Source organism: Limnobacter alexandrii (assembly GCF_005871185.1).
In the GTDB taxonomy this organism is placed as follows: domain Bacteria; phylum Pseudomonadota; class Gammaproteobacteria; order Burkholderiales; family Burkholderiaceae_B; genus Limnobacter; species Limnobacter alexandrii.
Genome location: NZ_SWKN01000009.1, coordinates 1 through 113,633, shown reverse-complemented (window position 1 = coordinate 113,633; position 113,633 = coordinate 1). Strand labels below are relative to the sequence as shown.

General features: G+C 53.0%; 113 protein-coding genes, 1 tRNA gene and 1 riboswitch (1 of these 115 running past the window's edge). Of the genes, 44 read left to right on the top strand and 70 right to left on the bottom strand.

Translation table 11 applies throughout. From position 1 onward, the window contains the following. The 6 genes in view from FCS97_RS12315 to tyrS are tightly spaced (at most 53 nt apart) and all read right to left on the bottom strand, a layout consistent with a single transcriptional unit that may run on beyond the window. Positions 1 to 49, bottom strand: the 5' end (the start) of a protein-coding gene (locus tag FCS97_RS12315; protein ID WP_138518730.1) for a riboflavin synthase. It extends 581 nt beyond the left edge of the window; the window shows 49 of its 630 coding nt (coding positions 1-49); its start codon is at positions 47 to 49; the stop codon falls past the left edge of the window. A gap of 8 nt (positions 50 to 57) precedes the next feature. Beyond that, entirely contained in the window at positions 58 to 1,191 is a 1,134-nt protein-coding gene (gene ribD, locus FCS97_RS12310) for a bifunctional diaminohydroxyphosphoribosylaminopyrimidine deaminase/5-amino-6-(5-phosphoribosylamino)uracil reductase RibD (RefSeq protein ID WP_138518729.1), read from the bottom strand. 25 nt (positions 1,192 to 1,216) lie between these two features. Further along, positions 1,217 to 1,729 (bottom strand): transcriptional regulator NrdR, encoded by a 513-nt coding sequence (gene nrdR, locus FCS97_RS12305; RefSeq protein ID WP_138518728.1) that lies wholly within the window; start codon positions 1,727 to 1,729, stop codon positions 1,217 to 1,219. Between the two features lie 18 nt (positions 1,730 to 1,747). Next, positions 1,748 to 2,992 (bottom strand): serine hydroxymethyltransferase, encoded by a 1,245-nt coding sequence (gene glyA / locus FCS97_RS12300; RefSeq protein ID WP_138518727.1) that lies wholly within the window; start codon positions 2,990 to 2,992, stop codon positions 1,748 to 1,750. 53 nt (positions 2,993 to 3,045) lie between these two features. After that, positions 3,046 to 3,774, bottom strand: a complete 729-nt coding sequence (locus FCS97_RS12295) for a histidine phosphatase family protein (RefSeq protein WP_138518726.1) — start codon at positions 3,772 to 3,774, stop codon at positions 3,046 to 3,048. Beyond that, positions 3,771 to 5,042 (bottom strand): tyrosine--tRNA ligase, encoded by a 1,272-nt coding sequence (gene tyrS, locus FCS97_RS12290; protein ID WP_171035300.1) that lies wholly within the window; start codon positions 5,040 to 5,042, stop codon positions 3,771 to 3,773. The genes FCS97_RS12295 and tyrS overlap by 4 nt, the downstream gene beginning before the upstream one ends. 281 nt (positions 5,043 to 5,323) lie before the next feature. Here tyrS and FCS97_RS12285 point away from each other — a divergent pair, with 281 nt between their 5' ends. Further along, the gene (locus FCS97_RS12285; protein WP_171035299.1) at positions 5,324 to 6,559 is read left to right on the top strand and encodes a peptidoglycan DD-metalloendopeptidase family protein; all 1,236 of its coding nucleotides are present in this window, start codon (positions 5,324 to 5,326) and stop codon (positions 6,557 to 6,559) included. 3 nt (positions 6,560 to 6,562) lie between these two features. Continuing rightward, complete coding sequence (locus FCS97_RS12280; protein ID WP_138518723.1) at positions 6,563 to 7,681, top strand: anhydro-N-acetylmuramic acid kinase; 1,119 nt, start codon at positions 6,563 to 6,565, stop codon at positions 7,679 to 7,681. 12 nt (positions 7,682 to 7,693) lie between these two features. On the opposite strand, the gene FCS97_RS12275 is transcribed toward FCS97_RS12280, so the two are convergent. Together FCS97_RS12275 and FCS97_RS12270 are read right to left on the bottom strand one after the other, a co-directional pair. Beyond that, positions 7,694 to 9,616, bottom strand: coding sequence for a sensor histidine kinase (locus FCS97_RS12275; RefSeq protein ID WP_138518722.1), 1,923 nt, complete (start codon positions 9,614 to 9,616; stop codon positions 7,694 to 7,696). Continuing rightward, entirely contained in the window at positions 9,597 to 10,214 is a 618-nt protein-coding gene (locus tag FCS97_RS12270; protein ID WP_138518721.1) for a response regulator transcription factor, read from the bottom strand. The genes FCS97_RS12275 and FCS97_RS12270 overlap by 20 nt, the downstream gene beginning before the upstream one ends. Positions 10,215 to 10,532: 318 nt before the next feature. On the opposite strand from FCS97_RS12270, the gene fabR reads away from it, so the two are divergent. From fabR to FCS97_RS12255, 3 genes are read left to right on the top strand one after another with little or no spacing between them, the layout of a single operon-like run. Further along, a complete protein-coding gene (fabR, locus tag FCS97_RS12265) occupies positions 10,533 to 11,234 on the top strand; it encodes an HTH-type transcriptional repressor FabR (RefSeq protein ID WP_138518720.1) in 702 nt (233 codons plus the stop codon). Further along, complete coding sequence (locus tag FCS97_RS12260) at positions 11,231 to 12,643, top strand: UbiA family prenyltransferase (RefSeq protein WP_138518719.1); 1,413 nt, start codon at positions 11,231 to 11,233, stop codon at positions 12,641 to 12,643. Before fabR ends, FCS97_RS12260 begins: the two co-directional genes overlap by 4 nt. A 14-nt stretch (positions 12,644 to 12,657) precedes the next feature. Beyond that, positions 12,658 to 14,226 (top strand): ArnT family glycosyltransferase, encoded by a 1,569-nt coding sequence (locus FCS97_RS12255; protein WP_138518718.1) that lies wholly within the window; start codon positions 12,658 to 12,660, stop codon positions 14,224 to 14,226. On the opposite strand, the gene FCS97_RS12250 is transcribed toward FCS97_RS12255, so the two are convergent. The 11 genes from FCS97_RS12250 to ybgC all read right to left on the bottom strand — a co-directional run bounded on the left by FCS97_RS12250 (position 14,223) and on the right by ybgC (position 24,338). After that, the gene (locus tag FCS97_RS12250) at positions 14,223 to 15,194 is read right to left on the bottom strand and encodes a hypothetical protein (protein WP_138518717.1); all 972 of its coding nucleotides are present in this window, start codon (positions 15,192 to 15,194) and stop codon (positions 14,223 to 14,225) included. The genes FCS97_RS12255 and FCS97_RS12250 overlap by 4 nt on opposite strands. Next, positions 15,181 to 17,469: a galactose oxidase-like domain-containing protein gene (locus FCS97_RS12245; protein WP_138518716.1), complete on the bottom strand. Its 2,289-nt coding sequence runs from the start codon at positions 17,467 to 17,469 to the stop codon at positions 15,181 to 15,183. Before FCS97_RS12245 ends, FCS97_RS12250 begins: the two co-directional genes overlap by 14 nt. A gap of 307 nt (positions 17,470 to 17,776) precedes the next feature. Then, positions 17,777 to 17,853: transfer RNA gene (locus tag FCS97_RS12240), tRNA-Met, on the bottom strand. Between the two features lie 67 nt (positions 17,854 to 17,920). Further along, a complete protein-coding gene (locus tag FCS97_RS12235; RefSeq protein WP_138518715.1) occupies positions 17,921 to 19,036 on the bottom strand; it encodes a YeeE/YedE family protein in 1,116 nt (371 codons plus the stop codon). Between the two features lie 85 nt (positions 19,037 to 19,121). Continuing rightward, positions 19,122 to 19,868: a tol-pal system protein YbgF gene (gene ybgF, locus FCS97_RS12230; protein ID WP_138518714.1), complete on the bottom strand. Its 747-nt coding sequence runs from the start codon at positions 19,866 to 19,868 to the stop codon at positions 19,122 to 19,124. Positions 19,869 to 19,886: 18 nt separating this feature from the next. After that, positions 19,887 to 20,411: a peptidoglycan-associated lipoprotein Pal gene (gene pal / locus FCS97_RS12225; protein ID WP_138518713.1), complete on the bottom strand. Its 525-nt coding sequence runs from the start codon at positions 20,409 to 20,411 to the stop codon at positions 19,887 to 19,889. A gap of 57 nt (positions 20,412 to 20,468) precedes the next feature. Further along, positions 20,469 to 21,806 carry a Tol-Pal system beta propeller repeat protein TolB gene (tolB, locus tag FCS97_RS12220; protein ID WP_138518712.1) on the bottom strand — a complete coding sequence of 446 codons (1,338 nt, stop codon included), beginning with the start codon at positions 21,804 to 21,806 and terminating at the stop codon, positions 20,469 to 20,471. 14 nt (positions 21,807 to 21,820) lie between these two features. Beyond that, entirely contained in the window at positions 21,821 to 22,738 is a 918-nt protein-coding gene (locus FCS97_RS12215; RefSeq protein ID WP_212746488.1) for an energy transducer TonB, read from the bottom strand. Next, positions 22,735 to 23,163 (bottom strand): protein TolR, encoded by a 429-nt coding sequence (gene tolR, locus FCS97_RS12210; protein WP_138518711.1) that lies wholly within the window; start codon positions 23,161 to 23,163, stop codon positions 22,735 to 22,737. Before tolR ends, FCS97_RS12215 begins: the two co-directional genes overlap by 4 nt. 49 nt (positions 23,164 to 23,212) lie before the next feature. Beyond that, the gene (gene tolQ / locus FCS97_RS12205) at positions 23,213 to 23,890 is read right to left on the bottom strand and encodes a protein TolQ (RefSeq protein WP_138518710.1); all 678 of its coding nucleotides are present in this window, start codon (positions 23,888 to 23,890) and stop codon (positions 23,213 to 23,215) included. A 43-nt stretch (positions 23,891 to 23,933) separates the two neighbouring features. Continuing rightward, entirely contained in the window at positions 23,934 to 24,338 is a 405-nt protein-coding gene (gene ybgC, locus FCS97_RS12200) for a tol-pal system-associated acyl-CoA thioesterase (RefSeq protein WP_138518709.1), read from the bottom strand. Between the two features lie 136 nt (positions 24,339 to 24,474). Between ybgC and FCS97_RS12195 the strand changes: the two genes are divergently transcribed. After that, complete coding sequence (locus FCS97_RS12195; RefSeq protein ID WP_138518708.1) at positions 24,475 to 26,028, top strand: WS/DGAT/MGAT family O-acyltransferase; 1,554 nt, start codon at positions 24,475 to 24,477, stop codon at positions 26,026 to 26,028. A 406-nt stretch (positions 26,029 to 26,434) separates the two neighbouring features. Here FCS97_RS12195 and ruvB read toward each other — a convergent pair whose 3' ends face one another. From ruvB to FCS97_RS12125, 14 genes are all read right to left on the bottom strand, one after another. Then, positions 26,435 to 27,490, bottom strand: a complete 1,056-nt coding sequence (ruvB, locus tag FCS97_RS12190; RefSeq protein ID WP_138518707.1) for a Holliday junction branch migration DNA helicase RuvB — start codon at positions 27,488 to 27,490, stop codon at positions 26,435 to 26,437. A 16-nt stretch (positions 27,491 to 27,506) separates the two neighbouring features. Further along, positions 27,507 to 28,097, bottom strand: a complete 591-nt coding sequence (ruvA, locus tag FCS97_RS12185) for a Holliday junction branch migration protein RuvA (protein ID WP_138518706.1) — start codon at positions 28,095 to 28,097, stop codon at positions 27,507 to 27,509. Positions 28,098 to 28,159: 62 nt separating this feature from the next. Next, positions 28,160 to 28,708 carry a crossover junction endodeoxyribonuclease RuvC gene (ruvC, locus tag FCS97_RS12180; RefSeq protein ID WP_138518705.1) on the bottom strand — a complete coding sequence of 183 codons (549 nt, stop codon included), beginning with the start codon at positions 28,706 to 28,708 and terminating at the stop codon, positions 28,160 to 28,162. Positions 28,709 to 28,735: 27 nt separating this feature from the next. Beyond that, complete coding sequence (gene purH / locus FCS97_RS12175; protein WP_138518704.1) at positions 28,736 to 30,328, bottom strand: bifunctional phosphoribosylaminoimidazolecarboxamide formyltransferase/IMP cyclohydrolase; 1,593 nt, start codon at positions 30,326 to 30,328, stop codon at positions 28,736 to 28,738. Positions 30,329 to 30,371: 43 nt separating this feature from the next. After that, on the bottom strand, positions 30,372 to 30,626 hold the full coding sequence (locus tag FCS97_RS12170; protein ID WP_008251565.1) for a Fis family transcriptional regulator: 255 nt from the start codon (positions 30,624 to 30,626) through the stop codon (positions 30,372 to 30,374). Beyond that, complete coding sequence (gene dusB / locus FCS97_RS12165) at positions 30,623 to 31,672, bottom strand: tRNA dihydrouridine synthase DusB (protein ID WP_281283838.1); 1,050 nt, start codon at positions 31,670 to 31,672, stop codon at positions 30,623 to 30,625. Before dusB ends, FCS97_RS12170 begins: the two co-directional genes overlap by 4 nt. 172 nt (positions 31,673 to 31,844) lie before the next feature. Beyond that, the gene (gloA, locus tag FCS97_RS12160; RefSeq protein ID WP_138518702.1) at positions 31,845 to 32,237 is read right to left on the bottom strand and encodes a lactoylglutathione lyase; all 393 of its coding nucleotides are present in this window, start codon (positions 32,235 to 32,237) and stop codon (positions 31,845 to 31,847) included. Then, positions 32,234 to 32,989: a M48 family metallopeptidase gene (locus FCS97_RS12155; RefSeq protein WP_138518701.1), complete on the bottom strand. Its 756-nt coding sequence runs from the start codon at positions 32,987 to 32,989 to the stop codon at positions 32,234 to 32,236. The genes gloA and FCS97_RS12155 overlap by 4 nt, the downstream gene beginning before the upstream one ends. Positions 32,990 to 32,995: 6 nt before the next feature. Next, positions 32,996 to 33,760 carry a lysophospholipid acyltransferase family protein gene (locus FCS97_RS12150; RefSeq protein WP_246066324.1) on the bottom strand — a complete coding sequence of 255 codons (765 nt, stop codon included), beginning with the start codon at positions 33,758 to 33,760 and terminating at the stop codon, positions 32,996 to 32,998. A 27-nt stretch (positions 33,761 to 33,787) separates the two neighbouring features. Continuing rightward, positions 33,788 to 34,351: a D-glycero-beta-D-manno-heptose 1,7-bisphosphate 7-phosphatase gene (gmhB, locus tag FCS97_RS12145; RefSeq protein ID WP_138518700.1), complete on the bottom strand. Its 564-nt coding sequence runs from the start codon at positions 34,349 to 34,351 to the stop codon at positions 33,788 to 33,790. Between the two features lie 15 nt (positions 34,352 to 34,366). After that, positions 34,367 to 36,451 (bottom strand): glycine--tRNA ligase subunit beta, encoded by a 2,085-nt coding sequence (glyS, locus tag FCS97_RS12140; RefSeq protein WP_138518699.1) that lies wholly within the window; start codon positions 36,449 to 36,451, stop codon positions 34,367 to 34,369. Between the two features lie 5 nt (positions 36,452 to 36,456). Then, a complete protein-coding gene (gene glyQ / locus FCS97_RS12135) occupies positions 36,457 to 37,383 on the bottom strand; it encodes a glycine--tRNA ligase subunit alpha (protein ID WP_138518698.1) in 927 nt (308 codons plus the stop codon). A 78-nt stretch (positions 37,384 to 37,461) separates the two neighbouring features. Continuing rightward, entirely contained in the window at positions 37,462 to 38,940 is a 1,479-nt protein-coding gene (locus FCS97_RS12130) for an NAD-dependent succinate-semialdehyde dehydrogenase (RefSeq protein WP_138518697.1), read from the bottom strand. 18 nt (positions 38,941 to 38,958) lie between these two features. Continuing rightward, complete coding sequence (locus FCS97_RS12125; RefSeq protein WP_138518696.1) at positions 38,959 to 39,735, bottom strand: 16S rRNA (uracil(1498)-N(3))-methyltransferase; 777 nt, start codon at positions 39,733 to 39,735, stop codon at positions 38,959 to 38,961. A gap of 137 nt (positions 39,736 to 39,872) precedes the next feature. Between FCS97_RS12125 and tkt the strand changes: the two genes are divergently transcribed. The 3 genes from tkt (at position 39,873) to FCS97_RS12110 (ending at position 45,164) form a co-directional block, all read left to right on the top strand. Beyond that, a complete protein-coding gene (gene tkt, locus FCS97_RS12120) occupies positions 39,873 to 41,873 on the top strand; it encodes a transketolase (protein ID WP_246066323.1) in 2,001 nt (666 codons plus the stop codon). 25 nt (positions 41,874 to 41,898) lie between these two features. After that, positions 41,899 to 42,909 (top strand): type I glyceraldehyde-3-phosphate dehydrogenase, encoded by a 1,011-nt coding sequence (gene gap / locus FCS97_RS12115; RefSeq protein ID WP_138518694.1) that lies wholly within the window; start codon positions 41,899 to 41,901, stop codon positions 42,907 to 42,909. 260 nt (positions 42,910 to 43,169) lie between these two features. Next, positions 43,170 to 45,164 (top strand): S8 family peptidase, encoded by a 1,995-nt coding sequence (locus tag FCS97_RS12110; protein ID WP_138518693.1) that lies wholly within the window; start codon positions 43,170 to 43,172, stop codon positions 45,162 to 45,164. Here FCS97_RS12110 and FCS97_RS12105 read toward each other — a convergent pair. After that, positions 45,118 to 45,654: a rhomboid family intramembrane serine protease gene (locus FCS97_RS12105; RefSeq protein ID WP_138518692.1), complete on the bottom strand. Its 537-nt coding sequence runs from the start codon at positions 45,652 to 45,654 to the stop codon at positions 45,118 to 45,120. The genes FCS97_RS12110 and FCS97_RS12105 overlap by 47 nt on opposite strands. 107 nt (positions 45,655 to 45,761) lie before the next feature. Here FCS97_RS12105 and FCS97_RS12100 point away from each other — a divergent pair, with 107 nt between their 5' ends. The 7 genes from FCS97_RS12100 (at position 45,762) to FCS97_RS12070 (ending at position 53,241) form a co-directional block, all read left to right on the top strand. Then, on the top strand, positions 45,762 to 46,943 hold the full coding sequence (locus FCS97_RS12100) for a phosphoglycerate kinase (RefSeq protein WP_138518691.1): 1,182 nt from the start codon (positions 45,762 to 45,764) through the stop codon (positions 46,941 to 46,943). After that, positions 46,943 to 48,421 carry a pyruvate kinase gene (pyk, locus tag FCS97_RS12095; protein ID WP_138518690.1) on the top strand — a complete coding sequence of 493 codons (1,479 nt, stop codon included), beginning with the start codon at positions 46,943 to 46,945 and terminating at the stop codon, positions 48,419 to 48,421. Before FCS97_RS12100 ends, pyk begins: the two co-directional genes overlap by 1 nt. Before the next feature lie 35 nt (positions 48,422 to 48,456). Next, on the top strand, positions 48,457 to 49,521 hold the full coding sequence (gene fba, locus FCS97_RS12090) for a class II fructose-bisphosphate aldolase (RefSeq protein WP_105027056.1): 1,065 nt from the start codon (positions 48,457 to 48,459) through the stop codon (positions 49,519 to 49,521). An 86-nt stretch (positions 49,522 to 49,607) separates the two neighbouring features. Next, the gene (locus FCS97_RS12085) at positions 49,608 to 50,504 is read left to right on the top strand and encodes a phosphoribosylaminoimidazolesuccinocarboxamide synthase (protein WP_138518689.1); all 897 of its coding nucleotides are present in this window, start codon (positions 49,608 to 49,610) and stop codon (positions 50,502 to 50,504) included. Positions 50,505 to 50,508: 4 nt separating this feature from the next. Beyond that, entirely contained in the window at positions 50,509 to 51,030 is a 522-nt protein-coding gene (gene purE, locus FCS97_RS12080; RefSeq protein ID WP_138518688.1) for a 5-(carboxyamino)imidazole ribonucleotide mutase, read from the top strand. Positions 51,031 to 51,047: 17 nt separating this feature from the next. Continuing rightward, positions 51,048 to 52,223, top strand: coding sequence for a 5-(carboxyamino)imidazole ribonucleotide synthase (locus FCS97_RS12075; protein ID WP_138518687.1), 1,176 nt, complete (start codon positions 51,048 to 51,050; stop codon positions 52,221 to 52,223). Then, the gene (locus tag FCS97_RS12070; protein WP_138518686.1) at positions 52,210 to 53,241 is read left to right on the top strand and encodes an L-threonylcarbamoyladenylate synthase; all 1,032 of its coding nucleotides are present in this window, start codon (positions 52,210 to 52,212) and stop codon (positions 53,239 to 53,241) included. The genes FCS97_RS12075 and FCS97_RS12070 overlap by 14 nt, the downstream gene beginning before the upstream one ends. A gap of 22 nt (positions 53,242 to 53,263) precedes the next feature. Here the strand turns inward: FCS97_RS12070 and panD are convergent, their stop codons facing one another. From panD to FCS97_RS12030, 8 genes are all read right to left on the bottom strand, one after another. After that, positions 53,264 to 53,644 carry an aspartate 1-decarboxylase gene (panD, locus tag FCS97_RS12065; protein WP_138518685.1) on the bottom strand — a complete coding sequence of 127 codons (381 nt, stop codon included), beginning with the start codon at positions 53,642 to 53,644 and terminating at the stop codon, positions 53,264 to 53,266. Further along, a complete protein-coding gene (panC, locus tag FCS97_RS12060; RefSeq protein WP_138518684.1) occupies positions 53,644 to 54,495 on the bottom strand; it encodes a pantoate--beta-alanine ligase in 852 nt (283 codons plus the stop codon). Before panC ends, panD begins: the two co-directional genes overlap by 1 nt. A gap of 7 nt (positions 54,496 to 54,502) precedes the next feature. Beyond that, the gene (panB, locus tag FCS97_RS12055) at positions 54,503 to 55,333 is read right to left on the bottom strand and encodes a 3-methyl-2-oxobutanoate hydroxymethyltransferase (protein WP_138518683.1); all 831 of its coding nucleotides are present in this window, start codon (positions 55,331 to 55,333) and stop codon (positions 54,503 to 54,505) included. A gap of 28 nt (positions 55,334 to 55,361) precedes the next feature. Then, positions 55,362 to 56,003, bottom strand: coding sequence for a deoxynucleoside kinase (locus FCS97_RS12050; RefSeq protein ID WP_138518682.1), 642 nt, complete (start codon positions 56,001 to 56,003; stop codon positions 55,362 to 55,364). A 75-nt stretch (positions 56,004 to 56,078) separates the two neighbouring features. Next, the gene (folK, locus tag FCS97_RS12045; protein WP_138518681.1) at positions 56,079 to 56,570 is read right to left on the bottom strand and encodes a 2-amino-4-hydroxy-6-hydroxymethyldihydropteridine diphosphokinase; all 492 of its coding nucleotides are present in this window, start codon (positions 56,568 to 56,570) and stop codon (positions 56,079 to 56,081) included. 8 nt (positions 56,571 to 56,578) lie between these two features. Further along, positions 56,579 to 58,036: a polynucleotide adenylyltransferase PcnB gene (gene pcnB / locus FCS97_RS12040; protein WP_138518680.1), complete on the bottom strand. Its 1,458-nt coding sequence runs from the start codon at positions 58,034 to 58,036 to the stop codon at positions 56,579 to 56,581. Further along, positions 58,033 to 58,698 (bottom strand): histidinol-phosphatase, encoded by a 666-nt coding sequence (locus tag FCS97_RS12035; RefSeq protein WP_138518679.1) that lies wholly within the window; start codon positions 58,696 to 58,698, stop codon positions 58,033 to 58,035. Before FCS97_RS12035 ends, pcnB begins: the two co-directional genes overlap by 4 nt. Continuing rightward, positions 58,679 to 59,374, bottom strand: coding sequence for an HdaA/DnaA family protein (locus FCS97_RS12030; RefSeq protein WP_171035298.1), 696 nt, complete (start codon positions 59,372 to 59,374; stop codon positions 58,679 to 58,681). Before FCS97_RS12030 ends, FCS97_RS12035 begins: the two co-directional genes overlap by 20 nt. 156 nt (positions 59,375 to 59,530) lie before the next feature. On the opposite strand from FCS97_RS12030, the gene purM reads away from it, so the two are divergent. Next, positions 59,531 to 60,565, top strand: a complete 1,035-nt coding sequence (gene purM, locus FCS97_RS12025; RefSeq protein WP_138518677.1) for a phosphoribosylformylglycinamidine cyclo-ligase — start codon at positions 59,531 to 59,533, stop codon at positions 60,563 to 60,565. On the opposite strand, the gene queG is transcribed toward purM, so the two are convergent. After that, positions 60,562 to 61,647: a tRNA epoxyqueuosine(34) reductase QueG gene (queG, locus tag FCS97_RS12020; RefSeq protein ID WP_138518676.1), complete on the bottom strand. Its 1,086-nt coding sequence runs from the start codon at positions 61,645 to 61,647 to the stop codon at positions 60,562 to 60,564. The two genes, purM and queG, sit on opposite strands and share 4 nt — an antisense overlap. On the opposite strand from queG, the gene tsaE reads away from it, so the two are divergent. From tsaE to miaA, 4 genes are read left to right on the top strand one after another with little or no spacing between them, the layout of a single operon-like run. Further along, positions 61,646 to 62,131: a tRNA (adenosine(37)-N6)-threonylcarbamoyltransferase complex ATPase subunit type 1 TsaE gene (gene tsaE, locus FCS97_RS12015; RefSeq protein ID WP_138518675.1), complete on the top strand. Its 486-nt coding sequence runs from the start codon at positions 61,646 to 61,648 to the stop codon at positions 62,129 to 62,131. The genes queG and tsaE overlap by 2 nt on opposite strands. A 45-nt stretch (positions 62,132 to 62,176) precedes the next feature. Beyond that, positions 62,177 to 63,481 (top strand): N-acetylmuramoyl-L-alanine amidase, encoded by a 1,305-nt coding sequence (locus FCS97_RS12010; RefSeq protein WP_425460749.1) that lies wholly within the window; start codon positions 62,177 to 62,179, stop codon positions 63,479 to 63,481. 30 nt (positions 63,482 to 63,511) lie between these two features. After that, positions 63,512 to 65,362, top strand: coding sequence for a DNA mismatch repair endonuclease MutL (gene mutL / locus FCS97_RS12005; RefSeq protein ID WP_138518673.1), 1,851 nt, complete (start codon positions 63,512 to 63,514; stop codon positions 65,360 to 65,362). A gap of 9 nt (positions 65,363 to 65,371) precedes the next feature. Then, positions 65,372 to 66,328, top strand: a complete 957-nt coding sequence (gene miaA / locus FCS97_RS12000; protein ID WP_138518672.1) for a tRNA (adenosine(37)-N6)-dimethylallyltransferase MiaA — start codon at positions 65,372 to 65,374, stop codon at positions 66,326 to 66,328. Positions 66,329 to 66,937: 609 nt separating this feature from the next. Here the strand turns inward: miaA and FCS97_RS11995 are convergent. The 7 genes from FCS97_RS11995 to rplM form a co-directional block, all read right to left on the bottom strand. Continuing rightward, positions 66,938 to 67,837, bottom strand: coding sequence for an AEC family transporter (locus FCS97_RS11995; protein ID WP_138518671.1), 900 nt, complete (start codon positions 67,835 to 67,837; stop codon positions 66,938 to 66,940). Positions 67,838 to 67,919: 82 nt separating this feature from the next. Then, a complete protein-coding gene (erpA, locus tag FCS97_RS11990; protein ID WP_008251471.1) occupies positions 67,920 to 68,270 on the bottom strand; it encodes an iron-sulfur cluster insertion protein ErpA in 351 nt (116 codons plus the stop codon). Positions 68,271 to 68,293: 23 nt separating this feature from the next. Continuing rightward, entirely contained in the window at positions 68,294 to 68,695 is a 402-nt protein-coding gene (locus tag FCS97_RS11985; RefSeq protein ID WP_138518670.1) for a bactofilin family protein, read from the bottom strand. 15 nt (positions 68,696 to 68,710) lie between these two features. Beyond that, positions 68,711 to 69,427: a DUF6776 family protein gene (locus FCS97_RS11980; RefSeq protein WP_138518669.1), complete on the bottom strand. Its 717-nt coding sequence runs from the start codon at positions 69,425 to 69,427 to the stop codon at positions 68,711 to 68,713. 18 nt (positions 69,428 to 69,445) lie between these two features. Continuing rightward, a complete protein-coding gene (gene argC / locus FCS97_RS11975) occupies positions 69,446 to 70,489 on the bottom strand; it encodes an N-acetyl-gamma-glutamyl-phosphate reductase (protein ID WP_138518668.1) in 1,044 nt (347 codons plus the stop codon). Between the two features lie 110 nt (positions 70,490 to 70,599). Continuing rightward, positions 70,600 to 70,992, bottom strand: coding sequence for a 30S ribosomal protein S9 (gene rpsI, locus FCS97_RS11970; RefSeq protein WP_105027036.1), 393 nt, complete (start codon positions 70,990 to 70,992; stop codon positions 70,600 to 70,602). 8 nt (positions 70,993 to 71,000) lie between these two features. Next, positions 71,001 to 71,429: a 50S ribosomal protein L13 gene (gene rplM / locus FCS97_RS11965; RefSeq protein ID WP_008251461.1), complete on the bottom strand. Its 429-nt coding sequence runs from the start codon at positions 71,427 to 71,429 to the stop codon at positions 71,001 to 71,003. A 535-nt stretch (positions 71,430 to 71,964) separates the two neighbouring features. On the opposite strand from rplM, the gene FCS97_RS11960 reads away from it, so the two are divergent. Then, entirely contained in the window at positions 71,965 to 72,387 is a 423-nt protein-coding gene (locus FCS97_RS11960) for an OsmC family protein (protein ID WP_138518667.1), read from the top strand. On the opposite strand, the gene coq7 is transcribed toward FCS97_RS11960, so the two are convergent. Next, positions 72,384 to 73,004: a 2-polyprenyl-3-methyl-6-methoxy-1,4-benzoquinone monooxygenase gene (gene coq7, locus FCS97_RS11955; protein ID WP_171035315.1), complete on the bottom strand. Its 621-nt coding sequence runs from the start codon at positions 73,002 to 73,004 to the stop codon at positions 72,384 to 72,386. The two genes, FCS97_RS11960 and coq7, sit on opposite strands and share 4 nt — an antisense overlap. 203 nt (positions 73,005 to 73,207) lie before the next feature. Here coq7 and miaB point away from each other — a divergent pair, with 203 nt between their 5' ends. The 14 genes from miaB (at position 73,208) to FCS97_RS11885 (ending at position 86,076) form a co-directional block, all read left to right on the top strand. Next, complete coding sequence (gene miaB, locus FCS97_RS11950) at positions 73,208 to 74,575, top strand: tRNA (N6-isopentenyl adenosine(37)-C2)-methylthiotransferase MiaB (RefSeq protein ID WP_138518665.1); 1,368 nt, start codon at positions 73,208 to 73,210, stop codon at positions 74,573 to 74,575. Positions 74,576 to 74,637: 62 nt separating this feature from the next. After that, positions 74,638 to 75,546, top strand: coding sequence for a CorC family transporter (locus FCS97_RS11945; RefSeq protein WP_138518664.1), 909 nt, complete (start codon positions 74,638 to 74,640; stop codon positions 75,544 to 75,546). Then, positions 75,546 to 77,084, top strand: coding sequence for an apolipoprotein N-acyltransferase (gene lnt / locus FCS97_RS11940; protein ID WP_138518663.1), 1,539 nt, complete (start codon positions 75,546 to 75,548; stop codon positions 77,082 to 77,084). Before FCS97_RS11945 ends, lnt begins: the two co-directional genes overlap by 1 nt. Before the next feature lie 25 nt (positions 77,085 to 77,109). Then, on the top strand, positions 77,110 to 78,234 hold the full coding sequence (ribBA, locus tag FCS97_RS11935) for a bifunctional 3,4-dihydroxy-2-butanone-4-phosphate synthase/GTP cyclohydrolase II (RefSeq protein WP_138518662.1): 1,125 nt from the start codon (positions 77,110 to 77,112) through the stop codon (positions 78,232 to 78,234). Beyond that, positions 78,231 to 78,737 carry a 6,7-dimethyl-8-ribityllumazine synthase gene (gene ribH, locus FCS97_RS11930; RefSeq protein WP_138518661.1) on the top strand — a complete coding sequence of 169 codons (507 nt, stop codon included), beginning with the start codon at positions 78,231 to 78,233 and terminating at the stop codon, positions 78,735 to 78,737. Before ribBA ends, ribH begins: the two co-directional genes overlap by 4 nt. After that, positions 78,730 to 79,218 carry a transcription antitermination factor NusB gene (gene nusB, locus FCS97_RS11925; RefSeq protein WP_138518660.1) on the top strand — a complete coding sequence of 163 codons (489 nt, stop codon included), beginning with the start codon at positions 78,730 to 78,732 and terminating at the stop codon, positions 79,216 to 79,218. Before ribH ends, nusB begins: the two co-directional genes overlap by 8 nt. 15 nt (positions 79,219 to 79,233) lie before the next feature. Continuing rightward, on the top strand, positions 79,234 to 80,310 hold the full coding sequence (gene thiL / locus FCS97_RS11920) for a thiamine-phosphate kinase (protein WP_138518659.1): 1,077 nt from the start codon (positions 79,234 to 79,236) through the stop codon (positions 80,308 to 80,310). After that, positions 80,307 to 80,813, top strand: a complete 507-nt coding sequence (locus tag FCS97_RS11915) for a phosphatidylglycerophosphatase A family protein (RefSeq protein WP_425460748.1) — start codon at positions 80,307 to 80,309, stop codon at positions 80,811 to 80,813. The genes thiL and FCS97_RS11915 overlap by 4 nt, the downstream gene beginning before the upstream one ends. Positions 80,814 to 80,844: 31 nt before the next feature. Continuing rightward, a complete protein-coding gene (locus FCS97_RS11910) occupies positions 80,845 to 81,342 on the top strand; it encodes a CinA family protein (RefSeq protein ID WP_246066321.1) in 498 nt (165 codons plus the stop codon). 62 nt (positions 81,343 to 81,404) lie between these two features. Beyond that, on the top strand, positions 81,405 to 82,484 hold the full coding sequence (gene recA, locus FCS97_RS11905) for a recombinase RecA (RefSeq protein WP_138518657.1): 1,080 nt from the start codon (positions 81,405 to 81,407) through the stop codon (positions 82,482 to 82,484). Further along, on the top strand, positions 82,462 to 83,022 hold the full coding sequence (locus FCS97_RS11900; RefSeq protein ID WP_138518656.1) for a regulatory protein RecX: 561 nt from the start codon (positions 82,462 to 82,464) through the stop codon (positions 83,020 to 83,022). Before recA ends, FCS97_RS11900 begins: the two co-directional genes overlap by 23 nt. 268 nt (positions 83,023 to 83,290) lie before the next feature. Then, entirely contained in the window at positions 83,291 to 84,457 is a 1,167-nt protein-coding gene (gene sucC, locus FCS97_RS11895) for an ADP-forming succinate--CoA ligase subunit beta (protein WP_138518655.1), read from the top strand. 53 nt (positions 84,458 to 84,510) lie between these two features. Then, positions 84,511 to 85,398, top strand: coding sequence for a succinate--CoA ligase subunit alpha (sucD, locus tag FCS97_RS11890; RefSeq protein WP_138518654.1), 888 nt, complete (start codon positions 84,511 to 84,513; stop codon positions 85,396 to 85,398). A 159-nt stretch (positions 85,399 to 85,557) separates the two neighbouring features. Beyond that, positions 85,558 to 86,076 carry a pilin gene (locus FCS97_RS11885; RefSeq protein ID WP_138518653.1) on the top strand — a complete coding sequence of 173 codons (519 nt, stop codon included), beginning with the start codon at positions 85,558 to 85,560 and terminating at the stop codon, positions 86,074 to 86,076. A 3-nt stretch (positions 86,077 to 86,079) separates the two neighbouring features. Here FCS97_RS11885 and moaC read toward each other — a convergent pair whose 3' ends face one another. Next, positions 86,080 to 86,550: a cyclic pyranopterin monophosphate synthase MoaC gene (gene moaC, locus FCS97_RS11880; RefSeq protein ID WP_138518652.1), complete on the bottom strand. Its 471-nt coding sequence runs from the start codon at positions 86,548 to 86,550 to the stop codon at positions 86,080 to 86,082. Between the two features lie 156 nt (positions 86,551 to 86,706). On the opposite strand from moaC, the gene FCS97_RS11875 reads away from it, so the two are divergent. Next, complete coding sequence (locus FCS97_RS11875; protein WP_138518651.1) at positions 86,707 to 88,302, top strand: M48 family metallopeptidase; 1,596 nt, start codon at positions 86,707 to 86,709, stop codon at positions 88,300 to 88,302. A gap of 31 nt (positions 88,303 to 88,333) precedes the next feature. Here FCS97_RS11875 and FCS97_RS11870 read toward each other — a convergent pair whose 3' ends face one another. The 4 genes from FCS97_RS11870 to FCS97_RS11855 are packed head-to-tail and all read right to left on the bottom strand — an operon-like array spanning position 88,334 to position 93,171. Continuing rightward, a complete protein-coding gene (locus FCS97_RS11870; protein WP_138518867.1) occupies positions 88,334 to 89,302 on the bottom strand; it encodes a class 1 fructose-bisphosphatase in 969 nt (322 codons plus the stop codon). A gap of 29 nt (positions 89,303 to 89,331) precedes the next feature. After that, positions 89,332 to 92,046, bottom strand: coding sequence for an aminopeptidase N (gene pepN, locus FCS97_RS11865; protein WP_138518650.1), 2,715 nt, complete (start codon positions 92,044 to 92,046; stop codon positions 89,332 to 89,334). A 22-nt stretch (positions 92,047 to 92,068) separates the two neighbouring features. Beyond that, positions 92,069 to 92,665 (bottom strand): urease accessory protein UreE, encoded by a 597-nt coding sequence (locus FCS97_RS11860; protein ID WP_138518649.1) that lies wholly within the window; start codon positions 92,663 to 92,665, stop codon positions 92,069 to 92,071. A gap of 20 nt (positions 92,666 to 92,685) precedes the next feature. After that, positions 92,686 to 93,171: a YajQ family cyclic di-GMP-binding protein gene (locus tag FCS97_RS11855; RefSeq protein WP_138518648.1), complete on the bottom strand. Its 486-nt coding sequence runs from the start codon at positions 93,169 to 93,171 to the stop codon at positions 92,686 to 92,688. Positions 93,172 to 93,222: 51 nt separating this feature from the next. Here FCS97_RS11855 and murB point away from each other — a divergent pair, with 51 nt between their 5' ends. Then, entirely contained in the window at positions 93,223 to 94,248 is a 1,026-nt protein-coding gene (gene murB / locus FCS97_RS11850; protein ID WP_138518647.1) for a UDP-N-acetylmuramate dehydrogenase, read from the top strand. 55 nt (positions 94,249 to 94,303) lie between these two features. On the opposite strand, the gene FCS97_RS11845 is transcribed toward murB, so the two are convergent. The 5 genes from FCS97_RS11845 to FCS97_RS11825 form a co-directional block, all read right to left on the bottom strand. Further along, on the bottom strand, positions 94,304 to 95,533 hold the full coding sequence (locus tag FCS97_RS11845) for an argininosuccinate synthase (protein WP_138518646.1): 1,230 nt from the start codon (positions 95,531 to 95,533) through the stop codon (positions 94,304 to 94,306). Between the two features lie 35 nt (positions 95,534 to 95,568). Next, positions 95,569 to 96,480 carry an ornithine carbamoyltransferase gene (gene argF, locus FCS97_RS11840; protein ID WP_008252656.1) on the bottom strand — a complete coding sequence of 304 codons (912 nt, stop codon included), beginning with the start codon at positions 96,478 to 96,480 and terminating at the stop codon, positions 95,569 to 95,571. Between the two features lie 37 nt (positions 96,481 to 96,517). Continuing rightward, positions 96,518 to 97,699, bottom strand: a complete 1,182-nt coding sequence (locus FCS97_RS11835) for an aspartate aminotransferase family protein (protein WP_425460747.1) — start codon at positions 97,697 to 97,699, stop codon at positions 96,518 to 96,520. 123 nt (positions 97,700 to 97,822) lie between these two features. Next, positions 97,823 to 98,797, bottom strand: a complete 975-nt coding sequence (locus tag FCS97_RS11830) for a complex I NDUFA9 subunit family protein (protein ID WP_138518645.1) — start codon at positions 98,795 to 98,797, stop codon at positions 97,823 to 97,825. 19 nt (positions 98,798 to 98,816) lie between these two features. Continuing rightward, positions 98,817 to 100,808, bottom strand: a complete 1,992-nt coding sequence (locus tag FCS97_RS11825; protein WP_138518644.1) for a lytic transglycosylase domain-containing protein — start codon at positions 100,806 to 100,808, stop codon at positions 98,817 to 98,819. Here FCS97_RS11825 and FCS97_RS11820 point away from each other — a divergent pair. Continuing rightward, positions 100,807 to 101,379 (top strand): 5-formyltetrahydrofolate cyclo-ligase, encoded by a 573-nt coding sequence (locus tag FCS97_RS11820; RefSeq protein ID WP_138518643.1) that lies wholly within the window; start codon positions 100,807 to 100,809, stop codon positions 101,377 to 101,379. The two genes, FCS97_RS11825 and FCS97_RS11820, sit on opposite strands and share 2 nt — an antisense overlap. On the opposite strand, the gene metF is transcribed toward FCS97_RS11820, so the two are convergent. The 4 genes from metF to metK all read right to left on the bottom strand — a co-directional run bounded on the left by metF (position 101,373) and on the right by metK (position 105,815). After that, entirely contained in the window at positions 101,373 to 102,194 is an 822-nt protein-coding gene (gene metF, locus FCS97_RS11815) for a methylenetetrahydrofolate reductase [NAD(P)H] (protein WP_138518642.1), read from the bottom strand. The two genes, FCS97_RS11820 and metF, sit on opposite strands and share 7 nt — an antisense overlap. A 19-nt stretch (positions 102,195 to 102,213) precedes the next feature. Further along, on the bottom strand, positions 102,214 to 103,014 hold the full coding sequence (locus tag FCS97_RS11810; protein ID WP_138518641.1) for a TlyA family RNA methyltransferase: 801 nt from the start codon (positions 103,012 to 103,014) through the stop codon (positions 102,214 to 102,216). An 18-nt stretch (positions 103,015 to 103,032) separates the two neighbouring features. After that, positions 103,033 to 104,460, bottom strand: coding sequence for an adenosylhomocysteinase (gene ahcY / locus FCS97_RS11805; protein WP_138518640.1), 1,428 nt, complete (start codon positions 104,458 to 104,460; stop codon positions 103,033 to 103,035). 31 nt (positions 104,461 to 104,491) lie between these two features. After that, a riboswitch (S-adenosyl-L-homocysteine riboswitch) is annotated at positions 104,492 to 104,573 on the bottom strand. 75 nt (positions 104,574 to 104,648) lie between these two features. Beyond that, positions 104,649 to 105,815 carry a methionine adenosyltransferase gene (gene metK / locus FCS97_RS11800; protein ID WP_138518639.1) on the bottom strand — a complete coding sequence of 389 codons (1,167 nt, stop codon included), beginning with the start codon at positions 105,813 to 105,815 and terminating at the stop codon, positions 104,649 to 104,651. A gap of 190 nt (positions 105,816 to 106,005) precedes the next feature. On the opposite strand from metK, the gene FCS97_RS11795 reads away from it, so the two are divergent. The 5 genes from FCS97_RS11795 to FCS97_RS11775 are packed head-to-tail and all read left to right on the top strand — an operon-like array spanning position 106,006 to position 110,152. Beyond that, a complete protein-coding gene (locus FCS97_RS11795; protein WP_425460746.1) occupies positions 106,006 to 106,860 on the top strand; it encodes a lysophospholipid acyltransferase family protein in 855 nt (284 codons plus the stop codon). Continuing rightward, on the top strand, positions 106,857 to 107,732 hold the full coding sequence (locus FCS97_RS11790; protein ID WP_171035297.1) for a lysophospholipid acyltransferase family protein: 876 nt from the start codon (positions 106,857 to 106,859) through the stop codon (positions 107,730 to 107,732). Before FCS97_RS11795 ends, FCS97_RS11790 begins: the two co-directional genes overlap by 4 nt. 40 nt (positions 107,733 to 107,772) lie before the next feature. Beyond that, on the top strand, positions 107,773 to 108,648 hold the full coding sequence (gene dapF / locus FCS97_RS11785; protein WP_138518636.1) for a diaminopimelate epimerase: 876 nt from the start codon (positions 107,773 to 107,775) through the stop codon (positions 108,646 to 108,648). Further along, the gene (locus FCS97_RS11780) at positions 108,645 to 109,295 is read left to right on the top strand and encodes a DUF484 family protein (protein ID WP_138518635.1); all 651 of its coding nucleotides are present in this window, start codon (positions 108,645 to 108,647) and stop codon (positions 109,293 to 109,295) included. The genes dapF and FCS97_RS11780 overlap by 4 nt, the downstream gene beginning before the upstream one ends. Beyond that, the gene (locus tag FCS97_RS11775; RefSeq protein ID WP_138518634.1) at positions 109,256 to 110,152 is read left to right on the top strand and encodes a tyrosine-type recombinase/integrase; all 897 of its coding nucleotides are present in this window, start codon (positions 109,256 to 109,258) and stop codon (positions 110,150 to 110,152) included. The genes FCS97_RS11780 and FCS97_RS11775 overlap by 40 nt, the downstream gene beginning before the upstream one ends. A 14-nt stretch (positions 110,153 to 110,166) precedes the next feature. On the opposite strand, the gene FCS97_RS11770 is transcribed toward FCS97_RS11775, so the two are convergent. The 5 genes from FCS97_RS11770 to FCS97_RS16615 all read right to left on the bottom strand — a co-directional run. Further along, entirely contained in the window at positions 110,167 to 110,826 is a 660-nt protein-coding gene (locus FCS97_RS11770) for a hypothetical protein (RefSeq protein ID WP_138518633.1), read from the bottom strand. Positions 110,827 to 110,898: 72 nt separating this feature from the next. Beyond that, on the bottom strand, positions 110,899 to 111,969 hold the full coding sequence (earP, locus tag FCS97_RS11765; protein WP_138518632.1) for an elongation factor P maturation arginine rhamnosyltransferase EarP: 1,071 nt from the start codon (positions 111,967 to 111,969) through the stop codon (positions 110,899 to 110,901). A gap of 69 nt (positions 111,970 to 112,038) precedes the next feature. Beyond that, positions 112,039 to 112,599, bottom strand: coding sequence for an elongation factor P (gene efp / locus FCS97_RS11760; protein WP_138518631.1), 561 nt, complete (start codon positions 112,597 to 112,599; stop codon positions 112,039 to 112,041). Between the two features lie 124 nt (positions 112,600 to 112,723). Beyond that, positions 112,724 to 113,455, bottom strand: coding sequence for a pseudouridine synthase (locus FCS97_RS11755; protein WP_212746487.1), 732 nt, complete (start codon positions 113,453 to 113,455; stop codon positions 112,724 to 112,726). After that, positions 113,445 to 113,633 (bottom strand): hypothetical protein (locus tag FCS97_RS16615; protein ID WP_212746486.1); only part of this gene is annotated, 189 nt, incomplete at its 5' end. The genes FCS97_RS11755 and FCS97_RS16615, both read right to left, overlap by 11 nt.

Below are 113,633 nucleotides of genomic sequence, written 5' to 3'. Positions count from 1 at the left end.
GTTCTACAGTTTTGATTTGACCAATTGATTCAATAATTCCAGTGAACATGTTTGCTACTACTCCTGCTTGGTTCGAACCCACGTAACTCGCAGGTCTTGTCCTTTTTGTTCAAATGAATGGATTGTCCATTCCACATAGGCTGGAAGGGCGTCAAGTTCGGGTAGGCGAAAGAGGCCTTGGCCCGGTCCCAAAAAACGCGGTGCGATGTACTGTACAATTTCATCGACCAACCCGGCTTGCAGGAATGAACCGTTGAGCCCATACCCTGCCTCAAGGTGCAATTCATTAATGCCCCGTTGTGCCAGTTCCTGCAACAGACGCAGTAAATCTGTTTTTACTTTGCCTGCATGCAAACCTGCCGCCACTGGCGCCACGTTCAAGGCCTCAATGTTCGCAGCATTGGGGTGTGTGATCAGCCAGTTTGGCGTTTGTGGCTCGGTGTGTGCAAGCAGTACGCGGCCGGTTTGTAACAGGCGTGCATCTGGCGAAATTTCCAGCTTGCTGTCCACCACCACTTTCAAGGGTTGGCGCTCAGTGTCAATACCGCGCACATTCAATTGTGGGTTGTCCGCTTTCACTGTGCCAATGCCGCTGAGCACGGCACAGGCCTGGGCGCGCAGGTGGTGCCCGTCCAGCCGGGCTTCCTCGCCGGTAATCCACTGGCTAACACCGTTGTTCAAGGCACTTACACCGTCTGCACTACTGGCCACCTTCAGGCGCACCCAGGGGCGCTTGCGCTCCATTCGGCTGAAGAAACCACGGTTGATCCAGCGTGCTTCTTCAATCAAAACGCCATCGTTGGTTTCAATACCAGCCGCTCGCAATATTGCCATGCCCTTGCCTGCCACCAGCGGGTTGGGGTCGAGAACCGCAACCACCACTCGATGAACGCCAGTGGTCACCAGTGCTTCTGCACAGGGGCCGGTGCGGCCATGGTGGGCACACGGTTCAAGGGTGACATAGGCGGTGCTGCCAGCAAGGGAAATACCTCGTGCCTTGGCGTCGGCAATCGCTTGTACTTCTGCGTGGCCTTCGCCGGCTTTGGCGTGAAAGCCCTCAGCAATTGCAACCCCGTCACGCACAAAAACGCAGCCGACCCGCGGATTGGGCGTGGTGCTGTACTGCCCCTTCCAGGCCAGGTTCAGCGCATGCTGCATCCAGTGTTCGTCGGCAGGGTGGGTGGTCGCCATGGCCTCAGTGACTTCTCAGTTGCTTTTAAACGCCTTTTTTGGCGGTGTTTCGAGTTTTGGGTTTGCTGGAATTTGCGTTGTTTTCCGCTGGGGCGGTCAAGTGTGCAATTTCTTCAGAGAAACTTTGCAGGTCTTCAAAGCTTTTGTAAACCGACGCAAACCGAATGTAGGCCACTGTGTCCAGTTGCTTGAGTTGTTGCATCACCAACTCACCCAAAAACTTGGTGTCCACTTCGCGTGCGGCGCTGACCAGCAATTTTTCTTCAATGCTTGAAATGGCCTCGTCGATGGCCTCTGCACGAACAGGGCGCTTGCGCAAAGCGAGCATTAAACTGCCACGAAGTTTGTCTCGGGAAAATTCGACGCGTGAACCGTCTTTTTTAACGATGGCGGGCAGAAACAGTTCGGCCCGCTCGTAAGTGGTGAAGCGTTTGCCGCAACCGCTGCACTGGCGGCGGCGACGAATCGCGTCGCCTTCTTCAGACGTACGCGAGTCGACTACCTGGGTGTCGGCGTTGCCACAAAAAGGGCATTTCATAACGCCGCTGCCCTTTGCTTACTTGTAAACAGGAAACTGGCTGGTCAATTCCTTGACCTTGGCACGAACGGTGGCCAATGTGGCTTCGTCTTCCGGGTTTTCAAGCACATCAGCGATCAAGTGGCCAACTGCACGGGCCTGCTCTTCCTTGAAACCACGTGTGGTCATGGCTGGGCTACCCAAGCGAATACCACTGGTGACAAATGGCTTTTCAGGGTCATTTGGAATGGCGTTCTTGTTCACTGTGATGTGTGCATTGCCCAAAGCGGCTTCCGCAGCTTTGCCGGTAATGCCCTTGGCACGCAGGTCAACCAGCATCACATGGCTTTCTGTGCGGCCAGACACAATGCGCAGGCCGCGCTCAACCAGCGTTTCGGCCAAGGCTTTGGCATTCAACACCACTTGCTGCTGGTATTCCTTGAATGCAGGTTGCAGTGCTTCGTGGAAGGCCACAGCCTTGCCCGCAATCACGTGCATCAAGGGGCCGCCCTGAATACCCGGGAAAATTGCACTGTTGATTTTTTTGGCCAGCTCTTCTTTCATCAGAATGATGCCGCCTCGTGGACCACGCAGTGATTTGTGCGTGGTTGATGTACACACGTCAGCGTGCGGCACTGGGTTGGGATATACGCCCGCAGCGATCAAACCAGCGTAGTGGGCCATGTCCACCATGAAGTAGGCGCCCACTTCCTTGGCGATTTTGGCAAAGCGCTCAAAGTCGATGCGCAGCGCGTAGGCTGATGCGCCAGCGATGATAATTTTTGGCTTGTGCTCACGGGCCAGGGCTTCGACCTGGTCGTAATCAATGGCTTCTTCCTTGTTCAGGCCATATGACACCACGTTGAACCACTTGCCAGACATGTTCAATGGCATGCCGTGGGTGAGGTGACCACCTTCAGCCAATGACAGGCCCATGATGGTGTCGCCTGGTTGCAGCAAGGCAAAAAACACGGCCTGATTGGCCTGTGATCCGGAATTGGGTTGCACGTTGGCGGCTTCAGCGCCAAACAGCTTCTTCAGGCGCTCAATGGCCAGGTCTTCAACCACGTCCACGTGCTCGCAGCCGCCGTAGTAGCGCTTGCCGGGGTAGCCTTCGGCGTATTTGTTGGTCAGCTGTGAACCCTGGGCTTCCATCACGGCTGGGCTGGCGTAGTTTTCAGACGCGATCAACTCAATGTGGTCTTCCTGGCGGGTGGTTTCCTGCTGCATGGCAGTCCACAATTCAGGGTCGGTTTGGGCGATGCCCTTTTGGCGATCAAACATAACAATTTCCGAAGACGAGAGGGTTCAAGACAAGCCCAACATTCTAAATGATTTCAAGCGATTCGACCATCGACTTCGTCCATGTTTTGGCCCGGTTCGTCGTTGTTCAAATGTTCCACCCAGGCCCACAAACGCACCTGTTTTTGGCCACCCGGGTCAATCTCCACCACATTGAGTGCGCAGTTGGGCAACTGCCACTCGCGCTGCTTCTCGATGGGCTCACCTGTACAGTGGCGGTAAATACAATCGAGTACACCGCCATGGGCCACCAGCAAAATGGTGTCGCCGGGGCTAGCGTGTTGCCTGATTTGCTCGAAGGCGGACACAACCCTGGTGTAAAACTGGTTCAGACTTTCCCCGCCTTGTAATGGGGCGTCGGGCTCGCGGTTTTTCAGACTGTCGAATTCTTGTGGGCTTTTTGCCTGCATTTCATCACCCGTCAGGCCAGACAAATGGCCGTAGTGACGCTCGCGTAGACCCGCATTCAACTCGATCGCAGGTGTTTTCGACCCATGAATGATAGTGGCTGTAGAGTAAGCCCGGCTCAGATCGCTGCTGACGCAGTGCGTGTAAAGTTCAATCCCCTGCGCCTTTAGCGAGCCAAAGTGCTTACCAAGCAATTGTGCCTGTAACAGGCCATGCGCATTCAGGGCAATGTCGGTATGACCCTGAAATCGCTTTTCCTTGTTCCAGTCGGTTTCGCCATGGCGCACCAGAATGAAGCGCGTACCTGTCGGTTTTTTGCGGACAATTGCACCAAAATCAATGGCTTGGCTGCTCAATTCAGGTGCACCTTGGCGAAGCGGCGTTTGCCCACTTGAATGACATAGCTGCCAGTAAGCAGTCGAGTGGCCTTGTCCGAGACCTTTTCGCCATCAATTTTGACGCCGCCTTGTTGAATGTTGCGGTTGGCATCGCTGCTGCTTTCACACAGGCTGGCTGCCTTCAGTACCCAAGCCAAACCCGCATCCGTCTCACCTTCTGGCATATTCAGGTTTACCTCGGGCATGTCCTCGGGCAGCACCCCTTGCTTGAAGCGTGCTTCAAATTCTGAAAGTGCATCCACTGCAGCCTGCTGGTTGTGAAAACGAGCCACCAATTCCTGAGCAAGAGCCACCTTGGCGTTGCGCGGGTTCTCACCATTGGCACAGGCCTGTTTCAAGGCCTCAATGTCGGCCAGGGATTTGAAACTGAGGAGGGTGTACCAGTTCCACATCAATTCGTCGGAAATTGACATCACCTTGCCAAACATATTGGACGGCGTCTCGGTCACACCGATGTAGTTGTTTTTGGACTTTGACATTTTGTCCACGCCATCGGTGCCTACCAACAGTGGCATGGTCAAAATACACTGGGCGCTTTGGCCGTTTTGTTTTTGTAGTTCGCGGCCCATGAGCAAGTTGAATTTCTGGTCGGTACCGCCCAGCTCCAAATCGCTTTCCAGTGCAACCGAGTCATAGCCCTGCAAAAGAGGATACAAAAATTCGTGCACGGCAATCGGCGTGCCCGATTGATAACGTTTGGTGAAATCGTCCCGCTCCAGCATGCGGGCCACGGTGTAGCTGCTGGCCAGGCGGATCATGCCGTCTGCGCCCAGGGGCATCAGCCACTTGCTGTTGAACTCAATTGCTGTGCGTTGGGGATCCAGAATTTTAACAGCCTGCTCGTGGTAGGTTTTGGCGTTGTCCAGAACCTGTTCCTTGGTCAACGGTGGGCGGGTGCTGTTGCGGCCAGACGGATCGCCAATCATGGATGTGAAGTCACCAATCAGAAAGATGATCTGATGGCCTAAATCTTGCAATTGACGAAGCTTGTTGAGTACCACTGTGTGGCCCAAATGAATGTCGGGTGCTGTGGGGTCCAGTCCCAGTTTGATGCGCAGGGGTTTGCCTGTTTTTTCGCTCTGAACCAGTTTTTGAATCCATTCGGATTCAATCAACAGTTCTTCACAGGCGCGCTTGGTCACTTCAAGGGCGTGCCGAACGGAAGCAGACAAATTCTCAGTAGTTTCCGTATTTTTTGGGGGGCTTCTATCAGGTGACTGGTTCATTTGGCAATCCTTTGTTACACTCTGGCAAACTTCAGTGTTGTATTTTTGAAAATAAAGCTGATTGTGGGCGATCGGCTCGTGAACTTTCACACCTCTAAAACTAAAACATGATGCTTCAGAATTTCTTAGAGCGAGCAATCGCCGCGTGGGGACAGGGCTTTTCTCTTACCAAGCGCTTTATTCAGTCGGGGTGGCAGTATGCCGACGCCGCGCTTCCCCAATCTCACAATCACAGAAAGTGGGTCATTGTAGGGTTTTTTTCATTCCCTGTTCTTGGTGCAGTGGTTGCAATCGCAGGCTCTGTTCAAAATTCTCCGGTTGATTCCGCCCTGTTGAACTCCGAAGTGGTTGTTGAGGCGGTCGAGTTGAATTTGGCCGATCAGGGCGTGTATACCTTCGATCCTTTGGTGGCCGAAGAGCGAATTCGCCGTGGCGATACCCTCGTTGGCTTGCTGGAACGCATGGGTGTCAGTACAACTGGTCTGGCTTCTTTCATGGCACAGGACAAAACAGCGCGTAATCTGGTTAATTTGCGCGCGGGTCGGGTGTTGACGGTTCAGCAAACTGCGGATGGTGATTTGCAATGGCTCCGCTACAAAAGCGGTATTGATGAAGACAGCCAGGAATCAATCCTGATCCGGAAGGTGAATGGTCAATTCTCGGCAAGTCTGGAATCCGTTAATTTCGAAAAACAAATCGTGTTTCGTTCCGGGCGTATTGAGTCGTCATTGTTTGCTGCGGCGGACAAGGCCGGAATGCCCGATTCAGTGGCAATTCAGCTCACTGAAATTTTTGGCTCCGACATCGATTTCCACCGTGAGCTGCGCAAGGGCGATGAGTTCAAAGTGGTATACGAAGACCTGACCCTTGAAGGTCGCTCTGCGCGCTCCGGGCGCGTGCTGGCCGTTGAGTTTGTGAACAACAACAAGCCGTTCAAGGCGTATTGGTTTGCGCCAAGTGGCAACCGCAACGCAGGTTATTACAACGAAGAAGGCCGCAGCCTGAAGAAGTCTTTTCTCCGCTCACCCTTGGCTTTCTCCCGAATTTCGTCTGGCTTTACGCCTCGCCGTTTTCACCCCATCCAAAAGCGCTGGAAAGCGCACAACGGCGTAGATTACGCAGCGCCCACTGGTACTCCGATCATGGCGACAGCCAGTGGCACGGTCAAATTCTCTGGCTGGCAAAACGGCTATGGCAATTTCGTTGAAATTCAACACCACAGTGGTTACAGCACTGCATACGCCCACCTTTCCCGTTTTGGCAAAGGTGTAAAAGTGGGGCAGAAGGTTGAGCAGGGTGACGTTATTGGTTACGTTGGCGCAACCGGATGGGCGACTGGACCGCACTTGCACTACGAGTTCCGTGTAAATCGCGTGCCGAAAAATCCCCTCAGCATTACTGTGGCCCAAGCTGAACCACTGGATCGCAGTTCATTTAGCGAATTCAAACGCGTTCAACTGGCGCTGGATCGCCGCATGGAGCTGGCTACAGCCCAACGTTTGGCCCGTGCCCAGTAATCCATGATTGCTTTGGGGGCCATGTCGGGTACCAGCACAGATGGTGTCGACGTGGCCGCGGTTCAAATTGATGCAAAAACTCAGGAAATGCGGTTTCTTGGTGTTCGAAGCACTGAGTTTCCGCCTGATCTGAAGCAAACTTTGCTGTCCCTGCAAGAAATTCCACCCCGTTTTCCCCTTGGTGCTGACCCGATCGCCATTTTGTTAGAGGCCCGAAAAGGGTTGACTGAAGTCTATGCCAGCACAGTCGGTGACCTGCTGTCTTTCTTGGGGCTTGAGTCGACTGATGTTCAGGTACTGGGCGCGCATGGTCAAACGCTCAGGCACAGGCCCGACCTGGGCTATACCTATCAAATGCTGGATGGCGCTTTGCTCGCCACCCGAACCGGTATTGATGTGGTCAATGATTTTCGCTCCAAAGATATCGCTTTGGGCGGGCAGGGCGCTCCCTTGGTTCCTGCTTTTCATCAGGCGTGGTTGAACGGCAAGGGCGTTTACGATCAAACCGCAGTATTGAACCTGGGCGGTTTTTCAAACCTGACGGTGCTTAATGGGCAGGGGCAGCCTTTGGCCGGGGGTGACTGCGGGCCAGCCAACTGCTTGATGGATTTGTGGGCCCAGCGTGCTTTCGGTTTGTCGATGGACAGTGATGGCGAAATCGCTGCCATGGGTAGCCCCGACGATACCCTGCTCGAACGTTTTTGGACGCATCCTTTCTTTCATCAACCATGGCCAAAGAGCACCGGCCGTGATGATTTTAATGTGCAGTGGTTTGATCAATGCCTCGCGGACTCAGACAATCTTTCTTCAGAAGACGTCATGGCAACCCTGCTTGCCTTGGCTGTCAGGGCTGTCAAATCGTGTTTGCCGGTGTTGGTTGAGCAGGTTTATGTATGCGGTGGTGGTGCAAAAAACAGCACATTGATCAATCAGCTACGCTGCGAATGCTCGCCTGCCGACATTCTGCCGATCGAAAATCTCGGGCTGCCTGCGCAGGCCGTGGAGGCCGCTGCATTTTCTTGGCTGGCTGCTCAATATCTGCTTGGTGTGGCGGGTAATAGTCCATCGGTGACTGGCGCGGGCAGGCCTGCAATATTGGGTGCATTACACCGGGCGTTGTGAAACAAGCGTTGCTTAGTTGGTCAACATTGACTTGCTGATATTTTCGTTTTTGTTTTGGGTGTTCAAATCGGCGTCGGTGGTTGGAATCAATGTTTTTTCCCTTGGTGGGAAAAGTTCAGAAATGACACTCAGGCTCGCCTCTGTCTGCCCTGAAATTAATGGAATTCGTATCATTTCACGAGCAAATTCGATGTGAGGATTGCTTTCTTGGCTCGCCTCGTAAATCAGAATGCAGCAAGGTTCGTAGTCCAGCAAAGAGCCAAGCAGTTTCAACTGTTCAATGGCAGGCGTTTTTTGTGAGGGATCTCCGGCATAAAGAATATAGACCGAGGCCATGCCTTTGCGCAGCGCGTTGAGGTAGGCCCGGTAGGCGCCACTGAGTGTGAACCCCACTTTGTCAAAACCCTGAACTGGCAACTTGCGCTGAATTTCGAGCAAGTGATCATTGTTCATGGCCATCACTTGTGCCTCAAATGTCATTTGACTGGTGAAAGCTGGTCGTTTGCTGCGATGGCTGATTTCCGTCTCTTCCGGCAATACAACCTCAAATACGGAGCCTGCCAGTTTGCCGTTGTAATATCGATTGCGACACTCAGTTTTTGCGAGGATCTGTTCGCTCAAGTCTCGCACGATGTTGGAGCCGTGCCCCCAACCCTTGTTGTGGCTGGCTACCTTGTCATTTTCAACACCAGAGCCGGTGTCTGCAATTTGAATGCACACGCGACCCTTTCGTTTGCGTAAACCAACGACTACACCACCTTTGTTGGTGTATTTGATGGCATTGTCCAGTCCATTGCGAAGTATCTTTGACAATGCTTCCCGGTTACTCATTACACTGATTTCACTGGGTAAATAACGGATTTGAAGCTTTTTTCCGTCCGCCAGCATTCGATATTCGTCAACAAGCGGGCCGAGAATATCATGCACTGCAACTGGAGCCAGGGGCATCGAGTGATCGTCTTGAGGGTACCTGATCGCATTGCCCAGTTGATCGAAAAAATCCTCGAGCATGTTTTTCAGGGCTTTCTGAGCAGTCTGAATGTGCTGGTAGCGTGCCGTTACTTCGGGATCTTTGGAGATGGCCTTGCCCACGCTGGCGAGTATTCCCAAGGTGCTGATCGGTTGGCGTAAATCGTGACGGAAATCTTTCAAGATTCTTCGGCCTCGAAACGCCAGTTTCATGATGTCTTGGTCAAGTTTGGTTTGTCCATCCAAACCTTTTCTGGTCCGGGTTCGTGAAAAATCCTGAAATACCATGTGAAAAACACAGGTTCCGAGCAGGATGTAGAACAAAGCTTTAACTGTGGATAGCTCGACTATCGGTGTCATGTCACCCGCGGTTGCGGCATGATAAAGGCCATTGACTGTGCAGTACAACAGCCCAAAATAAACGGCTTTGATCAAGGTTACTTTGGGCAGATTACTGTATGTTTTGGTAATGGCCATCAAGCACGCAGCTTGAACGCCTATAAATAGGGTGTATGCCAAGCCGGATTCGATGAACATGTCGGCGATTGCGCAGATACAAGCGATGGCAAAAGGCACCAGGGCCGATCGTTCTGCTGCGACAACGCCCCGTTTTCTCCCTAGAAAAGCACAACCGAAAAAGAGAAATGAAATAAATTGTAAGCCGGTGTGTGAGGCGGATCCGTGACTCAATTCCGGAAAAGTTTCGTGTCCGAGAACCAGGAAGCCCAACACCACCACGCCAATCACGGCAGCTGCATTTTGCCGTTGATTGGGAAGGTGATTTGCAAAAAACGGGTATAAGGCGATACCCAGCAATATTGCGAGCCCTGAGAGTGAACTGTCTGTCATTTTATAATTATGCTGCTCGCCAGCATTTCGCCAGCGCTTGGTTTTATGCGATGGCCGACGCGTTAAGTCGAGGAATCTTACGATAAAGACTAACGGCCTAGGTTCGGTTTTTAACATTCATGCGAGTGAAAATTTCGCGCAAATGTGTCTTGATGGTTTCAGGAGACAAGTCTAATTTGCGGGCAATTTCCTTGTTGGAAAGACCTGACGCCAAAAAGTGCATCACTTGTTGCTGCTTATGCGTCAGTTGAATGCCGTTGTTTTGACCGAGTCGCCCAGTGATGTGTTCCCCGTTGGTTTGACGGTTGGAAAGGGCGTTGGGGCGCCACTGAACTTGAACGCCCGCGCGGGTGAGTGCCTCTAGCAAGACCGCGGAGGTTTGCTCGAATCCCTCTGATTTGGACAGTTTCCAGGATGGGGAGTGTTGGTTCGGTATGACCGAGTAAAGCAGAGCATCGTCGCCACTCATGATCAGCATTGGCAAGTTTGCACTGATCAAGGCCAGTGTGTCAATTACCTCCTGTCCCTGGCAGTCGGGCAGGCGCAGGTCGGTGATGATAAGCGCAGGTGAGTTGTTGGTACACAGCTCTTTGGCATGCGCGATACTGGACGCGCAGAGAATGTCTGCATTGGTTGCCACGAACTCGACCAGGTCTTTGATGCCTGTTGCGAACAGTGGATGATCTTCGATGACCAGAATTTGGTTCGATGGCATTGAATGTCTCCTCCCGAGGAAAAGCTAGTTGAAAAGGTGTCACTAAATGTGAGCATGTAAACATCTTTAATGGATTAACACCTTTTTCCAACCCTCTTTAGGGGGAGTAAATCTTCTCGGGTTCATGCAGTCAATACGCAAAACCCGTAATTGCAGTAATAATTCCCGAAATGCTTCGGCTCTGTTGGTTCTTTTCACCGTCGGTAAGTCCTATTTCACTGGCTTGCGGCTTGTTTGGTCGTGAAAGGCCTGCTTTTCATTACAATATATGGGTAGGTCAGGAAGTTGACTAATCCAGACTAGGCTCGAGCAAAAACCATGAGAACAAGATCAAGCGCCGCGACCAAGCCGGTTGATGAAACACAGGCCCGGGTTCGACGCAAAGAACAAACGCGTCAAAATTTGATGCAGGCTGCGCTCACCCTTGTTGGCAACGGCAGCAGTTTTACGGCACTGGGCATTCGGGAAATTACCCGGGAGGCCGGTGTGGTGCCGACCGCCTTTTATCGTCACTTCAAAACCACCGATGAATTAGGACTGGCCTTGGTCGAAGAGGGCGGTATTACACTGAGGCGTTTGTTGCGAGAGGCTCGTCAGGCCAGTTTGCCCGGTGAGGACATGATCCGGCATTCGGTGAGTGTGTTTGTCACCTATTTGAAACAGCATCACCTTGAATGGCGTTTTATCAGTTCGGAAAGATCAGGTGGTTCGCAATCGCTGCGCAACGCCATTCGAAATGAAATCGCGCATTTCACCAATGAAATGGCCAGCGACCTTCGCTTGCTGAATATCTTTCCTGGACTGTCCACGCACACACTGACCCTGATTTGCAGTTTGGTGGTCACCTTGATGATGAACTCGGCCACGGATTTCCTGGACGCAAGGGCAGATCAGCCTCAAATTGAGAAAGAAATGCTCGACAATTTTGTGAAGCAAATTGTGATGGTGTTTCTGGGTGCTGCCCACTGGGAAGAGGAGCCCACTCAGTCTTTGTTGAGTGGTTTGTCCAAACCGAAATGAGCAAGCCCATTGTTTATGTCGATCTGGATGGCACATTAAGCCCGTCGGACGTACTGCTTGAGAGCTGTTTGTTGCTGCTCAAGCAGAACGTTTTTTATGTGTTTCCGATGTTGTTGTGGGCCATTCAGGGTGCATGGGTATTTAAAACCGAGGTCGCCAGGCGAATAGACCCCATGCTGGACCACCTGCCGATCGATGCCATGGTTCTTGAGCGTTTGAACCAATTGAAATCGGCTGGGCATGAACTGGTCTTGGCCAGCGCGTCTGTGAGGCGTGACGTTCAAAAGGTTGCTGTGCGGCTTGGCTTGTTTGACCGAGTGATTGCAAGTGACGATTCCAACTTGAAAGGTTTGCAAAAGCTGAAAGCCATTGAAACTGACAGCCAGGGCAAACCATTCATGTACTTTGGCGATTCCACTGTGGATATACCAGTCTGGAAACAGGCGGCGGTGGCCTTTGGGGTCAATACCTCTTTGCGTACGCGCAGTTTGGCAACTGCCGCTGGGGTTGAGCTTAACCGACTTGATACCCGGCAAACCGGGCTGAAAGTGTGGTTGAAAGCCATACGCTTGCAGCAGTGGGCAAAAAATGGTTTGCTGTTTTTGCCATTGATAGCCTCGCACGAGGCAGACCCGGTGTTGTGGGTAACCATGTTGTGGGGATTTCTGGCCTTCGGTTTGGTGGCATCGGCCACCTACATCTGGAACGACCTGATGGATCTGAATGCGGACCGGCAACACCCCCGCAAACGTCATCGCCCCATGGCCAGCGGAGCGCTTGGGATCAGCAAAGCTTTCCTCTTTATGAAACTGCTGGGCATTGGCGGTTTTGCGGTGTCCTGGTTCGCCGTGGGCTGGCAGTTCACGCTGGTGTTGGTCATTTACACCCTTGTTACCCTGCTATATACCTTTGTATTCAAAAGAACGGCGTTCGTTGATGTTCTGCTTTTGGCCATGCTCTACACGGTTCGGGTGATTGCAGGTGGCGTGGGAGCAGATCTTGATTTGTCTAGCTGGTTGTTGGCGATTTCCCTGTTCGTGTTCTTAAGCCTGGCTTTGGTGAAGCGTTGCGCTGAGCTTGAGTTCTTGCAGCTTGAAGGCACCCAGCCACAGGGACGCGGTTACCGCATGAGCGATCTGAGTTACCTCGTGTCCATGGGCATTTCCAGTGGGTTTGTCGCTGTGTTGGTGTTGGCCTTGTACGTCGACAGTCAAAACGGCACCATGCTTTACCGCACACCCGAGTTCTTGTGGGGTATTTGCCCTTTGTTTTTGTATTGGTTGATGCGAATCTGGATCATGACTTCCCGCAAGGAAATGATTGATGATCCCGTGCATTTCGCCATTCATGATCGCATCAGCTGGGGCTTTCTGTTCTCAGTCGGTGTGCTCGTGTATTTGGCTTCCTGAGTTACCCAACATACATGTCTAGTCATTTTTCATTGTCGAATCAGCGAGCACCTGAACTGACACTCAAGTCTGCAAAAAGCCTTTTTATCTGGGTTGTAGTGATCACGGCTTTTATCAAGATTTGGCTGGCCTGGTTTTTTCCAATGACCGGTGATGAGGCTTTTTTCCACTTGTGGTCGACCGACCTGAATTGGGGCTACTACGACCATCCGCCCATGGTGGGTTGGTGGCTGTGGGCGCTGAGCCATGTGGGCAACGAGCCCATCGTTATTCGCAGCTTGACGATGCTGTTGACTACGGTTGTTGCTTTCGGTGTGGTGCTTCTTGCGCGCGAATTATTGCCACGCGATCAGGAATCCAGAGCCTGGTTGGCCGGTGCGGTTTATTTGTCCATGCCAGTGTCCTGGTTTGCGGTGTTCGTAACAACTGATACGCCCTTGATATTTTTCATGGGGCTTGCCATTTATACCTATGTGAAAGCGATTCGTGCCGAGTCTGGTGCAGGCATGTTTCTCGCTGGTTGCTTTTTGGGTCTGGCTTTTTTGTCGAAATACTTTGCGGTGTTGTTGGGCTTTGCATTTGGATTTCATTTGCTGTTTCAGCGACAGCGTTTCAAGTACCTTTTTCTATTGCTTGCTGGTGTCCTGCCATTTGCCAGCGTGAACATTGCTTACAACCTGCACAACTGCTGGAACAACATCATGTTCAATCTGGTGAACCGGCACGACGACGCCCAGCTGGGTTGGGGCACTGTGCTCACCTACCTGGGTATGATGCTTTACCTGATTACGCCATGGGCTTTGTGGAGTTTGCTCAAGGGCAGCCGGGTGTGGTTGCGCCATGGTGCGCTGGCGTTTGCTTTGTTGGTTCCGCTGGGTTTGTTTCTGCTAATTTCCCTTGAGAAAACAGTGGGTCTGCACTGGGTGCTGGGTTTTTTGCCCATTGCATTTGTACTTTTGGCGCTGTGCACTCAAGGCGTCTGGATGAAGCGTTACGTCGGTTTTAACGCCGTGTTGTCGATTCCACACCTGGTGTTGTTTGGCCTGTTGATGCACGCCGATGTGTCGGTTTGGCCCAAAAAGGATTTCCAGGAGGATGTGCTTTTTCACCGGCATATGCCTGAAATTCTTGCCGAGCTTCGCCGCGACATGCCCGCTGATGGGGTGCTCACTACCATCGCCTACTCGCCCGCCGCTTTGATGACCTACCATTATGGCAAGGTGGTTCCCGTGTTTGGCCCAGGAAAATACCATGCACGCAACGACGATACATTTGTGGATTGGCGTGAAATGGAGGGTAAACCCATTCGCATCGTCGCCAAAGCCAAGCCGATTGACCCGGCGCTTTACACGGATTATCTCAGTGATGTTTCAGTGACAACCCAAACTATTGGGGGTGTGCCCTTCACGATTGTGGATGGCAGCAATTTCAATTACCAACGATTCAGGGATGTGGTGCTGCGTGAGGCTGTGGAAAAGTACTATCAAATTCCACGTGCTTTGCCAGTTCTGGATTGTCCGTTTGCGCGCAAATACGGATTTGAGGAAGAATGCCGCCTGGTGCCCCAGGCGGTTAACAATTAATTGGTGTTCTCAACAATGGTTTGCCATTTGAGCTCGCCTTTCAGCAGGTTTTGTTGCTCACTTTCTTTCAATTTGACCGGTATCTGCCAATTGCCAGTTTCCGATGTCTTTGCCGGTTTTTGATCCAGTCTTGGGTCAGCGTAGGTCACCGTTCCGGTTTCTGACACCTTCACCCATGGCGCCTGTTCGGTGCCGGGGTTGTGAAACAACTCCACCGAGTTTGCCCAGGCGTGCTGGCTGTTCAGCCAAACTCCGTCTTTGCGAAGTTCGATGAACGGTAAACCCTGGTCATCCAGCACCTGAAACTCACCTTGTGCAGTACCCATGCGGCTGAGCATGAAAGCATTGCCGCTCAGGCCTGGCACCATGGCGTTCAATCCTGCAAATTCAGGCTCATTTACCAGAAGAGGTCGCCAGTAGCCGGTCATGGGTTCGGGCTCGATACGTTCAATTCTGACGTTGAGTGGTTTGCCATTGCGCACCATGCCCAGATTGAAATGCGCGAGATCTTCTTTGATCAAACGGGGGTCGTACCAGCCATAACCCGGCTGTTTGTCCAAGAGTACCCAATTGGGTTCCAACTTCGGGTTGTCTTTGATTCGGTCGGGTATCGGGCCGCCGCCGGGTTGTCTGGAACGGTGCCAGCCGCTTGCGTTCAGGTCAGCATACAGTTTGTCTTGGTCGAAACGCAAAAACGCCCGTTTGTCTTCGCCCAGTATTTCAATTCGCTGTTGTCCGTCCGTGGCCAGCGCAAATTGATAGGCATTGGTTTTAACCACTTGCAATGAAATTCCTTTGGGCAACTTGGCTTTCGGGCTTACGGTGGGTACGCCACCTTCCGAGCCGTGTTCAGCATGTGCGAAAGCTGTGTTGCCAACAAAGGGGCTTGAAATTATGAGGGTAGAAAAAGAAAACGCCAGGCAGGCGCCCAGCGTTTTCTTCACCCAGTTCGATTTAACGACGGGCATTGGCAGTCATCACTCCTTGTCCATTGCCATGCTTCAACATGAAGCTGACAGCTTTGGATGGCAACAGTGAACCATCCGCTTGCTTGGCGCGTACGAAGGTCATGTAGGCACCCTGTGGAACCACAGCGGCTTGGTCCGGAATATTAAAACGAATGCTTTGACCTGTCATGGTTAGTTGATTTTTGGGAATGACAACGGTGCGTTGGTCAGCATCGGTCAAGTGGGTTGTCACTGTATGGCGTACCAGGGTGATAGAGTCAATCTTGCTCATGTCTGTACCTGGTGCCATTTCCAGAGTCACTTGTTGACCTTTGCGGAATTCGCGCATCATTGTTTTGCCATTGCCCGCGGGAGTTGCATTGCCGCCTGCAAAACCAATCAGGTTGGGGCGATTCGGGTTACCCACGTAAGGTGGTGAGTAGATCTCGAAAGATGGGTCACGACCGTCGTTGGGTGAAAAACCGAATGCTGCCAGATTGATGTTTTTCAGGTACAGCGTGGAAATTGGCGCGTGACCACCGATCAGCACGCGACCGTCTTGCATCAACAAGGCGGTGTTGTGATAAGTACGGGGGTTGTTGGCCACAGCCATTTGAGTCCACTTCTTGGTAACAGGGTCAAAACGCTCTGCTGTTTTGCGAGGGAATTCCACGCCGGGTGCTGCCACACCGTCGCGGTCACCGCCACTGAACACCATCACGGAGTCATCGGGCATCAACACGCCTGAACCGTACCAACGGGTTTCATTGAGGGAACCAGTCACTTCACTCTGGTAATCGACAATGTTGTCACCTTCGGTTTTCACTGTGTCAATGCGTGATGCAGCCACGGCCACGTATCCGCCTGGAGAGGTCAAGCCCACCAGTGGCAGAACACCACCAGCTGTCAGGAAGCTCGCTTCCTTGTACTGGCCCTGAGCGTTGGGGCGCAGAGGCATCATGACTGAAAATGTAGATCCGCGCATGCCAGAACCTACAACCTTCTGAACCATTTGCTCTGGGTTGCCTGTGCTCACTGTGCTCAGCAGTTTTTGAAGGGCCTGTGGGCTCTTCATGGGTGCGCTCATCAAGGTTTTGGTGAGTGCGCTCATGGCGGCGTTGGGAGCAGTCAACGGATTCAGGATTTGGGTCAGGGACTCAAGGCCAGCATCGCTGAATTTCAAAGGGAAACCTGCATAGGCCAGATCAGACCAGGTTTGGTTGGCTGGATTGTAAGTGGCCGCAATATTCCACAATGGCTGGTCATAAGCCTGACCAAACGGGTTGAAGGCTTGGCCGCCCGCATTGTAGTAAACGTGACCGTTGGGCAACAGATGCAAGCGTGGGTAAAGCGGCAGAGAGCGCTGTGCTGTTTCTGCATTCACTGTCCACTTGTTTGTTGCCGGGTCATAGGTCTCGGTTTGTGGAACGTTACGGCCGCTCTGCTCGGGAGCCTGTGGATAAATAGGCTTAAGCAGTTTGGTTACGCCACTTGCAACAAACATCTTGCTGTCGGGCAGGGTAATCAGCGCTGGGTACCAGCGACCAAAGTTCATGTCTGCCAGCTGGCTCCATGTATTGGTATTGGCGTTGTACGCGCGGCTGTTTTTCAGGCCTTCCAGTTCGGTTAGGCCATAGCCGATCAAGTTGCTGCCGGGCTCGCTGTAGTAAGCAGTTCCGCCCACCGCCATGATGCGGCCATCGGCCAGCATGGCCACGTCCGCACAGAAGAGGGCACCGTCGGCGCTGTTGGTCTCCTTGTTGGTCAAGCCCGGGATCAGTTCGGTGATCTCATAGCCGTCCGGATTGGCGCCAGAATCAACATCGGTTGGACGTGTCCACAGGTTTGCTGCGTTTGCATCTTTGGGGATCTGCATCACGCGGGTCTGGTCATTGATGGCTTTTTGACCAAAATCCACCAGAATGCTGAACTCAAAATCTTCCGTGCCTTCAAGCGCGTTGAAATACAGGAAGTCTCCATTGGGCAACATCGAGATTGTGCCTGCTGCTGGTTTGCAGCGCAGCTTGCCGTTCGCGCCAATGCCCTCACACTTGTTGTCGGTGCGAATTCCTTGCAAGTCGGGATTGTTGTCGTCGGCCACAGAGCGTTCATACACAAACGGCTCTGCGAAAGGTTGGCTGAACGTGCCTTTCTGGCCTTCAGGCGCAACTCCTTTGCTGGTGCTAACTGGGTTGAACTTGGCGCCGATCAGGTCGTCGAGCAGACCGGCTTGTACGGGTAATGCAGTTCCCAATCCAATGGCGATTACTGCAGATAGTTTATTCAGCTTGAACACGTGTCATCTCCTCCTAGCAAGCTGTTTTTGTAGAAGAAGGAGTCGGCGCAGCAATCAAGGTACTGCGATTATTCCTTCTTGCCTGTGTTAACAGTTGTTACTGTTGAAGTGCATTTTTAGATGCATCTTTCTAAAAATAATAACCGTGATTATGGTTTTGAACAATCGTCGCTATACCAATAAAAAATAGTAATGCAACCTATACAGACGCGATGCTTGTGTGCGAGATGAGAAAGATTTGTGAGCAAAGTAGACAGTTGAGCGGAAAAGAAAAAACCCCTCAGCTTTCACTGAGGGGTTTCTTGTTTGGTGGCGAATCAGGGATTCGAACCCCGGACCTGCGGATTATGATTCCGTCGCTCTAACCGGCTGAGCTAATTCGCCGAAGACCGAGAGTATAACCGAGCTTTCTTAAAAAAAGAAGAGCTTCATTACTTCTTTGTCATCAAAGTTAAACCATGCGCTCAACGCGCCACATTTGATATTTCAAGGCAGCCATGGCCCCAGCAACAATGCTGCCCAAGGCCACAAACGAGGAAAGCGAGAGGGTGCTTACGCCACTTAGACCTTGTCCAACCGTGCAGCCGAGTGCCAGCACGCCACCCACGCCCATCAACACCGCGCCTACGGTGTGATTGGCGGTGTCTTCAACCCCCTGGAATGTCTCCCAGCGGAATGATTTTTCCAGCAAGGCACTGGCGGTGGCACCCAGAATGACACCGAAGCAAGCGACTACGCCCACAGTGAGTACGCGAGTCACATCTGAGAAAAACATCAGCCATTCCAGTGTGTAAGCATAAGGCGCGACAAAGCTAAAGCCTTCGGCCCTGTTGGCATAGGTGCCCAAATACGCCGCTTCAAGGGTGTCTGGGTGTTCAGGAATGTAGGCCACTTGAAACACAACCCACCAGGCTGCCACGATGGTTAGGCCCACGCCTGCACCACCCACAATCACTTCTTTGTTCCAGGCCGATTTGCTGCCCAAAGCCACGATCAAGAGGATTAAGGGCAAGACAATGGCCAAAACTTGAGTCATCGCGGCTGGTTCCGCACCAAAGGCATTGGCCAAAAGTTCGGGCAAATAGGGGCTGTTGCTGAATTCAAAGCGTATTGGATCCAGGTAGTTGGCGCGAAATACACCAAACACCCCTTTGAGGGTCATGTAGGCAGTAATTCCCATGATCACAAACACCATCAGGGCTTTCAAATTACCGGCACCCAGGCGAATCAGTGTTTTGCTGCCACAGCCTGATGCCAGCACCATGCCAGCGCCAAACAGCAAGCCACCGACAATACCCGATAACCAAGACCATTGATTGTTCAGGAAAATGGTGTCGTTGAGGTTGGCTTGACCTGTAATGCTCAAGCCTTGAAGGCCAAGTGCCGCGACAGCGATTGCGAGCAACCACATGCGCATGCGGTTCCAGTCACCGAAATTGAAGGCGTCGGCAATGGCACCCATGGTGCAAAAGTGACTGCGATGAGATATGGCGCCAAAGGCCAGGCCCACTGCAAATGTGGCCCAAAGCACAGTGCTTTGGATGCTGCTGAGGTTGATCTCTTCCATGAACCGGCACCTTTGTATTGAAGTGCCGGTATTTTAACCGTGTCTGCCCGTTTGCGGGCGTTGGGGGGTGATTACTTTCGAGCGATTATTTCAACGCTTCCAACCGTGCCTTTGCGCTCTCGGCAGCTGGGCTGCCCGGGTATTTGGTGATCAGTTCACCAAGGGTTTTCTTGGCACCAGGAATACTTTTTAACTCCAATTGCGAACTGGCCATGCTCAACAAGGCATCTGGTGCGCGCGGGCTGTCCGGAAAGTCTTTGGCCAGGTCGCGTTGAGTGACCAGCGCTGTTTTGTATTCACCTTGCGCAAATTGGGTGCTGCCCAAAAAGTAGCGAACCTGCGGTTCAAGCTTGCTTTGTTTGTATTTGCCGAGGAAATCCTGAAATTGCAGGGCTGCGTCTTTGTAGTTACCAGCCTTGAAATGATCAAGACCAGCTTGGTAATCATTGAACTGTTCCGGGGGAACAGTGAGTTCTTCGCCATCGAGCTGAAGCGCTCTCGGCTCAAGTTTCTTGAGACGATCGTCCAGGTTTGTATACAGCAGGCGATTGTCTTCCTGAAGTTTGCGAATGTTGTTGTTGGCAACTTCGAGATCGCCGCGCAAGCGGGCGATCTCTCGGTCTTTGTCACTCAGGGACTGGGCCAGTGACAGCTGCCCCTGATTGGAGGCTTCCATTCGAGCCACGCGGTCTTCAAGCGCTTTCACCTGCTGGCGCAAGTCCAGAATTGCCTTGCGTGCCTCGGTATCATCAAAAATCGCAAACGCGGAGTTGGATGCAAAGGCGCAGAAGAGGGCAACTGCCCAGGCTTGTCGCTTGAAGTTGACGGTCATCTCGAAAGGGCTCCTTGATTACTGATAAACGATGTCGGAACGACGGTTTTCAGCCCAGGCTGCTTCGTTGCTGCCAGTTGCTTTTGGCTTTTCTTTGCCGAAGCTTACAGTTTCAACTTGACCTTCTTTCACGCCCAAAGCCAGCATCAGTGTTTTCACTGCGTCAGCACGACGTTGACCCAATGCCAGGTTGTATTCAGCGCCACCGCGTTCGTCGGTGTTGCCTTGAACAACAACTTTGCGGTTGGGGTTGGCAACCAGGTATTTGGCGTGGTTCTGAACCAGCTCACGGTACTCTGACTTGACACTGTAGCTGTCGTAGTCGAAGTACACGCTGCGCTTGGCCAGTACGCCTTGTGGGTCGTTCAGCGGGTCAGCATCGCCAGGGGTGACTGTGGGTACGGCGCGGCCGTCAGAACCAGGCGCTGTGCCGGTTTTGGATTCGACTGTGGGCTTGTCGTTCAAGGGAACGGCAGAGCTACAAGCGGCCAAAACGGCCACCATTGCTGAAATCGCCAAGTACTTGACCATTGAGTGTTTCATTTTTTTCTCCAGACCTAAAGAATGTTTAGTGTAAAACCAGTTAAAACAAATTCAAAATCAATCATTTATGAACGGGCCCCAGGTGGGTTCCGAAATGTCAGCGCCAGAACTGCTCAAGGTGTACCTGATTCGTCCGTCTTTTGACACCACGGCAAGGGTCCCTTTGCCGCCCAGCTTGGTCGCGTACAAAATGTAGCGGCCATTCGGTGCGAAACTCGGGCTTTCGTCTCGCCCCGTATTGGTCAGCAGCATCTCGGTGCCATTCGCCAAATCCAGCGCGGCAATTCGAAACTGCCCGTCTCGACGAGTGACATATGTCAATGTTTTGTCATCGGGACTAATTCGAGGCGAGATATTGTATCCACCTTCGAATGTCACGCGTGATGCATCACCACCATTTGTACCCATTCGATAAATTTGTGGGCCACCTCCACGATCAGACGTGAAATAAATGCTTCGGCCGTCGTGACTGTACGCAGGCTCGGTGTTGATTCCACCCGTGCTGGTCAGTCGGTTCAGGCCAGAACCATCTGCACTCATCGAGAAGATTTGCGATCCACCATCTTTGGTCAACACCACTGCCAGCTGCTGGCCATTGTGGGACCAGGCAGGGGCACTGTTGCTGCCTCTGAAATTCGCCAGTGCCTTGCGGCGACCTGTTGCAAGGGTGTGAACAAATACAACAGGTTTGCGAGTTTCGAAGGAAACATATGCAAGTTGCGTGCCGTCAGGGGACCAGGCGGGAGAGATGATGGGCTCCTTGGACGCCAGCGCAACCTGAGGGTTGGCACCATCGGCATCGGCAATAATCAGGCGATAACGGCCCGGTGCTTTCTCAACATAAGCCAAGCGCGTGGAAAATACCCCTTTCTCCCCCAGCATTTTTTCGTATACAAAATCAGCGATTTTGTGGGCGTGCAGGCGCAAGGCGGAGGGCGCGATCACGTAGCTGAACTTGCCCAGTGACTTTTGCTGGGCTGTGTCGTGCAGGTTAAAGCGCAAATCCAGCCTTCCATCAGGCAGTTTTTTGACCGATCCCACGATCAACGCATCAACGCCAATTGATTTCCAGGCCGTGGGATCAATCAGGGTGGATTCATTCAACTCCACATTGCTGGTGGTATTGATCGAGCGAAAGAAACCACTGCGGACCAGATCGTCCTCGATTACCTTTTTAATGTCCTCGGGCAAGCCTTGATTGCCCTGAAACGGTGCGGCCGAGAAGGCGATTTGATTCGCTCCCACACCGGTAATGTCGATTTTCAGTTGTGCTTGTGCAGCAGTGGCAGTGGCCAGCAAAGTGGCCGCGGCAAAGAGGGAGCATGCAGCGCGCCGAAAACGGGTCCACAGTGCAATTGACGGTTGTAAATACATGGCTTGGTTGGCGTAGTTCATTGTTTCACTATGAATTAAACGTCTTTTGGACGAAATGAGAGGACAAGCACCGGTTCAACTGAACCGTCTTCGGCCCTGGGTAGTGGACTAGAGCGTTGTAACGCCCGCTCTACAGCGCTGTCCCACGCTGGCAATCCACTGCTTTTCTTCTGTGTGATAGAGACAATTTCCCCGTTGGGAAGTTGCCTGACTTCGAATACAGCCTCGGGGTTTCCGTCCACAGAGTCGGCCCCCGGGAAAACCAGTTTGCTGCGCACGTACTGCCGAATTCGATCACTGTAAAGTGCCTTGTTTCGACTGGTGCCCGCTGAGGTGCTGCCTGTGTTTGGCGAACCACCCATGATTCGGGCCAGCTCTTCTTGCCGAAGTTTCTTGGCCAGCTCTGGATCGATTTTTGGCTCGGGCTTTGGCTCGGGCTTCTTGGGTTCTGGTTTGGGCTCAGGTTTTTTCGGCTCCGGTTTCTTGGGCTCTGGTTTAGGCTCGGGCTTCTTCGGCTCGGGCTTGGGTTCAGGCTTGGGTTCTGGCTTTTTCTTCGGCTCGGGCTTGGGCAACTCGATATCCGCTTTTGGCGGTTCCACGGGCTTGGGCGGTGGCGGAGTTTCAACCACTGGCTCGGGTTTGGGTGGTTCGGGCACAGGCTCCGGTTTGGGTTGTTGAACTGCAACTGGTTCATTGGCCGGCATTTCTGACCACAACACCGCCTCAAAAGCTGCGGGTTCTTCGGTATTCCAGTTCAGTCCCACTACAAAAAATGCAACCAGCGCCAAGTGCGCGAACACAGACACCGTCAGGCCCGCTTTTTCACCTGTGTGATCCACTGGTGGTTCAAGGCGTGCCTCTAGCCCGCTTTCCTTGCTCATCTTGGAAAGCAGTGCTTGGTGGGCTGGTGTAAATTCCCAGCCGTTGCGTGGACGGGTTAAATCGATGCTCATTTACTTTTTGGCTTCACCAACAGGCCCACTTTCTGGATTTGCGCGTTTTGCAGGGCGTCCATTGCATCGACCACAGCCTGGTATTGAATGGCTTTTTCGGCAGAAATCACCACGGGGCGATCTGGCTCGTCGGCCTGAAGTTTCTTCACTTCAGCGGCGAGTTGATCCAGGCTTACTTCCGTGCTTTTGTTGGTTTTCATGTCTTTCACCACCAAGTTGCCCACCTGGCGCACAGTGACTTCGATTGGGCGCATTTGTTTGGGCGGGTTGGTGTTGGCCATGGATGGCAGGTCAATCACCGACGGGGTAATCATTGGCGCCGTGACCATGAAAATAATGAGCAGTACCAGCATCACATCGATGTAGGGCACCACATTGATCTCGTTCATCGCGCGTCTGGATTTTCGTCCGAGTTCGGCTTTCATGGCTTGAATGTCCTGTTACTGTTTGCGATTGCGGGCCTCATTACCTTCGTTAGTGCTGACGTTGAAGAATGTTCAGGAATTCTTCGACAAAAGACTCAAACTGGGTGGACAAACGGTCGATGTCGTTGGCATAGCGGTTGTAGGCCACCACGGCCGGAATGGCCGCGAACAGACCAATGGCAGTCGCGATCAGCGCTTCGGCAATGCCGGGTGCCACTGAGGCAAGTGTGGCCTGCTGTACGTTGGCCAGGCCCACAAACGCGTGCATGATGCCCCACACCGTGCCGAACAGGCCGATGTAAGGGCTGACTGAACCAGCCGATGCCAGGAAGGGCAGGTTGCGTTCAAGGATTTCATTTTCGCGCTGAAAGGCTGCTTTCATCGCACGGCGGGCACCATCAATAATCAGGGAGTAGTCGGTCAGGCCTTTTTTGTCGCGGGCGCGAAGAAACTCGCTCATGCCGGCTTCGAAAATACGTTCGAGAGGGCCAGCTTCGTTTCGGCGCATGCCGGCTCGCTGAAACAGCGTGTTCAAGTCACCACCCGACCAGAATTCTTCCTCAAACTTGTCGGCCTGTTGTTTGGTGCGCTTCAGTACTGCCCATTTCTTGAAAATGGTGGCCCATGAAATGAGGGAAATCATGACCAGAATCAACATGACCAGCTGTACAACCAGACTGGCCTGTGCGATCAGGGAAATGAATGACATGTCGGTAGAGATATCCATTAACAATCCGCAGTAAGGAAAATGATTTGGTTGTTGTAACGCACTAGGGCATCAATTGGTTGAGTTGCGCGTAAACGGCGGGGGGAATTGCACTGGGCCGCAAAGATTCAGTGTTGACACAGCCCACTTTGGTTTTACCCTCGCAAAGTACCTCGCCGTTGCGCGTTACCGTTTGCTTGAAGACTGCAGAAACCCGCTTAAGTTCAGTAAGTTCCGTTGATATTTCAAGTATGTCCTCAAGTTTAGCAGACCGCAGGTAGTTCAGTTCGGTGCGACTGACAACGAAGACCAATTGATGGTCTTCCATGAGTGATTTCATGCCAATACTTTGTTGAAGAAACCATTCACTTCTGGCCCGTTCCATGAACTTCAGATAATTGCCGTAATAGACGATGCCGCCAGCATCGGTGTCTTCAAAATAAACGCGCAGTGAATACTTGAATGTCATGAAATGGCCCGTCTCTAGTATGCTAACGATATTGTAAGCAGGAGAAGGGCTGCCTCTCGGGGTTGTGGGATCCTGCCGGTATTAAATTAATTAAATATTCATATTCAAATAACAACGAGAAGTGGAGACCGCTGACATGGCACGAAATATCCCTTTGCTGGATGCATCCTGGTTATACGTTGAATCGAAAGAAGCACCCATGCATGTGGGCAGCATGGCTATTTTTGCCGTGCCCGAGGGAGAAACCACGCAGCAGGCAATCGGTCGCATTGTGCAATTGCTTAGAAATTCAGTGGAATTCGCACCGCCTTTCAACTACAGGTTGTCCAGCCCCCGACTGCTGACTTTGATGCCCAAGTGGATTGAGGCTGACAAAATTGATCTGGATTATCACTTCCGTCACAGCGCTTTGCCGGCACCCGGTGGCGAGCGCGAACTGGGTACGCTCATTTCCCGTTTGCATTCTCATCCGCTCGATTTTCGCAAACCACTCTGGGAAATGCATTTGATCGAGGGGTTGTATGGTAACCGATTTGCCTTGTACACCAAAATGCATCACTCCTTGATGGACGGGGTAGGTGGTATGCGCTTGATGGAACGTATTTTCGGCAAGTCTGCGAAAGAAAGCATGACGTTGCCCGCGCCATGGTCTGTGGGTACTATCAGTCGCAAAAAGAAGAGTAACGAGCAACAGCATTTCGCCGACCAGGCCCGTGAAGCTTGGGAGGCTGCCAAGCTGAGCGGGCAGTCCCTGCCTGCGGCTGGCCGTGCATTGATGGACTTGATGCGTGAAGCCGTGAAGCCCACTGACCCAGCCTTGGCGACGCCGTTCTCTGGCCCCAAGTCGATTGTGAACAAACGCGTGGGCGGAGCCCGCCGCTTGGCCACGCAAACTTACCCGCTGGAGCGTATTCGCGCCGTGGCCGAAGCTGCCAAGGTGAGTGTGAATGATATTTTTCTGGCGATTTGTTCAAGCTCGATTCGTCGTTATTTGCTGGAGCGCGACGCTTTGCCGTCCGAGTCTTTGACTGCGGGTCTGCCTGTTTCTGTTCGGCCGGCTGATGACCTGGATGGTGGCAATGCGATCAGCTTCATCATCGCCAACCTGTACACCACCGAAAGCGATCCGCTGACGCGCCTGAAGGAAATTCGCCGCTCTACGCAATTGGCCAAAGCCAATTTGCAAGCAATGCCGAAGGAGGCGATCAACAATTACACCATCATGCTGATGGCGCCGATGATGCTGCAATTGGTGTCGGGCTTGGGTGGTTTGACCCGCCCGATTTTCAACACAGTTATTTCCAATGTGCCAGGCCCTTCACGTGATTTGTATTTTTCAGGTTGCCGCCTGGAGCAGTTCTATCCGATTTCCCTGATTCCCCACGGGCAGGCACTGAACATCACAGTGGTCAGTTATTCGGGGCAATTCAATGTGGCGTTTACGGGCGACCACGATGCACTGCCTTCTATGCAGCGTTTGTCGGTTTATACCGGTGAAGCTTTGGAAGAACTGGAAGCTGCCTTGGGTGTGAAGTGGGAGAGCAAGAAGGCGGAGCCAGTGGCTACCAACAAGCCTGCTGTTAAAACAGCAACCGAAAAGCGGCCAGCAGCAGTCAAAAAGCCCGTCGCGCGAAAGCCTGCCACGGCCAAGGTTGGTGCGGGGAAGCCGGTGAAAGCGGCTGAGGATTGATTGGGTCGTTGAGCGTTTGTCGGGTACATGATTGCTTAGTCGTCGCGCGATAAGACGGTGACTGATTAACTGGACGGCGTTGAACCAAGAACACCCAACGCTCGTTGATTCTGCTGGTAGTGACAGGTGACCTGCAGCGGCCAGTTTCTTTCGCCAACTCGGCAGTGGGTTTGCCTGTTCCAAACTTCAAGAAAACCGCCCCGGTTTGGATTCATTCGATGCGTTTGGCGAGTTGCCAACACCGAGACTCAGCCATGTTTTTTGCCGAGCTCGGTGAGCAAGAATGAATTCAAAAAGGGATCAAGCGGTTTTCAGTGCGGAATCAGGCAACCCCGACGAGTTGGCGAAGAAAACCGACGGCACGGTCAAATAAACCGGCAACCCCGACGAGTTGGCAATCCCGTTTCTACAGCAAATCGCCTTGCTGCAAATTCGCCGCATGCGTACCCGCCAAACTGGCCGGTGCTGTCAGCCCGAAGTGTGCATAAGTATTCAGCGTGGCAATTCGCCCACGGGGTGTGCGTTGAATGTAGCCTTGCTGAATCAGGTAGGGTTCCAGCACATCTTCAATGGTGTCTTTTTCCTCACCAATGGCGGCAGCCACACTTTCAAGCCCAACGGGTCCACCACCAAATTTGTGAATGATGGTTTCCAGCAATCGCCGGTCCATGGGGTCCAGGCCCACTTTGTCGACATCCAGCATGGTGAGTGCTGCATCGGCCACCTCAGCGGTAATAACACCATCGGCTTTCACTTGGGCGTAGTCTCGTACGCGGCGCAACAGTCGGTTGGCGATTCGGGGTGTGCCGCGAGAACGGCGTGCAATTTCCAGGCAGCCCGAAGCTTCTGCTGGGGTGTCCAGCAAATTGGCTGAACGCGCGACAATGCGCGACAGTTCTTCCGGCGTATAAAACTCAAGCCGCGAGACAATGCCAAAGCGATCGCGCAAAGGGTTGGTCAACATGCCTGCACGAGTGGTGGCACCCACCAAGGTAAAGGGCTGTAAATCAAGTTTCACGCTGCGTGCGGCTGGGCCTTCGCCAATCATGATGTCGATTTGATAGTCTTCGAGCGCGGGGTACAAAATTTCTTCGACCACAGGCGAGAGCCTGTGAATTTCGTCGATGAACAGCACGTCGTTGGCTTCAAGGTTGGTCAACAAGGCAGCCAAATCGCCGGGCCGTTCAAGCACGGGGCCAGATGTTTGGCGCAAGTTCACACCCATTTCCCGGGCCAGAATGTGGGCCAGGGTTGTTTTGCCCAAGCCCGGCGGGCCAAACAACAGTACGTGATCCAGTGCCTCCTTGCGCGCACGCGCGGCCGCAATAAAAATATCCAGCTGATCCCGAATTTTCTGCTGACCCACATACTCATCCAAATGCTTTGGGCGCAAAGCACGCTCGAAAGCTTCCTCGGCGGGTGTGGTTTTGGCGGGGCTGATCAGGCGATCGGGTTCAATCATCGTGGGTTATCTCGGTTTAGCCTTTGGACAAATTGCGCAGGGCCAGCTTCAAGCCGTCGGTAACACTGGTGCCCTCGGGCAGGCCTTTGCAGGCGAGGGCTGCTTCTTTGTCAGAATAACCCAAGGCGCACAGGGCCTGAACAATTTCACTTTGATTTCCAACAGGCAAGGGCATGCCTTCCGCAATACTGGCGGTGCCACCTAGCGCCACAATTTGCCCCTTCAATTCAAGCAACAAACGTTCCGCTGTTTTTTTGCCAATGCCGGGGATTTTTACCAAACGCGCGGTTTCCTGGCTTTGCACAGCAAGCAAAAAGTCGTTGGTGGAAATGGACGATAAAATGGCCAGTGCGGTGCGCGGGCCAATACCAGATACCTTAATCAGCGTTTTGAACAGGTTTTTTTCGGCAATGTTTTGAAAGCCATACAGGGTGTGCGCATCCTCACGCACAACAAGGTGTGTGAGCAGTGTGCAACTGCCATTGATTTCAGGCAGATTGAACAGGGTGCTCATGGGCACCTGTAATTCATAGCCCACGCCTTGTACATCAAGCAGAATCCACGGCGCATTTTTTTCCAGCAAAGTGCCTTTCAGGCGACCAATCATTGCAGTTTCTCCACACTGTTCATAATCACAGTAAACTGAAATTGATTATACGCCAAGCGAATTCATTTCCAGCTGGTGCGGCCCTTTCGGGTGCGGGTTTTGAAAATACTGGTGGGCAAGTCTTTGTTGGCCAGCGCGCCCAGCAGTTTGCTGCTTTGTGCATGGGTTAGCGCAGCGGCCAAAGCATCGGCCGCGTCTGCGGATGGGTGGGCTGGCAATTTCAGCAAACGCTTCACCATTTCCTGCACCTGTTCCTTGTTGGCTTTGCCGTGCCCCACAATCGCTTGTTTAATTTGCAGCGCAGTGTATTCGGTCACGGCCAGGCCACTGTGGGTGAGTGCGGTAAGCACTGCGCCACGCGCTTGCCCTAGTAGCAAGGTGGATTGCGGGTTCACGTTGACGAACACTTTTTCAACCACGGCCACAGTCGGTTTGTAGAGTTCGGCCAGTTCGCAAAGCCCGGAAAACAGGGTGTGCAAACGGTCGGGCAGGGATGCATCGGAATTCGAACGGATCACACCACTGGCCACATAAACTTGCTGGCTTTCAATGATGTCGACCACACCGTAACCGGTGATGCGCAGACCAGGGTCAATTCCAAGAATGCGCATCACGGCTGGGCGTACAAGCTGTAGTGATTAATGGCGGAAATGGCGCACACCAGTCAGCACCATGACAATGTCGCGTTCGTTGGCCGCTGCGATCACTTCTTCGTCTCGCATGGAACCGCCTGGTTGAATCACACAGCTTGCACCGGCATCCACCACCACATCCAGACCATCACGGAAGGGGAAGAATGCATCGGATGCGACAGCACTGTCAGCCAGTGTCAGGCCGGCGTTTTGCGCTTTGATTGATGCGATGCGAGCAGAATCAACCCGGCTCATTTGGCCTGCGCCCACACCCATGGTCATGCCGTCTTTGCAAAACACGATGGCATTGCTTTTCACGAACTTGGCACAGCGCCAGGCGAACATCAAATCGGACCATTGTTGCTCGGTGGGCTGGCGCTTGCTGACCACTTTGATTTCACTTTGTTGCACATTGCGTTCATCAGGGCTTTGCACCAGCAAGCCGCCACCCACGCGTTTGTAATCAAACTTGTGCATGCCAGCTTCTACGGGAATTTCCAGCAGGCGAACGTTCTGCTTGGCGAAAAATACGGCGCGCGCGGCTTCGTCAAACGAGGGTGCAATAACCACTTCCACAAATTGCTTGGCCACGGCCTGAGCGGTCGCTTCATCGACTGGGCGGTTGAAAGCAATGATGCCACCAAAGGCTGAAGTAGGGTCTGTTTTGAACGCCTTGTGGTAAGCATTCAATGTGCCTTCGGCCACAGCCACGCCACAGGGGTTGGCATGCTTGATGATGACGCAAGCGGGTGCCTCAAAAGTTTTGACGCATTCCCAAGCAGCATCCGAATCGGCGATGTTATTGAAGCTGAGTTCTTTGCCTTGCAACTGGCGGTAGTTGGCCAACAAGCCAACCGGTGCTTTGGCTTCGCGGTAGAAGGCTGCACTTTGGTGTGGGTTTTCCCCGTAGCGCATGTCTTGTACTTTGTGGAATTGCATTGAAAGTACTTCGGGGTATTCAATGCGTGCGGGCGTGTCTTCCAGTGCACCTTCAGTGCCCTGCAGGCTTGTAAGAAACGCAGCAATTGCACCATCATAGCGGGCAGTGTGTGCGTAGGCCTTCGCGGCCAAACCACTGCGTGTTTTCAGCGTGGTTGCGCCATCGTTGCCCTTAATTTCGTCGATGACTTTGCCGTAATCGGCCGGGTCAACAATGATGGTGACGCCAGTGTAGTTTTTCGCTGAAGCACGAACCATGGCTGGGCCGCCGATGTCGATATTCTCAATCGCGTCTTCCAGTTTTACATTCTCGCCAGCAGTGGCTTTGTCGAATGGGTACAGGTTCACTGCCACCAAATCGATTGCACCAATGCCGTGCTCTTCCATGGCATCTTGGTGGCTTTGCAAATCCCGACGCGCGAGAATACCGCCGTGAATTTTTGGATGCAGTGTTTTCACACGGCCATCCATAATTTCCGGGAATCCTGTGTGGCTGCTTACTTCCTTCACAACCAGGCCTTTTTCAGTAAGCAACTTGGCAGTGCCGCCGGTGGATAAAATTTCCACGCCATGATCAGCCAAAGCTTTGGCCAATTCAAGAATGCCGGTTTTGTCGGACACGCTCAGCAGCGCGCGTTTGATGGTTGGATTTGATGTCATGGTTTCAGGGGCCGGTTATAAAGCGGCCAGTAAAAATTAAAAATCAGATGAGGCCGTGCTGTTGCAGTTTCTTGCGCAAGGTGTTGCGATTGATTCCCAACATTTGGCTGGCAATTGTTTGGTTCATGTTGGCTTTTTCCATGACCACTTCGAGCATGGGACGCTCGACGGCAGACAGCACCATGTCGTAAACCGACTTGGCACATTCACCTTCAAGGTCATCGAAGAACTTGTCGAGGTTGCTGCGGATGCACTCGGAAATCGTAATCGGGCTTAGATCACTGTCATTGGGTTTCATGCTGCCAATCTTCTTGTTGGTGTTGGTTGGAGTGAATCGTTTGCAGCGGCGAAGTACTGCTGGCCGCTTGATAACCAGTTCAGAAAAAATTCATCAACAATGCGCAATTGTTCGCGTGTGGTTTGCGCCAACATCAGTTGGTCGACCACGGTGTTGTTTTTTCCGGCTGGGCCGCAAAGATACCATTGCAAATGCTTTCGGGCGGTGAGCATGCCCGTTTTTTCTCCATAAAATTCATGGTGATCACGCAGGTGATGCAACATGACTTCATGGGCTTCTTCCAAAGTGGGTGGGTCTAGGTGTTCACCCGTTTTCAGGTAATGCAGTACTTCTCTAAAAATCCAGGGATTGCCTTGTGCCGCCCGGCCGATCATCAGGCCGTCTGCACCGGTGTAGTCCAACACGTGTTTCGCTTTTTCCGGGCTGGTGATGTCACCGTTCGCAATCACTGGAATGTTGACGGCCCGCTTTACGGCCTTGATTGTGTCGTACTCGGCATCTCCTGTGTAACCACAGGCGCGAGTGCGACCATGAAGGGTGAGTAGCGATACACCGATTGATTCTGCCATTTGCGCAATGTGTATTGCATTCTTGTGTTCGGGTGACCAGCCGGTGCGGTATTTCAGGGTAAGTGGTACGCCTCGCTGTTCACATTCGGCATGCACGGCTTTTAAAATTTGCTCAACCAAACTTTCGTTTTGCAACAGGGCTGAACCTGCTGCAACCGCACACACTTTTTTTGCGGGGCAGCCCATGTTGATGTCAATGATTTGTGCGCCGCGTTCAATGTTGTAGGCGGCGGCATGCGCCATCATTTCCGGGTCTGCTCCGGCAATTTGAACAGCGATGGGTTTGGTTTCGCCGTAGTGGTTTAAGCGGCGTGTGCTTTTGTCAGTTTTCCACAATGCAGGGTTACTCGCTGCCATTTCCGACACAGCATGCCCCGCGCCCAGTTTTTTGCACAACTGGCGGAAGGGGCGATCTGTCACGCCTGCCATTGGGGCAAGGAACAGATTGTTTGGAAGTGTTAAATGAGCGATGCGCACGTTGCACAAAATTTAAGCAAATTTCGAGCAGCCCATTGTAACGGGCAGGGCGAATTTATTCGACCCTAAATCTGGAAAAAAACGGAAATTTTTTACTTGACTTCTGTTTGTCAAAGTGGTCCGCAAGGCCTTGCGTGCCCTGCGGAATCACATGGCCTTATGCGCATTGAAATCAATGTGATTGCGATACTTGTATTAATTCAATTTTGTATCCATCCGGGTCTTCAACAAACGCAATTACTGTGCTGCCACCTTTGACGGGCCCGGCTGCGCGAGTTACTTTTCCGCCCGCTTCAGTGATGCGCTCGCATTGGGCATAAGCGTCCTCCACTGCGATTGCAATATGTCCATACGCAGTGCCCAACTCATACTTGCTCACGCCATGGTTGTAGGTCAACTCAAGCACGGCACCGTCCTGCTCACCGCCATATCCCACGAAGGCCAGGGAGTAACCTTGATCCGCGCGCTCTGTGGTGCGAATCAGTTTCATGCCCATGACTTGGGTGTAAAAATGGATGGAGCGTTGGAGATCGCCAACGCGCAGCATGGTGTGAAGAATTCTCATAATACGGGTACCTCTGCGGGATTCATTTTTGACAATAATTTGTGCGGTTCCTGATAGCCGGGCATCAGGCTTTCAAGCACGGCCCAAAAGCGCGCACTGTGATTCATTTCCACAAGGTGTGCCAGTTCGTGCGCAATCACGTATTCAATCAATTGCGGTGGGTAGTGCACCAGGCGCCAGTTCAGGCGGACCTCTCGCTTGCTGTTGCAACTGCCCCAGCGTGAACTTGGGCTGCTCAAGTGAATGGAAAAGTTCGGCAGCCTTTGCGCTGCTGGCTGACGTTCAAGAAGCTTGGCGGCCATGTGTGTGAACACTTCCTTGGCGTGGGCTCTCAACACTTTTTCAATGGCTTTGTCGCGCTGCACAGCACTTTCACATGCGGGTAGGGCAATGCTTTTTGTCCACGGGTTCAGCATGGGTTTGCAGCGTGGGGGCAGTGTGTCCAGGTGGTATGCCTCGCCACGCACCGGAACTGGCTTGCCTGCATCAAGCAGACTGGACAGGGAAACGGTTTGCTTGCTGCGCGTTTCCCATTGTTTCAGGCGCTGTTCAATCCACGACGCTTTCGTCGCGATGATGCTGTGTAGTTCTGTGAGGGAGAGGCGCAAAGGCGCTGAAATTTGCAAGCCCTGGTCGCCGATCAAAAAACCGACCGATCTGCGTTTGCTGCGTTTCAGAATATAGCTGCACACCCCCCAAGGCAGTTCAATGCTGCGAACTTCGGTGGGGTTGGGTGCTGCTGTTAACTGCATGGTCTGTTACTCGCCTTTGCCCACCAAGGGTGTCTCGGCGCTGGTGTAGCGGTGTGGGCTGATCTTGTGCATTTCGCCCTCGATCCATTCTTCAACCACTTTCATCAAGCTGTCGGCGTCGTGTCCTTCCGGGGAAATGGGGGGACCAAACCGCAAGGTGACTGTGCCGGCTTTTTTGAAAAAACCCTTGCGCTTCCAGTATTCTCCCGCATCGTGGGCGACGGGCACCACCGGTGTACCGGTTGCAACAGCCAGGCGGGTTCCACCGGTTTTGTAACGGCGTTTGTAGCCCACGGGCACGCGTGTGCCTTCTGGGAAAAACATCATCCACGCACCTTCTTTCATGCGCTTGCCCGCCATGGTTTTGACCTGCTCGAATGCTTCAACACCATTCTTGCGGTCAATTGGAACCATGCGCAGCACCCACAAGGCCCAGCCAAAAAATGGCACGTATTGAAGTTCTTTTTTGTACACCAGGCAAAGCTGGCGAGGCAACAGGTTGGCGGGAATGGCGAAGGTTTCCCAGGCAGATTGATGCTTCGCCAAAATGATGGCGCCTGTGTTGGGCAGGTGCTCCATGCCTTCAATGTTGTATTGAATGTTGCACAGCAGGCGAAGCATGCGAATGTTGATGGCGTTCCACCAACAGGCAAATACATAGCGGTTGCGAATCGAAATAAAGGGAGAAACCAAGAGCAAAAGCGTTGCGTGAATGGGTGTGTACACCACCACGTAAATGAAAAACAGGATAGAACCAATGAAGGATCTCACCACGGGCCTCCGAGTTTGTTTTAGTTGTTATCGATTGTTTGCGAAAGGATCATCGGGCACCAAATGTTCGGCGACCGCAGTCAGATTGTCGAACACCAAGGTGCCTTTGGGCAATTCGTCTTTGCTTTTTTCCAGTGTTTTTTTGCCTTTGCCGGTTTTAACCAAGAATGTGGTGCAACCCATGCTGGCCCCGGCCTGCAAGTCGCGAAGCGAATCGCCCACGCAGGGCACGCCCTCAAGGTTGAAGCCGGTTCGTGCTTGAATTTCCTGAAACAGGCCAGGTTTGGGCTTGCGGCAATTGCATTTGTCGTCAGGGCCATGTGGGCAGAAGAAAATACCTTCAATGTGCCCACCTGCTACACCCGCCAGTTCATGCATTTTTTTGTGCATGGCCGAAAGCGTTTCAAGATCGAACATGCCGCGGGAAATGCCGCTTTGGTTGGTGGCCACCACCACGCGAAAACCCCCTCGGTTCAGGCGCGCAATCGCCTCCATGCTGCCGGGAATCGGAATCCATTCATCCACGGACTTGATGTACTCGTCCGAGTCTTCGTTAATGACGCCATCCCTGTCCAGCACGATGAGTTTCATGGCTTGTCCTTTGGCTTATGCCGCCAACTGTGAAATGTCGGCTACACGGTTCATCAAACCATGCATGTGTTTCAACAAGGCAAGGCGGTTGTTTTTCAAAGCTTCGTTGTTGTCCATCACCATCACGTTCTCAAAAAACGCATCCACATTGGCTTTCAGCGGGGCCAGTACCAATAAGGCTTGCTGGTAATCGCCTTGGTCGAATGCACGGGTGGCATGTGGTTCCACTTCTTTGACTTGTGCGGCCAGGGCTTTCTCAGCATCGACTTGCAACAGGCTTGCGTCTACTTCGGCGGAACCCACTTCGGTTTTCTTCAAAATATTGGTAATGCGCTTGTTGGCCGCTGCCAGCGCTTGGGATTCTGGCAATTGCGAGAATGCGCGCACCGCCTCAAGACGTTTGGGCAGGTCTGCAAACTGGCTCGGGTTTTGGCTCAGCACCGATTCAACTTCGGCGGTGGAGTAACCTTGGTCTTTCAGGTAACCGCGAAGGCGGTCTTGAATGAAGCCAGCAATGCCTTCCACGCTGTGTTTGAAGTCGGGGAATGCTGTGAACAAGGTACTTGCTTTGTTCAGGGCGTCGATCAAATCCAGCTTCAGGTTTTTCTCAATCACCATGCGGATCACGCCCAGTGCATGGCGGCGCAATGCGAAGGGATCTTTGTCGCCGGTGGGGATCAGGCCGATGCTGTAAATGCCCACCAGGGTTTCAAGTTTGTCGGCCAACGCTGCAGCCACACCCACTGGGTTGCGGGGCAAGTGGTCGCCTGCAAAACGGGGGCTGTAGTGGTCTGCAATGGCTTGGGCTACGTCGGCATGTTCGCCGTCGTGGCGAGCGTAGTGTTCGCCCATATTGCCTTGTAGTTCGGGGAATTCGCCCACCATGTCAGTGAGCAGGTCGGCCTTGCACAGCAGCGCTGCGCGCTTGGCTTGCTCAATGTCGGCACCACACACCGGGGCCAATGCGGCCGCCAGTTCAACCAAGCGACCATTGCGGTCTTTCTGTGTGCCCAGTTTGTTGTGGTACACCACATTGGCCAGACCGGGCAAGCGGCTTTCCAGAGTTTTCTTGCGGTCTTGATCAAAGAAGAATTTTGCATCGGCCAAGCGTGCGCGCAGCACACGTTCATTGCCGGTGGTGATCAATTCAGGAGTGGGGGTCAACAGGTTCGAAACCAGCAAGAAGCGGTTTTTCATCTTGCCGTTCTGGTCTGTGATCGCAAAGTATTTCTGGTTGGCCTGCATGGTCAAAATCAGGCATTCCTGAGGCACTTCCAGAAACTCTTTTTCGAAGCCTGCCTCGTACACCACGGGCCATTCAACCAGCGCACACACCTCGTCGATCAAGTCGTCGGGTTGTACCACCTTGTCGCCAGCGGCTTGTTCAGCCAAGGCTTTCACAATGGCGGCCTTGCGTTTCTCGAAACTGGCGATCACTTTGCCTTCGGTTTCAAGCTGTGTTTCGTAGCTGTCGGCGCTGGCAATATTGACAACGCCAGTGCTCAAGAAGCGGTGGCCCAAGGTGATGCGGTTGCTTTCCAGCCCCAGCACTTGTGCGGGAATAACCTTGTCGCCATGCAGGCAGGTTAGGCGATGGGCGGGGCGCACAAAATGCACGGTGCTGCCATCGGGGCGCTGGTAGCTCATCACTTTTGGAATGGGCAATTTGGTGGTGGCCACGTCAAGCGCTTTGCTCAGCGATTCTTCGAGTGCCTTGCCAGCTTGGGTACGTGAAATGTGCAGCACATCCTGTTTGCCATCGTTGATGGTTTCAAGTTGATCCACGCCAATTGCACCCAGGCCCAGCGAGTCCAGCTTTTTCTGCAAGGGTGGTGTGGGTTGGCCGTTGGCGTCCAGGCCGATTTTTACGGGTAGCAAGCGTTCCTGAATTTTTTTCTCAGGGCTGATTGCGGCCACGTTGCTAATTCGGCATGCCAAGCGGCGTGGGCTTGCAAAGCTTTCAACCGTGCTGGAATCAGAAAGGTGACCTTCATCGCGCAGCGTTTTGCTCAGCAGTTCTGCAAAGGCAGTGCCCAGTGTTTGTAAAGCTTTGGGTGGGAGCTCTTCGGTAAACAGCTCAACCAGTAATGTTGGATTCATGAATATCAGGCCGCTTGTGTATTGGGGGTGTTGCACATGGGGAAGCCCAGCTTTTCGCGGGAATCAAAATACGCCTGCGCCACGGCGCGCGACAAATTGCGGATTCGGCCAATGTAGGCAGCGCGTTCGGTCACGGAAATTGCACCGCGTGCATCCAGCAAATTGAAGGTGTGCGCAGCTTTCAAAATCATTTCATAGGCGGGCAGGGCCAGACCAACTTCAATCAGATGCTTGGCCTCGGCTTCATACTCTCCGAAATGACGGAACAACATGTCGGCATTGCTGTGCTCGAAGTTGTAGGTGGATTGTTCCACTTCGTTTTGGTGAAACACATCGCCGTAGGTGAGGGTTTTCATCACGCCTTTTTCTTCGCGCTCGGTCCACACCAGGTCATACACATTTTCCTTCCCTTGCAAGTACATGGTCAGGCGTTCAATACCGTAGGTGATTTCGCCCAGAATTGGAGAACAGTCCAAGCCGCCCACTTGCTGGAAGTATGTGAACTGAGTCACTTCCATGCCGTTGAGCCACACTTCCCAGCCCAGACCCCAGGCACCCAGTGTCGGGTTTTCCCAGTTGTCTTCCACGAAGCGGATGTCATTCTGTTTGGTGTCAATGCCCAGTGCTTCCAGGCTGCCCAGGTAAAGGTCGATGATGTTTTCTGGCGAGGGTTTCAACACCACCTGAAACTGATAGTAGTGCTGCATGCGGTTGGGGTTTTCACCGTAGCGGCCGTCTTTGGGGCGGCGCGAGGGCTGCACATAGGCCGCATTCCACGGTTCGGGGCCGAGTGCGCGCAAAAATGTGGCGGTGTGGCTGGTGCCAGCGCCCACTTCCATGTCGAATGGCTGCAGCAGGGCGCAACCTTGTTGGTCCCAGTAGTTTTGCAGGGTCAGAATGGCCTGTTGAAACGTCAGCGGTTTCTTGTGCATGTGCGCCGGTGTCCTTCGTGATTCAATTTTTTGTACATCGATTGCCCCGTATTGTAATGGTTGCAGGGGCTTTCAAACTTAAAGCGTGCCAATGCACAGGTACTTCATTTCCAGGAACTCCTCGATGCCCCACACCGAGCCTTCCCGACCCAAACCCGATTGCTTCACGCCGCCAAACGGGCCCACCTCATTGGAGAAAACGCCCACATTAATACCCACCATGCCATATTCCAGGGCGCGGCTTACGCGGAAAGTGCGCGCCGAATTCTCGGTGTAGAAGTAGGCGGCCAGGCCGTATGGTGTGTTATTGGCGTAGTTGATGGCCTGTTCTTCAGTGTCGAAGGGGAAAATGGCAGCCAGCGGGCCAAAGGTTTCTTCTTGGGCCACCAACATGCGGTGGTCTGCATTGTCAATCAGGGTTGGCTGGAAAAAGCGACCGCCCAAATCATGGGGTTTGCCGCCATGCAGCAGTTTGGCGCCTTTCGCGAGCGCGTCATCCACATGTTTTTGAACCTTGGCAACAGCGTTGTCATCAATCATTGGGCCAATGCTGGCTTTGGTCTTCAGGCCGTCGCCCACTTCCAGCCTGGCCACCTTGGCTTGCAGTTTCTCGGCAAACGCCTGTTGCACACTGCGTTGAACATAGATTCGGTTTGTGCATACGCAGGTTTGGCCTGCGTTGCGGAATTTGGAGGCAATCAAGCCATCCACTGCTTTGTCCAAATCCGCGTCTTCAAACACGATGAATGGCGCATGACCACCCAGTTCCAGGCTTAGTTTCTTGATGGTGGGGGCACATTGCTGCATCAGAATGCGGCCCACTTCGGTGCTGCCCGTGAAGGTCAGCTTCCGGACTACTTCGCTTTCGCAAAGTACCTTGCCAATCTCGATGGAACGGTCGGCGTCGCCAGTAATGACATTCAAAACCCCGGCCGGGATGCCTGCCTGGCGGGACAACTCGGCCAACGCCAGGGCGCTAAGGGGGGTTTGTTCGGCTGGCTTGATCACCACTGTGCAGCCCGCAGCCAGCGCAGGCGCCACCTTGCGGGTAATCATGGCAATTGGAAAATTCCACGGCGTAATGGCTGCACACACGCCAATACCCTGTTTTAGCACCAGCAATTCACGACCCAATTGGGGCGATTCCAGCACGCTGCCTTCAATGCGTTTGGCCTGCTCGGCAAACCACTCCACGAAGCTTGCGCCGTAAATCACTTCCCCTTTGGCTTCAGCCAGGGGTTTGCCTTGTTCCAGTGTCATTAAAAAGGCCAGGTCGTCAGCGTTGTCAATGATCAGGTCAAACCATTTGCGCAGCATTTGGGCGCGGCTTTTGGCGGTGGTGTTGCGCCAGCTGGTCAGGGCTTTTTCGGCACACAAAATGGCATCGTGCGCCAAGGCCACGGAAGTGTTGCCAACTTGGGCGATGGTTTCTCCTGTGGAAGGATTGTCCACCGGGAAGTCCTTCTCGCATTCATGAAAACTGCCATACACAAAAGGATTGGTTTGCAACAGGCTGGGGTTTTTGAATTGAAACCCATGGTTTGTGGTACTGCTCATGTCCGTCTCTCTCGTTGTTCAGTGTGCTTCAAGGTTGAGCAGGGCTGTCAGCTGCGCTGTACAGGCCACTGCAAATGTTTCAGTTCGCAACACACGTTGCGAAAAATTCAGGGGCAGGGCACCCAGTCGTGTTGCGGTGTCGGTTTCATCAGAAGACCAACCACCCTCCGGGCCCACGCAAATGATCAATGGTTCCCCAGGTGTTGCATTGGGCGTCCAGTTTCTCAGTGACTGTTCGGCCTGAGGCGTAAACCAGAGCACCTGCGCGCGGGGCCAGGTTTGCGCCAAGTGTCCAAGTGCATCGGAAAGAGACCTGACTGGTTCAACCATGGCCAGTTGGCCCCGTTCGCTTTGCAGGCTCGCCGCCAACACAACTCGTTCCCAGTGGGCTTGCCGCTTGGTAGCCCGTTCACCGTCCAGTTTAACCACGCTGCGTTGGGCTTGAACCGGGTGAAAGCCAGCGACGCCCAATTCTGTGCATTTTTCAAGCACCCAATCCATTTTGTCGCCCTCCGGCAGGGCCTGGAGAACGTGCAGGGGGCGATTCAGTTCGGTGTTTCGCAAAGCAAGTTGTTCACCAACATGAATTTGAGCCAGTTTTTTGGACACGTAATGAACTGTGGCGTGGTACTCACAGCCCTTTCCATTCCATACCCTCAGTGCCTCGCCCTCGCGCAGGCGCAAAACCCTGGAGGCGTAATGCATCAAGTCGTCAGACAGATCAAGCACTTGGCCCACGCTGTTGCAGTGTTCTAGCAGGAAGCGGGGTAAGCGCTTGCCTTTGTCGTGTTTCATGTTTCCCTGTCTTTATTCAGTCGTTTGTCCGCGAGGGGGCGCTTTATTGGAATAGCTTTGATAAAATTCATTTTTTTCCAACTTTGCCACAGGCATAACCCTCAATCCCCATACCTATGTCCTCTTCGTCAAAGAACATGGCCAACGCAATTCGCGCGCTCGCCATGGATGCAGTTCAAGCCGCCAAATCCGGGCATCCCGGCATGCCTATGGGCATGGCCGAAATCGCAGTGGCCTTGTGGGCCCGTCACTTGAAGCACAATCCGCAAAACCCCCTGTGGGCTGATCGCGACCGCTTCGTATTGTCCAACGGCCACGGTTCCATGTTGATTTACGCGCTGCTGCACCTGACTGGCTACGATTTGCCGATTGAGGAATTGAAAAATTTCCGCCAGTTGCATTCTAAAACACCAGGCCACCCTGAAGTGGACATCACCCCCGGAGTTGAGACCACCACGGGCCCATTGGGGCAGGGCATTGCCAATGCCGTCGGTTTGGCCTTGGCTGAAAAGCTGCTGGCAGCAGAGTTCAATGAAGCGGGTTTCCCGATCGTCGACCACAACACCTATGTGTTTTTGGGTGACGGTTGCCTGATGGAAGGCATTTCCCACGAGGCTTGTTCCTTGGCGGGCACCTTGGGCTTGTCCAAGCTGATCGTGATGTACGACGACAATGGCATTTCCATCGATGGCGAAGTTGAGCACTGGTTTGCCGACAACACGCCAAAGCGCTTTGAGGCTTATGGCTGGAACGTGATTCCAAGCGTGAATGGCCACGATGTAGACGCGGTGGATGCCGCCATTGCTCAGGCCAAGCAAAACGCTGCGCTGGACAAAGGCCCAACCCTGATTTGCTGCAAAACCAATATCGGCGAGGGTTCGCCTAATCTGGCGGGTACCGACAAAGTACACGGTGCACCGCTGGGCGATGCTGAAATTGCCGCTACCCGCGCTGCAATTGGTTGGGACCATGCTCCCTTCGAAATTCCTGCCGAGGTGTACAACGCCTGGGACGCGCAGGTTGAAGGTGCTGCACGCCAATCCGCCTGGGACAAGTTGTTCGACGCTTACAGCGCGAAATTCCCGGCCAAGGCTTCAGAATTCAAGCGCCGCATGGCGGGTGATTTGCCTGCGCAGTTTGAACAGACTGCTGCCCGTTTGCTGGCTGAAGTGGCTGCCAAGGGTGAAACCATCGCCACCCGCAAAGCCAGCCAAAACGCAATTACGCTGCTGGCTGCCGAATTGCCCGAACTGCTGGGCGGCTCTGCCGACCTGACAGGTTCAAACCTGACCAATTGGCCCAAGTGTGTGGCGGTTCGTCGCAACGCCGATGGCTTTACTGCCGGTAACCACATCAACTGGGGTGTGCGTGAATTCGGGATGAGCGCCGCACTCAACGGAGTGGCGCTGCACGGTGGTTACATTCCATTTGGCGCCACCTTCTTGACCTTCTCCGATTACAGCCGCAATGCCCTGCGCATGGCGGCACTCATGAAGAAGCGCAATATTTTTGTATTCACCCACGACTCAATCGGTTTGGGTGAAGACGGCCCCACCCACCAGCCAGTAGAGCATGCTGCAACCCTGCGCTTGCTGCCCAATATGGACGTGTGGCGCCCGGCCGATTCCGTGGAATCTATGGCGGCCTGGAACAGCGCGGTGATGCGCAAAGACGGACCAAGCAGCTTGTTGTTCAGTCGCCAAAACCTGCCATTCCTGGCGCGCTCTGAATCGGTATTGAATTCAATCGCCAAAGGTGGCTATGTGCTGGCTGATGCAGCCGGTGCCAAGGTCACCTTGATCGCCACAGGTTCGGAAATCGAGATTGCGATGAACACGCAGAAGGCTTTGGCGGAAAAAGGCGTGGCGGCGCGTGTGGTGTCCATGCCTTCAACCAATGTGTTTGATCGCCAAAGTGCAGCTTACAAAGCAGAAGTGCTGGGCACAGCGCCGATCGCCGTGATTGAAGCTGGCATGACCGATGGCTGGTACAAATACATTGCACAGGCTGGCGTGAAAGGCACCGTGTTGGGCATGAGCACCTTTGGTGAATCTGCCCCGGCAGGTGCTTTGTTCAAGCATTTTGGACTGACGACTGAAAAACTCACCGAAGCCGCATTGGCTTTGGTACAGAAATAATTGATTTACTTTAAGGAGATTTGTCATGACCATTCGCGTAGCGATCAACGGCTATGGCCGCATCGGCCGAAATGTACTGCGTGCCCACTATGAAGGTGGCAAGAAACACGACATTCAAATCGTGGCGATTAACGACCTGGGCGATCCCAAGACCAATGCTCACCTGACCCAGTACGACACAGCCCACGGCCGTTTTCCCGGCACCGTGACTGTTGATGGCGATTACATGGTTGTGAATGGCGACAAAATCAAGGTTTTGGCCAACCGCAACCCTGCCGAACTGCCATGGGGCGAGTTGGGCGTAGACGTTGTGATGGAATGCACAGGCTTTTTCACCTCCAAGGAAAAAGCATCGGCTCACCTGAAAGGCGGCGCAAAGAAAGTCATCATCTCCGCCCCTGGTGGTAAAGACGTAGACGCCACTGTTGTATTCGGTGTGAACCACAATGTGTTGAAAAGCACTGACACAGTGATTTCAAACGCATCTTGCACCACCAACTGTCTGGCCCCCTTGGTCAAGCCTTTGAATGATGCGATTGGTTTGGAAACCGGCCTGATGACCACCATTCACGCCTACACCAACGACCAGGTGTTGACCGACGTGTACCACGAAGACCTGCGCCGTGCGCGTTCTGCCACCATGAGCATGATCCCCACCAAAACCGGTGCTGCTGCGGCGGTTGGCTTGGTGTTGCCTGAACTGAACGGCAAGCTGGACGGTTACGCGGTGCGCGTGCCCACCATCAACGTGTCCATGGTTGATTTGTCATTCATCGCCAAGCGCGACACCACCGTTGAAGAAGTCAACAGCATTTTGAAAGCTGCCGCCGAAGGCCCATTGAAAGGCGTGTTGGAATACAACGAAGCACCTTTGGTGTCCATTGACTTCAACCACAACCCCGCCTCAAGCGCCTTTGACGCCACATTGACCAAAGTCAGCGGCAAGTTGGTTAAGGTATCTAGCTGGTACGACAACGAGTGGGGCTTCTCCAACCGCATGCTTGATACCACAGTTGCACTGATGAACGCCAAGTAATTCCAAAAGTGTTCTCATGAAAAACCGGGCCTTGCGCCCGGTTTTTTTGTGCCCACAATTCCTCAAAAAACCTTCCTCCTTTGTGGGCTCCCCTACCCCTAATGGTTATGCACAAAGCCTTGTTTGGCGCCGTTAAAACGGTATTCGTCTGGCTTTGGCGAGGTAGCTGAGAAGTAGACTCCGTTCTGCTTTCTATTCAACAAATTGATTGTGCACCTCGCTGGGTAAGCTAAAACCCATTGTGATAAGCGAGTACTGCCATGTTGACCTTTCGTCCAAAAAAGCAAAAAGTGACGCCATTGCGTGTGCTGGTCACCAGCGTTTTGCTCATGCTTTGGATTCTCTTGGTCGCGCCTGCCCACGCGCAAAGCGGCGGCGCCCAGTTCATCATCAAACTGAAAAACTCGGTCGAGTTAAGCAGTGCACCGTCTCTTCGCCGCCTCGAAAAAGAAGGCGAGTTTCTTGCAGAGGTCATGAGCCGAAACAATGTGGATGCGACCTGGTTGCGTGCCGGTTCGGTGGGTACTCATGTGATGCGTTGGGGTAGCAGTGTGCGTGCAAGTGATCAACAATCCATGCTGAATCGCTTGGCCAGCGACCCCGAGGTGGAATTCGCTATTGAAGACCGCCCCATGCGTGCCTTTGCAACGCCCAATGATCCCACCTTTTCAAATCAGTGGGCCTTGCGTTCGACATTCAATACCGCAGGTGCCAAGTTTGACCAAGCTTGGGATGTGGTGCGTGGCAGTGCCGACGTGATCGTGGCTGTGCTGGACACTGGCGTGGTTTTCGAAACCCCGGATTTGATGGGTCGCCTCCTCAGCGGCTATGACTTCGTGTCGGATGTGCCCACGGCCAATGATGGCAACGGCCGCGATGCCAATGCAGCAGACCCTGGAAACTGGATTAGCAGCGCAGACACGCAAACATCTGCGTTTTCAGGTTGCAGTGTCAAGAATTCAAGCTGGCACGGCACATTCGTGGCAGGACAAATTGCCGCAAATACCCACAGCGATTCCGATGTGGCTGGTGCTGACTGGAATGTGAAGGTGTTGCCCGTACGTGTGCTTGGCAAATGCGGCGGTTTGTTGTCGGATGTGCTGGACGCCATGTTGTGGTCTGCCGGCCTTGACGTGCCCGGTATTCCACGCAATCCCAATCCGGCCGATGTAATCAACCTGAGTTTGGGTAGCCCCACCACCTGCAGTTCATTTGAGCAAACAGTGGTAGACCGTGTGAATGCAGCAGGTACTCTGGTGGTGGCTGCCGCGGGCAACAGCGGCGGTTCGGTCGATTCCCCTGCGAACTGCAGCAATGTGCTTGCAGTGGGTGCCTTGGATCGAGATGGTAGCCGTGCCAGCTACAGTGCCATTGGCAGCGCAGTCAGCCTGATGGCACCCGGCGGTTTCAGCAATGGCCTGGTGGGTTTGGGTAACTCGGGCACAACCACACCGTCCTCGGCCAGTTTGGTCAGCAAAACCGGTACTTCGTTTGCTGCCCCACTGGTGGCGGCAACCGCGGGGCTTATGCGTGCAATCAACCCTGCACTCACGCCAGCCCAGTTGCGCAGCCAAATCCTCAGCAGCACTTCAAGTTTTTTAAGTCCCAGAAGCAGTACCTGCACGGCCAATCAGGGTTCGGGCAGTTGCAATTGCACCACCGCAGTATGTGGTACTGGCATGCTAGATGCATTTGCCGCGGTGTCTGCCGTGAAAGGCACGCGCCCCGTGGCCAATGCGTCTGCATCGGCCAACGGCCTTGGCACCAGTGGGTTTCAGGAAAGCGCCACTGGTTTGAATCCGGTTCGCCTGCGTGGTTCTGCAAGCAGCGTGGCCGCAGGGCGCAGCATCGCCTCCTATGCTTGGACCCAGGTTTCAGGTGAGCAGTTGATGAGCGGAACCCAAACCTCCGCTGACGTTGATTTACCAGCACCGGGCTCAAGTACAGATTTGGTGTTTCAACTCACTGTGACTGACTCGGTTGGTGAAGCCCACAGCAGCTTTACTGCGCTGCGTGTGGTCGCCAGCGGAGACGATGGCAGTTCGCCTTCCTCGGTGGCCAATGCCAGCTCGGGCGGCACTACCACACCCACAACCGACAACAGCTCAGGCTCCAGTTCGTCAGTTTCCACAGGTGGTGGGGGCGGCGGTGGCGGTGGTGCCACCACCTTGCCCGGTTTGTTCTTGATGTCTGTTTTGATATGGGTATTCAGGAAGTACGGTTCGACTTCCATCGCAGTGAGCACCCAATCATAGCGAGTCCAAGTAAACCACCACCCAAAGCGCCCCCCCTGTGTGCCTCAAATGCAATCGGGCCGCCCACCAGTGAATCGGTGGTGGGGCCCGAATGCCATTCAAGTGTCAGTTTCACAGCAAGCCCGGCGGCAAGCACCCACAAAGGCCAGCTTTGCGCAAGCCTGCTTGGGCTTCTGTAAAGGGCAATCAGCAAGCAGGCGGTGAATTGAAAATGCAGGGCACCGCTCAGCCCGCAATACCATTGAACAGGTTCAATCCAGCTTAAGTAGCACGCCAGCCACAACAGGGAAACCAGCTGTATCCACAGCCATTCAGCGGCGCTGCGCTGCCCGGAAAAGCCCCAGGTCACAATCGCCAGCCCAGCGAGGTTCAAGCCCAGATGAACCCAGCCCAGGTGGGTAAACTGTGCCAGCAAAACATAAATAAAGAATGAGTCAATTAAATCAAGCCCTTGCTGAGCAAAGTCGGGTGCAAAAACTTGCCCTGACATTGCCAAGATTCCGATGACAAAGGAGGAGGCGAACCCGAGGAAAAGTGGGCTGGGGGCGTTATAATTCCGGATTGTTTCCAATAACCTTCCTTGAGAGTTGAAAAGCAATGTTGCGTTTCCTGCGCCTGACCGACCAAAACGTATCCAACAAACGCGTGTTGATCCGCGTCGATTTTAACGTGCCAGTGGATGCAAATGGCAACATCACGGAAGACACCCGCATTCGTGCCTCTTTGCCTGGCATTGAATATTGCTTGAACAACAACGCAGCCTTGTTGTTGACCAGCCACTTTGGCCGTCCCACCGAAGGTGAGTACGATGAAAAGCTGAGCTTGGCTCCTGTGGCAGTTCGCCTTGGCGAATTGTTGGGGCGCCCCGTTCGCCTGGTGAAAGACTGGGTTAATGGCGTTGAGGTGAAGGCTGGAGAAGTGTTGCTGCTCGAGAATTGCCGATTTAACAAAGGCGAGAAGAAGAACAAGCCGGAACTGGCGCAACAAATTGCTGCACTTTGCGACATTTACGTGAACGACGCATTTGGCACTGCCCACCGGGCCGAAGCCACCACTCACGGTGCGGCACAATACGCACCAGTGGCGTGTGCTGGCCCTTTGCTGGCCGCCGAGCTGGATGCCCTGGGTGCAGCGCTTTCTGCCCCCAAGCGCCCCATGGTGGCCATTGTGGCGGGTTCAAAGGTATCGACCAAACTGACGATCTTGAACAGCCTGGCCGACAAAGTCGATCAGCTGATCGTGGGCGGCGGTATTGCCAACACCTTCATGGCAGCCCTGGGCTTGCCAATTGGCAAATCACTGGCTGAACACGATTTGGTCAATGAGGCCAAAACCATCATCGACAACATGAAAGCACGCGGTGCTGCTGTGCCCATTCCTACCGATGTGGTGGTGGGCAAAGAGTTCTCTCCAACAGCCTACGCGACCACCAAGAAAGTGGGCGATGTGGCTGCCGATGACATGATTTTCGACATTGGGCCGAACACGGCTGAGGAACTGGCTGCAATTTTGGACAAAGCCGGCACCATTGTCTGGAACGGCCCAGTGGGTGTATTCGAATTCGACCAGTTTGGCAAAGGCACCGAGCGCCTGGCCATGGCCATTGCAAATTCCAAGGCCTTCTCGATTGCGGGCGGTGGTGACACCCTGGCCGCCATATCCAAATACAACATTGGCGAGCAGGTTAGTTATATTTCCACTGGCGGCGGCGCATTCCTTGAATTTCTGGAAGGCAAAACGCTGCCGGCTGTTGAAATTCTTCAACAAAGAGCCGTTTGATGGCCAACTCAGGGAGCAAATCAGTGCCCAACGCCTACGTACCCCGTCAAACCAAAATCGTCGCGACTTTGGGGCCAGCATCCACCGACCCCGCCGTGCTTGAGCGGATGATCGCGGCTGGCATGAATGTGGTGCGGGTCAATTTCTCGCATGGCACCGCGCAAGAGCACATTGACCGGGTTAAAACCGTGCGTGAAATTGCGGCTCGCTTGAAGCGTGACATCGCCGTAATGGCTGATTTGCAAGGACCAAAAATCCGGATTGGTGTGTTTGCCAACGGTTCCACGAACCTCGTGAATGGTCAGCCCTTTGTGCTGGAAGCCAAGTGCGATTCGGGTGACGATGAGCGGGTTGGTTTGGACTATCCCGAGCTGGTCAATGATGTAAAAGCTGGCGACACCTTGTTGCTAGACGATGGCAAAATCGTGTTGAAGGTCAAGAAAGTAACCCCCAGCCAAATTCACTGCGAAACTGAAGTGGGCGGTGTGCTTAAAAACCGCAAGGGCATTAACAAATTGGGCGGTGGCTTGTCTGCGCCAGCGCTGACCTCCAAAGACATGGAAGACATTCGCACCGCTGTGGCTTTCGAAGCGGACTACATTGCTGTCAGCTTTCCCAAAAGTGGTGCCGACATGTACATGGCTCGTGAGCTGACTCGTGCGGCTGGTGGGCACGCCATGATGATCGCGAAAATTGAGCGCTGCGAGGCACTCGAGAATCTGGATGATCTGATCCGTTCTTGCGACGGTCTGATGGTGGCCCGTGGCGATCTGGCTGTTGAAATTGGGGATGCGGCAGTGCCTGCCGCCCAAAAGCGCCTCATTCGCGCCGCCCGGGAGGCCAACAAGCTAACCATTACTGCTACCCAGATGATGGAAAGCATGATTGAAAGCCCAGTGCCCACCCGTGCTGAAGTTTCTGATGTGGCCAATGCCGTGCTCGATGGCACGGATGCTGTCATGTTGTCCGCTGAAACTGCGGCAGGCAAGTTTCCGGTAGAAACAATTGTGGCCATGGCACGCGTGTGCGTTGAGGCTGAGAAATCTGCCACCATCAGTCTGGACGCGGATTTCCTGAATCGCAAGTTCAAGCGCGTGGATCAATCGATCGCCATGGCGGCCTTGTTCACTGCGCACCATCTGGAGGTGAAAGCGATTGCTGCGCTGACCCAGTCTGGTTCAACAGCCTTGTGGATGTCGCGTTTGAACAGTGGCGTGCCAATATTCGCGCTGACACCTGAGGAAAAAACACGTCGTCGCCTGTCGATGTACCGCGATGTGCGCACTGTGATGATGCAGTACGAAACGGAGGACCGCGAGGTTTTGCTGGCGAAATCGGAGCAGGCTTTGCTGGATGCCAAAGTGGTTGAGTTGGGTGATTTGATTGTGATCACCATTGGTGAGCCAATTGGCAAGTCGGGTGGAACCAACACCATGAAAATTGTTCGCGTGGGCGAACACATTGGCCTGCTGAATTGACCAATTAATTAATTTTATTTTTCGGAGACTTTGAAATGCCTCTCGTATCCATGCGCCAACTGCTGGACCATGCTGCTGAAAACGGCTATGGCATCCCCGCGTTCAATGTAAACAACCTGGAACAGGTTCAAGCCGTGATGGCTGCCGCCGATGAAGTGGGCGCGCCTGTGATTTTGCAAGCCAGCGCTGGTGCCCGCAAGTACGCAGGCGAGCCATTCATCAAGCACCTGATCCAAGCCGCGGTCGAAGCATTTCCGCACATTCCTTTGGTGATGCACCAAGACCACGGTACCAGCCCCAAGGTGTGTCAGGGCGCGATTGATTTGGGCTTTGGCTCGGTCATGATGGACGGTTCATTGATGGAAGACGGTAAAACTCCGGCGTCTTTCGATTACAACCTTGAAGTGACCCGCAAAGTAGTGGACATGGCCCACAAGGTCGGTGTAACCGTAGAAGGTGAGCTGGGTTGCCTGGGCAATCTGGAAACGGGTGAAGCTGGCGAGGAAGACGGCATTGGCGCGGAAGGCAAGCTGGACCACAGCCAAATGCTGACTGACCCAGAAGAGGCTGCCGTGTTCGTAAAAGGCACCCAACTGGATGCACTGGCCATCGCGATTGGCACCAGCCATGGTGCATACAAGTTCAGCCGCAAGCCCACTGGCGATATTCTGGCCATTTCGCGCGTGAAGGAAATTCATGCCCGCATTCCCAACACTCACTTGGTGATGCACGGTTCATCGTCCGTGCCTGCAGAATTGCTGGCCATCATCAACCAGTACGGCGGCAAGATGAAAGAAACCTATGGTGTGCCCGTGGAAGAAATTCAGGAAGCCATCAAGTACGGCGTGCGCAAAATCAACATTGACACCGACATTCGCTTGGCCATGACCGGTGCAGTGCGCAAGTTCCTGTTTGAAAACCCCGACAAGTTCGATGCTCGCGAATGGCTCAAGCCAGCACGTGAAGCGGCCAAGCAAATTTGCAAACAGCGTTACATGGAGTTTGGCTGTGAGGGGCAGGGTGCAAAAATCAAGCCGATCCCCATGAGCGAAATTGCACAGAAATACGCCAAAGGTGAACTTGCACAAATCGTTCAATAAACGACTTGTCAACGCCTGTAGAAGCTCACGCGGGCTGTGCCCCGCGTGTTTTATTTTTAAAGCCTGAATCCCAAGAGGCCATTTGAATGAGTACTGTGTTTGAAACCAAGCTGACTTCCTTGCCATTGCTGCACCGTGGCAAGGTTCGGGAAAATTTTTCCGTTGGCGACGACAAAATGTTGATTGTGGCCAGCGACCGCCTGTCTGCATTCGATGTCATTCTGGATCAGCCCATTCCTGAAAAAGGCATGGTGCTTACCCAGATGGCCCAGTTCTGGTTCGACATTCTGGCCGACGTGGTGCCCAATCACCTCACCGGCATTGCCCCCGAAACAGTGGTGTCAGCTGAAGAGGCACCTCAAATCAAGGGTCGCTCCATGGTGGTCAAGAAGCTGAAGGCCCTGCCCATTGAGGCTGTGGTGCGCGGTTACCTGATCGGTTCTGGCTGGAAAGACTACCAGTCCACAGGTGCGGTGTGCGGCATTAAATTGCCATCAGGCATGCAAATGGCAGCCAAGCTGGACGAGCCTATTTTCACGCCAGCCACCAAGGCCGCCATGGGCGAGCACGACGAGAACATTGATTTCGACACCATGAGCGATGTGGTGGGCCGCGACCTGGCCAAGCAAATTCGAGAGGTCTCGATTGCCTTGTACACAAAAGCCAGCGACTACGCGGCGCGACAGGGCATCATTATTGCCGACACCAAGTTTGAATTCGGGCTGGATGAAAACGGCACCCTGACCTTGATGGATGAGGTACTGACTGCCGATTCATCACGTTTTTGGCCAGCCGATCAATACCAGGTGGGCATTTCTCCACCTTCTTACGACAAACAGTTTGTTCGCGATTACCTGGAAAGTGTGCCGGGCTGGAACAAAAAGGCACCAGCGCCTACACTGCCACAAGACATCATCGACAAAACAGCGGCCAAATACCGTCAAGCCTATGAAATTTTGACTGGTCGCCTTTGGATTGGATAAGAACATGATAGAAGCCACACACCTGCACACCTCCGACCATCCCAAAGTGGGTGTGGTCATGGGTTCGTCTTCCGATTGGGAAGTCATGAAAAACGCCGTGCAAGTGTTGCGCGACTTTGGCGTGGACTACGAGGCCCGTGTGGTGTCAGCCCACCGCATGCCCGATGAAATGTTTGCTTACGCCGAAACAGCGGCCACCCGCGGCATACAAGTGATTATTGCTGGTGCTGGTGGTGCTGCGCACTTGCCGGGTATGTTGGCCGCCAAAACCATTGTTCCTGTTATGGGTGTGCCTGTGCCGTCCAAGTACTTGCGTGGAGAAGACTCCCTGTTGTCGATTGTGCAAATGCCCAAGGGCATTCCGGTGCACACCTTTGCCATTGGCGAAGCCGGTGCGGCCAATGCGGCTTTGGGGGCGGTGGCAATTTTGGCCTTGACCGACACAGCCCTGAACTTGAAATTGCAGGATTTTCGCGTGAGCCAGTCCAACGTGGCCCGTGAAATGGAACTGCCCCCTTTGCGTTGATTTTTTAAACCAGATACATGAGCAAGATCGAATTCAAAACAGCCAAACCCGGCCAGTGGCTGGGCCTGTTGGGTGGAGGCCAGTTGGGCCGCATGTTCTGCATGGCAGCGCAAAGCATGGGGTATCGCGTGCTGGTGCTCGACCCCGTGGCCAACGGCCCTGCGGGATCAGTGGCGGATGATCAAGTATTGGCCGATTACATGGACGACCAGGGTTTGGCCAAACTGGCACAGCGTTGCGTGGGTGTCACCACTGAATTTGAAAACGTACCGGCACTGGCCTTGGACACGCTCTCCAAAAGCATTCCAGTCAGCCCATCGGCTTTCTCGGTGGGTGTGGCGCAAAACCGCATTGAAGAAAAAGCCTACATCACGGGTTGCGGCGTGCCAGTGGCCCCCCATGCTGCCATTCGCAACATGACCGACATCACCGACGATCTCGAGAATTTGCTGCCCGGCATTGTGAAAACAGCCCGCCTGGGCTACGACGGCAAGGGGCAAGTCCGCGTGAAAACGCTGGACGAAGTGCGTGCAGCCTTTGCTGATCTCAATGAAGTGGAATGCGTGCTTGAAAAGCGCCTCACCTTGCAAAAGGAAATGTCTGTGATCGTCGCGCGCGACCACAAAGGTGAATGTGCCACGTTTCCTGTGGCTGAAAACCACCACCGCAAGGGCATTTTGGCCACCACCATCGTGCCAGCCCGCATTGATGACGCCATGGCTGCCCAAGCCCGCGCCAACGCGATTTCAATTGCCGGCGCGCTCGATTATGTGGGCGTACTCTGCGTTGAATTTTTTGTGGTCGATGATTTGGGCCTTGTGGTCAATGAAATTGCGCCACGCCCCCACAACAGCGGGCATTACTCGATCGACGCTTGCGTAACCTGTCAATTCGAACAACAGGCCCGCATACTTGCCGGCTTGCCTTTGGGCGACACGCGCCAGCACAGCCCTGCTGTCATGGTGAACTTGCTGGGCGATCTTTGGTACGGCGAAGATGGCAGCGAGCGCGAACCAGCTTGGGACAAAGTATTGGCCATTCCGGAGGTGAAGCTTCACCTCTATGGCAAGGAACAAGCCCGGGTAGGGCGCAAGATGGGCCACATCACCGTGATTGCGGAAACCCTTGACCGTGCCCTGGCGGTTGCCCAAGAAGTTCGGGATATTCTGGGCATTGGTGATGACGACGACTGATTCCGGCATGCCCCACCTGCATGCTGAATTACTGAACGCCAGCGAGGCCAATATTCGGCGTTGTTCCCAAGCGCTTCAGAAAGGCCAATTGGTGGCTTTCCCCACTGAAACCGTGTTTGGCCTGGGTGCAGCGGTTACCCAATTGGCAGCCATCGAAGGCATTTTCAAAGCGAAGGGGCGACCTTCGGAGCACCCACTTATCGCCCATGTTGCGCCAGGCGCCGAACTAACTGGCTGGGTGGCTGAAGTCACACCCACCATGAAAAAGTTGATCAGCGCATTCTGGCCAGGCCCGCTTACCTTGGTGGTGCCCAAGGGTGAGCGCATGCCATTTGAAGTGACAGGCGGGCAGAATTCTGTGGGTATTCGCTGTCCTTCACACCCGGTCGCCATTGAATTGTTAAAAGCCACTGGTGTGCCGGTTGCAGCACCTTCAGCCAATCGATTCGGCAAAGTCAGCCCCACAAGGGCCACGCACGTACTCGCCGAGCTCGGGGATCGAATTCCGTTCATTCTTGATGGTGATGTACCCGAGATTGGAATTGAATCCACGATTGTTTCCCTGTTGAACGAGCAGCCCGCAGTGTTGAGGCCAGGTGCCATTACGGCCGAGCAAATAGAGGCCGTGCTGGGTGTGCCCGTGAAAAGTCATGGGGAGGTATCGAAAACCCCCAACGCCAATCCCCGGGTTTCCGGAGCACTCGAAAAGCATTACAGCCCAGATGCCAAGGTGTGGGTGTTGAATGCCGGTGAACTCGGCTCGTTGGTGGTTCAACACAAAACCCTCTGTGTGGGTTGGACCGATGAATTCCTGGCGCAGGCTGACGCTTTGCGCGAAAAGTGTGGTGAAGTGCTGGTTGAAACCTTGAGTGACAAACCCACCGAGGTAGCCAAGGCGCTATACGCCACCTTGCGACAGGCCGATGAATTGGCTTGCAAACAAGTGTTGTTTGAAAAGCCAGGGCAAACCCCGGATTGGGAAGCGGTCAACGACCGATTGAAACGCGCTTCCGCTTAAGTTGTCAGCCTATTCGGCTTAATTACATTTGCTGGGTTGGAATGTGGCCGCGTTGTTCGGCGATCACATTGTTGTCATCAACAAAGACCAGCTTGGGCTGGAATGTTTTGCATTCCTGGTCATCCAGCGTGCCGTAGGCCGCAATAATCACCAAGTCACCCTTTTGAGCACGGCGTGCAGCCGCACCATTCAAGGAAATCATGCCGCTGCCGCGCTCGCCCTTGATGGCATAAGTTGAAAAGCGCTCGCCATTGTCGATCACATAGATGTCGATGCGCTGAAATTCGATAATTCCAGAGGCGTCCAGAAGATTTTCGTCGATCGCGCACGAGCCTTCATAGTGAAGTTCGCAGTGGGTTACTTTCGCGCGGTGAATTTTACCGAGCAACATTTCACGGTGCATTACGCAATCTCCAGATTGTCGATCAGGCGGGTTTGACCCAGCTTGGCCGCTGCAAGAATAACCAGCGGCGTTTGATCGGACAGGTTTTCATCGGTGGGGCGCTGCAGGTCTGATTGCCTGCGTACCTCAAAATAATCGGGCTTCCAGCCACGGCTTGCCAGTGTGTCGGCGCATTTTCGCTCCAATTGTACCAACTGGTCTAAATTCGGGCGACCCGATTTTACCTGATTCGAGAGATCATTCAAAAGTTGATACAAAAACGGTGCCTCAGCACGGTCCTGTTCGTTCAGGTAACGGTTGCGCGAAGAAAGGGCCAAGCCATCTTCAGCGCGCACAGTGGGTGCCGCAATAATTTCGATCGGCATGGCCAACTGAGCCACCAGGCGCCGAATAATCATCAGTTGCTGATAGTCTTTTTTGCCAAACACAGCCACTTTGGGTTGTACGCAGTTAAACAGTTTGGTGACTACGGTACTGACACCTTCAAAGAAGCCTGGGCGAAACTCCCCTTCCAGTGTGCCACCCAAATCATCGGGCGGCTTGACACGGTAATCCTGCGGTTCGGGGTACAGGTCGCGCTCGGTGGGCGCAAACATCACATACACCTGTTCCTTTTCCAGTTTTTCCGCATCTTCTTGCATGGTGCGGGGGTATTTGTCGAAATCCTCATTCGGGCCAAATTGCAAACGGTTGACAAACACACTGGCCACCACGGGGTCGCCGTGCTTGGCAGCAATGCGCATCAGGCTCATGTGGCCCTCGTGCAAATTGCCCATGGTGGGCACAAAAGCCACCCGGTTCTGGCCACGCAACTGGTCACGCAGCTCGGAAATGGAAGAAATCTGTCTCATCAAATACTCAGAATGTGTGTTCTACCGTCGGGAAGCTTTTGTCTTTGACTGCAGACACATAGGCTTGCACGGCGGCTTGAATCGAGGGCTGATTATCCATGAAATTGCGCACAAACTTCGGTTTTTTGCCTGGAAAAACATTCAACATGTCGTGCAGCACCAAAACTTGTCCGTCACAATCAACCCCCGCGCCAATACCAATGGTGGGCACCGTCAGGCTTTTAGAAATATCCGAAGCCAGTTTGCCCGGAATCAATTCGAACAAAACCATTTGGGCACCAGCCTCTTGCATGGCTTTGGCATTGATTTTCAATATTTTGGCGGCTTTGGCATCACGACCTTGCACACGATAACCTCCCAGTGCGCTGACTGACTGTGGGGTCAGGCCCAGGTGCGCACACACCGGGATGTCACGTGTGGTCAGGTATTCCACGGTTGGGGCCAGCCAGGCAGTGCCCTCCAGTTTCACCATGTTCGCGCCTGCTGCCATCAGGCGTGCGGCGTTGCGATAGGCCTGTTCAGGGCTTTCCTGATAGCTGCCAAAGGGCATGTCTGCTACTACGAATGCATTTTTATTCCCAGCGGCCACACAACGGGTGTGGTATTCCATCATGTCCATGGTCACAGGCAGGGTGCTCGGCATGCCAGCCAGTACCATGCCCAAAGAATCACCAATCAGCAGAATATCCACGCCGCTGGCATCAAGCACGCTGGCAAAGCAGGCGTCGTAGCAGGTCAGCATGGCAATTTTTTCCTGATTCTTTTTCATGTCCAGCAACGCGGGCAAGGTAACAGCCTTGCGGGTGTTGCTGGCAGCAGCTTGGGGTTGTGCGCTCATGTTGTGCTCTCGTGTTGGATGTTGTGTGTTACTCAGACCAGTTGAAAAACTCGCGTCGACCTTTCATTCCCTCGATCTGGTTTAACAGCAACTCAAAATCTTCGGAATGGTCAACCGGGTTCAAATGCTCGGTGTTCACAATCAACAAGGGTGCGTCGTCGTAGTGATAAAAAAACCGGCTGTATGCATCACTTAACTGCGACAAATAAGCTTCGGTGATGTTGGCTTCGTAAGGGGTTGCACGTTTCTGCACACGCTCAATCAGCGCCTGCGGCGAGGCTTGCAGGTAAATCACCAAATCAGGCACGCTGGTTTGCGGGCTTTGGTGCTGGTAAATTTGCTGGTACAGCTTCAGTTCTTCTTCGTCCAGCGTCAGGCTGGCAAACATGCGGTCTTTTTCGAGTAAAAAATCGCTGACCACCATGTTTTCAAAAAAGTCGCGCTGGGTTAAATCGCGCAGCTGTCCGATGCGCTGAAACAGGAAAAACAATTGTGTGGGCAGGGCATAGCGCGCGGGTTCCTGATAAAACTTCTCGAGAAACGGATTGTCCTCGGGTTTTTCAAGCAACAACTCGGCCTGGAATCGCTGGGCGATCAGTCGGGCCAGCGAGGTTTTTCCCACGCCAATGGGGCCTTCGATCACGATATGGCGATACTTTTCTGACAACAAGTTTTATTCTCCGGTGGTGGGCTTGCGTGCGGCCTCAGTGTAGCGCAGGGGTGAAGCTGGTATTGGAAAAAAAGTTCAAATTGCTTTGACGATCTGATCCAGCGTGCCAGGCAAATAATGTTTGGCTGGACCCAGGCCGGGGATAAGAATAGTCGGGTTTAACTGCAACAACGGTTCCAGCACAAAGCGCCGCAAGTGCATGCGGGGGTGGGGCACTGTAAGCTTTGAAGTGTTAACGGTTTGCTGGCCGAACAGGAGCACATCCACATCGATGGGGCGGGGGGCGTTGCGCGTGGTGCGAATCCGGCCCAATTGTGACTCAATCGCCATACAGGCATGTAATAGTTGCTCTGCGCTGCCCAGCCACGTCAACTCCAGCACAGAATTCACATAGTTGGGTCCAGTGGCGTCTACCGGCGCACTTTCAAATCGTGGTGATTCTTTCACTGCTTTGGCCAAAGGATGGGCGCGGAAATGCTCAATCACTTCATCGAACAGGGCCATGGGGTGGCCCAGGTTGCCACCCAAGCCGAGGTAACACGGTGTGTCTCCCAAATTATGATTCACCGCGGCGTTCACTCGCCTTGCTGCCCTTGTCCGGTATGGCTGTCACCGGGCGCATTTGCACTGGGTTTGGGTTTTCGGCGCCGCCGTTTTTTCTTGGCCGCCCCATCAGTGCCTGCCGGTGTTCCGCGCAGTGCGTCCAGCATGTTCTGGCGGTTGTTGACGTCACCGTCACTGAACTCCCGCCACCACTGCGCAAGTTCAGTGTCGGCATCGATATCACCAACCATGGCGCGCAATTCATAGAAATCCAGCGATGCCCGGAATTTTTGTTGCTCCAGCATGCGGAAGGGCGCCTTGCCAGCACGTTTTTCGAAACGCGGCTGAAATGCCCAAATTTCACGCATGTCGCCAGTCAGGCGACGTGGAATGGCCGTGCGCTCCGCCTGTTCAGCCAGCACGTCGTCCATCGCGGCAAACAGGGCAGGGAACTTCAATTCGCCCTGTTCAAGTTTCTTTTCCCAGTTTTCCAGCACCAAATGCCACAACAGGCAGGCAAACAGGAAACCAGGGCTGAGTGGCTTGCCTTCCTTCACGCGTTTGTCGGTGCGTGCAAGTGCTTCGGTCAGGAAAGGTTCGCCCCGTTCATGTTCCAGAATGGCGTCGAGCAGCGGGAATACGCCGTGGTGCAAACCAGCTTCGCGCAAACCTTTCAGGCACGCCATGGCTGAACCGCTCATCAGCAGTTTCAGCATTTCATCAAACAGGCGAGAGGCGGGCACATTGCGCAGCAAGTCCGACAACTCCGCAATGGGCGCATAGGTGGCCGGTTCAATGTCAAAGTTCAGCTTGGCCGCGAAACGAACCACCCGGAGCATGCGCACCGGGTCTTCGCGATAGCGCAGGCTGGGCTCGCCGATCATGCGCAACACCCGGGCGCGCAGGTCTTCCATGCCGTGGTGGTAGTCCCACACGGTTTCCGTGCTGGGGTCGTAATACATGGCGTTCACTGTGAAGTCTCGCCTTGATGCATCTTCGTCTTGTCGCCCGAACTCATTGTCGCGCAGCACCCGGCCATGTTCGTCCTTCTCGTTGCTGGCGCTGGCCAAAGCCCGGAAAGTCGACGTTTCAATGGTTTCCGGGCCGAACATCACATGCACAATTTGAAACCTGCGCCCAATTACCCGGGCACGGCGAAATAGTCGCTGGGTTTGTTCAGGGCTTGCATCTGTGGCCACGTCGAAGTCTTTGGGGCGCATGCCCAGTAGCAAGTCACGAACGGCACCACCCACAACAAATGCTTTGTAGCCTTTGCTTTGCAGTGTTTCGCACACGCGAATCGCATTGTGGCTCACCAAGCGGCGATCAATTTTGTGATCGGCCACACCCCACACTTTGGGCTTGTGCACACCGTAGCTGGCTTTGACTTTTTTGGACTCACCCATGTTCAGGTGTGCCGCAGGTTTTGGAGCCTCCCGGCCCAGGGTCGCCGGCTTGGAAAACATCCGTTTGAATAGTTTCTTGATCATTTGAACAACTCAAGTACAGGCCAGCCGCGTGTTTGTGCAATTTCAGCCAGTTTGTTGTCGGGATTCGCGGCCACCGGGTGGCTTACGCATTCCAGAAGGGGCAGGTCGTTGATGGAGTCACTGTAAAAGTGACTGCTCTCGAAACTGTCCAGCGTCCAGTTTTTTTCAGCCAGCCAGTCCTTAAGCCGCGTAACCTTGCCCTCCCTGAAGCTGGGTACGCCAGTCACTTTCCCTGTGTATTCACCATCGAGAACTTCTGGCTCAGTTGCAATCAGGGCTTCAATGCCGAATGCCTGCGCAATGGGTTGGGTAATAAAACTGTTGGTCGCCGTAATAATGACGCACACGGCGTTTTCGGCCTGGTGTAGTTTCACCAGCTCCATGGCGCTTGGTTTCATATTGGGTCGAATTACCTCGGCCATGAATTCATGGTGCCAAACCGCCAGTTGAGCACGTTTGTTGTCGCGCAGCGGGCGCAATTGAAAGTTTAAAAATTCATCAATGTTCAGCGTACCAGCCTTGTAATCCGCAAAAAACTGATCATTGCGTGCTTCAAACTCGGCTCGGTCCAGCACGCCTTTGTTAATCAGGAATTGCGACCATCCATGGTCGGAGTCAATTGGCAACAGGGTGTTGTCAAGGTCAAACAGTGCGAGTTTCATATTCTCGAATTACCAGACTTTCTCGTCGTTTCATCCAGTGTCGCAGCAAAGTTACGCTCACTGGTTTTTGTTGTTCAAGGGAAAAGCGGTCCAGCCCGTCCATCACTGCCATGAGCGAACCCATGTCGCGCTGAAAATAGCGAAGTGCGTACTCGATGACTTCCTCGCTTAACTGCAGGCCTCTCGATTTCGCCATGGCTTGCAGTGCTTCGTGTTTTTCCTGGTCGCTCAATGGCTGCACTCGCAGGCACAAGCCTGCCTCAATGCGTGTGCGCAAATCGTCTCGCAGCTTCAGTTCCGTGGCAGGGCATTCACCCGCCAACACAATTTTACCGGGTTTGCGCTCGGCCATGCTTGAATTGAATGCATTGAACAACTGCACCTGCGAATACGGTGTCAGACGCTCAATGTTGTCAATAATCAAAACCTGTTCGCCGGGCTTGAATACAAAGCGATTGCCGCCCGCCAGTACACTGACGCCCAATTGGCTGGCCACGCCACGCAGCAAATGACTTTTGCCGCAGCCCGGTGGCCCGTAGATGTACACAAACGGACTGGTTCCCTTCATGTTGATCAGTTCTCGCAGCTCATGTACAAGTTGCCCGTTCTGTCCGACCAGAAAGTTGGACAGTGTTGGCCTTGGGGGCGTGAACACATCGAGAAGCAACTGTTGCATGGGCATTGCCAAAGCGGGGGGAATCGAGCAGCCCCCAATAATACCCTTGAATGACACTTTTTCCGCCTCGTCTCGGTTAAAATACACCCACTCGCGCTTGTGGCCACAAACCTGCAGCAAGCAACCCAGCTCCACAATTTTTCGGACCGAATTTCAATGAATTCTCCCTTGACCTACAAAGACGCCGGCGTCGACATGCAAGCTGGTGATGACCTGGTTGATGCAATCAAACCCTTGGCCAAACGCACCATGCGCCCCGGCGTATTGGCTGGTATCGGCGGCTTCGGTGCCATGTTTGAAGTGCCCAAAGGTTACAGGGAGCCTGTGCTGGTCTCCGGCACCGATGGTGTGGGCACCAAATTGCGACTGGCTTTTGAATGGAATATTCACAACACCGTGGGCATTGACCTGGTCGCCATGAGTGCCAACGACATTTTGGTGCAAGGCGCAGAGCCCCTTTATTTTCTGGATTACTTTGCCTGCGGCAAGCTGGACGTGAAAACCGCAGCCAGCGTGGTGGGCGGTATCGCCTACGGTTGCGAACAGGCCGGTTGTGCACTAATCGGCGGTGAAACCGCTGAAATGCCCGGCATGTATCCCGATGGCGAATACGATCTTGCCGGTTTTGCGGTGGGTATTGTTGAAAAGTCTGAAATTCTCGATGCCAGCAAAGTAAAAGCAGGCGATGTTATTTTGGGTTTGGCCTCCAATGGTATTCACTCCAACGGTTTTTCTTTGGTGCGCAAAATCCTGGAACGTGCACAGCCCGATTTGAACCAGATGTGCGACGGCATGCCCTTGCGCGAGGCCATCATGGCCCCCACACGCATGTACGTAAAGCCGGTGCTTGAGTTGATCAAGAAGGTGCCAGTTCACGCGCTGGCGCACATCACGGGTGGTGGGCTGGTTGAAAACATTCCCCGCGTATTGCCCGACAACCTGGTGGCTGAACTGGATCGCGGTACCTGGCCAGAAACTGAATTGTTCAAGTGGCTGCAGGAAAATGGTCAGGTGCCGTTTGATGAAATGAATCGCGTGTTCAACTGCGGCATCGGTATGGTTGTGGTATTGCCAGCTGAGCAGGCCCAGGCTGCAATGGATTTGTTGAGCGCAGCGGGCGAAAAGGTGTATCAGGTGGGTGTGGTACGCCCGCGTGTGGAAGGTGAAGCACACACCATCGTTCGACGCTAAGCCAGACGGGACAAAGCCCAGTCGATGTGTTCCTTCAGGAATGCATCGGCGCTTGAACGCATTTCAAGCAGCGATTCACGCATGCCGACCACGCCAACGCTGTTGCCCGCGGCCACGGCCAAATTTCTTCTAAACCGTTTGTAGCCGATTCGCCGAATGGCGCTGCCCTCTGTTCGCTTCAAAAACTCGGTTTCACTCCACCGCATCATTTCCAACCAGTCCGGTTTTTCAAATTCGTCTCGAGGATTGAAGTCGGCGTATTCTGCTGGCTTGGCGAATTTGTTCCACGGGCAGGCGAGTTGGCAGTCGTCGCAGCCGTAAATTCGGGTGCCGACAAGCGGTCGCAATTCAACAGGTATTTCGCTGTCGTGTTCAATGGTCAGGTAAGAAATGCACAGCCGGGCATCCACTTGATAGGGTTTCACGATCGCATTGGTGGGGCAAGCTGTCATGCAGCTGTTGCAGGTGCCGCAGTGGTTTTTTCCAAATTCGCCGCTCAAGGGCAGGGGCATATTCGTGAACACTTCACCCAGAAAAAACAGCGAACCTTCATCGGGGTGAATCAGCAAAGTGTGCTTGCCTCGCCAGCCCAAACCCGCCTTGCGCGCTATTTCTACTTCGGCGGTGGGGGCGCTGTCTACGGCCACGCGAAATCCGAAGCCGTGCACTTCGGCATTCACAGCGTCGGCAAATCGTTTCAGGCGCTGGCGTATTACCTTGTGGTAGTCGCGACCTCGCGCATACAAGCTGACATAGGGTTGTTCCCTCGCCTCAATCTCACTCAGGGTTTTCTCTGTGAATGTCGCCGCATCGGGCTGGTTCAGCGTTGTTTCAGGTACATAGGGCACGCGCAGTGATACGATTCGAATCGCACCGGGAAACAGGGTGTCTGCATTCAGGCGATTCAGTCCGTGGCGTTCCATGTAGGCCATTTCGCCATGCATGCCCTGATCAAGCCAGGCTTGCAAATGGGGTTCACAGGCCTGCAAATGGGTGTCGCTGACCCCCATGCAGCCCAAACCCTGTGCGTTGGCCACACGTTGCAACAATGCCCAGTTCTCTTGTTCTTGATGAGCCTGCATGAAAACTTATACCCGCTATTTACCCGACGATGCCGCAACCCACAGTGTAGGGGAAAAGCTGGCTAAACTCGTGCAAGCACCGCTTCGCATCTACCTTTCCGGCCCATTGGGGGCTGGAAAAACAGCCTTGGTGCGTGCCTTTCTGCGGGCTTTGGGTGTTCAGGGTGCGGTAAAAAGTCCAAGCTATGCGTTGGTAGAACCTTACAATTTCTCGAATTATTCTGTGTATCACTTTGATTTTTATCGATTCTTCGATCAGAATGAGTGGCAAGAATCCGGATTTCGTGATTACTTTGAGGAAAATGCCGTTTGTTTGGTCGAATGGCCAGAGAAAGCAGGTGGTCTACTTCCCCAAGCCGATCTGGAAATTCAATTGAGTTATCACCAGCAAGCGAGCCTGGAAACAACAGGGCGGCGCATCGAGGTGAAGGCCCTGTCGATTACTGGGCAGCATTTGGTAGAAAAACTGAACGAACAACAATAGCCTATGAATTCGCGTCGCGACTTGTTGAAAACCGTTGGAGCAGGAATGCTCCTGAAACTGATTCCTGTGGGCGCCTTGGCTGCCGACCAGGTGAAGTTTGTTGATGTGCGGCTGTGGCCCGCTGATGAGTACACTCGCGTAACGCTGGAGCATGCCGGCGCCATCAAGTACAAGCACTTTCTGATTGAAAACCCGTGGCGCATGGTGATCGATTTGCTCGACATGCGCCTCGACAACACTCTGAAAGACCTTACAAGCCGCCTGCATCCCGATGATCCCTATGTTCAGCAAATTCGCGTCGGGCAATATGATGCGAACACTGTTCGTCTGGTGTTCGACCTGAAAGCCGAGGTCAAGCCCGAAATTTTCACCATTGATCCGATTGCCGAGTATAAAAATCGTTTCGTGGTTGATTTTTACCCGAAGAATCCGGCTGATCCGTTGCTGGCTTTGCTGCAAAAGTCGGAAGACCCGGCCATGCGTGAAGACGAGATTTCTCGCGCCCTGCGTTTGGCCGAGTCTGAAACGAACGGTACGCTGAAACTGGACGGTGCAGCGCCAGACAAAGGCAGCAGCAAAACCGAGACAGCCAAAGCTCAACCGAATGCACCGGTCGAGAAAAAGCCTGCACCGGAACTGCGGCGCATGATCACTGTTGCGATCGACCCTGGCCATGGTGGTGAGGATCCCGGTGCCGTGGGCAAGGGCGGTACCTATGAAAAGAATGTGGTGCTGGCGATCAGTAAAAAGCTGAAAGCGGAAATTGACAAAATGCCAGGCATGCGTGCGATGTTGACTCGCAATGGCGACTTTTTCGTGCCCTTGAATACACGGGTGCAGAAGGCCCGTAGTGTGAATGCAGACCTGTTTGTGTCCGTGCATGCCGATGCCTTCATTCGTCCCACCGCAGGCGGATCGTCGGTGTATGTGTTGTCCGAGCGTGGCGCATCAAGCACCGCTGCAAAATGGATTGCCAACAAAGAAAATGCATCTGATTTGATTGGTGGTGTGAATATCAAAGGCACCGATTCCCAATTGGCTCGCGTGTTGCTCGACTTGTCCACAACCGCACAAATCAACGACAGCTTGAAACTGGGCGATGCTGTACTTGGTAACCTTGGCAAGGTGAATCGCCTGCACAAACCACGGGTAGAGCAGGCGGGTTTCGCGGTGCTGAAAGCGCCTGATATTCCATCTATCCTCATTGAAACAGCGTTTATCAGCAACCCGGCTGAAGAGAAAAAACTGGCCAACCCGGCGCATCAGCAAGAGCTGGCCGAAGCCATTGCCAAGGGCATTGCCAATTACTTCGCCAAGAACCCTCCAGTAGCCCGCACTCCACTCACTTAAACCCTGCTTGCTGGCACTTATAATGGGCAGATGAACAACCGCCCAATATCCCTGTTGCCCGATGTCTTGATCAGCCAAATTGCCGCAGGCGAGGTGGTTGATCGCCCAGCATCGGTCGTCAAAGAACTTCTTGAAAACGCGCTGGATGCAGGGGCCACTGAAATTACTGTGCGCATCGATGGCGGTGGCATTCAACGAATTTGCATTCAAGACAACGGCAAGGGCATACCCAAAGACGAACTCGAGTTGGCGGTTACACGCCATGCCACTTCAAAAATTCAATCGCTTAACGAACTTGAAAGTGTCATGAGCCTTGGTTTTCGTGGCGAGGCTTTGGCCTCGATTGCCTCGGTGAGTCAATTCACCCTGAGCAGTTATCCCAAAGGCCAGGAATGTGCCTACAGCATCAGCAACCAAAGCGGCCGGTGGCTTGTTGAGCCCTCACCGGCCAGCCCCGGCACCACAGTGGATGTGCAATCGCTGTATTTCAGCACCCCGGCGCGCCGCAAATTTCTGAAAACCGAGCAAACCGAGTTTTTTCAGTGCCTCGATGTGGTCAAGCGCATGGCCTTGGCCAATCCCTCGGTCACTTGGCTGGTGTACCGCGATGGCAAATTGCAAAGCCGCTTTCAGGAAAGTAGCTGGAGTGCCCGGGTGTTCAGTATTCTGGAAACCATGGCCAATGGCGCCTCAAAACCAATTGATGTGCAAACTGCCGACATGCAATTGCATGGTGCGGTTGGCCTGCCTGACGCAGCCCGCGGCAAGGGTGACATGCAGTTTTTTTACGTCAATGGCCGCTTCGTGAAAGACAAACTGATTGGGCATGCCGTGCGGTCAGCCTATGAAGATGTGCTTCACGGCGACAAATTTCCGGCGTTTGTGTTGTTTCTGAATTTGCCTGCCAATGAGGTGGACGTGAATGTGCACCCCGCAAAAACCGAGGTTCGTTTCAGGAATGCACGGGCAGTGCACCAATGGGTGCGCCAATCCATTCAGGCCTGTCTGGCGCCCTCCAGGGCAGTTGTTTCCCTGAGCGAACCGTCTTTGGGTGTTGACGGCCCTGCAGTTGCCGCGCCCAGCGGTGGCACTGTGTGGCGCTCATCGTCCACACCAATGCCCGCTGTTCAGGTGCAAGCGAAAAGTGCAGCACTTCCTTTTCTGCGCGAAGAACTCGCCGATTACATTCAAGCGTACCGCCCCATTGAATCAGCGCCGCGACCCACTGCCATTACACCCCGGCCATTGGTGCAAGACACGCAGCCAAACCACGCTGTCGAGAATGCAGAACATTCGGAATATTTAGGACAGGCCATCGCACAAGTGCACGGCATTTACATTTTGGCTTTGCGTCCGGACGGCATGGTAGTGGTCGACATGCACGCTGCTCATGAACGGGTGCTGTATGAGCAGTTCAAGAATGCGCTGGACAATCAGCAGACCATTTCCTCTCAAGAATTGCTGGTGCCCCTGTTGGTACAAATTGATCCACGCCTAGCCAGTGAAGTCGACAATGGTCAGCATCTCTGGGAAAAGCTTGGCTTTCGGCTTAGCCTGATTTCAACCCAAGAAATCGCAGTGCGTGCTGTGCCCACCATGTTGGCAGGACAAGACCTGTCGGCTTTGCTTCAGCAGTGGCTGGAGGACTTGCACCAGTACGGCGTGGCCCATGTGCTTGAACGCCAGCGCAATGAATGGCTGGCGGGCTTGGCCTGCCACACGGCAGTGCGTGCAAACAGAAAGCTTACCGTGCCTGAAATGAATGCGCTGTTGCGTTCCATGGAACGAACTGAACGGTCTGATCAGTGCAACCATGGCAGGCCCACCTGGCGCCATTTCAGCTTGTCTGAAATGGACAAATGGTTCTTGCGCGGTCAGTAAGGGGGTAGTGTGGGCAGCTCCAGTTCCGGTTTCATTCCTGCCTTGGCGGTGCTTGGGCCTACAGCCTCAGGCAAGTCCGCCTTGGGCCTGTGGATGGCTGATCAAGGCTTTCCGATAGAAATTGTCAGTCTTGATTCTGCGTTGGTGTTTCGTGACATGAACATCGGCACTGCCAAACCCACCCCTCAAGAACTGGCCTTGGTGCCCCATCACCTTATCGATATCATCACGCCAAGCGACACATTCAGCGCCGCTGAGTTTGTTGTTCAATGCCATGCGCTAATTGCAGATATCCGGGCGAGGGGCAAGGTGCCAGTTATCCTGGGGGGCACCATGATGTATTACAAAACGCTGGTCAGTGGCCTTGACAACCTTCCCGCCGCCAATGCAGAAATTCGCCAAGCCATTGAACAACAGGCCATGGAACATGGTTGGCCCGCCATTCACGCCCGGCTTGCCCAGGTTGATCCAATTACCGCCCAGCGCTTGAAACCCAATGACTCCCAGCGATTGCAGCGCGCCCTTGAGGTTTTTCAAATTACAGGCCAGCCGCTGTCGGGTTTTCACCAGCGAGACCAGCTTGAGGATTTGCGCATTCCCACCCTGGCCATTGAACCCTCTGACCGGGCCGTGTTGCACAAGCGCATTGAATCGCGTTTTCTGGACATGCTGGCGCAAGGCCTTGTGGAAGAGCTTGTTGAGCTTCGTCACAATTACGTGTTGGACGACACAATGCCCTCCATGCGGTGTGTGGGCTATCGGCAAGTGTGGGAACATTTGCACGGCCACTGCACGCGGCAGGAAATGATAGACCGTGGCATTGCCGCCACCCGCCAATTGGCCAAGCGGCAAATTACCTGGCTGCGTTCGACTGCCAACAAAGAGGTGGTTGATCCCTTGCAGAGCAATTGGCTTGACTCAGTGAGGCCTTGGATACAAAAGCAGATCGAGGAATTGCTGCCCTGACTGCTCACTGCGGCGGTTTCTTGCCACCTCGGCATGGGTTACTTGTGCCGCCTGTCACTGGTGACTTTTGATCTGAACTTGATGGGTCATCGCTGCAGTTTCTGTCAACTCGGCGTGGGTTGCTCGTGTCGCACAGAAAACCGCTTGATCCCTTTTTGACTTTATTCTTGCTCACCTCGCTCGGCAAAAAACATGGCCGAGTCTTGGTGTCGGCTTGGCGCCGAACGCAGCGAATAAACTCAAACGGGGCGGTTTTCTTGAAGTGCGTCTCAAGCAATCCCACTGCCGAGTTGGCTTAAAACCTCCCGTGCGCTGCCACTTGCAAGTTCAGCTCCGCCTCACCGCAGTGTTCAACGCCCAATCGGCGGCGGTGTTTCGATCGCCTCGCCTTCAAGAAAACCTGCCCGTTTGAATTCACCCGCCACGGTCGGCCATGGGCCGGCACCGAGACTCGGCCCGCCCTTTTGCCGAGCGAGGTGAGTCAGGGTGAATCTCAAGAAGGGAAAACCAGGTTTTCAGGCGAGAGATTGAAACTCGCGCCGAGTGGGCAGTTAACGTGCAGTCGAGAAAGCGGAACCCAAGCCGATCGGGCTACACAAACCAGCTTGATTACAAGGGGAAACGCTGCGCCAGCGCAAACACCAATGGCAGGGTAATTGCCGCCCCCACGGTAGACATGGAAATAAGGCAGGCCACAAGGGGTGCATTTCCACCCATGCGTGCCGCCAGAATATAGGCACTTGATGCAGACGGAATTGCAGAGAATACGAGTAGTACCGTGGTCTGTTCTTGCGAAAGCCCGGTGAAATGCGAGTAAAGAACTGCCACCAAAGGTGACACCAGCAGTTTCACAAACAACCACCAAACCGACACTGGCCAGTTGCCTTTCAGGCCCGAGAATACCAAGCCAGCCCCCACCGCAAGCAAACCTAGCGACACCGCGGCTTGCGCCAGACGTTCCAGCGTGAGCATGACGGGTTCAGGCACCTGAACCCCCATCAACTTGGCGGCAATGCCCAGGCAGGTTCCAATAATCAGTGGATTTTTCAGAATGTCGACAAATGCACCCAAACGACCGCCCTTGCTCATGGTACCTACAGCCAACACATTGCACAGTGGCACTCCCAACGCCAGCAAAATTGCTATGTTTGCCACGGCCGATTGCCCACCCAGGCGGCTGGCCAAAGCCAGGCCGATGTAGGAATTGAAGCGGTAGGCGGTTTGCAGGCCCGAGGCAAAGTCCACCCGTCCCATCTTGCTGAACAGCAAGCCCAACCAGCCCAACACAAAAGCTGAAAATATAACGGCGGGACCACCCAAGGCGAATGCTCCAACCGTGTTCACGTCAAAATTGCTTGAGACCACCGAGAAAAAAAGCAGACATGGAAACAGCACAAAATAAACCAGCTTCTCTATGGTCACCCAGGCTGCAGGGGCCATCCAGAAGCGGCGCAGCAGATAACCCAGCGCGATAATTGCAAAATCGGGGAAAAGAAGAAGAGGGGACAATTGCTTGTGTGGGTTTGGTGTTTGGGCATTAAGCCAATAAAAAACCCACCCGAAGGTGGGTTTCGTTCAAGCTAGGCTTGATTTAGACCGAGAAAGACGATCCACAACCGCAAGTGGTTGTAGCGTTTGGATTCTTGATCACAAACTGCGCTCCGTTGATGTCCTCTTTGTAATCAATTTCAGCGCCAGTCAAATACTGGTAACTCATGGAATCGATCAGAAGGGTTACACCACCCTTGTCAAGCGCCGTGTCGTCTTCATTCACGTCTTCGTCGAAAGTGAAACCGTACTGGAAACCGGAGCAGCCACCACCTTGCACGAAAACGCGCAATTTCAGGTTGGGGTTGCCTTCCTCATTGATCAAGTCGCGCACCTTGGCTGCGGCTGAGTCAGTGAAAACCAATACGCTGGGTTGTTCTGTAGTTACGTCCATCTTGTCCTGCCTTGTTGCTGGAATTACTTGCTGGAAGCCAGGGCCAGTTTACCCGGTACGACTTCTTCGCTCTCATGGTGCAAGGTACCGTCTACGACTGCACCTGGATGCATCTCCAATGCCCTATATCTTACGTCACCTGAGACATTTGCGGAAGGGTGTAGTTCCAGAAGCTGGTTCGCTTCAATCGGGCCCTCAATCAAGCCACTAACCACAACGTGCCCAACGCGCACGCTACCGCGCACTTTGCCGGTTTCTGAAATAACGAGCAGTGATTGCGCACTTTCATCTGCGATCACATTGCCGTCTACCTCGCCATCAATGCGCAGGCCACCTTTGAAACGCAAATCACCTCTCAGCACCATATCAGCGCCCACCAGGCTTTGGATTGGTAACAGCCGCTTTGTATTCTTTTTCGAGAACATGCTTGTAAAACCCCTTCAAAGTTTGATGGTGGACTGTGCGCGAATGGCGCCAGCTTCCAGAATTCTCATTTCGACGCTTTGCAACCTGCCGCCTTCTGGAAGGGAAAATACGCCCGACACCCTTGAAAAACGGGTCAGTTTGATTTTGAACTGGGGGTCTTCCGACGATTCAGCGTTTGGTAAAACTATGACACTGGATTCCCCTTTGTTCAACACTTTAATCAACACCTGCACGTTCAAAGTGACTTCGGGGCGTTGGCTACCTTGAATAACGAGTGCTTTGTAGCGGTATTGGTCTGGAACGGTGTCTTTGTTCACTTGGAGTCGCTTGAGTGAAATTGCACCTTGAAGGCTGCCGGGGATGAATCCCTCGAAAAATGCCAAATCTTCTTTGAGTTTTGCATTCTCTGATTCTAGGTTTGTAATCAGCAGGTTCAGTTTGCTTCGCGCCTCTTTGTCGAGCTTTACCAATTCGTTGGTACGGGAAATTTCCTCTTGAAGGTCACTTGTTTTGGCTTGAAGTTCGGCCAATTGGTCGTTCAGAACCTCAATTTCCTGGGTCGAAAACAATTTTTGTATGGCGTTGTCTTCTGGGCCCCACAGTGCAAAGGCGGCGCATCCACCGAGAATGGACAGTCCAAGCAACAGGCCATAGGCAAATGCAAATCGGGAAGAACGCTGTACCCCAGGTAGCAGCGTTCGGCGTGAATGGTGTGTTTTTTTTGGGTTCAAACTACAAAATCCTGGTAATTAGGGCGACAGCGGCAATTGTTCCAGCCCCATGTGTTCGGGCAAATCAAACATGCAGTTCATGGCCTGAACAGCTTGGCCGGCCGCACCTTTCACCAGATTGTCGATTACTGACACAATCACCAGCGTGTCTCGACCTTGCGGGCGATGCAGTGCAATGCGCACAAAGTTGGAACCCCGGACTGACTTGGTCTCGGGCAGCGAGCCCTTGGGCATCACATCCACAAAATACTCGTTGGCATAGTGTTGCTCGTACAGTGCCTGAATGTCAGTGCTTTTGCCCAGGTCATTCAGTTTCACATAGGTGGTCGCCAAAATGCCTCGCACCATGGGCACCAAGTGCGGCGTGAAGGTAATTTGGGTTTTGCGCCCTGAAATCAATTCAAGGCCTTGTTCAATTTCTGGTAAGTGGCGGTGGCCACTGACACCGTAGGCTTTGAAGCTTTCAGCCGCTTCCGAAAACAGAGAACCCACAGTGGCCTTACGCCCCGCGCCGGAAACGCCCGATTTGCAGTCTGCAACAATATTGCTTTCGTCAATCAGAGGAGTCGCGCCACTGATCAAGGGTTTAAGCGCCAGTTGAACTGCTGTGGGGTAGCAGCCCGCCAAGCCCACCAGTTTTGCTTTTTTCAGCTCAGGTCGTGCGGATTCAACCAGGCCATAGCAAGCCTTGCTCAGTAGTTCTGGCTCTGAATGTGGCATGCCGTACCATTTTTCGAATTCCGTGGTGTTTTTCAGCCGAAAGTCAGCACCCAAATCGATCACCCGGATACCTGCATTCACCAATTCAGCCGACTGGGCCATGGCCACGCCATGGGGTGTTGCGAAAAACACCACGTCACAATTTTTCAGTGATTCAAAAGTAGGTTCCGTGAAAGCAATATTCACGCGTTTGCGCAGTGCCGGGAACATGTCTGCCACCGGCTGGCCCACTTCACCGCGAGAGGTAATTGCTTTCAGTTCGACCTGCGGGTGCAGGGCCAACAGGCGAAGAAGCTCAGACCCTGTATAACCGGTTCCGCCGACGATGCCTACCTTGATCATGACTAATCCTTGTGCTGAAAAGAAAAAAAGCCGCACATTTGTGCGGCTTTCGATTGTAACCCAGCTGGGAGGGCTGCTGGGTGTAAACGATATGACAGCTTGGCGCTGGTTTATCGCTTGGAGAACTGCTTGCGACGACGCGCGCCACGCAGACCCACTTTTTTACGTTCAACTTCACGTGCATCGCGAGTGACCAGACCTGCTTTGGACAGGGTTGGCTTCAGTTCTGCGTCGAAGTCGATCAGGGCACGTGTCAAACCGTGACGAACCGCGCCAGCCTGGCCAGTTTCGCCGCCGCCGCGCACGTTTACCTTGATGTCAAAAGTTTCAACGTTCTCGGTCAGTACCAAGGGTTGACGAGCAACCATCTGGCCTGTTTCGCGAGCGAAGTATTCAGTCAAAGGCTTGCCGTTCACGATGAACTGGCCAGTACCTTTCTTGATAAAAACACGGGCCACTGAGCTTTTGCGGCGACCGGTTCCGTAATTGTATTCACCAATCATGGTTCACCTCAGATTTCAAGTGGCTTGGGTTGTTGTGCGGAATGCGGGTGCTCTGCTTCAGCGTAGATCTTCAATTTCTTGATCATTGCGTAGCCCAGAGGACCTTTTGGCAACATGCCTTTCACAGCTTTCTCCAGCGCGCGGCCAGGGAAGCGTTCCTGCATCTTGTCAAAGTTCGTTTCGTAAATACCGCCTGGGTAACCAGAGTGGCGGAAATACTTCTTGTTCAGGCCTTTCGTGCCTGTAACGCGCAATTTACCGGCATTTACAACAACAATGAAGTCGCCTGTGTCGATGTGCGGTGTGAATTCAGGTTTGTGTTTACCACGGAGGCGGCGTGCAACTTCACTGGCTACACGTCCCAACACCTTGTCGGTGCCGTCGATCACAAACCACTCTTGTTTAACCTCACCGGGTTTCGCTGAGTAGGTTTTCATGATTTTTCCTTAAAGATAAAAAAGTGCTTTTTACCTGTCTCCCTACTTGTACATGCAGCCCGCAATTAATATTCAGGTCGGCAGCCGAAGGGCTCTCCCAACAGGTAACCCGCGATTTTAGCAAAGTTTTTTGCTTTCGGTTAAACTTTTTTGAGTGCCGGACAAAAAAAACCCAAGCACTGTGAGGTGCTTGGGTTTAATCCACCAAAGGAGGAGGGTGGAGGAGACAACTTTGCACTGTGAAAGAAACTCTGCGAATAGAGATTCGTGGTTCATTCAAGTGACTACAATTTGAATTCTAGAGATATTTCTGTTGCGGCGCAAGAGTCTGTTTTTGTTGTCCGAAAAAAGCAACTTATTCCATGTTTTCAAAGTGGTTTATAAAAAACCAATAAAAACAACAACTTAAAAATAATACTAGTGACTGATCGGTTATTTGTTAGCTCAATTTGATAAAATAGAGCAGTTTTTCAACTTTTTCACTGTAATTATTGTGCGATGCATAATGAGCAATTAATCATAAATAAGGAGCTTTATGGAAGCCGAAGTTAGCTGGTCCGGATTGCCCGGCATGTCGTTTGTGGCCACCACAGGCAGTGGGCATATGTTGTGTATGGATGGTGCCCCGGATGGCGGTGGCAATAACTTGGCTCCACGTCCCATGGAAGTGGTGTTGGCGGGCACAGGTGCCTGCACGGCCTACGATGTGGTGTTGATTCTGCGTAAAAGCGGGCAGGACGTTCGCGACTGCAAGGTGAAAATGAGTGCGGAGCGAGCCGAGGAGGCCCCAAAGGTGTTCACCAAAATCAACTTTCACTTTCAGGTGATCGGTCGGGGGCTGAAACCCAATTTGGTGGATCGGGCCATCAAGTTGTCGCACGAGAAGTATTGTTCAGCGTCGGCCATGTTGGGCAAAACTGCTGAACTGGTGTTCACACACGAAATTATTGAAGACTAAATCTTCTGCGCCAGAGTGGTCATGACCTTCGACATGGCGGTCATGGCCAGTTTCACAGGCATGGGCAAATTGTTGGCACCTTGTTCGATTGCTGTTTGCCCGTGCTCAATTTCATCTTGGCGCATTTGTTCGAGAATCGCCCTGGACTGCTGGTCACCTGCGGGCAACCTGCCCAAGTGGTCATTCAGATGTTTTTCAACTTGCCGCTCGGTTTCTGCCATAAAACCCAGGCTTACCTTGTCACCCAAGGTGCCCGCGACGAAACCCAGAGCGAAAGCACCGCCGTACCAGAACGGGTTCAAAAGGCTGGGGCGAGCACCCAATTGATCCAGTCGTTCCTGAGTCCATGCAAGGTGGTCAGCTTCTTCCTTGGCGGCGTGATCAAACAGTGCTTTCTTTTCGGGATCTTTGCTGGCCAAGGCTTGGGCTTGATAAAGCGCCTGCGCGCAAATTTCGCCCACGTGGTTCACGCGCATCAGGCCAATCACCTGTTCTTTTTCGGCGTCGCTTAACTGCCCGGCAGGCAAATTTTGCCCCGCCGGGTTGGCTCGCTGAGCCACCGGTGTGGCTGCGAGTGTTTTCAGGGCCTTGTCCACCTCACTAATGATGGCATCCACAGAAGGCAATTTCGGCAGGGCAGGCAAACCCGGAAAGCCGGGAAAGCGTGGGGGTTGATTTGGCATTACTACGCACCAATCCTGTGTTTTTTCAACGAAGTCTTCATTTTAGCAAGGGATGCAAGTAAAATCCGCGTCAACGCGCAACGATTTACAACGTCCCCGTGTTGGCTCCTGTTTCAGTTCTGAAGCAGGTCTGCTTCATGGTGGCACATTTTAGGCAAACCATGACTTCCAAGAAAAAGCTCTTCATCAAAACCTTTGGCTGCCAGATGAACGAGTACGACTCCGACAAAATGGCTGACGTACTGGGTAGCTCGGACGGACTGGAGCGGACGAATACCCCGGACGATGCCGACATCATCCTGTTCAACACCTGTTCAGTGCGTGAAAAGGCGCAGGAAAAGGTATTCAGCGATCTGGGGCGTGTCAAACACCTGAAAAAGTCCAATCCCAACCTCATTATTGGTGTGGGTGGCTGTGTGGCCAGTCAGGAGGGCAAGGCGATTGTGGAGCGTGCGCCCTATGTGGATGTGGTGTTTGGTCCGCAAACCCTGCATCGCTTGCCGCAGCTGATCAAGCAGCGCCGTGATACGCACCGGCCACAGGTGGACATTTCTTTTCCGGAAATCGAGAAATTCGACAATTTGCCGCTGGCTAAAAATACCGGTGCCACAGCCTTTGTGTCCATCATGGAAGGCTGCAGCAAGTACTGCAGTTTCTGCGTGGTGCCTTACACACGCGGTGAGGAAATTTCACGTCCCTTCGACGATGTATTGATGGAAATTGCTGACCTTGCAGACCAAGGGGTGCGGGAAATCAATTTGCTGGGGCAGAACGTGAATGCCTATCGCGGGAAAATGGGCGATACCAGCGAAATTGCGGATTTTGCGCTGCTGTTGGAATATGTGTCTGAAGTGCCGGGCATCGAGCGGATCCGTTTCACCACCTCGCATCCCAAAGAATTTGGCCCACGCCTGATCGAGGCATACGCCAAGCTGCCCAAGTTGGTCGATCACTTGCACTTGCCGGTTCAGGCGGGTTCAGACCGCATTCTCGCCGCCATGAAGCGGGGCTACACGGCGCTTGAGTACAGGTCGATCATTCGCAAACTGCGTGAAATTCGCCCCAATATTTCCATGTCGTCCGATTTCATCGTGGGTTTTCCCGGTGAAACCGAGGCAGATTTTGAAAAAACCATGGATTTGATCAATGCCGTTGGCTTCGACACCTCGTTTTCTTTTGTGTACAGCCCCCGTCCGGGTACACCCGCAGCCGATCTGGAAGATGGTGTTGACCAAGTCACCAAGCTCAAACGTTTGGCTCGTCTTCAAAAAACAATTCAAGACCATGCCACCAGTATCAGCAAGTCCATGGTGGGTACGCGCCAAAAGGTGTTGGTAGAAGGACCATCTCGAAAAGACCCCACAGAGCTGGCGGGTAGAACCGAGAACAACAGAGTGGTCAACTTTGCCGGAAATGCCCGCATGGTGGGGCAAATCGTTGAGTTGGACATTGTTGAGGCCTATCCCAACTCCCTGCGTGGAGAAGTGCCGATCACTGCTGCCTGATATCCGTCATTTTTTTCGGTTATCCTTGAGCCGTTATCGTCAGTAGAGGTTTATCCTCCCGTATGTCAGAACCGAGTCCGTCGCAGGTCCCCAGTAAAAAAGAACGGGGCCTGTTAGAACGCCTGTCCTCCTTGCTTCTTCGTGAGCCTGAGGACAGAGAGCAACTGTTGGAAGTGCTGCAACAGGCCCATGAAAGAAATTTGCTGGATGCTGATGCGCTTTCAATGATTGAAGGTGTCATGCAGGTAAGCGACCTGTCCGCTGGCGACATCATGGTGCCCCGTGCCCAGATGGATGCGATCAACGCCGAAGATTCCATCGATCAAATAGTCGCCTTCGCAGTTGAAAAGGCACACTCGCGCTTCCCTGTGTATGAGGGTGAGCGTGACAATGTAATCGGTGTTTTGCTGGCCAAAGATCTTCTGCGCATACATGCCGATGCGCAAGTCAATTTGCGCGACATGCTGCGCCCAGCGGTGTTCATTCCCGAAAGTAAGCGATTGAATGTACTGCTTCATGATTTTCGCCTGAACCGCAATCACATTGCATTGGTGGTCGATGAATACGGCGGTGTGGCTGGCTTGCTGACCATTGAAGATGTGCTCGAGCAAATTGTGGGCGACATTGAAGACGAATATGACTTTGATGAAGAAGCAGACAATATCGTGAGTCTGGGTGGCGATCAGCTGGGTTTGTATCGCGTCAAAGCCTTGACCACGATTGAACAGTTCAATGAAACCTTCGGAACCAGCTTCTCAAGCGAGCATGCAGATACGCTGGGCGGCTTGTTGACTGACCAGTTGGCGCGCTTGCCAGTGCGTGGCGATGTCGTTGAATTGCCACCTTTCCGTTTTGAAGTGCTGCGCGCAGATGCCCGGCAGGTGCACCTGCTTCGGGTTCAGAAAATTGAACCTGCGCCAGAAAACATTGACACCGATTCATCCACCGAGAACTCCGACAGGCCCACTTGATGTACTCCTTATTCGCAGGCGCGCTCTTGGGGGCGCCTTGGGTCTTGTCGTTTGCTCCGCTTTCCCTTTGGTGGCTTGGCTTGCTGCTGCTTGCCGTGTTGCCCTTTGTTGCGCAGAAAACCAGCCGACCCTGGTTAACCGGTTTGGCGTTTGGGTGGTCAGCGTATGGCTTGGGTGTTTCCTGGTTGCACATCAGCCTGCACACCTACGGCGGTTTGCCTTCCATGTTGGCCTGGGCGGCCGTTGCTGCCTTTACTTTGTATTTGGCAATTTTCCCCGCTCTGGCCTTGTGGTTCTACAATCGCTTTGCGGTTGTGCGCGCTGAATCCACAACGGATACAGTGTTCAATGCCGTGTTGTGGGCCTCTTTGTGGACATTTTTCGAGTGGGCTCGCGGCACATTCATGACCGGTTTTGCGTGGCTTGGATTGGGTGATGCCTTGGTCGACTCCCCATTTGCCAATTTGCTGCCCTGGCTGGGTAGCTATGGCAGCTTGTTTGTTCTCATGCTGATTGGGCATTTGCTTGTGTCGTGGGTGCTTGCTCGCCGAAGTGGGGTGGTGTTGCTTGTGTCTTCAGTGCTGGTGTGCGTCGCGGTGTTGGTGCAGCTTCCGGTGAAAACGCAAAGCGCGGGCCCCTTAACTGTGGTGGGTGTGCAAACCAATGTGGATCAAAGCATCAAGTTTGATCCCGACCTGATTGTGTCGAACATGCAGAAAGCTTTTGCATTGGGCGATACCGCCAAACAACAGTTGGCACAGCAGGGGGGTGGTTTGCTTGTTTTTCCCGAAACAGTGAACCCTTTGGTTTGGACTGATACTCCCGAGGAATGGCGAACGACGTTTCGTGATTTTGCCACTCCCGGTGAAACAGCTGTAATCATGGGGTCTGCGATTCAAGAGGGTTCAAGGTACTTCAATTCAATTGTCATGTTTCAAGGTGATGAAGCGCTGGAAGATCTTGAGGTGCCCAAAACACGGCATGACAAACGGCATCTCGTGCCGTTTGGTGAGTTTATTCCACTGGGTTTCAAGTGGTTTGTCGCCATGTTGAATATGCCCATGGGCGAATTCACCTCTGGCTCTGGTCCGTTAAAGCCATTTTTGCTCAATGGCAATGCCTTGGCCTCTACAGTTTGTTATGAAGACATATTCAGCGGAGAGTTTGCAGGCTTGGTCGCCAATTCCACCCAAGAGCCCACGGTATTTGTGAATTTGAGCAATCTGGCTTGGTTTGGTCAGTCCTGGGCGCTAGACCAGCATGCGCAAATGGGCCGCACTCGGTCAGCCGAGCATCGCAAGCCTGGCTTGCGCGTCACCAACACTGGTGTTTCCGGCATTGTCAACGAACGCGGTCAGTGGACCCAGCGTGTTGAGCCCGGGCAGGCCTTGGTGTGGTCGGGGCAAATCGAGGGCAGATTGGGGCAAACCTTCTTCGCAAAGTGGGGCGATCGTCTGTGGTTTTCGATTTGGGGAGTCGTCCTTCTACTGCTGTGCGTGCGTGAATGGCGCTTGAAGGCTTACAATAGAGCCCATTAAATCAATCTCAAGAACTTATACAGCCATGTCAATTAGTCCAGTCAACGAAATCGTTGAAGAAATGCGTGCGGGCCGCATGGTCATTCTCGTTGACGAGGAAGACCGTGAAAACGAGGGCGACCTTGTGTTGGCCGCCGATTTTGTTACGCCGGAAGCCATTAATTTCATGGCCAAATATGGCCGGGGCCTGATCTGCCTGACATTGACCGAGGCCCGTTGCCGTGAGTTGGGTTTGCGCCCCATGGTGGCTGCCAACGGCTCCTCTCATGGCACCAATTTCACCGTCTCCATTGAAGCTGCTGAAGGCGTGTCTACCGGCATTTCTGCTGCGGATCGCTCCCACACCATTCGTGTGGCAGTGAACAAAAATTCCAAGCCCGAAGATCTGGTACAGCCCGGTCATATTTTTCCTTTGACTGCCGTGAATGGCGGCGTGCTCATGCGGGCCGGTCACACCGAAGCGGGTTGCGACCTGGCGGCCATGGCGGGCCTCAGCCCAGCCTCGGTCATTTGCGAAATCATGAAAGACGATGGCACCATGGCGCGTTTGCCCGATCTGGTGGAATTTGCCAAAGAACACAATCTGAAAATCGGTACCATCGCCGATCTCATTCAGTACCGTAGCACCAAAGAATCACTCATCGAGCGCATGCATGAGCGCGTCATCGACACCGTGCAGGGCCAGTTCAATTGCATTTCTTTCCGCGACAAGCCCACTGGCAGCGCGCACTTTGCTTTGGTATATGGCCAGTTAAACCCCGATACCGAGGCCTTGGTGCGCGTGCACGAGCCCACCTCACTAATCGATTTTCTTGAAGTGAATTTGTCCGAGCACTCCTTCTCCATTCCCGCCGCCATGAAGAAAGTGGTGGAAGAAGGCGCAGGCGTTATTGTGCTGCTGAACTGTGATGTGTCCTCGGACCGCTTGCTGGGGCAGTTTGCCTCGCTCGACGACATTGAACAGCGTGGCACTACCGCACGCAAAGGTGCTGGATCAAACCCAGACTTGCGAACCTACGGTATTGGCGCGCAAATTCTGCGCGACCTGGGTGTCAACAAAATGAAATTGCTGTCCCGACCACGGAAAATGCCAAGCATGACCGGGTTTGATTTGGAAGTGTCAGGTTATGTCAACGGAGAAACGAAATGAGCAACAGTCCAGGAAGTGTGCCTGCTAATTTGAACGGCGATGGCATTCGTGTGGGTGTGGTTCAGGCCCGCTTCAACGAAGAAATTACCAATGGCCTGTGGGCCGCCTGTTGCAGTGAATTGCTGCGTTTGGGCGTGCTAAATGAGGACATTCTTCACATTACCGTGCCCGGTGCCATGGAAATTCCAATCGCGTTGCAGCGCTTGGCGTTCTCTGGGGAGTTTGATGCACTCATTGCTCTGGGTGCAGTGATCAAGGGTGATACCTATCATTTTGAAATTGTGTGTGGCGAAAGCGCCCGTGGCATTTCAAGCGTGGCTTTGGCCCACGACGTGCCCGTGGTCAATATGGTGCTGACCACCTACACCGAAGACCAGGCCATCGAACGCATTGAAGACAAAGGTGTTGATGCAGCTCGCTGTGCCGTGGAAATGGGCAACTTGATGATGACGCTGGATGACAACCTGCCCGGCGCAGATGACGAGGAAGAAGACGATGAGTGAAGCCAGCAAGCCTGATTCAGGCAAGAGGCAAGGCCATACTCGCAACGCTCGCCGTCGATCTCGTGAATTGGCCTTGCAGGGCTTGTACCAGTGGTTTTTGAATCCCACCGAGGTTGGTGAAGTGGATGCACATATCCGAGATGCCCCCGGGTTTGACAAGGCCGATCGTGCGCATTACGAGTCGCTATTGCATGGTTCGGTGCATCACCTGGAAGACTTGATGCATCAAATTCAGCCATTCATTGATCGCCCTTGGGGCGAACTCAGCCCGGTTGAAAAAGCGGTGCTGGTGCTGGCCAGTCATGAAATGAATACACACGCTGAAATTCCGTACCGTGTAGTCATCAACGAGGCCGTTGAGTTGACCAAAACATTCGGTGGCACCGATGCCTTCAAGTTCGTCAATGGCGTGCTTGACAAGGTGGCTGCACAGGCACGTGATTCCGAAATCAAGGCACAGGCGAACAGTCAGTCCAGCTAACTCTCAAGAGGCGTTTTGGAATTCGACCTTATTCATCGCTATTTCAAAACTCCTTTTGGCAGGCTCGCGCAAGCCAATGCAGGTACAGTGTTGTTCGGTATTGGCGACGACTGCGCCTCGCTTGCAATTTCCCCCGGTCATCATTTGTTCACCTCCACGGATACCCTGGTGGAAGGCGTTCATTTTTTTTCCGACAGTTCGGCACGTCACGTAGGCTGGAAGGCCTTGGCCTGCAATCTGTCAGATTTGGCAGCCTGTGGTGCAAGCCCTATCGGATTTACCCTGAACTTGAGCCTGCCCGAAATCAACGAGAGTTGGCTTGCCGACTTCTCGGCTGGTTTGCTCGAGGTGGCGACCCGTTTTAACTGTCCTTTGGTGGGGGGAGACACCACGTCTGCTGGCTCCAATCCATCGAAAACCTTGTCAATCACTGTATTTGGTCAAGCCCCCGCTGCGCACCGAGGATTCAATCGGGCGCATGCAAAGCCTGGTGATGACGTCTGGGTGAGTGGCACTCCCGGGCTTGCTCGTCTGGGGCTTTTGCTTGAATTCCAAAAGCGTGGTCGCTTGGGTCAATGTTGCCGGGGCAATGAATTACAACAGGTTCAAGCCTTGCTGGCCGTGTTGCCCGAAAATCTTGCCAGGCAGGCCGTTGAGCGACTTGAAATGCCAGTGCCTCGAACTGAACTCGGATTGCAACTTCATGGGTTTGCCAGTGCCTGTCTTGATTTGTCAGATGGCCTGAGTGGCGATTTGGCTCACATCGCCAATGCAAGCAAAGCGGCTGTTGTGCTCGTTCAAACGGGTCTTGAGTCCATGTGGCGAAACCGCTGGCCTGAAATTGATCAACATTCCGACCCAGTAATGCTGTTGAAAACCCTGCTTGCTGAAACCTTGCAGGGTGGTGATGATTTTGAATTGTGCTGGACAGCCCACCCGAAACATCGCGATGCAATACAATCCTTGAACTCAAGCCTGTATTGTGTGGGCACTGTCGAGCCCGGCAGTGGTGTCTGGCTTCAGGCTCCGGGTAAAGAACGCACGCGCATATCCAGCCTTTCCTACAATCATTTTGCCGAGGGCAAGAATTGACCTCAATTTCAAGCCGTAAACCCACCTGGCGTTTCATGCTGGCCCATCCCGCGCACTTGCTGGCCTTGGGGTTTGGCAGCGGATTGGCGTGGTTTATGCCAGGTACCTTCGGAACTTTGATGGGTTGGTTGTTGTATGTTTGGCTCGATCCTTACCTGGCTGCCAACCAGTGGGTTTGGGTGATCGGGGGTGCGTTTGTCATCGGTGCCTGGGCTTGTCAAATTACGGGTAAAGCACTGGGGGTGATTGATCACGGTGGCATTGTGTGGGACGAAATTGTTGCGATTTGGCTGGTGCTGTTTGTGGCCTCCAGTCAATTTTCCAGCCCAATGGCCCAACTGGGCTGTGTTGTTCTGTTCCGGTTTTTTGACATGGTCAAACCTCCACCCATTCGCTGGTTCGATCAACACTGGAAAAATGGTTTTGGTGTAATGTTCGATGACATCGTCGCGGCTTTCATCACCTTGTTGGCGCTGGCTGTTTATTTGTATTTTTTGAAGTGAATCCTATGTTAATCACTCTGCGGGGCGCATTTTGAGCAATCCAGACCAGGCACTTTTGCTGCAAATTGCAGACCTATTCAATGCATCGGCCGGCAAACTTGGCGTGGTCGAGTCTTGCACAGGCGGCGGGCTTGGCGCGGCGCTAACCAGCATTGCGGGTTCAAGTGACTGGTTCGAGGGTGGGCTGATTACTTACTCGAACAAAGTAAAAATGAAGTCGGTGTATGTGCGCGAGTCAACCTTGGAGCAGCACGGCGCAGTCAGTGAGGAATGTGTCAAGGAAATGGCCAATGGCGGCATGATTGCCCTGGGGGTGGACTGTTGTCTTTCCGTCTCAGGCATTGCCGGCCCGGGTGGCGGTTCAGCCAGCAAGCCTGTGGGTACGGTGTGGTTTGGCTTGGCGTTACGACACAAGTCAATCGAGGCCTTCCATCATGTTTTTGAGGGTGACCGTGAGGCAGTTCGTCAACAGGCGGTACAAGCCGGGTTAATCATTTTGTCAAAAGTGTCACTCAAAAAGGCTGTATAGATTTACAGTAAAAACTGTGCAATAATTCGGAAATCGCAACCCAATTCAGTTGAAGGCAGACCATGGAAGATCTCAGAACGAAAAACCAATCCTCAGAAAAAGTAAAAGCCCTGGCCGCGGCGCTTGGTCAAATTGAAAAGCAGTTTGGCAAGGGCAGCATCATGCGGTTTGGTGAAAACGAGATCATTGACGACATTCAGTCCGTCTCAACCGGTTCTCTGGGGCTCGACATTGCTTTGGGCATCGGCGGTCTTCCGCGCGGCCGGGTTGTTGAAATTTACGGCCCTGAATCTTCCGGCAAAACCACCTTGACTCTGCAAGTGATTGCTGAAATGCAAAAGCTGGGTGGCACCTGTGCTTTCATCGACGCTGAACACGCACTCGATGTCCAATACGCTGCCAAATTGGGCGTTAATTTGCCCGATTTGTTGATTTCTCAGCCTGACACGGGTGAGCAGGCCTTGGAAATTGTCGACGCTTTGGTGCGGTCCGGATCAGTAGACCTGGTCATTATTGACTCGGTGGCCGCGCTTACCCCCAAAGCCGAAATTGAGGGTGATATGGGCGATTCCCTGCCAGGTCTTCAGGCCCGTTTGATGAGCCAGGCCTTGCGCAAGTTAACAGCCAATATCAAACGCACCAATTGCCTGGTTATTTTCATTAACCAAATTCGCATGAAAATTGGCGTGATGTTCGGCAGCCCTGAAACCACGACAGGTGGTAATGCCCTGAAGTTTTATTCCTCAGTCCGTCTGGACATTCGCCGAATCGGTTCAATCAAGAAAGGCGAGGAAGTTGTCGGCAGTGAAACCCGCGTCAAGGTTGTGAAAAACAAGGTTAGTCCTCCTTTTAAACAGGCCGAATTTGATATTTTGTACGGTCAGGGTACATCCCGAGAAGGCGAGGTCGTGGATCTGGGTGTATTGCATGGTTTTGTCGACAAAGCTGGTGCTTGGTATTCTTACAACGGCGAAAAAATTGGTCAGGGCAAGGACAATGCCCGCGATTTTCTGAAAGCCAATCCAGTCATGGCTGCCGAGATTGAAAACAAAATCCGTGAAAAGCTGGGTGTGCGTTTGCTTGAGGAAGCCGCCTCAGCGTCTGTGCCCAAGAAAAAGAATGAAGTCGAAGACGCCGAATAAGCGTTCATCTGGAAGCGCCGCAGGCTCGAGAAAGCCTGTGGCCTCCGCCAAGTCAAAAGCTGTGGCCTTGCTCGCCCGCAGGGAACACAGTCAATCAGAGCTTCGAGCCAAGTTGCTACAGCGTGGCTACGAACCCACCGAGGTGGAACAAGCCATTGAATGGGCCACTTCACATCAATTTCAATCGGATGAGCGTTTTAAGCTGAGCCTGTTTCGCAGGCGTGCCCCAACTTTTGGGGACCGTGCCATTGCGGCCGAATTGGGTCAACATGGTTTGGGAGACCTCAAGTCCATTGAACAGGACGACTTGGAAGCACAAAGCCTGAGTAGTGAAGAAGATCGCGCTTATGACTGGATCAAACGCAGGCAGCTTTCAAGTCTTGAAAGTGTTTTAAATGGTGATTCAGGTGTCGACCAAGCCCAAGCGCTTGTGTTGAAGTCCAAGGTTTATCGTGGGCTTGCAGCCCGAGGGTTTGAATTTGGTAACATTGAACGCGCCTGGCGGCGCATTCTGGCTGAGTTCAAATCCAATGCGTGATATCATTCTACCCGGCTTATGTGTTTCCATAGAAGTGATAGTCTAGTTAAATAACGAAGCGTTATTCAACGACACAAGAAGCAAAGAAAGAGATGGATAAAAACCTTCATAGCATGCTTGGCATGCCTCGTCCTTGCCTCGGCTTTACGTCCGAGAACCCGCTTGCGCTGTCACGCGAAAAAAACACTCTCCACTTTACAATGTTGTCAGTTCAGCCGCCTTGTTGCGTCTAGCCGATTTGCATTAACTTTCCCAGCAAGGAATTCAAATGAAGATTCACGAGTATCAAGGCAAGGAAATTCTGAAGAAGTACGGTGTAGCCGTTCCCACTGGCTATCCCTGTTTTTCAATTGACGAGGCAATTGCGGCCGCGGAGAAACTGGGCGGCCCGGTTTGGGTGGTAAAGGCGCAAATTCACGCAGGTGGTCGCGGCAAGGGCGGTGGCGTGAAAGTAGCCAAGAGCATGGACGATGTAAAAACATATGCTAGCCAAATTCTTGGCATGCAGTTGATCACTCACCAAACTGGCCCAGAGGGTCAGAAAGTCAGCCGTTTGCTGGTTGAAGAGGGTGCAGACATCAAAAAGGAATACTACGTGGGTATGGTAGTTGACCGTGTTACCCAGCGTGTTTGTGTCATGGCGTCAAGCGAAGGCGGCATGGAAATTGAAGAAGTGGCAGAGCACACCCCCGAATTGATTCACAAAGTGTATGTAGACCCTGTTGCTGGTTTAACCGACGCAGAGGCGGACGACTTGGCTGTAAAAATTGGCATTCCAGCAGGCTCTGTCGCCAAGGCGCGTGTGGCGTTTCAAGGTTTGTACAAGGCGTTTTGGGAAACTGATGCCAGCCTGGCGGAAATCAACCCGCTTATCTTGACCGGCTCTGGCGATATTATCGCTTTGGATGCAAAGCTGAACTTTGATTCGAACGCTTTGCACCGCCATCCCGAGATCGTCACTTTGCGCGATCTGGCTGAAGAAGATCCTGCTGAAATCGAAGCCAGCAAGTTCGATCTCAGTTATATCAGCCTTGACGGCAATATTGGCTGCTTGGTCAACGGCGCTGGTCTGGCCATGGCGACCATGGACACCATCAAGTTGTTCGGTGGTGAACCTGCAAACTTCTTGGATGTAGGCGGTGGTGCCACAACCGAGAAAGTGACTGAAGCTTTCAAAATCATGTTGAAAAACCCCAACCTGAAAGCCATTTTGGTGAATATTTTCGGCGGCATCATGCGTTGCGATGTGATCGCTGATGGCGTAGTGGCTGCATCGAAAGCCGTGGGTTTGTCGGTTCCATTGGTTGTGCGCATGAAAGGCACCAACGAAGATTTGGGCAAGAAAATTCTGGCTGAATCTGGTTTGCCGATCATTGCAGCGAACACCATGGGTGAGGCTGCGCAAAAAGTGGTGGCTGCGACCAAAGGCGCCTAAGCGCTTGGTGCTCCACATTTGACAGCCATTCAACACGAAAAAGGATTTTCACAATGTCTATTCTCATTAACAAAGACACCAAGGTAATTACCCAAGGTATTACTGGTAAAACTGGCCAGTTTCATACGCGCATGTGCCGTGAATACGCCAATGGCAAGAACTGTTTTGTTGCGGGTGTAAACCCCAAGAAGGCTGGCGAAGATTTTGAAGGCGTGCCCATTTACGGCACTGTGGCCGATGCGAAAAAACAAACGGGTGCCAATGCATCCGTAATTTACGTGCCGCCACCCTTTGCGGCTGCGGCCATTTGGGAAGCGGTAGAGGCGGATCTGGATTTGGTGATCTGTATCACTGAGGGCATTCCTGTTCGCGACATGATTGAAGTGCGTGACCGCATGCGCCGTGAAGGACGCAAAACCATTGTGGTTGGTCCAAACTGCCCAGGCGTCATTACGCCCGACGAAATCAAGATCGGCATCATGCCCGGCCACATCCACAAGAAAGGTCGCATTGGTGTGGTGTCCCGTTCGGGCACTTTGACTTATGAAGCTGTGGGCCAATTGAGTGAACTGGGCTTGGGCCAGTCCACTGCAGTGGGTATTGGCGGCGATCCCGTGAACGGATTGAAACACATCGACGTGATGCGAATGTTCAACGACGATCCCGACACCGATGCCGTGGTCATGATTGGTGAAATTGGCGGTAGCGACGAAGAAGAAGCTGCCTTGTGGGTCAAGGACAACATGACCAAGCCAGTAGTTGGTTTCATCGCTGGTGTCACAGCGCCCCCCGGAAAGCGCATGGGCCACGCTGGCGCCATTATTTCAGGTGGCAAGGGCACTGCTCAGGAAAAACTGGCCATTATGGAAGAGTGCGGTATTACCGTGACCAAAGACCCATCTGTCATGGGTCAATTGCTGAAAAAGGCAATCGGCGCATAAATGCCGTGAACGTCAGCCTTCTGGGCTCATGATACAAAACCCCGCCTTTCACTCAGAATGGTGGGGTTTTTTCTTTTAACCCTAGCGGGGGTACTTCACGCAGGCTGAACACCGAAGAATGGTTTCTCAACACCACTTTTCGATGCGAGGAATGCGACGATGAATACCCCAAAAACTTTAACCCGAGGTGCAGTTTCGAAGGGCTTCACCCTGATCGAACTGATGATTGGCATTGCAATTATTGGCGTGCTTTCAGCAATTGCCATTCCAGCGTTTCAGGATTATTTGAACCGCGCCAAGGTTACTGAGTTAATGAATATTGCCCAGTCTTGCAAGGCGGGTATTATCGAGTACGCCGCTACAACAAATGCATGGCCCCCGGGGAACGGTGTTGCGGCAGCCCAAGCGGCAGGTTGTCAAAACAATATTGCGGCACAAAGCCAGTATGCTCAGGTGTTGACCGTAACAGGTAACGGACGAATTCAAGTGAATTTTCAAGACAATGCAGTGGCCACGGGTATTATGGCAAGCCATTTCATTGCCCTGGTTCCATGGACAGGTGGCGCACGCCACACTGATCCATTACAACCTATTGGTGAGTGGCGTTGTGTAACCAATGTTCCTGGCGATTTGCGACGCTATCTACCAGCTGCTTGCCGCAACAACAACGTTGGCTAGTATCTACCGGCTGAAATCACTCTTGCCACCACGTTTTTCAACAAGTTTGGTTTGAGTCATCACCATGCCTTTGTCAATCGCTTTGAGCATGTCGTAAATGGTCAGAAGCCCTACCTGAACACCGGTCAGGGCTTCCATTTCCACCCCTGTTTTTCCCACAGTTTGTGCTGTGCAGGTGCAGTGCACCTCACATCGTTCATCACTCAGTTCAAACTCCACTGCCAAGCGGGTCAAAGGCAGGGGGTGGCACAAAGGGATCAGGTCCGAGGTGCGTTTGGCGCCCTGAATTGCCGCGATACGTGCCACACCGAGCACGTCGCCCTTTTTGGCGGTACCCGATTTCAGTACTGCGTAGGCATCTTGGCCCAGCTGTATGGTGCCCGTGGCCACCGCTTTGCGTTCTGTTTCACTTTTACCGCCCACATCGACCATGTGTGCATTGCCTTCCTGGTCAAAATGCGTGAGTCCGTTCATTGTTACTATCCCCTGCGAATGAATTGTCCAAACTTCAATGATGTTGGCTACCGTATTTACTCAAATTTACCCAAGGAAACGCCGCGCCAAGACCGAAGTTGATTGAACTTGTTTTTCATCGCGCTATCATACCCAGACTATCACCGTAAAAAGCCCATGATGCGTCTTGATTTTCGGAAAAGTGTTGCGAGTGCGCTGTGCAGTACCCTGCTGTTGTCCTCGATGTTGTCGCCGATTGCGCATGCCGATGGCTTGAATAATCTGCCGAGTCTGGGTGATGCGGGCGGAGCGGAGTTGTCCGTTCAGGACGAACGGCGTTTGGGCGCGCTGATCATGAAAGATTATCGGGCTTTCGGCGCGGTCAACAATGACCTCGAAATTACCGCTTACATTAGCCGTTTGGGCAACAAAATCGTCCAGGCTGCCTCAGAATCCCCGTCCAATTTCGAGTTTTTTCTGGTCACCGACAAGTCGGTGAACGCATTTGCCATGCCTGGTGGCTATATTGGCGTGCACACGGGTCTGATAGCGGCTTCCCAAACTGAATCCGAATTGGCTTCTGTGTTGGCGCACGAGGTTGGACACGTTACTCAACGCCACATTGCACGCCGTTTTGGGCAGCAAAAGCAAACCAGCCTGGTGGCCACTGCGGCCATGATTGCTGCTTTACTGGTGGCTGGTTCCAATCCTCAGGCAGCTTCTGGTCTTATGGCTGCCGGCGCTGGCTATTCAATTGATCAACAACTGTCTTTTTCCCGCGATGCGGAACGGGAGGCCGACCGGGTTGGCTTCTTAACCCTTCAGCAGGCAGGCTTTGATACCCAAGGTATGGTGGATTTTTTCGGGCGTTTGCAAACAGCTTCCCGTCTTTATGAAAACAATGCACCTTCCTACTTGCGTACTCACCCCCTGACTACCGAGCGAATTGCAGACATACGCAACCGAGCTGGACTGGAGCGTGGCTCGAATCGCAGTCAGGTTCAATCCAGTCTTGAATTTGAGTTGATCAGGGTCAAGTCGATCGTGTTTGCTGAAAGAAGCAACCAGCAGTTGGCAGACCGTTTGCGAACCTTTGAGTCACCCAATGAGCAAGAGGGTATTAAAGACCCTGTGGCTTTAACTTACGGCCGTTCTCTCGTTTTGAATTCCATGGGAAGGAAGCAAGAGGCGCTTGCCGCCAGTGAAAAAGCCATTGAATTGTTTAAATCAGGGCAGTCGGTGGTCAAGAAAACCGAGGTGCCTTTGCTGCTTCAAAGTCAACGCATGCGAATGGCCATGGACACCAGCTTGCCGCCGGCCTCGGCACCGATGGATCAGCGCCCCGTCAGGGATCGCTCCGCCTTGAAGACTCAGGAGAAGGCGATGCTTGGCGAGCTGATATCGTTGCGCAACAACTTCAAGAGTGAAATGTCGGTTCGCCTGTTGTATGCAGAAGGTTTGCAGCGTTTGGGTTTGTTTGCCGAATCTGATGCTTATCTGAACGAGCTTTCGCAGGCTTATCGCTCTGTACCCGAGGTTTTTGAGCTTCTGGCGCAAAGTGCTTTGGCACTGCGAAAGCCAGCGGAACATCATATGGCCATGGCGCAGTTTTACAATGCACGTCAGGCCTATCTACCTGCAATTGAGCAGGCTGAAATAGCCAAACGCTATGCAAAAGACAATTATTACCTGCTGGCAGAAATTGATGCCAAACAACGCGAATACAAACGCAAGGCAGACGCTGAACGTGAATTCGCCAAGTTTGGCAACTAAGTTTGGCAACTAGCCAGTCAACGACGCTGAATTAATCTTTGTGGTAGTCACTAACCCGCTGCACTTCATTGGCTGAACCCAGCATCACAGCGCAACGTTGGTGTAAATCAGTGGGTTGTATGTCCAGAATACGTTGGGTCGCGTCAAAGCTTTTGCCGCCAGCCTGCTCCACCAGCAAGCTCATTGGGTTGGCTTCATACATCAAGCGCAGTTTGCCGGGTTTATTGGGGTCGCGCAGGTCTTTGGGGTACATGAAAATGCCGCCCCGGGTCAGTACACGGTGCACATCAGCCACCATGGAGGCAATCCAGCGCATGTTGAAGTCTTTGCCGCGCGTGCCAGTTTTTCCTTCAAGCAGTTCGGCAATGTAACGCTGCACTGGTGCATACCAGTGGCGCTGATTCGACATATTGATGGCGAATTCCTTGGTGTCTTCAGGAATGTCCATGCTCTCACTGGTTTGGATGTACTCGCCTGCCTCGCGATCCAGCGTAAAGGCCACAACACCCTTGCCGAATGTCAGCACCAGTGAGGTTTGCGGGCCATACACCACGTAACCCGCGGCCAGTTGCTCGGTGCCGGGCTGAAGAAAACTGTCGTTGGTAATTTCGCCAACGTCAGGATTGGGCAGCACTGAGAAAATGGTGCCAATCGACACATTCACGTCAATATTGCTGGAGCCATCCAGCGGGTCGAAAAGTACCAAAAATGGGCGATCAGAATGCCCGGGCACTGGCGAACAATCGTCCAGTTCCTCAGAGGCCATGCCTGCAACCACGCCGGTTGCGGCAAGTGCATCCAGAATCATGTCATTGGCAATAATGTCGAGCTTCTTCTGGGTTTCACCTTGCACGTTTTCCGAACCGGCACTACCCAACACACCACCCAAAGCACCTTTGTGAACTGCTGCGGAAATGGATTGCGACACGTCGGCGATAGCCGAGATCAACACACCCATGTGCGCATCCGCATGGTGTTCAAGGTATTGCCCCAAATTCATACTCATTTTGTCCTCAATTCAACTCAAAATTAATGGGTGGCTGCGTCCAGTGCTTTGCCAATCACTTCACGCACATCAGGCGATAATTTGTCAGTGCTCAAGATTCGTTCAAGTTGTTGGTGTGCTTTGTCTTGCAATGCAGGTACCAGTTTGGTCCAGCGGTCCAGCCCGCGCGCCATGCGTGCCGCCACTTGCGGATTGATGGTGTTTAATTCAATCACGAGGTCGGCCCACAAGGCATAACCTTCACCGGAATGATTGTGGAATACGCTCGGGTTTTGCATGGCAAACGCAGCCAGCAGGGAACGTGCGCGGTTTGGGTTCTTCAAGGTGAACGAAGGGTGCTTCAGCAGTTCACGCACCGTATTCAAGGTGTTTACGTCCTCATTGCTGGCCGGTACCGTGGATTGCAGCATGAACCACTTGTCCACAGCCAGCGCTTCATTTTTGAAGCGTTCAAAAAAATCCGCCAGTTCTGGTGGGTTGGCAGGCCCGCTGTACACAATATTGCTCAGCGCCGCCATTCTGTCGGTCATGTTGTTCGACGCCGCGTATTGTGCCTTTGCCACTACCAGGTCTTCGTCCGTACCAGCAGCCACCAAGTAAGCCAAGGCTACATTTTTCAATGCACGCTGGCTTGCGGCCACGGCATTGTAGCTGTAGGGCTGTCCTGTGATATTGCGTGCCTCGTAGATTGCCTTGAAGTCGCCTCCAAAGGTGCAGGCCAACAGGTCGCGCAAGGTGGTGCGTGCAAAGTGCATGGCCACGGGGTCGACCAGTCCGTCGAAGGCTTCAAGCAGCGTGCCCTCACTGGGCAATTGCAAGGCCAAGGCCAAAAAGCCATCAGACAGCTGTTGGTCTTTCAGCAAATTTTCCACAATTTGCACTGCAGCCTGAGTGTTTGCGCCATCGGTTTGCCCGCGCTGCAGGTAAATATCCAGTATGGCTTTGCCGTAAACTTTCTGGCAGGCATCCCAGCGATTAAATGGATCATTGTCGTGACCAGCCAAAAAGATAAGGTCATCCGTGGTGTGTGCAGTTTGTAGAATGACGGGTGCCGAAAAACCGCGAAGCAGCGAGGGCACTACTGGTTTGCTCAATCCGGTGAACACAAAGGTCTGCGTGGGCTCTGTGAAGTCGAGAACATCCCCATGTAGAGCATCTGGATTGCCTTCCAATTGCAATGGCATGTCGCGACCACTGGCTTGTTCGACAAAACCCAGCTTCACTGGAATGTGAAAGGCTGGTTTGCTGTTCTGGCCCGGAGTGGGGCGGCAGTGTTGTTTCAAAGTCAGTGCAAGTTGTCCGTTGGCCTGTTTCCAGCTTGCCAATACTTCGGGTGTACCTGCCTGTGAATACCAATGGCGAAACTGCTTCAGGTCCAGTTCAGGGTGGGCTTCTCGCAGTGCAGTTTCCATGGCACTGACAAAATCCTCGCAAGTCACAGCCTGTCCATCGTGACATTCAAAATAAATTTGCATGCCGCGCTGAAAAAGTTGTTCGCCCAGCAAGGTGTGCTGCATGCGAATCACTTCTGCACCTTTCTCATACACCGTGACCGTGTAGAAATTGTTGATTTCCTGATAGCTGTCCGGGCGTATGGGGTGTGCCATGGGGCCGGCATCTTCCGGAAACTGTGCAGCGCGTAGAACCTTTACATCTTCAATCCGCTTCACCGCGCGTGCGGAATCGGCCTGTGCTTCATCCAGCCCCTCGGCCATCATGTCCGCCGAAAACTCCTGGTCGCGAAACACAGTCAAACCCTCTTTTAGGGAGAGTTGAAACCAGTCGCGGCATGTCACCCGGTTGCCTGTCCAGTTGTGAAAGTACTCGTGACCCACGACACTTTCCACGTTCTCGAAATCCACATCGGTAGCCAGTTCAGGGTTGGCAAATACGAACTTGGTGTTGAAAATATTAAGGCCCTTGTTCTCCATCGCGCCCATGTTGAAATCGGCGGTGGCCACAATCATGAATCGGTCCAAATCAAGATCGAGACCAAAACGCGTGCGGTCCCAGTCAATCGATTTCTTCAGGCTTTGCATGGCAAAGTCTGTTTTGTCCAGATTGCCCGGCTCAACCCACACTTGCAGCAAGGCTGGTTTACCGTTGCCCTTCTGTACAGTTTCTTCCTGACACACAAAACGGCCTGCCACCAGGGCGAACAGGTAGGCGGGCTTGGGAAAGGGATCTTCCCAGCGGGTCATGTGCAAACCTTCGCCCAGTTTTTTTTCTTCAATCAGGTTGCCATTGGACAAACTGACCGGGTGGGTGGCTTCGTTGGCAATCAGGGTGACGGTGAACTGGCTGAGAACATCCGGGCGATCTGGGAAGTAGGTAATACGCCTGAAACCCTGTGCCTCGCATTGTGTAAAAAAGTTACCGTTGGACACATACAAACCTTCAAGCCGCGTGTTTTGATCGGGCTGAATGTAAACAGTAATTTCGAGAACACCTTCACGACCGGGGTTGTGAATGGTCAAGCCTGTTGGGCCTTGGGTGTAGCGCGTGGGATCAAGCTTTTCCCCATTGAGCAGCACCTGCTCCAGTTCGAGATCCTCTCCGTCCAGCTCAAGCGGCAAATGATCAGGGTTTGAGACGCTCCATGCCCGAAACTGCAAGCGACTTGCCACCTTGGTGCGCGAAGGGTTCAGCGTGAAGGTCAAATCAGTACGGCTGATTTTGTAGTTCGGCGCTGTGTAGTCTTTGCGATAAAAGGTGATGGGTGCCTGTGCGTCTCTCATACGTGGAAATCCTTGTTACTGCTCAATGGTCGTGGCCGCAATCCGGGCCGTGTTTGTGTTCATGGGCGTGCGAGTGTTCATGATCATGACTGTGTCCATGGTCGTGGTCACAGCAATCGTGGTGTTTCAATTCAGGTACCACAATCTCCAGCATGGGCGCAGTCAGTGTGCTGAACTTCAATTCGAAATGCTCCAGCATGTGCATGCATTCATGGCTTGCCACAACGCGTGCACCGGTGTCGTTTAACTGCACTGGCCAAAAGCTGAGGCCCGCCACATGCAGAAATTCTTCGAAACCTTTCTGGCCTCGTGCCACTTCAAACAGCTCTTCTTGTGCGGCCGCCACAATTGCCCATTCGTTGGTGTTGGACACCAGCTTGTCGCCCACTTCCACCGTGTCGTGCAAGTGGCAAATCAGGGTGCTACCGTCGGTTGCTTTCACATCGTGAGGCACTTCCTGGCGTTCATCGAAAGTCAGCTCAATCGTTTTGGCATTGCGAAGCAGCACGGAAGCCACTTTGTGGTTGGCTTTCACCACTTTGTTGTACACCACATCGTGGTTGTGCCCACAATCAGGCCCGTGTTCGTGGTGATGGTCGTGTGAATGGTCGGCGCTCATTGCGTATCCTTCAAGGTTGTTTAGTCGCGGAAGTTTTCGAAACCCAAGGGTGTCTCATTCACTTTTTGTTTTAGCAGGGCAATTGCGCTTTGCAGGTCGTCGCGCTTGGCACCCTGAATACGCACAGTGTCGCCTTGAATACTGGCCTGTACCTTCATTTTGCTGTCTTTGATTTCTTTGACCACTTGTTTGGCCAAGTCTTTGTCCAGCCCGTTTTTCACAATCACGGTCTGCTTGATTTTGTCACCCGACATTTTTTCTTTCTTGTCGAAAGTGAGAAAGCGAACATCCACGTTTCGTTTGGCGCATTTGTTGCGAATAATCTCGGCGACTTGCTCCAGTTTGAAGTCATCGTCGGCGTACACCATGATGGTGTTTTCGTTTAATTCCACCTTGGAATCCGACCCCTTGAAATCAAAGCGGGTACCAATTTCCTTGTTCACCTGATCAACCGCATTGCGCAATTCGATCAAGTCCGGTTTGCAGACCACATCAAAAGACGGCATAGTTCATTCCTTCAAGCATAATGCCTCATTGTAATCGCTAGACCATCCCCTATGTCAGCCCACACTGTCACCCACAGCGTCGATCTGCAACCCTTGCACACCTTTGGTTTGCCAGCCCGTGCCCGCGAGTTGCGTTTGCTGGCCAATACAGCTGATTTGCTGGCTTTTGCCCGCGCCAGGCAAGAGCAAAAAGATTTTTTGTTGTTGGGCGAAGGCAGCAACACGGTGTTTACCACCCCACAAGTGGACGCCACGGTGTGGAAGGTGGCCTTGCTGGGGCGTCAATACCTGGGTTGTGATGGGGTTCATCACCATTTGCGAGTGCAAGCAGGTGAAAATTGGCACCACACTGTAGAGTGGACTGTAGCCATGGGCTGGGGGGGGCTTGAGAACCTTGCCTTGATTCCTGGTTGTGTTGGTGCCAGTCCGGTTCAAAATATTGGGGCTTATGGGGTCGAATTGAAGGACCGCATATCAGCGGTGCACGCATTTGATCTGGACCTTCAGGTGCTGCGCACTTTCTCGCGGGATGAATGTGAATTCGCGTACCGCGATAGCGTGTTTAAACATGTTGCGCAAGGTCGGTACGTCATCACGGCGGTGGATTTTGCTTTGCCAGTTCAATGGCAACCCGTACTAGGCTATGGCGACGTTGCTCGGCGAGTTTCCGATTTGGGTATTTTAAGTCCCATGAATGTATTAAAGGCGATTAGTGCCATTCGCACTGAGAAGCTCCCTGATCCCGCCGTATTGGGAAACAGCGGAAGTTTCTTCAAAAATCCGATTGTAGACACAGCAAAGGCTCAGGCCCTGATTCAGCAATATCCGAATTTGGTTAATTACCCGGCTGACCATGGCAAAGTAAAGCTAGCGGCTGGGTGGCTAATTGAGCAATGTGGCTTGAAAGGCCAAGTGTTGGGTGGAGTGGGTGTTTACAGCAAGCAAGCCTTGATTTTGGTGAATTTGGGTTCTGGAACTGGCGGCGACTTGTTGCAACTGGTTCAGCATGTGCAATCCAGTGTTCAGCGCAAATTTGGGGTGTTGATCGAACCCGAACCCAATTTGATTCAAGCATAAAAAACCGCCACATCGAGTGGCGGTTCTTGAACTGAATTCACAAGCAATTGATTCGTTAGCCGCGCTTCAATTTTGCGTTGGCGGCAATCCGCATGCGCAATGCGTTCAGCTTGATGAAGCCACCTGCGTCGGCTTGATTGTATGCACCACCATCCTCATCAAAGGTCGCAATATTCTGGTCGAACAGCGAATCTGTTTTCGAATCACGCGCCACCACAATCACGTTGCCCTTGTACAGCTTCACACGCACCCAGCCGTTCACGGTGCTTTGGGTGTGGTCAATCAGCGTTTGCAGGGCAACACGTTCGGGCGCCCACCAGTAGCCGTTGTAAATCATGCTGGCGTAGCGGGGCATCAAGTCGTCTTTGAGGTGGGCCACTTCCCGGTCCAAAGTAATTGACTCAATGGCGCGGTGCGCCTTCAACATGATGGCACCGCCCGGGGTTTCGTAGCAGCCGCGGCTTTTCATGCCCACATAGCGGTTTTCTACCAGGTCAAGGCGACCAATACCGTGTTTGCCGCCCAAGCGGTTTAGTTCTGTCAGCACTGTGGCTGGGCTCATTTTCTTGCCGTTCAGGGCAACAATGTCACCCTTCTCGTATTCAATGTCCAGGTACTCTGCCTCATCGGGAGCTGCTTCGGGGCTGACTGTCCAGCGCCACATGGCTTCCTCGGCTTCCGCACTCGGGTTTTCCAGGTGGCGGCCTTCAAAGCTGATGTGAAGCAGGTTGGCATCCATGGAATAGGGCGCACCGCCTTTCTTGTGCTTCATGTCGATTTCAATGCCAGCGTCTTCGGCGTACTTCAGCAGTTTTTCGCGGCTTAGCAAATCCCATTCACGCCAAGGGGCAATGATCTTCACGCCGGGCATCAGGGCGTAGGCGCCCAGTTCGAAACGAACCTGGTCATTGCCTTTGCCGGTGGCACCGTGGGAAATGGCATCCGCACCAGTTTCACGTGCAATGTCGATCAAGCGTTTGGCGATCAAGGGGCGGGCAATCGAGGTGCCCAGCAGGTATTCTCCTTCGTACACGGTGTTGGCACGGAACATGGGGAATACGAAATCGCGTACGAATTCTTCGCGCACGTCATCGATGTAAATGTTCTCTGGCTTGATGCCGAACTTCAATGCTTTCTGGCGCGCAGGTTCCAGCTCTTCGCCTTGGCCCAAATCAGCCGTGAATGTCACGATTTCGCAGCCATAGGTGTCTTGCAGCCATTTCAGAATGACTGAGGTGTCCAAACCGCCGGAATAGGCCAGTACTACTTTGTTGATGTCGCTCATGGTTCTCGATTCAAAAAGGGTTGTTACAGGTCCGCTTACTTGCGGCCCAACAAAAGGAATTCCATCAGGGCTTTCTGGGTGTGCAGGCGGTTTTCTGCCTCGTCCCACACCACACTTTTTGGCCCGTCAATCACTTCGGCTGCCACTTCCTCGCCACGGTGGGCGGGCAGGCAGTGCATAAACAGCGCCTCCGGGTTGGCCACATCCATCATTTCTGTGTCCACCTGAAAGTCCGCAAACGCGCGGCGGCGTGCCTTGTTCTCATTCTCAAAGCCCATGCTGGTCCACACGTCAGTGGTTACCAAGTCAGCGCCTTTGCAGGCGTCCATCGGGTCCTCAAACCATTCGTGATGGGTGCCTTTGATGTTGGTTTTCGCCGGGTCAATGTTGTAGTCGCTGGGCGTTGAAATATTCACCTTGAAGTCCAACAGCTCTGCGGCTTGCAACCAGGTGGCGCACATGTTGTTGCCATCGCCCACCCAGGCCACTGTTTTGCCCTGAATGCTGCCACGGTGTTCAATGAATGTGAAAATATCCGCCAGAATTTGACAGGGGTGGTATTCATTGGTCAAGCCGTTGATCACCGGCACGCGGCTGTTGGCGGCAAATCGTTCAATAATTTCTTGCTCGTAGGTGCGGATCATCACAATGTCACACATGCGTGAAATCACCTGTGCAGCGTCTTCTACTGGTTCACCTCGACCCAGTTGCGAATCTTTGGTGTTCAAGTAAATGGCTGAACCGCCCAGTTGGTGCATGCCCGCTTCAAAGCTCAGGCGCGTGCGCGTGGATGCCTTTTCGAAAATCATGACCAAGGTGCGGTCTTGCAACGGGTAGTAAGGCTCGTAGCGCTTGAATCTCGCTTTCACATCGCGCGACGATTGCATCAAGTACTCGAACTCGTCTTTGCTGATGTCGTTGAACTGCAAAAAATGTTTGATAGGCATTTTTGTAGACCGGCTTGCCTGGCAGGCCGGTTCCTCCTTATGCGGATTGTTCAAGAAACGCTTTAATCAATGGGGCCAATTCCATGGCCAGCGTCTCTGCTTCTTCTTTTTTAATCACCAGTGGTGGCAACAGGCGCACCACATTGTCTCGGGTTACGTTAATGATCAAACCGTTTTCACGCGCAATCGCGACCAGTTCTCCACAAGGTTTCCACAACTCAATACCCACCATCAGGCCACGGCCGCGAATATCTTTCACACCAGCAATGCCAGCCAGTTCACGTGACAAAACTGCACGAATCAGTTGCCCCATTTGCTCGGCATGCGCCAGAAGTCCTTCTTCTTCCATGATTTGAATGGTGGCCAGGGCAGCAGCTGAAACCAATGGGCCGCCACCAAAGGTGGTGCCATGGGTGCCGGGTGTGAATACGCCTGCCGCTGGGCCCCAGGCCAGACATGCTCCAATGGGAACACCAGAGCCCAAGCCTTTGGCCAGAGTGATGACATCAGGTTGAATGTCAGCATGCTGGTAACCAAACCACTTGCCGGTACGGCCAATCCCGCTTTGCACTTCGTCGATCATCAACAGCCAGCCTTTGGCAGTGCACAGCTTGCGCAGGGCTTGCAAATATTCTGTGTCGGCCACATTAATGCCGCCTTCGCCTTGCAAAACCTCCAGCAGCACAGCCTGAATTTCAGGATGTTCGTCAGCGGCTTGCTCAATGGCCGCAAAGTTTTTATAGGGCACGCGCACGAATCCACCTGGCAGGTCGCCAAAACCCACCTTGGCCTTTGGGCTGTCGGTTGCAGCCAGCGTGGCCAGGGTGCGCCCGTGCCAGGCACGTTCCATCACGATAATCTTCGCGTTTTCAATGCCTTTTTTGTGGCCATAGTATTTGGCCAATTTAATGGCTGCTTCGTTTGCTTCTGCGCCTGAATTGCAAAAGAACGCTTCATCCATTCCGGAAATTTCACACAGGCGGTCGGCCAACTGCCCTTGCTCAACAACACCGTACAAATTCGAGGTGTGGATCAATTTGCCAGCTTGCTCGGCAATTGCTTTCACCAGCTTGGGGTGGTTGTGTCCCAAACCATTGACCGCAATACCGGACAGGCCATCCAGATACTTTTTACCATCGGTGGACCACATCCAGGCGCCGTCACCGTGGGTGAATGCAATGGGCTGGCGGGCATAGGTTTTCATCAAGTGGTCTGTCACGGTAAAACTCTCTATCAGCAGTGTTCAGGTAAAACGTGGGCTCTAAAAACAAACGCAGCCAATCGGTCGACGTGCGGCTGCGTTGTGCAAAGCGAAATTGTACGACGAATCAAGGCTTAAGGGCTAGTCTTGCCGGTGTGCCCGGGTCCTAAATTCATCAAGATCAGAGGGTAAATGCTTGGCTCTCAGGTATTCATGTGCAACCACGGACAGGCATTCGTAGCTTGGGAGGGGGAAAGTTCTGCCCGAGGTTCGAATATTGTCGATTTTCATGGAGTCGACATTGTCCCGACTCATGAGCGGTTCGCCTGGTGCAAGTTCCATCAGAAATGCTTGCGCCTTGGCGGCGAAGTCGGGAATGCCAAATACAAGCGGGTTTTTACCCACCGCCTGGGCTGACAGCTTGACCAATTCTTTCAGGGTGAAAATTTCGGTACCTACGAGATCATAGGTGTTGTGCAGCGTGTCTTTGCCTTGGTCTTCCACACAGGCAAACACTGCCTTGGCCACATCGCTGACTGAAACCGGCTGAAAGCGCGCGTCAGCGCCTGCCAGCGGGATGAAAGGAGCAATCTTTGAGAGCGAGGCAAAGGTGTTCAGGAACTTGTCTTCACGACCGAACACCACAGATGGGCGAAGAATTGTCCACGCCAAGCCGCTGTCTTTGACCACGGCTTCGCCATCGGTTTTGGACCGAAGGTACATGGATGGCGCCGGGTTTTGCACACCGACACCCAGCGCACTAATGTGAACAATGCGTTTGGCCCCGTGCTTGGACATCGCAGTGCACAGGGCTTTCGGAAATTCAACATGGTTGACCCGAAAGTTCTGTCCGTAAGGCTTGCCTGGTTTGCTGTGCAGAACACCCAGCAAATTCACGACAATGTCTTGTCCCGACACCAGGCGACCCAGTGTGGCACGGTCATGAATGTTTGCTTCAACAATTTGGCAGGTTGGCAGGGTTAGCAAATGCTTGGCCTTGTCGTAACGGCGGGTTGGCACTGTAATTCGGTAGCCTGCTTTGGCCAGTTGGTTGCAGACAGCCTGGCCCAAAAAGCCCGAGCCACCGATCACCAATACATTTTTTGTCTTACTCATAGGAACAGCATTCACCTGATTATTTGGATCCGTAGATGATACCCAGTCTTTGTTTCAAAGGGGTCGAGGCATTGTTCAACAACAGTGAATAAGCCACTGTATTGGACATGACGTTCTTCACGTAACCTCGAGTTTCATCAAACGGAATCAATTCTGCAAAAATAGCGCCTTCAATTTTCCGGTCGCCAAGGCGGCGTTTCCACAGGGCAGGGCGGCTTGGCCCAGCGTTGTAGCCTGCAGAGGCAAGCACAGGTGATTGATCATGCTGCTCAAACACCATTTTCAGATAGCTGGTGCCCAATGTCAGGTTGGTTTCTATTTCGGTAATGTCGGCGGGTTTGAAATCCGACATGCCAATTTTCTTTGCGACATACTTGGCGGTGGCAGGCATTACTTGCATCAAGCCGCTGGCGCCCACGCCCGAGCGTGCAATGGTCACAAAGCGGGATTCCTGGCGAATCAAGCCATAAACCCAAGACTCATCCACACCAATTTCCCGGGTTTTTGCTCGCATATTGTCGCGGAAAGGCGTGAGGTACCGCAATCCAAGATCATGTTCAACCTCGGTTCGGTCTGCGGCTGCAATGGCTCGATCATAAAGCTGATTTCGCTCAGCCCAGGTTGCGGCCGCAAGCAACTGCCGGTCGTTCATCTGCGCCACTTGCAGATTGAACTCCCAGAAACCTTCCGTGCGCAGGCCTGCATCATAAAGCGCCAGCGCGCGTAACAATCCTGGGTGTTTTTTCGCCCAGTCCAACTCAGCAGCACTCAACAATTCGGGTCGCTTGGGTGCTGTCACTGTGTCCCCAAGTTCCTCGTGCGCCAGTTTTCCGTAAAAGGAAAAGGGGCTGCTGGCCTTGATCCATTCTTGCCGGGCTTCAACCACCTTGCCTGACTGAGCCAGTGCACGTCCGCGCCAATAGGTCCAGGCCCTGTCCTCTTTCACATTCGGGCTCATCTCATTGGTGGTCTGAAGCACTGCATTCCAGTCTTCCAAAAGCAGTGCCGAGCGAACTTTCCACTCTTGCTGCTCCTGACTCATCACCTCTGGTTTGCTGCGCTTGAAGTAGGTCAGCGCGTTTCTGTCCCACACCAAGCCAGCGCGATATCCAATATGGGCCCACAACCATTGCTCAGAGCTTGCTGAAAGTTTGCCCGGGTCGTCCGCGGTAATCTGCCGCGCCACCCGTTCATGGTCCTCAACCGCCTTTCTGGCCAATGCGCCAGTCAAATAAAGGTCGGTTTCGGAGGCTCGGTTTGGCGATTTCAGGAACCTGTCGGGATTGAAAATTGCCTCCCGCAAAGTTTTACTGTCAATTGCTTTTCCCCAGGCTGTATCAGCAAATTCATCAACAAATTTGATCGCGTTGGTGAGTTGGTTGACCGCAACCATTTGCAGCACATGGCGATCCAGGTCTTGCGCGCTGACTCCGCCAAGTTTGTACAGATTTTTCAGAAGTACTCTGCATGTTTTGGGCAGGCGTTTGTCAAAACTCAGAACAGCATCCAGTTTGTATCTAACCAACTGTCCTTGTTCCGCGGCATACATCAAGTCAGCACACTCCACACCCTGGTCAGGGCGGTAACGCAAGAGTTGTCTCTGTTCCGCAAAATCAGCCCACTGCGCTGTCCGTGCCAGTTGCTCTAACCAGTCACGTCTTAATGTTTCAGCGGGCCAGCTGTTGTCGTGCTTGTTCAGCAACGGCAATATATCCGCTTTGCTCCATACCACTTCCCGATCGGGAAACTGTTTCTCCACCCCTTTTTGAAAAAAGCGGAACTGCCAGATCTCCACGTAGGGCCTGAATATGCTTTTTTGCGGCAACTCAGCGGTCAAGCGGTTAAACTTGTCGTAAGCGCCGTCTGCATAGGCAGATTTGATCTGTTTGATCAATTCTGCCTCGGTCTCTTTGTTGGCCATGGCGGGTTGAAATGCCATGGCGCCCAGCGCCAACAAAGGTAGCGAAATCCAACGTGAAATGTGGTGAGAAATTGTCATTGTTCCTGTCATGAAAAAATCATTGCGGCAAAGTGCGTTGGCTTATCGAAATCAGTTGCAGCCCGAAGAAATAATCGTGCTCAGCCAAGAAATTTCGGCATCTTTGGTAACTCTACTCCAAACATTCCAGCCTTGCACTGTGGGTCTGTTCTATCCCACGCGTGGTGAACCGAATGTACTGGACATCATGAATAATTTGATGCTGAATGGCTTTCAGTGGGCCTTGCCCGTCTGTTGTGAGTCGCCAACAGGTCCATTGTTGAAGTTTGCCAAGTTTGCGCCCGATGTGGAAATTGAGCTTGGTCAATACGACATTCCGGTTCCGAAGCTTAAATCCTGGGTTCAGCCCGATTTGTTGCTTGTTCCTTGTCTTGCATTTCACAGAGCGGGTGCCAGGCTGGGATACGGTGCTGGTTGGTACGATCGCACTTTGAGTCAAATGTCGATCAAGCCACTCACCGTTGGCGTGGCGTATTCCTTCACCGAGTCCAAAGAGAACTTCGTTGAACAACACGATGAGTTGCTTGACTATTTGGTGACCGAGCGAGAGCTTATTGTTACCCGCCCTGGCAATTCTCAATAACCGATCCGATCCAGAATGGCCAAGGTTGGCTGTGCATTGTTCATGGTGTAAAAATGCAGCCCTGGTGCGCCTTCCCTAATCAGCTGTTCGCAAAGGTTCGATACAACCTCTAGTCCGAATGCACGAATCGACTCGCGATCATCACCGAAGTGCTGTAGCCGGTTGCGCATCCAGCGCGGAATTTCGGCACCACAGGCATCAGAAAAACGGGCAAGCTGACTGAAATTGGTCACAGGCATGATGCCCGGAATCAAAGGAATTGAGATGCGGTGCTGTACTTGATCCCGGAAGTACAAAAATGCATCCAGATTGAAAAAGTACTGGGTAATTGCAGAGTTCGCGCCGCAATTAACTTTGTGCACGAAAGCGTCCACATCGGCTGCCGGGCTTTTCGCCTGGGGGTGAGTTTCAGGGTAAGCAGCCACTTCAATGAAAAAGTGATCACCTGTTTCCTGTCGAATAAACTCGACCAACTCGCTGGCATAGCGAAATGAGCCTGTCTCCAACATGCCAGAGGGCAAGTCACCGCGAAGCGCCACGATTCGCTTGATTCCGTGTTCTTTGTATTGTTTTAACAGTGCGGCGACTTTTTCTTTGGAGGAGCCCACGCACGACAAATGCGGTGCAGCCTCTTCACCTGCTGCCTTGATTTCAAGCACAGTGGAGAGAGTTCCATCCTGGGTCGTGCCTCCTGCACCGAAGGTCACCGAAAAAAATTCTGGTTTTCTTTCAGAGAGTTTTTCGCGCGTGGCTCGCAGTTTTTCTGCACCTTCGGCCGTTTTTGCGGGGAAAAACTCAAAGCTGATGTTCATCATGGTTTGTTCGTTCACAGTGTTATTGGTTTGTTGCAGCACCGGTACTTTTTACTGCGTGCACAAAATATTCCTGGTTGCCATCGCCGCCCTTTAATTCGCACTGAAAGAAATCTTTCACTGTCAATTCGAGCTGGGTACAGCAAGTTTTTACATCGTTTTCCAGTTGTGTGATTAGGTCTTTAAGATTTTTCACCAAACCATTCTTTCCAAGGTGTTCCGGTCCAACTTCAAATTGTGGTTTGACCAAAAACAGACCCACACAACCCGCAGGCATAAGCCGCGATATATTAGGCAACACTTTGCGCAAGGAAATAAAACTTAAATCCGCAACTGCCAGTTCAAACGGCATGAAGTCAGGTTTCAATGCCGCAATGTCATGCTCAAGTTCGCTGGCGCTTGCTTTGTACAAGTTGATGCCTTCCATGGCCATCACAGCATGGTGTTCTCTCAAACGCGGGTGTAACTGATCTCGCCCAACATCAATACCGACAACACTCAATGCACCCTTTTGAAGAAGGCAGTCAGTGAACCCACCCGTGGATTGTCCCAGGTCAATACAACGTTTGCCCTTGGCTTCAATCAGGGTATGTTCAAGCGCGTGGTGCAATTTCAAGCCTCCACGCGAAACAAAATTCGGCGCATCACAGTGAACCAGTTCCAGTGTCATGAATGGTTCAATTTGCTGCGATGCTTTTTTTACAACAACAGGTGCCTGAATTACACCGCCGCGCACCAACACCTTTCCTTGTTCAATCAAGACTTGTGCCTGTGCCCGAGAGGGGCACAGGCCTTTTTCAACCAAGGCGAGGTCAGCGCGCAAAGGTGGTTCTTTCCCTGATTAATAGCGGTAGTGGTCTGGCTTGTAAGGGCCGTCTTGCTTCACGCCAATGTAACTTGCTTGTGCTGGGCTCAGTTCGGTCAACTGGGCACCAATTTTCATCAAGTGCAGGCGGGCCACTTTTTCGTCCAAGTGCTTGGGCAATACATACACACCCACTGGGTACTTCTCGTTTTGCGTCCACAGTTCGATTTGTGCAATCGTTTGGTTGGCAAAGCTTGAAGACATGACGAAAGAGGGATGACCTGTGCCGCAACCAAGGTTGACCAAGCGGCCTTCAGCCAACATGATGATGCGCTTGCCGTCCGGGAAAATAATGTGATCAACCTGTGGCTTGATGTTTTCCCACTGGTACTTTTTCACGCTGGCAATGTCGATTTCATTGTCGAAGTGGCCGATGTTACAAACAATCGCCTGGTCCTTCATCTTCACCATGTGATCGTGGGTGATAATGTCCTTGTTGCCCGTGGCAGTCACGAAAATGTCAGCTTTGTCCGCTGCGTAATCCATGGTTACAACACGGTAACCTTCCATTGCAGCCTGCAGTGCGCAAATCGGGTCGATTTCTGTAACCCAAACTTGAGCAGACAATGCACGGAGTGCCTGAGCCGAGCCCTTGCCCACATCGCCGTAACCCGCAACAACAGCCACTTTGCCTGCGATCATCACATCGGTGGCGCGCTTGATGCCATCCACCAGTGATTCACGGCAACCATACAGGTTGTCAAATTTCGACTTGGTCACCGAGTCGTTCACGTTGATTGCAGGGAAGGCCAGTTCGCCCTTCTTGTGCATTTCATACAAGCGGTGCACACCAGTCGTGGTTTCTTCCGTCACGCCCTTGATTTCTTTCAGGCGCTTTGAATACCAGGTGGGGTCTGTTTTCAGCGTTTTCTTGATCGATTCAAACAGGCACACTTCTTCTTCGCTGCCGGGGTTGTTCAAGACGCTGATGTCTTTTTCAGCTTTGGTGCCCAGATGCAGCAACATGGTGGCGTCACCGCCATCGTCCAAAATCATGTTGGAATAACCACCATCAGCCCATTCAAAAATGCGGTGGGTGAAATTCCAGTAATCGGTCAGCGACTCCCCTTTAAAGGCGAACACGGGAATGCCGGCAGCAGCAATCGCAGCAGCGGCATGGTCTTGAGTTGAATAGATATTGCAAGAGGCCCAACGCACTTCAGCACCCAATGCTGCCAGTGTTTCAATCAGCACCGCTGTTTGAATGGTCATGTGCAGTGAGCCGGTGATGCGAGCGCCTTTCAAAGGCTGGGATGCAGCAAATTCCTTGCGCATGGCCATCAAGCCAGGCATCTCGGTTTCTGCAATTGCGATTTCTTTGCGGCCAAAATCGGCCTGATTGATGTCGGCTACGAAAAAATCGTTTTCGCCGGTAGCGGTGATTGGTTTTGCAATGGCGTTCATCACGCCCTCCTTTTTAAAGTTCATAAAGAAAGAAGCGTGAGCGCCGTTGTTTATTTCTTGTTCGAGCCTAGCACCCCAAAAAGCATGGGTGTGTCGCAACGCTCCTCGAACGATGTAAATTATAACAGGGTAGGGTCAGGAAGGCCAAGCGGTATTCTGCCCATCCTTCCTGCAAAACATCCCTTGAATCAAATACCTGCTGCTGCTTTTAAGGCTTCTGCCTTGTCAGTGCGCTCCCAGCTGAATTCTGGTTCTTCACGGCCAAAGTGACCATATGCTGCTGTTTTCGCATAAATGGGGCGCAACAGGTCCAGCATCTGCACAATGCCTTTCGGACGCAGGTCAAAATGAGCGCTCACCAATTCGGTAATCGCGCTGTCTTCAATTTTCCCGGTGCCAAAAGTGTTCACCATGATCGAAGTTGGGCGTGCTACACCAATCGCGTAGCTCACCTGCACCAGGCATTTCTCAGCCAAGCCCGCTGCCACAATGTTTTTCGCCACGTAGCGGCCAGCATAAGCGGCCGAGCGATCCACTTTGGATGGATCTTTGCCCGAGAATGCGCCGCCACCGTGTGGAGCTGCACCGCCATAGGTGTCCACAATAATTTTGCGACCAGTCAAGCCACAATCGCCTTGTGGGCCGCCAATCACAAAGCGTCCGGTGGGGTTGACCAGAAAGTTGATGTTCCCTTTCACCAGTTCTTTGGGCAACACGGGTTTGATAACCTCTTCAATCACAGCCTCGCGCAGGGTGGCCAATTCGATGTCTGGCGAGTGTTGGGTTGAAAGCACCACCGTGTCGATGCAGAAAGGCTTTCCATCCACATATTTGATGGTGACCTGCGATTTTGCATCCGGGCGCAGCCAAGGCAGGCGGCCGTCTTTGCGAAGCAGGCTTTGGCGTTGAACCAACTGGTGCGACAGGCTGATGGCCAGCGGCATCAATTCGCGGGTTTCGTTCACCGCATAACCAAACATCAGACCTTGGTCTCCGGCGCCTTGGTCCAGGTCATTGTCATGGGCTTTGTCCACGCCTTGGGCAATGTCCGGGCTTTGACGGTCGTAGCACACCATGACAGCGCAGCTTTTGTGATCAATACCGAAATCACCATTGTCATAGCCGATTTTCTTCAGGGTTTCACGCGCAACGTCAATATAGTTCACCTGCGCGGTGGTCGTGATTTCGCCAGCCATGACCACCAAACCGGTGTTGGTCAGCGTTTCTGCGGCCACGCGAGCCGTGGGGTCTTGTTCGAGAATTGCATCTAAAACTGCGTCGGAAATCTGGTCTGCAACCTTGTCCGGGTGGCCTTCCGACACTGATTCCGATGTAAAGAAAAATTCGTTAGACATTAAAAAAGCTCCAAATAAACAGGGGGTTATTACAGCCGCCATGTTCGTTTGAAGCCCGGCGACGCTTTAGCAGATTTGTTTTAGTTCGCCCCGCAAGTTGTCATTTAACTCAGCGAACTTGGGAAATATACAACATTTGAGGGCGAAGGCAAAGCGCGTACTGGTTACAATCTGGCCCATGGTGAAATATTTGTTCAAAGCTTTGTCGGCATTTCCCTTGCCGGTCCTGCATGCACTTGGTGCGTGGCTGGGGTGGGCTGTGTATGGTTTGTCGGCCAGTTACCGTCGCAAAATCGACACGCATTCCAAAATCGCTTTTCCCCACAATGAAGCAATTCGTCTTGGTGTTGTAAAGGGCTCGGTCAAGCATGCCGGGATGGCGCTTCTGGAGCTCCCCTTTCTCTGGGGCATGTCCACGCAACAGGGAGCAGCGCGGTGCACCGACATTACCGGCTGGGACGTTGTTCAACGTGCCCAAGACAAGGGAAGAGGCATCATCTTTTTAACACCACATATGGGGAGTTTTGAATCAACAGCCCAGGTTTTTTCCACCCGCGCGCCCATTACTGTGTTGTATCGACCCAATCGCAAGGCAGAGCTTCAAGATATTATTGAAGACAGCCGGGCCCGTGACAACGTCGCTTTGGCCCCCACCACACTTGGCGGCGTGAAAATCCTGCTTAAGGCGTTAAAGCGGGGCGAAGCGGTTGGCATGTTGCCCGACCAGGTCCCGGCCCACGGTGAAGGCGTGTGGGCACCCATGTTTGGTCAGCCCGCTTACACCATGACCTTGCCAGGTCGATTGCATCAGGCCACTGGTGCAGCCATTGTTTTGGCAATCGGCTACAGAAAACGGGGTGGTGAGGGCTTTCGCCTGGAGTTGTACCAAGGCCCGGAGTCATTGAGTGCTGATCCCGTCGAGGCGGCCACTCAAGTGAATGCAGAAATGGAAAAACTGATTCTGATGCATCCAGAGCAATACTATTGGGGCTACGAGCGTTATAAATCTCCCAAAGGCCAGCAGGCTCAACAAGGGCAATCGTGACTGAATTCCTGATCTCAATCTGGTTCGCGCTGGCGCGGCTTCCGTTTTTTGCTTATCGGCTTGTTTCTACATCCATCTCGATGTTGTTGGCCGTCCTGTTGTTTGCCTTGGCCCGCGAGCGCCGCATGGTCGCGCTCACCAACCTCTCCCTGTGTTTTCCTGATTCATCCATGGTCCAGCGCATTCGTTGGGCTTTGGCCCACATTTACTTTTACTTGCGTACTTTTCTGGACAGGGCCTGGTTGTGGTCAGGCGATGAAAAGGTAGTCCGTGATCGGGTTCGAATTGAGAACCCTGAGGCGTTGGTCAATCTTGATGGTGGTCGTCCGACTATTTTTCTGGCGCCCCATTTTCTAGGTCTTGATGCGGCCTGGAGCCGCCTGTGTCTCGAAATTGACATGGTCACCATGTACTCAAACCAGAAAAATCCGGTATTGAATTCGCTGATATTGCAGGGTCGCTCCAAGTTTGGAGACCAACTGCTTTTGTCCCGCCAGCAGGGCGTGCGTCCATTGCTGGCTGCGATGAAAAAAGGCCGGCCGCTGTATTATTTGCCTGACATGGACTTTGGCGAGCGCGACTCTGTCTTTGTCAACTTTTTTGGCGTTAAGGCAGCCACCGTGACAGCGGTGGCCAGGTTGTCGAAGCTGCTTCAGGCGCAAGTTGTACCGGTGACTACCAAATACAGCAACGGCCGTTACAGCATCCATATTCACGAGCCACTGCCCAATTTTCCGCTGGACGACGACACCGATTCCACTCAAGTCATGAATCATCACATTGAGTCTTGGGTGAAAGACAACATTGCGCAATACTTGTGGTTGCACAAGCGGTTCAAAACCCGCCCGGCTGGCGAGTCCAGAATATACTGACACTTGAAACATACACACTAGGTTCTTTGACCAAGAGACGATGGCAACTTCGAACAAACTCAAGTTCACCAAAATGCACGGTGCAGGCAACGATTTCGTTGTGCTGGACAACTTCGGGGGTCAAATTGACCTCAATCCCGGGTTGATCAAGCGGCTTGCGGATCGTCATTTTGGTGTTGGTGCTGACCAGATTCTCATTGTCGAATCTTCAAGCCTTGCTGATTTCAAATACCGAATTTTCAATGCGGACGGGCAAGAGGTGCAACAGTGTGGCAACGGCGCTCGTTGTTTCGCGCAGTATGTGTTTGACAAAGGGCTCACTCAAAAAAATCAAATCACCGTTGAAACGCTCGCGGGCATTATTCAACCTGAATTGATCAAGCACAATTGGGTCAAGGTGAATATGGGGCCGGCGCAGTTTAATGCTGACAAAGTACCGTTCATCGCAGAAGGCTTGGCCAGTCGCAAGGCGGGCAGTCTGACACAGTACAAACTACCGGTTGATTCAGGTCCCGGCCTGGAAGAACTGTGGGTCGGTGTCGCATCCATGGGCAATCCCCATGTCGTGATCTTGTTGGATCAACCCGCCTCCGACGCGCTGGTTCAGCGTTTGGGAGCAATACTTGAGTCGCATCCCCGTTTTCCTGAAAGGGTTAACGTGGGGTTTCTTCACATTGTTGATCGCAGTCGGGTTCATCTCCGCGTCTATGAGCGCGGGGTGGGTGAAACCCTGGCTTGCGGAACAGGTGCATGCGCAGCTGCCGTTGTTGGCATGAAAATGGGGCTGATCGCCGAGCGTGTGGATGTGGTCAAAGCCGGTGGAACGCTCACCATTGAATGGAGTGGCCAGCAAGACAGTGATGTCCTGATGACTGGCCCAGCGCAAACAGTTTTCGAAGGAGAGTTTTACTTATGACTGACGAGGCCGTTCAGGTTGCCGATTTTCTGAAAGCACACCCCGATTTTTTGATCAGGAATCCGGGTATTCTTGCTTTTATCAAACTGCCCGAGCAAAGCACCGGGAACGTGGCATCGTTGCACGAGCGTCAGGTTCAAACCATGCGTGAAAAGGTGAAGTCCCTCGAGCACAGGGTGGTCGAAATGACCCACGCGGCGGTTGAAAACCAAGCAATTATCGACAATCTTCAGTCGATTACCCGCACCTTGCTGACAGTCAAAAGTGCCACTGATTTGCCCACTGTGTTGGTCGAGGCAATCAAAAAGAAATTTGTGGTGCCAATCGTTCGTTTGCAATTGTGGGAGAACGACAGTTCCACAGTCAGTGCTTCCGACAAGGAACTCATCGATGGCATGAAAAGCCTCTACTGCGGGTTTGCTGAAAATGCGCCCACATTGTCGGTATTCGATGGCGAAGAGGTAGTGCCCCGCTCGGTGGTGTTGATCCCTTTGCGTGTTGGTGCGAGTCCAGAGACCTTCGGTTGTCTGGGCTTCGGCTCTCCCGACAAAGACCGGTTTTCGCCAACCTTGGAAACCGATTTCCTGAATACTCTGGCCGAAACCGCATGCGCAGCGCTGAGCAGACTCCAGAACACGCAATCCTGATTCAGCGATATCTGGACTTTTTGCGCCTCGAGCGGCGTTACAGCGAGAACTCTGTGAAGGCGGCGCACGGTGATCTGTTGCTCATCGACATGCCGCCAGCGCAGGTCACGGCCACCGCGCTCAAATCAATCCTTGCCCGGCGCCATGCCAAAGGTGCGGCACCTGCCAGTTTGGCGCGGGTGGCTTCAAGCTGGCGCGGGTTTTTCAAGTATTTGCTGAGCAACGGCCTGATCAGTCTTGATCCCACTTTGGGGCTCAAAACCCCCAAGCTACCAAAATCCCTTCCCAAAGCCGTGGGGGTCGATCCCTTGGCCGCCTTGCTCGCCAGACCACTTCCGCAAGAGTTTCGTTTTGCTCAGGCGCACGTCTTGATCGAACTGCTGTACTGCACTGGATTGCGGATCAGCGAGGCATTGACACTTCAGGTCGACGCCTTGAGAGGATCAACAGAATTGCGGGTAATCGGAAAAGGAAACAAGGCCCGCATTGTGCCAGTGGTTGACACCCTGCAAATCCGTTTCAAAGAATTCACCGAGCCACGACAGTGCCATTTGGTCGAGCAGGGGAGGGGGCAAGAAACGGCCCTTTTTGTATCGGCCAAGGGAAAGCCGTTAACTGTCAGGCAGGCACAGCGAGATGTCGCCGACCATGCTGCAAATTGCGGCTTGGGGCAACACTTACACCCTCACATGTTGCGTCACTCGTTTGGAAGTCATTTGCTGCAGGGGACACAAAACCTGCGAGCAGTTCAGGAATTGTTGGGGCACGCGTCTATTGCTTCAACGCAGGTATACACGGCGCTTGATTTTGATCACCTTTCCAGCGTTTATGACAAGGCTTTTCCCCGCGCCAAATAAAGCTTGTTCCCTGATTACAGCGCTGAAAGCAAGCGTGTCGCAGCCAAACCCAACGTTTCATTGCCCTGTCGCGTGGTGTCGCTGGCAATCAGCCGGTTTAGCATCTTGGCTGTGTTGTGGGTGGGGTCATTGGCGCTGAATCGCTCCCGTGCCTGAATCATGGATTCAATCACGTAATCAGCTTCGCTTCCCGCATTCTCTTTTGCATAAAGAATGGCCACGGTATCGGCGAATAACTCCTGTTTGTAAACCATTTCTGGTTTTGGGCCAAAGCTTCCGGTGTTCTGAATACCTCGAAACTCGTCTGCATCCACCTCGTAGTTGGCCACGAAAGAACGACTTTCCCGAAAACAGTGCCCCATCTCATGCGCCACAGATGCAGCAATAATTTGTGTCCAATGTGCGCGATTGTTTTCGTTCAAAAACCGGCCCCACTGTGCCCAGGCTGTTTCATTCGTGTTCACAATCACCACGCACTTGCCATTGGCATAGGCCAAGGCGCCTAAAGGCGTAGGTTCAGGGCGTGCTGTCACGATCAGAGAGGGCTTGGTTTTCATTTCTGCAGCCAGCTCGGCCATGACTTCCGTGGCGATTTGTTCAACTTGCTTGGCGGGCAGCTGTGTCAGGTTGATTGAGCCAAAACCCAAACCCAGAGAGAGAAGAAATGACAGCATTGCGTAATCCAAGCGTTGAACTTGAATTCAGTTTCTGCCTTTCCCCTGAGTTTCCTTTTGGTGAAAAAAGCCTTATAAATCAGGCTTTTCGTTCAAAGTAGGAGTCTGCAAACCGTGCCATGTAAGAACTTCCTTTACGAGCTCCCGACCCTCTAAAAGCTGCGCTTGCCATTTCACCGCATGGGTGCGTAGTTCAGGCAAGTAGGGCAAAAGCGCAATCCAGGTCTTGCCAAAATCTTCCGGTGCCGCAATACCGTTCCAGGCCATCCAGCAATTCCAAAGTGCCTGCTTGCAGTCCTCGCCAAGGTCTTTGGCGTACAACTCGTAAAAGCAGGCAAGTTTCTCGGCATGTGCCTGGTCTTGAGTGGGGTAAATTTGCCAAATAAACGGTTTGCCCGCCAGTTGAGCTCGAACAAACGAGTCTTCCCCTCTTACAAACAGCACGTCGTATTGCGCCAGAAGTTCATCAAATTCACTTTGTGCGACGAAGGGAACCGCAACGGCACAATCATCTGGTTCGGGCAGGACTGCATTGCCTGCAAGTCCAATTTTCACAGTGTGTTTCGGGGTGCTTATTGCATTGCAAGTGTCTATTAGCTTTCTTGTGGGCGCATTCGAATAGGCGAAAACGAAGATGTTCAGGCTTGTGCTGTTTACGGGTGGCTGTTTCCCGATCAGGTGGGTTGGATAGTCGCAATGAATCAGCCCACCTGTTTTGTTGGTAAAGCCAGGATAGAAAAAAGTGGTCACATGCCCGCTACTAGGGTCCACTGAGGTACTCAAGTGAAAGTCTTCAACCCATTTTTCGGACGAAAGGTAGTCAATCAGCAGCCAGGGGGTGTGGGGAAACTGGCTTTTCAGTGCTAGATCGAAGCGGAATTTGGTTTGTTCACTTGATGTTCCAAACGGCTCCAGAATCAGGTCCAGAGTTTGCTGCCACCCAGTTTCAAAGTCGGTTTTCGTCGCATCGATGAGTGTTAGCTTGTCATCATCCGGGCAAGGGTACAGCGCCTCAAAGGTAACTGGCTCGTCGTGAAACAAATAGACGCTGTGGCCCGAGGTAGCCAAGGCTTTGGCCAAGCGAAGGGAAAAGCCGGCATCGCCGAAATTATCGATTACCTTGCAAACGATACCGATGTTCATAGCGCCTCATGCCAGAAAATACAAAGGGCCCCAATGGGGCCCCAGCAAATCCACACTGTTGTGAATAATTTACTTCACACGGTTGCGGTATTCGGCTGTGCGTGTGTCAATTTCAATTTTGTCGCCAATTTCAACAAATGCGGGCACCTGAATTTCAAAGCTGGTGGGCTTGATGCGTGCTGCTTTCATAATCTTGCCGGAAGTGTCGCCTCGTACGGCTGGCTCTGTGTATTCAACTTCACGAACAAGGCTGGTGGGTAATTCCACAGACAACGCTTTGCCGTCATAGAACACCACTTCACATTCCATGCCGTCATCCAGATAGTTCAAAGCGTCACCCATGTTCTCGGCTTCCACTTCGTACTGGTTGTAATCCGCGTCCATGAAAACGTACATCGGGTCTGCAAAGTAAGAATAGGTGACTTCCTTGCGTTCCAGCACCAACAGCTCGAACTTCTCGTCCGCTTTGTAAACGCTTTCCATACCTGCGCCAGTCAGCAGGTTTTTCATTTTCATTTTTACAACGGCGGCGTTGCGGCCTGATTTGTTGTATTCAGTCTTCAAAACCACCATGGGGTCTTTACCAACCATAACCACGTTGCCTAAGCGAACTTCTTGTGCTGTTTTCATGAGTTTGATGAGGATTTAAAATTTAAGCCCCGTATTGTACTCGAAGTGTTTGATGACACAACACACTTTCGAGTGCGAATTCAGGGCATTTTTAATGGCTTCAAAGCAGATAAAGCCTTTTAATTCAGGGGGCTTTGCTGGCACCTCTATTTAGCACCGGGCTCGGGTCTACCTCTATATAGGAACCAGCAGCCAAGTCGGTTGGCAATTCATAGGGTCCCACCACCCTGCGGTGTAGCCTCTCAACATGGTTACCCACGGCGGCCACCATTCTTTTAACCTGGTGATATTTGCCGGTGGTGATGCCCAGCTCCAGCTTTCCGTCAGCCATCAAATTGGCTTTACTGGCGTAAATAATCTCGGGTTCATCATCCAGGTCAACCCCTTCTAGCAATCGCTGCAATTGCAAGTCCGTAAATGGTCGCGCTCCGGTCACCTCATATATCTTTTCTATTTCCTGCTTGGTGCCAACCTTCCCACTAATTAATCGGTGGATAAACTGGCCGTCATCCGAGAACAGCAGCAGTCCTGTCGTGTCCACGTCTAGTCGCCCAGCGGCTTGCAAGCCGCGCTTAATATAGTGTTTGGGCAGTAAATCAAATACCGACGGGTTGTGGCTGGGCAGGTGAGAAGTCTCATAGCCAGCCGGCTTGTGCATCAACACATATTTGTATTTGGTAATTTCGAAGCTATTTCCGTCAATTAGCAGGGTGTCTCCCAATGAAATTTCATCAACTTCCGGGTTGATTTGAATTCCGTTGCGAAAAATCTCGGAATTCCAGAAAATATTTTCGCATTCGCGCCGACTTCCAAGTCCTTGTGATTGCAGTATTTTTACGCTGGGTCTAACTTTCATGTAAAGATTCTTTGAATTTATTTGCCAAAAGTGTTTGACAGGTTTTGAAAGGATGTGCATAATCTCGTTTCTCTGCTGCACGACAAGCAGCACGAAACGAAGCAAACAAGCGGTTCTTCAGGGTCTCAGGTGGTAACGAGACAGTAGTGAAGAGCGGCAAGGTTAGCAGAAATTTCGA

Coding starts and splice junctions, on each gene's coding strand:
- pepN (WP_138518650.1), bottom strand. CDS start 92,046: ATGAGAGACGCACAGGCACCCATCACCTTTTATCGCAAAGACTACACA.
- FCS97_RS12030 (WP_171035298.1), bottom strand. CDS start 59,374: ATGCAACAGTTGCTTCTCGATGTGTTCACGCCCCCAAGGCCAACACTG.
- FCS97_RS11770 (WP_138518633.1), bottom strand. CDS start 110,826: ATGCTGTCATTTCTTCTCTCTCTGGGTTTGGGTTTTGGCTCAATCAAC.
- FCS97_RS12235 (WP_138518715.1), bottom strand. CDS start 19,036: ATGGAAGAGATCAACCTCAGCAGCATCCAAAGCACTGTGCTTTGGGCC.
- FCS97_RS12085 (WP_138518689.1), top strand. CDS start 49,608: ATGAGTACTGTGTTTGAAACCAAGCTGACTTCCTTGCCATTGCTGCAC.
- tkt (WP_246066323.1), top strand. CDS start 39,873: ATGGCCAACGCAATTCGCGCGCTCGCCATGGATGCAGTTCAAGCCGCC.
- purH (WP_138518704.1), bottom strand. CDS start 30,328: ATGACATCAAATCCAACCATCAAACGCGCGCTGCTGAGCGTGTCCGAC.
- ahcY (WP_138518640.1), bottom strand. CDS start 104,460: ATGAACGCCATTGCAAAACCAATCACCGCTACCGGCGAAAACGATTTT.
- FCS97_RS12035 (WP_138518679.1), bottom strand. CDS start 58,698: ATGAAACTCGCACTGTTTGACCTTGACAACACCCTGTTGCCAATTGAC.
- ribH (WP_138518661.1), top strand. CDS start 78,231: ATGAGCAACAGTCCAGGAAGTGTGCCTGCTAATTTGAACGGCGATGGC.
- FCS97_RS12275 (WP_138518722.1), bottom strand. CDS start 9,616: ATGTTAAAAACCGAACCTAGGCCGTTAGTCTTTATCGTAAGATTCCTC.
- FCS97_RS11780 (WP_138518635.1), top strand. CDS start 108,645: ATGACTGACGAGGCCGTTCAGGTTGCCGATTTTCTGAAAGCACACCCC.
- erpA (WP_008251471.1), bottom strand. CDS start 68,270: ATGGACGTAACTACAGAACAACCCAGCGTATTGGTTTTCACTGACTCA.
- glyA (WP_138518727.1), bottom strand. CDS start 2,992: ATGTTTGATCGCCAAAAGGGCATCGCCCAAACCGACCCTGAATTGTGG.
- FCS97_RS11985 (WP_138518670.1), bottom strand. CDS start 68,695: ATGTTCTCGAAAAAGAATACAAAGCGGCTGTTACCAATCCAAAGCCTG.
- sucD (WP_138518654.1), top strand. CDS start 84,511: ATGTCTATTCTCATTAACAAAGACACCAAGGTAATTACCCAAGGTATT.
- argF (WP_008252656.1), bottom strand. CDS start 96,480: ATGCCTATCAAACATTTTTTGCAGTTCAACGACATCAGCAAAGACGAG.
- FCS97_RS12100 (WP_138518691.1), top strand. CDS start 45,762: ATGTTGCGTTTCCTGCGCCTGACCGACCAAAACGTATCCAACAAACGC.
- panD (WP_138518685.1), bottom strand. CDS start 53,644: ATGCACCGTGAAATGTTGCTCGGTAAAATTCACCGCGCGAAAGTAACC.
- FCS97_RS11875 (WP_138518651.1), top strand. CDS start 86,707: ATGATGCGTCTTGATTTTCGGAAAAGTGTTGCGAGTGCGCTGTGCAGT.
- FCS97_RS12110 (WP_138518693.1), top strand. CDS start 43,170: ATGTTGACCTTTCGTCCAAAAAAGCAAAAAGTGACGCCATTGCGTGTG.
- panC (WP_138518684.1), bottom strand. CDS start 54,495: ATGAGACAGATTTCTTCCATTTCCGAGCTGCGTGACCAGTTGCGTGGC.
- FCS97_RS12130 (WP_138518697.1), bottom strand. CDS start 38,940: ATGAGCAGTACCACAAACCATGGGTTTCAATTCAAAAACCCCAGCCTG.
- ruvC (WP_138518705.1), bottom strand. CDS start 28,708: ATGCGCATTCTTGGAATTGACCCTGGTCTGCGCATCACCGGTTACGGT.
- earP (WP_138518632.1), bottom strand. CDS start 111,969: ATGAACATCGGTATCGTTTGCAAGGTAATCGATAATTTCGGCGATGCC.
- purM (WP_138518677.1), top strand. CDS start 59,531: ATGAATTCTCCCTTGACCTACAAAGACGCCGGCGTCGACATGCAAGCT.
- metF (WP_138518642.1), bottom strand. CDS start 102,194: ATGATGAACATCAGCTTTGAGTTTTTCCCCGCAAAAACGGCCGAAGGT.
- purE (WP_138518688.1), top strand. CDS start 50,509: ATGATAGAAGCCACACACCTGCACACCTCCGACCATCCCAAAGTGGGT.
- FCS97_RS11870 (WP_138518867.1), bottom strand. CDS start 89,302: ATGAATTTGGGGCAATACCTTGAACACCATGCGGATGCGCACATGGGT.
- lnt (WP_138518663.1), top strand. CDS start 75,546: ATGTACTCCTTATTCGCAGGCGCGCTCTTGGGGGCGCCTTGGGTCTTG.
- ruvB (WP_138518707.1), bottom strand. CDS start 27,490: ATGATTGAACCCGATCGCCTGATCAGCCCCGCCAAAACCACACCCGCC.
- gmhB (WP_138518700.1), bottom strand. CDS start 34,351: ATGAAACTCATCGTGCTGGACAGGGATGGCGTCATTAACGAAGACTCG.
- pcnB (WP_138518680.1), bottom strand. CDS start 58,036: ATGATCAAGAAACTATTCAAACGGATGTTTTCCAAGCCGGCGACCCTG.
- FCS97_RS11860 (WP_138518649.1), bottom strand. CDS start 92,665: ATGAGCGCCGACCATTCACACGACCATCACCACGAACACGGGCCTGAT.
- dapF (WP_138518636.1), top strand. CDS start 107,773: ATGGCAACTTCGAACAAACTCAAGTTCACCAAAATGCACGGTGCAGGC.
- queG (WP_138518676.1), bottom strand. CDS start 61,647: ATGCAGGCTCATCAAGAACAAGAGAACTGGGCATTGTTGCAACGTGTG.
- FCS97_RS12125 (WP_138518696.1), bottom strand. CDS start 39,735: ATGAAACACGACAAAGGCAAGCGCTTACCCCGCTTCCTGCTAGAACAC.
- FCS97_RS12250 (WP_138518717.1), bottom strand. CDS start 15,194: ATGCCCGTCGTTAAATCGAACTGGGTGAAGAAAACGCTGGGCGCCTGC.
- gloA (WP_138518702.1), bottom strand. CDS start 32,237: ATGAGAATTCTTCACACCATGCTGCGCGTTGGCGATCTCCAACGCTCC.
- ruvA (WP_138518706.1), bottom strand. CDS start 28,097: ATGATTGGTCGCCTGAAAGGCACTTTGCTGGAAAAAAATGCGCCGTGG.
- FCS97_RS12070 (WP_138518686.1), top strand. CDS start 52,210: ATGACGACGACTGATTCCGGCATGCCCCACCTGCATGCTGAATTACTG.
- fabR (WP_138518720.1), top strand. CDS start 10,533: ATGAGAACAAGATCAAGCGCCGCGACCAAGCCGGTTGATGAAACACAG.
- efp (WP_138518631.1), bottom strand. CDS start 112,599: ATGAAAACAGCACAAGAAGTTCGCTTAGGCAACGTGGTTATGGTTGGT.
- FCS97_RS11960 (WP_138518667.1), top strand. CDS start 71,965: ATGGAAGCCGAAGTTAGCTGGTCCGGATTGCCCGGCATGTCGTTTGTG.
- ribD (WP_138518729.1), bottom strand. CDS start 1,191: ATGGCGACCACCCACCCTGCCGACGAACACTGGATGCAGCATGCGCTG.
- FCS97_RS11900 (WP_138518656.1), top strand. CDS start 82,462: ATGAAGTCGAAGACGCCGAATAAGCGTTCATCTGGAAGCGCCGCAGGC.
- FCS97_RS11855 (WP_138518648.1), bottom strand. CDS start 93,171: ATGCCGTCTTTTGATGTGGTCTGCAAACCGGACTTGATCGAATTGCGC.
- gap (WP_138518694.1), top strand. CDS start 41,899: ATGACCATTCGCGTAGCGATCAACGGCTATGGCCGCATCGGCCGAAAT.
- FCS97_RS11885 (WP_138518653.1), top strand. CDS start 85,558: ATGAATACCCCAAAAACTTTAACCCGAGGTGCAGTTTCGAAGGGCTTC.
- murB (WP_138518647.1), top strand. CDS start 93,223: ATGTCAGCCCACACTGTCACCCACAGCGTCGATCTGCAACCCTTGCAC.
- FCS97_RS12010 (WP_425460749.1), top strand. CDS start 62,177: ATGCTCCTGAAACTGATTCCTGTGGGCGCCTTGGCTGCCGACCAGGTG.
- FCS97_RS11820 (WP_138518643.1), top strand. CDS start 100,807: ATGAAAAAATCATTGCGGCAAAGTGCGTTGGCTTATCGAAATCAGTTG.
- FCS97_RS12260 (WP_138518719.1), top strand. CDS start 11,231: ATGAGCAAGCCCATTGTTTATGTCGATCTGGATGGCACATTAAGCCCG.
- FCS97_RS12105 (WP_138518692.1), bottom strand. CDS start 45,654: ATGTCAGGGCAAGTTTTTGCACCCGACTTTGCTCAGCAAGGGCTTGAT.
- FCS97_RS11755 (WP_212746487.1), bottom strand. CDS start 113,455: ATGAAAGTTAGACCCAGCGTAAAAATACTGCAATCACAAGGACTTGGA.
- FCS97_RS12255 (WP_138518718.1), top strand. CDS start 12,658: ATGTCTAGTCATTTTTCATTGTCGAATCAGCGAGCACCTGAACTGACA.
- tyrS (WP_171035300.1), bottom strand. CDS start 5,042: ATGAACCAGTCACCTGATAGAAGCCCCCCAAAAAATACGGAAACTACT.
- FCS97_RS11830 (WP_138518645.1), bottom strand. CDS start 98,797: ATGAGTAAGACAAAAAATGTATTGGTGATCGGTGGCTCGGGCTTTTTG.
- ybgF (WP_138518714.1), bottom strand. CDS start 19,868: ATGACCGTCAACTTCAAGCGACAAGCCTGGGCAGTTGCCCTCTTCTGC.
- metK (WP_138518639.1), bottom strand. CDS start 105,815: ATGTCTAACGAATTTTTCTTTACATCGGAATCAGTGTCGGAAGGCCAC.
- FCS97_RS11825 (WP_138518644.1), bottom strand. CDS start 100,808: ATGACAGGAACAATGACAATTTCTCACCACATTTCACGTTGGATTTCG.
- recA (WP_138518657.1), top strand. CDS start 81,405: ATGGAAGATCTCAGAACGAAAAACCAATCCTCAGAAAAAGTAAAAGCC.
- panB (WP_138518683.1), bottom strand. CDS start 55,333: ATGAGCGCACAACCCCAAGCTGCTGCCAGCAACACCCGCAAGGCTGTT.
- mutL (WP_138518673.1), top strand. CDS start 63,512: ATGAACAACCGCCCAATATCCCTGTTGCCCGATGTCTTGATCAGCCAA.
- tolQ (WP_138518710.1), bottom strand. CDS start 23,890: ATGGATATCTCTACCGACATGTCATTCATTTCCCTGATCGCACAGGCC.
- FCS97_RS11845 (WP_138518646.1), bottom strand. CDS start 95,533: ATGAGCGACATCAACAAAGTAGTACTGGCCTATTCCGGCGGTTTGGAC.
- FCS97_RS11945 (WP_138518664.1), top strand. CDS start 74,638: ATGTCAGAACCGAGTCCGTCGCAGGTCCCCAGTAAAAAAGAACGGGGC.
- FCS97_RS12170 (WP_008251565.1), bottom strand. CDS start 30,626: ATGAAACCCAATGACAGTGATCTAAGCCCGATTACGATTTCCGAGTGC.
- FCS97_RS12270 (WP_138518721.1), bottom strand. CDS start 10,214: ATGCCATCGAACCAAATTCTGGTCATCGAAGATCATCCACTGTTCGCA.
- miaB (WP_138518665.1), top strand. CDS start 73,208: ATGGTGGCACATTTTAGGCAAACCATGACTTCCAAGAAAAAGCTCTTC.
- pal (WP_138518713.1), bottom strand. CDS start 20,411: ATGAAACACTCAATGGTCAAGTACTTGGCGATTTCAGCAATGGTGGCC.
- pyk (WP_138518690.1), top strand. CDS start 46,943: ATGGCCAACTCAGGGAGCAAATCAGTGCCCAACGCCTACGTACCCCGT.
- glyS (WP_138518699.1), bottom strand. CDS start 36,451: ATGAATCCAACATTACTGGTTGAGCTGTTTACCGAAGAGCTCCCACCC.
- FCS97_RS12215 (WP_212746488.1), bottom strand. CDS start 22,738: ATGAGCATCGATTTAACCCGTCCACGCAACGGCTGGGAATTTACACCA.
- FCS97_RS12075 (WP_138518687.1), top strand. CDS start 51,048: ATGAGCAAGATCGAATTCAAAACAGCCAAACCCGGCCAGTGGCTGGGC.
- fba (WP_105027056.1), top strand. CDS start 48,457: ATGCCTCTCGTATCCATGCGCCAACTGCTGGACCATGCTGCTGAAAAC.
- ybgC (WP_138518709.1), bottom strand. CDS start 24,338: ATGACATTCAAGTATTCACTGCGCGTTTATTTTGAAGACACCGATGCT.
- FCS97_RS11775 (WP_138518634.1), top strand. CDS start 109,256: ATGCGCAGCGCTGAGCAGACTCCAGAACACGCAATCCTGATTCAGCGA.
- tolB (WP_138518712.1), bottom strand. CDS start 21,806: ATGAACTACGCCAACCAAGCCATGTATTTACAACCGTCAATTGCACTG.
- ribBA (WP_138518662.1), top strand. CDS start 77,110: ATGTCAATTAGTCCAGTCAACGAAATCGTTGAAGAAATGCGTGCGGGC.
- FCS97_RS12280 (WP_138518723.1), top strand. CDS start 6,563: ATGATTGCTTTGGGGGCCATGTCGGGTACCAGCACAGATGGTGTCGAC.
- tolR (WP_138518711.1), bottom strand. CDS start 23,163: ATGAAAGCCGAACTCGGACGAAAATCCAGACGCGCGATGAACGAGATC.
- rplM (WP_008251461.1), bottom strand. CDS start 71,429: ATGAAAACCTACTCAGCGAAACCCGGTGAGGTTAAACAAGAGTGGTTT.
- FCS97_RS12195 (WP_138518708.1), top strand. CDS start 24,475: ATGGCACGAAATATCCCTTTGCTGGATGCATCCTGGTTATACGTTGAA.
- argC (WP_138518668.1), bottom strand. CDS start 70,489: ATGATCAAGGTAGGCATCGTCGGCGGAACCGGTTATACAGGGTCTGAG.
- FCS97_RS12155 (WP_138518701.1), bottom strand. CDS start 32,989: ATGCAGTTAACAGCAGCACCCAACCCCACCGAAGTTCGCAGCATTGAA.
- nusB (WP_138518660.1), top strand. CDS start 78,730: ATGAGTGAAGCCAGCAAGCCTGATTCAGGCAAGAGGCAAGGCCATACT.
- tsaE (WP_138518675.1), top strand. CDS start 61,646: ATGAAAACTTATACCCGCTATTTACCCGACGATGCCGCAACCCACAGT.
- sucC (WP_138518655.1), top strand. CDS start 83,291: ATGAAGATTCACGAGTATCAAGGCAAGGAAATTCTGAAGAAGTACGGT.
- nrdR (WP_138518728.1), bottom strand. CDS start 1,729: ATGAAATGCCCTTTTTGTGGCAACGCCGACACCCAGGTAGTCGACTCG.
- moaC (WP_138518652.1), bottom strand. CDS start 86,550: ATGAACGGACTCACGCATTTTGACCAGGAAGGCAATGCACACATGGTC.
- glyQ (WP_138518698.1), bottom strand. CDS start 37,383: ATGCACAAGAAACCGCTGACGTTTCAACAGGCCATTCTGACCCTGCAA.
- rpsI (WP_105027036.1), bottom strand. CDS start 70,992: ATGATTGGTGAATACAATTACGGAACCGGTCGCCGCAAAAGCTCAGTG.